This window comes from Pseudoalteromonas sp. GB43 (genome assembly GCF_054923805.1).
The window spans coordinates 2,951,102-3,066,444 of record NZ_JBPCHJ010000001.1 but is presented as its reverse complement, the minus strand read 5'-3'; the positions used below and the strand labels follow the sequence as shown (position 1 = coordinate 3,066,444).

The following is a 115,343-nucleotide window of genomic DNA, read 5'->3' as shown; positions in this document are numbered from 1 at the left end:
GGCACCACAATTTTAAGATCAGGATTTTGCGCTTGTAATTTCGCCGCTGTTTCAATGTAAGTTTCGCTTAAAAGCCCTACTTCAGAACCTCGACTACCAGGTAGTAATGCAAGCACTTTATCAGTTTGTGCCAATCCAAGTTGATTACGAGCCTCGGTTTGGTCGTGCTCAAGAGCAATATCATCAGCCAGAGTATGACCCACAAACGTACAAGGTACATCGTGCTTATCATAAAAGGCTTTTTCGAACGGCAATAATGCCAACACTAAGTTAGTGGCGGCACTGATTTTATGAATGCGTTTTTCGCGCCACGCCCACACTGACGGGCTAACATATTGTACTGTTTTAATACCCGCCTCTTTTAGCGGCTTTTCAACACGTAAGTTAAAGTCAGGGGCATCGATACCAATAAATACATCTGGTGGGTTATCGATAAAATGCTGCACCAATTGTTTGCGTATTTTTAGTAGGCGCGGTAATCGGCCAAGTACTTCAACTAAGCCCATTACAGATAATTCGTCCATATCGAATAATGTTTTACAGCCAGCCGCTTGCATACGCGGGCCTGCAATCCCCTCAAATATGGCATCTGGAAAACGGCGTTTAAGTGCTTTTACTAGCCCTTCACCTAAAATATCACCTGATAACTCACCTGCCACCAAGGCAATACGTAACGGCTTTGTTTGTTCTTTCATTCGTTGATAATTCGCAACTTTTGGCACTAATAAAAATGAGTTTACCGTGTTTTAGCAGTCGGATAAATGTCACACGAGTAATTAATACTAGAATTTAAATAAGTGCTTATTCATTAACCTAGGTAACCAGCTAAGAAAGTAAACAATTAATTTTTTAGCCGAGAGAATACCTATAAGTGAGTAATCTTTTTGTTCTATAAAAACTGGCTAAAAGTTTTTGATAAGGTAATTAATCGATTGAAAAGTTAAGCTTTAATCTCTAGTCTGTAGAAATGATGAACAATTATTTAATCTTATTTTCTTATTTTTCTATTGACTAAAATGGATACAAGGTTAATATTCACAAAGTTTCAATAATTACTGAAACTTCATAACCAATAATTTGTCGTGTCTACCGCACTCGCTAACAAGGAGCTAAACAATGATAGATGAAACATTTGTGGATCTATCGCGATTGCAGTTTGCAATCACTGCCCTCTTTCACTTCCTATTTGTTCCCCTTACTTTAGGTATGACGTGGATTTTGGTGATCATGGAATCCGTTTACGTGATGACTGGTCGCGAAATTTATCGTGATATGACTAAATTCTGGGGTAAGTTATTTGGTATTAACTTTGCGATTGGTGTGGCGACAGGTCTAACCATGGAGTTCGAGTTTGGTACCAACTGGTCTTACTACTCTCACTACGTGGGCGATATTTTTGGCGCTCCACTGGCGATTGAAGGCTTAATGGCATTCTTTTTAGAGTCAACCTTTGTCGGTATGTTCTTTTTAGGTTGGGAGCGACTAACAAAACGTCAGCATTTAGCTGCAACTTTCCTTATGGCTCTAGGTACTAACCTATCAGCTTTATGGATTTTGATTGCCAATGGTTGGATGCAAAACCCTGTAGGGGCTGAGTTTAATTATCAAACCATGCGAATGGAAATGACCAGCTTTGCTGAACTGGTATTCAACCCCGTCGCACAAGTTAAGTTTATTCATACCGTTTCGGCAGGGTATGTTGCAGCATCTATGTTTGTACTGGGCATTAGTAGCTGGTACATCCTAAAAGGTCGCGATCTTGCTTTTGCTAAACGCTCGTTTTCGGTTGCTTCTGGGTTTGGTTTAGCGTCTATCCTTTGTGTTATTTTACTTGGTGATGAATCTGGCTACGAAGTTGGCGAGGTACAAAAAGTTAAACTCGCAACCATTGAAGCTGAGTGGCACACCGAAGAAGCCCCTGCTGCATTCACTCTGGTCGGTATTCCTGATTCAGAAGAGCAAGTCACTCACGCTGCTGTTAAAATACCTTATGCACTGGGCATTATTGCTACTCGCTCTATTGATGAACAGGTAACGGGTATTAAAGATCTAGAAAAGCAACACGAAGTACGAATTCGTAATGGCATGGTTGCATACGAATACTTAGAGAAGCTTCGAAGTGGTGAAGACACTCCAGAAAACATTGCAAAATTCGATAGCTTAAAAGACGACCTTGGCTATGGTTTACTACTAAAACGCTATACGCCTAACGTGGTAGATGCCACAGAAGAGCACATTCAAAAAGCAGTGAAAGATTCGTTCCCTAAAGTTGGTCCTATGTTTTGGTCCTTCAGAATTATGGTCGGTTGCGGTGTGATCATGCTTGGCGTATTCGTGCTTGCATTTTATTACAACGCGCACCGCATTATTGAGCAAAAACGCTGGTTATTATGGGCTGCGGTATGGAGTATTCCACTGCCGTGGATTGCCATTGAATTTGGTTGGATTGTTGCTGAATATGGCCGCCAACCATGGGCTATTTCAGAGATTCTACCAACCTTCTTGGCAACCTCATCTCTGACGGTAAACGATTTACTTATCAGCATTACTGGCTTCATTATCTTTTACACAGGACTTGCTGCTGTCGAAGGCTGGTTAATGCTGCGCTTTATTAAACAAGGTCCAAGCTCGCTTCATACTGGTAAATATCACCATGAACTTGCTAAAGCAGATTCACTTGCAAGCCAAGGAGCTCAGTCATGATTTTTGATTACGAAACATTAAAACTAATCTGGTGGCTGTTAATTGGTGTATTACTGATTGGCTTTGCAGTGACCGATGGCATGGACATGGGTGTGGCAATTTTGCTTCGCCTAGTTGGTAAAACCGATGTGGAGCGCCGTACTGTAATTAACACCATAGGTGCTCACTGGGATGGTAACCAAGTTTGGTTCATCACCGCTGGGGGTGCACTATTTGCTGCTTGGCGTTTATGGTATACGCGGCCGCGTTCTCTGGCTTTTACTTTGCTATGATGCTGGTGTTATTTGCGTTATTTTTCAGACCGCTTGGTTTTGATTACCGCTCAAAAATAGACTCACCACGTTGGCGAAACAACTGGGATTGGGGCTTATTTGCAGGCAGTTTTATTCCTGCTTTAGTATTTGGTGTGGCATTTGGTAACTTATTACTGGGCGTGCCTTATCATATCGACGACCTACTGCGTGTCAGTTATCAAGGTTCATTCTTTGCGTTATTAAACCCATTTGCCATTGTTGTTGGCTTAGTAAGCGTACTGATGTTGGTTGGTCATGCAGGCATGTGGCTACAACTTCGTACGGATGCAGAGGTTGCAAAACGCTCAGCACAATACGGTCAATATGCGCTGATGGCGTTTATTGTGTTGTTTGCCTTGGCCGGTGTGTGGGTATCGCAAATTGACGGTTATAAAATCGTTAGCATGGGTGATACTCAAGGTTTTGCAAACCCGCTTGGTAAAACAGTCACGCAGGCACCGGGTGCATGGCTTGATAACTATACAAAAATGCCATTAACAATGCTGTTCCCTGCCCTTGCATTCGTGATGGCGGCACTGGCGATTGTGTTATCTAAATTACAAAAACCTGCAATGGCCCTGATTGCATCAAGCTTAATGCTTGCAGGCGTAATTTTAACTGCGGGTATGTCAATGTTCCCGTTCGTCATGCCTTCGAGTAACAACCCAAATATTAGTTTAACTATGTGGGATGCGGTTTCGAGCCATATGACTCTCAACGTGATGTTTATTGCAGCGGTTATTTTTGTACCACTTATTCTTATTTACACAACGTGGTGCTATGTGAAAATGTGGCGCAAAGTAACCATCAGTGAAATCGAAAACAACACGCACGGTAGCTACTAAGGAGATTTAATTATGTGGTATTTTGCCTGGATTTTAGGTGTTCTATTAGCCTGTACCCTTGGGGTGATCAACGTAATGTGGTACGAATTTCACCAACATAAAGATTCGATTGCTGATGATGAGCTAGAGCTTTACGCGAGACTCAAAAACACCGATGACAACTAAACCCCGACCAAATCGCGCGCAGCAACAAACGCTGCGCGCTTTTTTAAAGCAATATAGTCAGTCCGCTTCAGGGCTTCTTAAATTAAGCATTAGTTTGGGCACACTCAACGCCCTATTAATGATTGCCTCTTGTTATCTTCTTGCAAACGCGGCTCATCAAGTCATGTTTGAACAAGCAAACTTGCAAGCCGTAAGCCCATTATTATGGCCGCTGGCTGGGCTAATTTTAGTTCGTGCTTTGTTGGTTGCCCTAAGTGAACGCGTAAGTAACCGCGCCGCGTTAAAAATAAAAAACGTGATGCGAAATACATTGCTAGAAAAGCTCAGCAAACTTGGGCCAGCCTACAGTGAACAAAAAGGTCATGGCGCAACACTTAACACCTTACATAATGGGGTTGAAGCACTGCATCAATATTACGCTAATTACATTCCAAGTGTGGCTTACAGTGCGCTTATTCCACTAGCGATATTAGTGGTGATTTTTCCAACCGATTACAAAGCAGGCCTCATATTCCTTTTAACAGCCCCGCTTATCCCCTTTTTTATGATTTTAGTGGGCCATAAAGCGGAGCAGTTAAATCAAGATCGCTGGCAACAACTTGCGGTACTTGGTAATTACTTTTTTGACCGATTACAAGGCCTGACTCAACTCAAGCTCTTTAATGCAACCAAACGTGAGCTAAATAGCATCAGTCAGATTTCTGATGATTACCGTGGAGCAACCATGGGTGTATTGAAAGTCGCCTTTTTATCGTCTTTCGCCCTTGAGTTTTTAGCCACCATTAGTGTGGCACTTGTTGCCGTGATCATTGGCTTTAGATTATTTTTTGGTACCCTCGATTTTGCCACTGGATTTGTGGTGTTACTACTGGACCCTGAGTTTTACTTACCACTTCGACAAATGGGCACTCATTATCACGCAAAACTTGAAGGGATCAGTGCCGCTGCTGATATGGTCGACATAATCAATCAAAGCGACGCCGATGAACATTTGGGTACATCTAAACTTGAGTTACCGCTAAAAGATATACAGCTGAATGCGCTTACCTTTCACTACCCAGAAACAAACGAAGGGGTGACTGATATCAACTTAACCCTGCCAAGCACAGGCTTAATTGCCTTTGTGGGTGAAAGTGGCTCGGGTAAAAGTACCTTGTTTGATTGCCTATTGGGTTTTCATCATCAAGCCAACAATGCCATTAGCATTAATGGACAACCTCTAAGTGATACTGCATTAGCTGATTGGCAAGCACAGCTGGCGTGGATCCCACAACACGCCACGTTATTTTATCGGAGCGTTGCAGAGAACCTGCGCTTAGCTAAACCCGATGCAAGCCAAGCAGAGCTCGATGAAGCAGCAAATAAAGCTGGCGCACTTGAGTTTATTACTGCACTACCTGATGGCTTTGATACCTTGCTCGGTGAACAAGGAGAAGGCCTCTCTGGTGGGCAAAAACAGCGCATAGCCCTTGCTCGTGCATTTTTGAAGAATGCCCCTGTGCTAATGCTAGATGAACCTACCGCTCACTTAGACAGCCAAACCGAGCATTTAATCAATCAAGCGATCCGTGAGTATGCAAAAGAATCACTTAGTGCTAGTTATTGCTCACCGACTGAATACGGTTAAACACGCCGATAAGATTTACGTTATGCAACAAGGTCACATTGTTGAATCTGGTCAGTACCAGCAACTGACTGAGCAAGCTGGCCTATTTGCTAAACTGGTAAGCCAAGGTGACGCCCATGCATAACTTTATACGTCTATTAAAACTGTGCAAACCTCATACTGGCATGCTGCTTTTAGGAGCTTTTTTAGCAAGCTTAACGGTACTTGCTAATGTAGGCTTGCTCGCTATATCGGGGTGGTTTTTAGCAGCCATGGCAGCGGCGGGCATTGCTGGTGTGCAGATGAATTACTTTACCCCAGCTGGAGTGATCCGCTTTTTAGCTATCGTGCGCACAGCGTCTCGTTACGGTGAGCGGATGATAACTCATAATGCTACCTTTTTATTACTGAGCGAAATTCGCGTAAACATGTTCAAGACTTTGAGCCAACTGAACAACGTTGACTTAGCAATGAGTCGTAGTAGCGATTTATTTAACCGGCTACAGAATGATGTCGATGCGCTGGATAAGTTTTACCTAAATGTACTGCTGCCTATTATTGTCGCCCTTTTCAGCATTCCTATAGTAATGGCCTTCATGGCCATGTATAACGCTGACGTTGCATTAGTGTGCTTTACTTCACTGATGATTATTGGCGTACTGCTTCCCACATTGTTAAGCCATAAGCTTCACCAACAAGCGGATAACGAAACCCAGCTCTCAGCCGAGTTAAGATCTGAACTTGCCGATACGTTATCAGGTGCTAGAGAGCTTGCTGTCTATCAAGCACATGCGGCGCAATTAGCGCATTGTGATTCACTCAGTAAACAATACAACAACCAGCTCTACAATCGTCACAAGGCCATAGCAAATAGTAATGGCTTAAACACTTTGGTGATACAAGTCACCATGCTAGCCAGTGTATTTATGATAATTCCACTGGTTGCAATAGGGAGTATGAAAAACGTTGAACTGGCGATGCTCGCGTTATTTGTATTAGCAAGCTTTGAAACCGTGCTCACTCTGCCTACGGCATTTATTGAATTGCCGCTTACTTTAAGTGCCGCAAAGCGACTGTTTGATCTTGAAGATAAACACAACAGCTTAGCCGAAAAGCCAAACAACTTAGATGATCAGCTAGCAAACCAATTAGCTGACAAATCAGGGCTTGGTCTTGAGCTAAGCGAGGTCAATTACCAATACTTGGGGGCAAAAAGTAAAGCCCTTAGCAATATCAATTTTGCGATTACACCCGGCAGTAAAGTTGCCCTAGTCGGTGCCAGTGGCAGTGGCAAAACCACTCTAGTTAACTTACTCACGGACCTTTGGCCGCTGCAATCAGGCTCATTAAAGCTCACCACCAAGCAAGGTAACTTTGAACTTGAAAGCTTGAGCACTGCAACACGCTTTAAGCAGCTAACGATAGTTGCCCAGCAGCATCATATTTTTGATGGCACGCTACGTGAAAATCTTCGTTATGCAGCTTTTGATGCGACAGATGAGATGCTTATTGAAGCCTGTGAAAACGCTGAACTTGGCTCTTGGCTTAAGAACTTAAAAGCCGGCCTTAATACCCGCTTAGGAACCGCTGGCAGAAAGCTTTCTCATGGTCAGTCACGTCGTATTGCCATTGCTCAAGCCCTATTAAGGCAAGGTAATTTAATCATTCTTGATGAGCCAACAGAGAGTCTAGATAACCACACTAAGCAAAACTTGCTGACTACGCTTGAGAAAATATGGGCAGATAAAACCATGCTGACCATTACTCACGACCCAGCAATGCTAAGTCGTGTTGATAAGGTTATTTGGTTAGAACAAGGACAAGTAAGAGCCTTTGCAAGTCATGCTGAATTGATGGCTAATGAAGCCGACTACGTAGAGCTTATTACCCGTTTTTAATCGAGCTGCTCAACAGTAACGTCAATCACACCTTGCTTGACTGAGGCAATTTGTGAAAACGCCTTTTTTGATAAATCGATAATACGACCGCGGATAAATGGGCCGCGGTCATTAATGGTAACAATCACACTTTTATTGTTACTAATATTGGTGACCCTCACTCTGCTGCCAAAGCCAAGCGTTTGATGAGCCGCGCTCCATGCCTGTTGATTAAACACCTCACCACTTGCTGTCATTCGGCCATGATATTTATCAGCGTAATAACTGGCTTTGCCTTTTTCTATTGCTCCTTTTGATACTGAAGGCGCACTACTACAACCACTTATTATTAAGCTTAACAATGCAAAGATGATGAGTTTATTCATATTACTAGATCCTTTTTTGTCGTGAAGATAACAAGCACTGACTTAGCAAAACCTGAACTATAAAAACAAAAAAGCCACCTTACGGTGGCTTTTAGTAATTAGCTTTTGATTAGCGAATAATTCCGCGCTCAGAGCTTTTCACGAAGTCTATCATCAACTGAACAGCTGGATACTTCGCAGCATCTTCACTTAGCTCAGCGATTGCTTCTTCAACACCTAAACTCTTACGGTAAAGCGTTTTATATGCACGGCGTGTTGCCATGATTTCATCGCTTTCAAAACCACGGCGTTTCATGCCTTCAGTATTGATTGCTACAGGGCCTGCCGGCGTGCCAATGGTCGTTACAAATGGTGGCACATCTTTATTAACACCTGAGTACATACCAACAAAGGCATGTGAACCAATTTTACAGAACTGGTGAACACCTGAATTACCAGCAAGGATCACCCAGTCACCTACGTGTACGTGGCCAGCAACAGAGGCATTATTAGCAAAAATAACGTTATCACCCACTACTGCATCATGCGCAACGTGTGTGTAAGCCATAAATAAGTTGTTGCTACCAATTTTTGTTACACCTTGGTCTTGAATCGTACCACGGTGAATGGTCGCACACTCACGGATCACATTGTTGTCACCAATGATCAAGGTTGTAGGCTCATTCGCGTACTTTTTGTCTTGGCACGCTTCACCGACCGAAGCAAATTGGAAAATATGGTTACCAGAACCAATCGTCGATGGGCCTTTTACAACCACATGAGATTCGATGATACAGTTATCACCAATAGTAACATCGTTACCGATGTAGCTATAAGGGCCAACTGATACGTTATTTCCAAGTTTTGCACCTGGTTCGATTATCGCCGTAGGATGGATCACTATTAAAACTCTCTTCTCGCACACATGATTTCGGCAGTACACACTACTTTGCCGTCAACTTTTGCTTCTGCTGCAAACTTCCATATATTGCGGCGCTCTTTTAAAAACTCTACATGTAAATGCATAGTATCGCCAGGTAATACTGGCTGTTTAAATCGCGCATTATCAATCGCAGCGAATAAATATAGTTCGTTATCGCTACGATTTTCAACTGTCTTAAAGCCAAGTAAGCCAGTTGCTTGGGCCATTGCTTCTAAAATCAACACACCTGGAAAGATAGGTTGATTAGGAAAATGACCCGTAAAAATAGGTTCGTTCACTGTTACATTTTTAATCGCATGTAACGACTCGCCTGGCGTGTAATCTAGAACACGGTCAACAAGTAGCATCGGGTAACGATGCGGAAGTAAACTTAAAATATCTTGGATATCAAGACTATTTAATTCATTTGCCAAAATAGCATCCTTATTTGTCTTCAATATTGAGTGACTTAGTCAGTGACTCAAGAGCTTTAATGCGGTCTTTCATATCGCCAAGATTGCGGATGTGGGCAATACTTCGGCGCCATTCTTTGTTAGTTTGATGAGGTAATCCTGATGAATAGATTCCAGGCTCTGTGATTGCTTTCGTCACCATACTCATGCCGGTGATTATAGCACCATCGCATACGCTAAGGTGACCATTAATTGCAACCATACCACCAATCTGACAATTCCTACCGATCTCGACGCTTCCGGCAAAAACCGTGCAACCGGCAACCGCTGTGCCTGAGCCGATCTCGACATTATGCGCTATTTGACATTGATTATCGATAATTACATTACTATGGATGATCGTATCGTCTAATGCACCACGGTCAATCGTAGTAGACGCGCCTACCTCAACCTTATCACCGATGATTACTCGGCCAAGTTGCGGTATTTTCACCCATTCCCCACGCTCATTAGCGTAACCAAAACCATCGCTGCCCACGACTGTATTCGCTTGGAATAAACAGTCGCTGCCAATCTCAACTTCATGGTAAATGCTTACATTTGCCCAAAGCTTAGTGCTTTGACCAATTTTTGCATGCTCACCAATGAAACAGTTTGGACCAATCTGCACATTGTCAGCAATAACAGCACCAGCTTCAATCACCACATTGGCGGCGATCGCGACATTATTACCAATCGAAGCTGAATCATGAATGACTGCACTAGGGTGAATACCCGTCACTGCTGAGCGCGGTGTGGTGTCCATTAGCTGAGCAAGCTTGGCGTAACAAACATAAGGGTTAGCAACAATGAGCTTATTACCCGAAAAGTACTCAGCGTCTGCTGATGATAAAATCACCGCACTTGCTTGAGTATCATCTAATTGCGAGCGATATTTCTTGTTCGCTAAAAATGCAATATGCCCATGTTGGGCATTTGCAAGTGTAGATATTTTTTTAATCTCTGTAGCGCCGTCACCTTGAAGGTCAGCGCCCAGAAGATCCGCTATCTGCGAAAGCGTGTAGTTTTGCATATATGATTTCTATTGCTTACTTACTTTTTCAACAACTTTGCTTGATAAGTCATCGACAGTTTTAGGGTTAACATAAATCGTTGTTTCTTTAACTTTAACTTCATCGAATTTGCCAGCTTTCGCTACTTCTTCGATTGCATCTAAGATTAGCTTTTGAACTTTAGCTAGTTCTTGGTTTTGACGCATTTTGATTTCTTGCTCTAAAGGACGACCTTTTTCAGCAAGTTGCTGCTGCATACCTTGAATCTTAGTACGTAATTCTTCTTTTTGCTTGTCGCTCATAGTTGTCGCTTCACGCTTGAACTTTTCAGCTTCAAAACGAATATCACCTTGAAGTTTTTCTAGCTCTTGACGACGCTCAGAGAATTCAGCTTCTAAAGTTTGCTCTACTTTCGCCATTTGTGGGATTTGTTTGTAGATTTCTTGCATATCAACAATACCTACTTTGTGGGCAAATGCGTTAGTAGATAGGCCCATAGATAAAGTAGCAAGTAGTGCAAAAGCTGTTGATTTAATTGATTTATTCACGAAAAAACTCCTTTAGAATGTATTACTAATGTTAAAGCTGATGGTCTTCGTATCGTCATCTTCTTCTTTTTGCAATGGATACGCAAAACTGATCAGCATTGGACCCATCGGAGAAATCCATTGTAGAGAAAGACCGGTTGAAACCCTAAAGCGCATCGGATCTGAGTAATCATCCAATTTAGCACGCTCATCTGTTGACAGGTTTTGATAACGGTCAATATTAAACTCTGTATCCCATACGTTTGCTGCATCTACGAAGAAGCTGGTACGTACAGAGCTAGTGTTTTCTTCATCTAAGAAAGGTGTTGGAACAATAAGCTCCATCCCTGCGACCGCTTTGGCGTTACCACCAATTCGGCCTGCTGTGTAAAGCTGGTCAAACTCTGATGCACCACCAATGCTACCTGTCGGTGCACCATCATGTGATGGCGTGCCAGGGATAGTTTGCGGAACACGTGATACAGCACGTGGTAAAATCGTATTACGGTCAAAGCCACGTAGTTCCATTTCAGTTATTCTGAAGAACTCTTGGAACGGTAGTGTTTGGTCATAACCATTGGTTGTACCATAACCATTACCATATGCAAGCGCCGCACGCGTTGAGAATACCCAGCTATGGTCATTACTGATTGGCCAATAAAAACGTGAATCGTAATTTAGCTTAAAGTACTGTAAATCAGAGTTTGGCGTTGTTGCAGTTAAGTTAAGAGATTGGCGCGAACCTGCTGTTGGGAATAAACCACGGTTTACAGTAACGCGTGACCAACCTGCACTTAGCTCGTACTTAGTAAAGTCAAAACCTGCATCTGGGTTATTTGGATCTAAGAAGGTTTCACGAATAACACGTGTTTGCTCGTACTCAGCAATATCTGACAGTTCTTCTTGTACCCAACGAACACCAAAGTTAATACGGTTTACTGCATCGATTGGGAAACCAATGTTAGTACCAATACCATAGCTCTTCGATTTATAGTCGATTAGGCTAAACTTACTCGCATCGTAGTTACTGTAGAAAATGCTACTACCTTGCGATACACCATCAGGCGTAAAGTAAGGGTCAGTATAAGACACACTAATACGCTCAGAACCACGTGAGGTATTGATGTTGAAACCAATTTGGTTACCGGTCCCTAAGAAGTTTGATTCACTGACACCAATGTTAAATTGCAGACCTAAGTAAGAACCATAGGCAAGGCCTGCGTTAAAGCTACCTGCAGATTGTTCTTTCACAGTAAAATCTACATCAACTTGGTCATCTACACCTGGTACTGGCACCACATTAAAATCAACGCTTTCCATGTAGGGTAAACGCTGAATTTGCAGTTTAGAGCGCTCAAGGCTTTGATTGGACAACCACGCACCTTCAAGCTGTGTCATTTCACGGCGCACTACTTCATCAGAGGTATTTTGGTTACCACCCACAATGATACGACGAACATAAACACGCTTACCCGGATTAACCGATAGCGTTAATTGAACTTCTTTATTTTCATCATCAATTTCTGGGATGGTACGCACTTCAGCATTAGCATAACCAAAACGCGCTAAGTAGCTTTTGATAAACTCTTCTGAAGAGGTCACAACGGAGCCATTATAAAGCTCACCTGTTTTCAGCGGGATAACACTTCTGATGAGTTCTTCACGGCCTAACAAGTCACCAATAAAGTCAAAGCCTTTCACTTTGTATTTAACGCCTTCGGTGATATTTGCTGTTACATAAACAGAGTCACGCTCAGGGCTTACAGATACTTGTGTTGAATCGATATTAAAGCGCAAGTAGCCACGGTCTAGGTAGTAACTGCGAATTTTCTCTAAATCGCCTTCAATGGTTTGCTTTTGATAACGGTCGCTCGACATGAACTTCCACCACGGCAAATCTTGCTGTGACTCAGCTAATTTAAGTAGCTCTTCATCAGAGAAAAGTTCGTTACCAACGAGGTTGATTTGACGAATTGATGCAGCATCACCTTCATCAAATTCAAATAATAGTTTTACACGGTTTCGAGGTAACTTTGTGATACTAACTTCCACCTTTGCATTGTACTTACCAATACTGTGGAAGAATTCAACTAGACCTTTTTCAATGTTATCAAGAACTGTTTTATCAAGCGGCTCACCAGTACGGATATCCTGCTGGTCTAGCGACTCATTTAGCTGCTCATCTTTGATATCTTTATTGCCATCAAATTCGATCATACTGATCGTTGGGCGCTCAGTCACTCGGAAGATAACACTGTTGCCATCACGTAATGCTTTAATATTGTCAAAGTGACCAGAACGATAGAGAGCCTTTATGGTTCTTGAAATTGTGTACTCATCAATATTATCGCCCACATTGATCGGAATATGCGTTAACGCAGCACCCAGTGCAACACGCTGTAAACCTTCAACTTTTAAATCTTCTACAATAAAGGAGTTTTGGCCTAGGGCTGCAAAGCTAGCGCCTAATAAACTTGAAACTGCCAAATGTTTTTTTATAGCCATTTTGTTATCTTTATCCTTTACAACTGTATTACCGCTCAACACCTTATTAAATAAACTTTTGGTGTTTTACAATCGTGTTCAAATTGGAATTTTTCGCTTACTTGTTATAAACGCGATACATCATTGAACAAAGCGAAACATGTTAAAAATAGAAGCAGCAAGGCCCCCACTTTAAAACCAAATTCTTGCGTCTTCTCAGAGACCGGCTTTTTGCGAAAAAGTTCAATTATGTAATACATTAAGTGCCCACCATCTAGCACTGGCAGCGGCAATAAGTTAAATACACCAAGGTTTACACTAATTAATGCTAAAAAGCTTAAAAAGGCAACCAAGCCATAGCTTACGCTAGTTCCCGCGCCAACTGCAATGCCCACCGGGCCACTTAAATTTTTAACCGACACCTGACCAGTAATTAAATTACCAATCATGTCAAAACTAAGGGTAATTAAACGCCATGTTTCTTGTATGCCCAGCACAATACTATCGACGGGGCCATAATGTCTAGTTTCAATATAGTTTTCTGGCCATGGCTCGACCACCGGAGACACACCTAAAAAGCCCTGAGCAACGCCTGTATCATTGGTTCTGCTTTGTGGCGTTACTGTCAGTTCTTTTATACTATCTTGCCTTTGTACACTAAATTGTAAGGATTTGTTAGGTGATTGCTGAATTAATGAAACTAACTTGCTCCAACTGCTGATATTTTCACCATTTACAGCAAGTATTTTGTCGTTAACCTGTAAACCTGCAGCTTCTGCCGCCGAGCCTTTACTGATCATGGCCACTTCTAAAAGTGCTTTAGGGCGAAACGGTACAATACCTATCGAGGTTAATGGTGGTACGTCTTGTTGATCTAATTTCCAACCATCTAAATTAAGAGTACGCACATGTTTTTGATAATTTTGATCACGAAGCGTTACCACAACACTTTGCTCACCTAAGCGACTCATAAGCGAGAATGTGGCATCTTGCCAAGTGTTAATGTCGTCTTCACCAATTTTAATAATTTGCTGGTTTGGCTCAATCTTAGCAGCAGCGGCACGGCTGCCTTGAGTCACCTCACCCACCACAGGTTTTAATGACTGCACACCCACCATATACATCACAGCAAGTGCAAAAATAGCGAATAAAAAGTTTGCCATCGGAATGCAGCCACAATCGCAATACGTGCTTTTACTGATTTAGCATTAAATGATAAATGACGCTGCTCTGGCGGCACTTCGTCAACACGCTCATCAAGCATTTTGACATAACCACCTAGTGGGATTGCAGCAATCACATATTCGGTTTGCTGTTTGTCGTACCACTTGATCAACGGCTTACCAAAGCCAATTGAAAAACGTAGCACTTTCACGCCCGCTTTTCGCGCAACCCAGAAATGACCATATTCATGCACAGTCACTAAAATACCTAAGGCGAGAATAAATGAGCCAAGATTCCAGAAAAAATCAAACATGCTAGTTGATGCCTCTTTTTACAAACTCAGTCGCTTTTACACGTGCAGCTTGGTCGCAAGCTAAAATCTCATCGAGAGTTTGCACGTTGATGTTTTGTGTTGCGTTGAGCGTTTCAGCGTTAATTCGATAAATATCTGTAAAGCCGATTTGACCATTTAAAAAGGCAGCAACGGCAATTTCATTCGCCGCATTTACTGTGGTGGTTGCACCTTGCCCCATTTCACACGCATCAATGGCAAGTTTTAAATTAGGGTAACGGGCATAATCTGGTTTAGTGAAAGTAAAATCTGCCATTTGTGAAAAATCGAGCGGTTTTACACCCGCATCGACACGCTCAGGAAAAGCTAAAGCATGAGCAATTGGTGTGCGCATATCTGGATTGCCCATTTGCGCAAGCACTGAGCCATCTTGATATTGCACCATAGAGTGAATAATACTTTGTGGGTGGATCACCACTTCAATATCACTGGCACAGCAGTTAAACAGCCACTTGGCTTCTATAAACTCTAGGCCTTTATTCATCATAGTGGCTGAATCAACAGAAATCTTTTGTCCCATTGACCAGTTTGGATGTGCCACTGCCTCAGCAACAGTCACTGATGATAATGTCGCTAAATCACGCTTTAAGAAAGGACCGCCAGAACCTGTAAGCAAGATTTTGCTTACACCATTATCAGCAAGTAGGTCTGATGCATTCTGTAATGATGCTGGCATACATTGGAAAATCGCATTATGTTCGCTGTCGATAGGCAGTAAAGTGGCGCCATGTTGTTTTACTTTATCAATAAACAACTGACCTGACATAACGAGCGACTCTTTGTTAGCGAGCAAGACCTTTTTGCCAGCTTCAACTGCACTTAAAGTCGGTAACAGACCTGCTGCACCTACTATCGCCGACATCACTGCATCAACATCTGTATGTGCAGCAAGCTCACACATCGCATCAACACCTGCTAGCACCTGTGTGTTACACGAGCTATTTGCAAGTAAATTTGATAGCGCACTAGCGGCTTGTTGATCAGCCATAACAGCAAACTTAGGCTGATGTGCGATACACAACTCAGCCATTTGCTCGGCATTTTTACCCGCCGCTAAAGCAAAAACCGCGAAACGCTCTGGGTTTCTAGAAACAACATCTAAGGTGCTTAAACCGATTGAACCAGTTGCGCCCAGTACGACAAGTTGCTCTACTTTGCTCATAAACTCAGTGTCCATGCGTAGCAAAGTACAAAGATTGGCGCAGCTGCGGTTAAGCTATCGATACGGTCTAAAATACCACCGTGACCTGGTAAACACGAACCGCTGTCTTTCAAGCCAACCTCACGTTTGAACATACTTTCGAGTAAATCGCCTACCGCTGAGAATAACGCGATAAATGCAGTCATTACGGCATAGATTGGCCAAACACTCATATCAACATTAGTGAAGTGGCAAAATGCTAAAACAAAAACAACCGAAGCTACTACACCACCTAATAAACCTTCAATCGTTTTATTAGGACTTACCTTTGGCATTAGTTTACGTTTACCTAAGTTTTTACCAGTAAAGTAAGCACCAATATCAGCGCTCCATACAATACCAAGTACAACTAAAATTAACATTGAACCAAAGTGAGTAGATTCACCATACCCTGCGCTACGTAGTGTATTTAGTGCAAGCCAAAGTGGCACTAGCGTTAAAAAGCCTGCAATGGCACGCATTACAATGCCTTCATTCCAAGCCTTTGCCATAGCTGGGTAGCGCCAAACTAAATAAGTTGCCACAATCCACCATGCAAATGACAAGGTAAATAGATAGTTTGCATCACCCACTAATTGACCATTTTGCCAAAGTGATTCAATGGATCAATGCCAGTTGAGTAATGCCAAAAATGCAGCCGTTGCTGCTACAAATCCAAAGCGTTTAACTTTATCGCATAGGCCCATAAATGCAGACCATTCCCACGCACCGAGCAAAACAATACCAGCGGCGATATAACTAAATAGTGTTAATGGGGTATAAAAAACCAAAATAAGTGCAAGTGGTGCCAACACGAGCGAGGTTAAAATTCGTTGTTTTAGCAATGTGTGTACCTTCAACTAGTAATTAGGTCTCGGCGAGTAATTGTTTTATTTGTTCGCCTGTACAACCAAATCGTCGCTCTCTGGCAACGTAACATGCGATAGCATCAGCAAATGCAGCTTCATTGAAGTCTGGCCAAAGCGTATCGGTAAAGTAAAGCTCAGCATAAGCCGCTTGCCATAAAAGGAAGTTACTGATGCGTAAATCTCCACCGGTGCGGATCATTAAATCAAGCTCACCTTGGTCGGCCATACTCATTTGTTCAGCCATTAGCTCTTCAGTAATATCTTCTGCGGCCATTTCACCGGCTGCGACTTTTTTCGCAAGCGTTGTTGCGGCGTTAGTAATATCCCAACGTCCACCATAATTAGCTGCCACGTTTAACTGTAGACCCGTATTATTACGAGTTAATTCATGGGCTGCATCAACTTTATTGCGCAAACCTTCTGAAAAGCGTGATAAATCACCAATTATGTTTAGCTTTACATTATTTTTATGAAGTTTTTTAACTTCTTTGCCCAGTACAAATAAAAATAGCTCCATGAGCGTATTTACTTCGTCTTCTGGACGTCGCCAATTTTCGCTACTAAATGCGAATAGTGTTAACGACTGTATACCTAAGCGAGTACAAAATTGCACTGATTGACGAACCGCATCAACGCCCTTTTTGTGCCCATAAACACGTGGGCGATTTTTCGCTTGTGCCCAACGTCCGTTGCCATCCATGATTATAGCGACATGCTTAGGCAAACTTTGCTGGGAAATTTTATCAGCGTTAAGAACCATAAATATCGAGTATTCCATAAAAAAACGCCGTCTAGTATACCCTAGACGGCGTTTCAAAACTAATAAATTTAGTTACGCCTGTTTACTTACAGAATCAGTGTCTGAAAGATAAACAGCAGCGATTAGATTTCCATTAACTCAGCTTCTTTTGCAGCTAGTTGTGCGTCCATCTCTTTGATGAACTTATCAGTAAGCTTTTGGATCTCGTCTTCTGCTTGACGTGCTTCATCTTCAGAAATATCTTTTTCTTTCAATAAGCTCTTAATGTCGCCATTTGCATCACGACGGATGTTACGTACAGCAACACGACCGCTTTCAACTTCGCCACGTACGATTTTGATAAGGTCTTTACGACGCTCTTCTGTAAGTGGAGGAAGTGGAACACGAATAACAGTACCTGCAGACATTGGGTTTAAACCTAAATCTGAAGCCATGATCGCTTTTTCTACTGCTTGCGCTAGTGACTTATCAAACACGCTAATTGCAAGTGTACGAGAGTCTTCAATTGTTACGTTAGCAACTTGGTTTAATGGCGTGTCAGCACCGTAGTAAGACACTTGAATACCGTCAAGTAATGCTGGGTGCGCACTACGTTTGTGCGAATTTTAGATAATTGACTGCCTAGTGCCGCAACACTTTTTTGCATACGTTCTGACGCATCTTTTTTGATATCGTTAATCACGGTTCAATCCTAATCTATTTGCTAGTTTCGTCTGAGGCTTGTGAAGAGATAAGCGTTCCTTCATCTTCGCCCATAATAACACGCTTAAGCGCGCCTGATTTATTCATGTTAAATACGCTTAATGGCATGTTGTGGTCACGCGCCAGCGTAAATGCAGCTAAATCCATAACCTTAAGCTCTTTTTCAATGATTTCATTGTAGCTTAAGTGGCGATATAGTGTAGCGTCTGGGTTTTTCACTGGATCATCAGAGTAAACACCATCCACTTTAGTCGCTTTGATTACAGTATCTGCTTCAATTTCAATACCACGTAAACACGCTGCTGAGTCAGTCGTGAAGAATGGGTTACCTGTACCCGCTGAGAAAATTACAACGCGGCCAGATTTTAATAGGCTGATAGCTTCTGCCCAGTTGTAAGCATCACACACACCGTTCAGTGGGATAGCAGACATTAAACGACAATTTACAAATGCACGGTGCAGTGCATCGCGCATTGCCAAACCATTCATTACAGTGGCAAGCATACCCATGTGGTCGCCAACTACGCGGTTCATACCCGCTTCTGCTAATGAACCACCACGCAAGAAGTTACCGCCACCGATAACTAAACCTACTTCTACGTCGAGCTCTACAAGTTCTTTAATTTCTTGAGCCATACGGTCAAGTACTTTTGGGTCGATGCCGAAGCCTTCGTCTCCCATTAATGCTTCACCGCTAAGTTTAAGAAGAACACGTCTAAAAATAGGTTTACGATTGATAGTCATAATATTTGGGCCAGCCTTAGTAATGAGATAAAAAATAACCGCGCTATGGTTACACATAAAACGCGGTTATTTTAAAGAATTTTCATCAGTGACGCAAAAGCTAATAGCAGATTAATTTCATCTTATTGCCCTACGTCACTAAGTTAGAAAATTACTCGCCTTTTGCAGCAGCGATTTGTGCAGCTACTTCAGCAGCGAAGTCTTCTTCTTTACGCTCGATACCTTCACCAACTTCTAAACGGATGAAGTTAGTAACAGTTGCGCCTTTCTCTTTAAGAATTTCGCCAACTGATTTTTTAGGTTCCATGATGAAAGCTTGACCAGTAAGAGAGATCTCACCAGTGAATTTCTTCATACGACCGATAACCATTTTCTCAGCGATTTCAGCAGGCTTGCCTTCGTTCATCGCGATATCGATTTGAACTGCTTTTTCTTTTTCAACAACGTCAGCTGGTACGTCTTCTGGGTTTACGAACTCAGGCTTAGACGCAGCTACGTGCATAGCAACTTGCTTAAGTGTTTCTTCGTCAGCTTCACCAACTACAACAACACCGATACGGTCGCCGTGGCGGTAAGAAGAAAGCTTGTCACCGTCGATGTACTCAACGCGACGAACGTTGATGTTTTCACCGATTTTAGCAACTAGCGCAACACGAGTTTCTTCGAATTGTGCTTTAAGTGCTTCGATGTCTGCTTTAGATTCTGCAGCAGCGTCAAGAACTTGGTTAGCGAAACCAAGGAAGTTAGCGTCTTTAGCAACGAAGTCAGTTTGACAGTTAACTTCAAGAAGTGCAGCGAAACCGTTACCTTCTTTGATTAAGATTGTACCTTCAGCAGCGATGTTACCTGCTTTTTTAGCAGCCTTTGCAGCACCGCTCTTACGCATGTTTTCGATCGCTAACTCGATGTCACCGTTAGTTTCAGTTAACGCTTTTTTACAATCCATCATGCCAGCGCCAGTACGCTCGCGTAATTCTTTAACTAGGGCAGCAGTTACAGCCATTAGAATATCCTCAATTGAATTCTGTTATAGGGAAGCGGTATAAACGCTTAACAAGAATAACAAGTCTTCATCTTAATTAGATGAAGACTTGATGACAGCTAATTACTCAGCTTCTACGAAGTCGTCTTTCTCAGCTTGAGCAACGATGTTGTTCTCACGACCTTCAGTGATCGCAGCTGATACAGCGCCTGTGTAAAGTTGGATAGCACGGATCGCATCGTCGTTACCAGGTACGATGTAATCAACACCGTCTGGGTTAGAGTTAGTATCAACGATAGCAACAACTGGAATACCTAGGTTGTTAGCTTCACGGATAGCGATGTGCTCGTGGTCTGCATCGATAACGAAAAGCGCGTCAGGAAGACCGCCCATGTCTTTGATACCACCAAGGCTCTTTTCAAGCTTTTCCATTTCACGAGTAAGCATTAACGCTTCTTTCTTAGTTAATTTCTCGAAAGTACCGTCTTGGCTTTGCGCTTCAAGGTCTTTAAGACGCTTGATTGATTGACGAACTGTTTTCCAGTTAGTCAACATACCACCTAACCAACGGTGGTTTACGTAGAACTGCTCGCTTTGAAGAGCGGCTTCTTTAACTGCTTCGCTTGCTGCGCGCTTAGTACCAACGAAAAGTACTTTACCTTTGTTAGAAGCTGCGTTCGATAAGAACTTAAGTGCTTCGTTGAACATTGGTACAGTTTGCTCTAGGTTGATGATATGAACACGGTTACGAGCGCCGAAGATGAAAGGCTTCATCTTAGGGTTCCAGTAACGTGCCTGGTGACCAAAGTGAACACCAGCTTGAAGCATATCGCGCATTGAAACGTTTGCCATTTGTATAATCCTCTATAATTTAGGGTTAGGCCTCCACATATCCCATAGCACCAACACCGTAGTTAATTTGTAACTTAAGTGCACCCAAGTGTATGTGACGATACGTGTGTGTGTTAAAATAAAATTGTGTTTGCCTTAAATACAAAAAATCAGTTAAGAATTTATTTGTAAAAAGACGGCGCGCTTTATACCATATTAAAATTGAAAACTCAACGTCTAGTGCAAAATTTGTGCACTAAAAACTGACCTGAAAAACAACTTTGGAGCCTCAATGAGTGCTGTGATCAAGACCCCTGAAGAAATCGAAAAAATGCGTGTTGCCGGGCGCTTAGCCGCCGAGGTACTAGAAATGATAGAACCGCATGTGGTGCCAGGTGTAACCACAGATGAACTAAACACAATTTGTCATGATTATATTGTTAATGTTCAAGATGCTATTCCAGCACCGCTTAATTATCACGGTTTCCCAAAATCAATTTGCACCTCAGTGAACCATGTAATTTGTCACGGTATTCCAAATGACAAACCACTTAAAGAAGGCGATAGCGTCAATATCGACGTGACTGTGATCAAAGATGGCTATCACGGTGATACATCGAAGATGTTCCACGTTGGTACGCCTAACATTCAAGGCAAGCGTCTTGCAGATATCACCCAAGAAAGCCTTTACCTTGCAATTAAAATGGTAAAACCAGGCGTACGCTTAGGTGATATTGGTGCTGCAATTCAAAAATACGCAGAGGGCTTTAGCTATTCAATCGTACGTGAATACTGTGGCCACGGTATTGGTGCTGAGTTCCACGAAGAACCTCAAGTAATGCACTATGGTAAAGCAGGTACTGGTGAAGTATTAAAAGCAGGTATGTGCTTAACAATCGAACCTATGGTTAATGCTGGTAAACGCCAATGTAAGCTACTTAAAGACAACTGGACAGTTGTAACAAAAGACCGTTCATTGTCTGCACAGTGGGAACATACACTGTTAGTGACTGAAAATGGTGTTGAAATTTTAACGCTCCGATCAGATGATACTATTGACAGGATCATCGAACACTAGGAGCCAGCCCCAGTGGCATTACCCAATAAAGTAAAAAAGTTGCTCAGCCAAGCTGAGCAACTTAGCGATTATCGCGACTGTTCTAGTTATTTTTATAAATGGCTACAGAACGAATTCTCAAAACAACCCGTTAGCAACTTAATTAATGCCCGCGCTGAGTTTATCGACCGCTTATTAATTAAACTGTTTCACGATTACGACCTTGCTCATGAAAGTGACTTAGCCCTGATTGCTGTGGGTGGTTATGGTCGTGGCGAACTACACCCCTATTCCGATATCGACTTTATGTTGCTGGTAAGCGAGCAGCCAAGTGAAGCCGTGTGCGAGAAAATTGGCCAGTTCGTTACCATGCTTTGGGATCTAAATTTAGAAATTGGTCACAGCGTTCGCACTATAGAACAAGCATTAGAACAAAAACGTGAAGATGTGACATTTGCCACCAGCTTACTCGAAAGCCGATTAATTTTCGGTAACCATATCGAATTCGAAAAATTAAAAAATCATTTAATTGATACGCCGATTTGGCGCTCAGACGAATTCTTTTTGGCAAAAGTACAAGAACAAAGTTTACGCCATAAAAAATGCCATGGTACAGCTTATAACCTTGAGCCGAATATCAAAGAGAACCCGGGTGGGTTTGCGCGACTTACAGACCATTATTTGGGTTGCTAAAAAGCACTTTAGAGCCGAGACATTACAAGAACTTATAAATCACGGCTATCTTACTCACGAAGAATACCAAGAGCTGTCTGAGTGTTTAGAAAACCTATGGAACATTCGTTTTGCGCTACACATCGCTGCGGGTCGCTCTGAAAACCGCTTATTGTTCGATCATCAGCCTAACGCCGCTGAAATCCTCGGCTTTGGTAGTGATGGTAAAGCCTCGGTCGAGCGCATGATGAAGCGTTTATTTAGGATCATGAGCCGCGTACGTGAGCTTAACCAAATGCTGCTTTCATACTTTGAGCAAAGCATTTTACCGGGTGCTGGTGAGTTACCTGTGATTGAGCTTGACCGTAACTTTGAGCGTATTGGTCATCAAATTCGTGTTAAGAATCCGTCTGTGTTCTTCCGCCGTGATCAGCTATTTGTATTGTTCGAGCATATTGCTGATAACCCAGAAATCACCCATATTTACCCAAGTACTATACGTACAATGCGCCAAGTTCGCCGTCGTTTATTGGGTGATTTACAAGATTACGCCGCCTGTCGCGAAGCATTTTTGCGTTTAATCAAACACCCTAACGGTATGGGGCGCGCATTTACGCTGATGCACAAGCACGGTATTATCGCTGCCTACTTACCACAGTGGCGTAATATCTTTGGGCAAATGCAGTTCGATTTATTCCATGCCTACACCGTGGATGAACATACCCATAAACTCATCAACAATATTTATAAGTATTTTGATAAATCAAAAGTCAGCGAATTTCCGTTATGTAGTGAAATTGTCACTCGTATGGACAAGCCTGAGTTACTTTATTTAGCCGGTATTTTCCATGATATTGCTAAAGGCAGTGGTGGCGATCACTCTGAGCTTGGCTCAGTTGATGCAATCGCGTTTGCTAAACTACACCGCTTCCCAGCCTCAGATGGCAAGCTTATTTCGTGGTTAGTGGCTAATCACTTACTTATGTCGGTTACAGCGCAGCGCAAAGATATTAATGACCCAGATGTGATTAAAGACTTTGCAAGTAAAGTGAAAAACGAGCGTCAGCTTGACTACTTGTACTGCTTAACCTTGGCCGATATTCGCGCAACTAACGATAACCTGTGGAACGATTGGAAAAATACCCTACTACGTGAGCTGTATTTACACACCCAGCGAGCGCTTCGTTTAGGGCTTGAAAACCCAATGGACCAACGTGACCAAATACGTGATAAAAAACAGCAAGCCAAACAGCGCTTACTGAACCACGGTTGTAACGAAGATCAAATCGACTTAATTTGGAGTCGCTTTAAAGCCAATTACTTTACCGCTTTTAGTGAGCAACAGATTTCGTGGCACACAGAGCACCTACTAAGCTGTGACGATTTAAGCCAGCCTAGCGTTGCCGTGTCTAACACCGCAATGCATGGTGGTACACAAGTATTTGCTTATAGCCCTTACTCGGGCAGTTTATTCTCACGTTTAGTTAGTGTGATTGGTTCGAAAAAAGCGCAAATTCAACATGCGCAAGTACTGACCACAAAAGATGGCTACGTGCTATTTAGCTTTGTTATTTTAGAGGTCAATGGTGACCCGATTGCGAGTAACCGTTCGCAAGGCATTAAACGTGCTTTAGATCTTGCAATTAGCGACCCGAAAAAGAAAATTCGCCTTAAAAAGAATCGCTCTCAGCGCTTCAAAGACTTTAATATCAAACCAAAAATTGTGCTTAGACCGCATGCCCGTAAAGACCGCAGCTTAATTGAAATTCAAGCGGTGGATATTCCGGGTCTATTAACAAAAATTGCGGAAGTATTTCAAGCGCACTTATTACATATTCATGCCGCACGGATCACCACAGTTGGTGAGCGTGCAGAAGATTTCTTCGTGGTATCAAATAACGAATACCAAGCATTAACAGACGAAGAACAGGCTAAAATTCATCAAGCATTGCGTAAAAAACTCAACGCAGAAACCGAATAAGAGGATCTTATGTCAGATTTAAAAACCATGATCGAAAACGCCTGGGACAACCGCGATAGCATCAGCCCAAGCACGGTATCAAGTGAAGTTAAACAAGCTATTATCGACGCGCTTGAATTACTTGATAGCGGCGCTGCACGTGTTGCTGAAAAAATCAGTGGTGAGTGGGTTGTACATCAATGGTTAAAAAAAGCGGTGCTATTGTCTTTCCGTATTCGTGATAACCAACCAATGAGCGATGGTGTTAATCAGTTTTACGACAAAGTACCCCTTAAATTTAGCGACTATACACCAGAGCAATTCCAACAAGGCGGCATGCGTGTTGTGCCTAATGCTGTGGCACGTAAAGGCAGCTTCGTAGGTAAAAACGTGGTGCTTATGCCATCTTATGTCAACATTGGCGCCTACGTTGATGAAGGTACCATGGTTGATACATGGGCAACGGTTGGCTCATGTGCACAAATTGGTAAAAACGTTCACTTATCTGGCGGTGTAGGCATTGGTGGTGTGCTTGAACCACTACAAGCTAACCCAACTATTATTGAAGACAACTGCTTTATTGGCGCACGTTCTGAGATTGTTGAAGGCGTTGTAGTTGAAGAAGGCGCTGTTATCTCAATGGGTGTTTACATCAGCCAAAGCACACGTATCTATGACCGTGAAACTGGCGAAATCCATTACGATCCAGTACCAGCCGGTGCGGTTGTTGTTCCAGGTTCTTTACCGTCAAAAGATGGTTCGCACAGCCTATATGCTGCCATCATAGTGAAAAAAGTTGATCAGCAAACTCGCGAAAAAGTAGGTATTAATGCCCTACTTCGCTCGATTGATGAATAATAAAGCGGAGCTTTAAGCCGTCAGCTTTAAATTTTAGATATAAGAAGCGCGATGCTAACTAGTTTCGCGCTTTTTTGTACTTAGAGCTTAAAACTTAGGACTTAAGGCTTTTAACTTAAAGCTCCTCCGCTAAATTGTTACATCTTATTTCAAATACACACTTTATCGCGAATTAACGGCTATTCAGCGTTACTTCTGACATACATTTCATTTACCTCACTGGCACTTTTTTTACATCGCACTACAATGCACACAAACTGATTTTGGAACACACACAATGAACCTGACACGTAGTTCGCTGAAAAACCCTGCGAGTGTTATTGTCATCTTGGTGTTGATTATGTTGTTTGGCATGTTGAGTATTTTTAAGCTGCCAATTCAGCTCACACCAGATATCGAGCAACCGCAGATCACTATTTTCTCTGGCTGGCGCCAAGCTGCACCTGAAGAGATTGAATCGGTGATCATTGAGCCGCTCGAGAACGCAGTAAAAAACACCCCGGGTGCCTTAGAGGTTAATACTTACATTAACCGTGGCAATGGCTCTATCACGTTAACTTTTGCTGTTGGACAAAACATGCAACAGGCCATGCTTGATGTGTTAACTAGCCTTAACCAAGCGCCGCCCCTGCCGTTAGATGCATTTGATCCTGTGGTTTTTGCTGGCGGTAATAATGGCGAAGCCGCTGCAACGTTACTGGTCACCCCGAAAGATTTTAATAGCGACAGCCTAGATTTAGACATGGCACAGTTCCAAAAACAAATCGATGAATTTGTTGAGCCCCGTTTGGCACGTATCCCTGGTGTTGCCCGCGTTGATTTAGCCAGTGAGCGACCAAAAGAGTTACGTATCACCTTTGACCCCCACAAAGCCGCCGCACTTGGCGTCAGCCTTGACCAAATCAGTAACGTATTAGCCAGCTCACGAGATACCTCTGGTGGCCTTGCTAATGTTGGCCGTCGTCAATATACCGTACGCTTTACGGGGCAATATGATTTATCAAGCATGGCACAAATGCGCGTTGGTTATTCAGGCGATAGACCTATTTACCTTGGCGATATTGCAAGTGTAGAGCGCACTTTTTCTGACCGTTTAGGGATGAGTGGTCGAAATGGTAAACCCGCGTATTACATTCGTATTTCGCGCGCTAACGAAGCCAATACCGTTGCCCTGCTCGACGACATTAACCTTGCCATTAAAGAGCTAAACGAAGGGCCGCTGGCCGAGAATGGCTTATCGATTGAATTAAGTTTTGATGCCTCTGTGCATATTCGTAATGCTTTGTCGTTGGTTAAAAGTAACTTAGGCCTAGGTGTTCTGCTGTCGTGTTTAATCTTGTGGCTGTTCTTTAGAGGCTTAAAGGCCACATTTGTGATTGCAGCGACGATTCCTGTCTCTTTGTTAGTCGCGTTTTTAACATTGAATATTTTTGACCGCAGCTTAAATGTTATTTCACTGGCGGGTCTTGCCTTTGCTGTTGGCTTAGTACTTGATGCCGCCATCATAGTGCAAGAAAACATCGCAAGGCTCAGAAGCGAAGGCTTTGATAGTAAAAAAGCCGCGCTAAAAGGTGCAGCTCAAGTAACAGGCGCGTTATTTGCCTCAACCACCACCAGCGTTGCTATCTTCTTGCCAATTTTATTTATGGCAGGTATTGAGGGGCAGCTATTCTCTGACTTGGCGCTCACCTTATCTATTGCAGTTATTGCCTCTATGATTTGCGCAATTACACTTATTCCGTTGGCTAACCACTTTTGGCCAGACAAAGAGCTCAAAGCGGATCCTTATAGTGAATATTGGCATAAGCTAACTAACTTCATCATGTCGCTTACCAATACCCGCGTTAAACAAATAGTGTGGATAACAGCCTTATTAGGTGGCTCAGTCGTCGCGACCATGACCATGCTCCCGAAAACTGATTTTATGCCGCGCGCACCAACCGATGGCTTTTTCTTTAACTTGAACACCCCGCCTGGCGGCAATGTGCAGTTTATGGAAGAAGAGCTGCTGATGCGTATTAAAAAGCGTTTAATGCCTTATTACACAGGTGAAAAAGAGCCGGGGATTAAAGATTTTAACTTTTATGCTTTTGGCGCGAATGCTGGCGGTTTTATTTATTCTGCCGATCCGCAACGTGTTGAAGAACTAATGAAGGTTGCCCGAGAAGAAATCTTCATCGATTTACCCGACACCCAAGTATTCTTCTTTAGAGGGTCGATGATCCAAGTTGCTAATGGCGGTGATGGTCGTAATATCAATATCGATTTAACGGGCCCAAATATGGACGAGCTAATCGCCGGTGCTAATGTGGCGCTGCAAGCTGTCACCGACGCAATGCCGAATGCCACTGCAAGGCCACAACCACGACTCGATATGGCAGAGCCAGAACTTAGGCTCACACCCAATGACCGCCGTATAACCCAAGCAGGGCTAACTCGTCGTGATGTATCTCAAGCAGTGCAAGCCTATACAGGTGGGTTATTTGTTAATGAATACTTTGATGGCAACGAACGCATGAACGTGATTTTGCGCGGCATACCGTGGCAAACTCCAGAGGAGCTTAAAGCACTGCCTATTGTAACCCCGCAATCAGGTATTCAAACTTTAGGTGAGCTTGCCAATATTGAGCGCACCGTGGGGCCAACCCAGCTTAGACGTGTTAATGGCCGCCGTACCGTAAGTATTGTTGTCACGCCACCAGCGGACATGAGCTTGCAACAAGCGCAAACTATTCTCTCAGAGCAAGTTATGCCAAAAGTTCGTGCAAGCTTGCCTGACAGCTCTGGCGCGATTTTGGCGGGTAACGCACAAAAGATGAATTCGGCCATGCAAGAAATGACAATCAACTTTATCTTGGCTCTGTTTATTTTATTCTTGCTAATGACCGCATTGTTTAAGTCAGCCAAAGACAGCGCGTTAGTTTTACTGGTCATGCCATTGGCAATTGCAGGCGGTGTACTGGCCCTATTCGTACTTAACTTATTTACCTTCCAATCGCTCGACTTACTGACCATGATTGGCTTTATTATCTTGCTGGGTCTGGTGGTAAATAATGCCATTTTGTTGGTTGACCAAACCCGTGTCGCGATGGCAGCAGGGCTCAGCCGAGAAGACGCCGTTCGCCAAGCAGTACTACTGCGCGCAAGACCCGTTTACTTAAGTACCTTAACCAGCTTATTTGGCATGCTGCCACTGATGCTAATGCCGGGGGTAGGATCAGAAATTTACCGTGGCCTTGCCACTGTGATCGTCGGCGGCATGGCCATTAGTGCCCTATTTACCCTGATATTAATGCCAAGTTTATTGCAACTTGGCAGACAACTGCCGCCCGCTAATAACAAACAGCAACCAGAAAAAACGCCTTTAAGCTTGGTATCGAATCAATGAGTATTAAAACAATGAACACACCTTTTCGTAAATTAACCGCTCGCTTTTGTGCGCTATTCAGTCTTATCGCATTTAACGCCTTTGCAGTCGTACCTGTTACGGTAGAAACCGTCACACAAGCTCCACTGACAAGCGAAATTGAAGTCAGCGGCACTTTGTATGGCAAAGACGATGTAACCCTAACAGCAGGCGTTAGCGGGCGTTTATTATATGTTGTTGAGCCAGGTACTCTGGTGAAAAGTGGCGACACCCTAGTTCGTATGGACACCTTACCGCTTGAACTGGAAAAAGCACGCCAGCAAGAAATGCTCAATCGCGCCAAAATAAACCTACGCTTATATCAACAAGAGCTCGCTCGTTTACAAAAACTCGCCAAAGCCAGCAGTGCTGCAGCAAGCCAAGTCGATGATATGCAAAATAAGCATGACCTTGCGTTATCTGATATCGCACTGGCTAAGGTTGAATTAAAAGTGATAGACGATCAGCTTTCGCGTGCAACCGTTCGCGCTCCATTTGATGGCGTGATCAGCGAGCGTTTTAAACGCGCTGGTCGCGAAATAAATCGCGCAGATGAACTGATCACTCTGCTCGATATTAATAACTTAGAAGTGCGTTTGTACGTACCTGTTAAATACTTAAAGTTTTTACACAAAGGCATAGAGTTACCAATTCAAGCCGGCGACTTATCAGCCCCTGATATGACAACAGCCACCGTAACAGCGGTGATCCCATCAACCGATCCGCGTTCACAAACCGTAGAAGTACGTGCCCTACTACCAAATGATGCCGAGCAAACATGGGCAATTGGCCAACTGGTAGATGTAGCCGTGCCACTAAAAAGTAAAGGTGATGTACTACTGGTGAATCGCGATGCGCTGATCTTACGCAAAAAAGGCACCCATATCGTCAAAATCGACAACGACAACAAAGCCCTGCAAATTCCCGTAAAAGTCGGTAATGGTAAAGATAAACTTGTTGAAGTCACCCCGACTTCTAACATCACTTTAAATGCGGGCGATAAAGTGGCAGTACGCGGCGCCGAGCAACTACAAACCGGGCAAGAAGTCGAAGTTCAGGTAAAGCAATAACTGCAAGGCTTGAGATGACTGCCAGCTATTAAATATTTTAAGGGCTGGCAGTTATGATAAAGGGTAGTAATGATTATTAAGAGTTGCGCTTGTTTTTGACTTTTTAGGAAGCAAAAAAGCAAGATCAGGGCCCTTCGACTTCCTTACTATCCTGAGTACCTAATTTAATTCCGATGACAGTACCAACAATCGCAAAGGCTATACTCAAAGGCACTTCTACAAACCATAAAGGTGGGATAAATAACGTTTGTAATAGTATCGATACAATTACTGTTCCCACTATAAAGCTCAGTAAATATACACTTAGGGCATAATTCCAAGCTTTTACAACATTGCGCTTAGCCAGAACGGTATAGATACCTGCATTCAATAAATAAGATGGTAATAACTGGTATGTAAAATATTTGCCGAATGAGAGTGAAGCTAAGTTATCACTTCCAATTATTAGAGTGATAAAAGTACTTAATACGGTACCTAAAACCAGCATGACTAAAGTGTATTTTACTATCCTTAAACTATTCAATTTGTCTCCATGTATCATGTCACAATCATGATTTAGAAATGATTAACTAGATACACTAACGCAGAACTAAGTTAACAGCTACGATTCGCGTTTAAAATACTCGCCTTATAATGCTTTAAAATAGTGAATCATTCTAATAACCTCTTTTATTTTATAGCAATAAAGAGGTTCCCAGCGAAAGCTTAGTGGCAAACACCACCAAAGCATTGAACCTGTGTAAAATTTTGTCTCTTGCTTACTGAATTTAAACTTACATCCTTTAAGGGCTGAACCAAATCTTAAGTTTCTTGGCTTTTCACCTGTTTTAAGTGCTTCATTTGCTTGAGAGATAGATAGCATATTTACTTCTAAGTCAATATAACCATGGCTACAGCCAACCTTTCCTACTTTTATTGAAATAGGATCAGAGTTTTCAATATGCTCGATTACTATATCATCTAATATAAATTTCATAATTCTCTTATGTATTTTGCGTGCCTTATATAATCAGTGCCTTGCAAATTAAACTACAGAACCCAAACTAATCGTGCGATTTAATTATTTTGACCATTTAATGCTTTTTAATAGAATTCCCCTATCACTTTATTTTAGAGGTCAGCCATGAATACACTAACAGCAAATGATGCAAAACGTAATTTTGCTGAGCGACTTTTAAACGCCCAGCGTGAACCTATTAAAATTAGTAAAAACAACGAGGACGCCGTAGAGTTTATGTCTATAAAGGATTTTGAAGAATTAAAAAATAAGAAAGTCGACTATATTAAGCATTGCTTTGAAAACGCAACAAGAGACTTAGCTCAAGGTAATGTAGTTGATGGTAAAGACTTCTTGGATACTTTATAAAACATTATGCAAAAGAGAAGTTACAAAAAATCCAGAAATTGGGCGTAGCTGTAATGACATTTATCCAAATGGTTTTTACTTTCCTATTGGTAAACACACTGCTTATTTTATTAAAGAAGATGGTTTTATAATGATTGTTGCCGTACTAAACCAATCTCAGCTTCCTGAAAACCACTTATAATTGCACCACCTTTCACAAAGCCAACACCTCTCACTGCAAACAGCCATACCCTTTTAATGAAATTTCTTGAGTATTCGCGCCACTTTGGTTTTTATGTTGAATGATCAAACGCGAATCTTGGCTAGTAAAGGTAAAGGTTCCGAGCCAAGGTAGCTGGGCTATGGGTTGCATGTGGTAAAAACCGTTGGCATCAAAGCATATAAATGAGAACTCATGATGTACCGGGGCAAATACGCCATAATCAGCGGTAAATACAGCAATGTTGTCTTGCAGCATAAAGTGTTTCGCTTGCGTGCCCGCTACTAAATACCAAAAGCATATTGCTGTCATTATCACCACCTGTAAGCCGCCGAGTAAAAAGACTGAAAATTTAACAATACGGGTCGATTTACTAGCTTCCATATAAAGGCGCTTTGCTTTGAGTAATAACCAAAGCCCAATGGCAACCATAGTGAGCTTTACAATCATTAGTACTACGCCTATTTGATACATCAGCTTAGGGCTGTGCCATTGAATGCCAAATGTTTGCGGGATAAACAAGCTATCAATTAAGGGCAGTAAAATGAGTAGGAATGGCAGAATAAGCGCTTTGTTTTTCATTATTTACTTTTCTAGTGTTCTCGCAAAGATAAGAGCCTAATGTTAATTCTTGGACTCTAAAAAAGCAAAAAGGCGCAACCTGAGGTTACACCTTTTATCGTCCTGGGCAGAACTTAAAATTTACAGTGCAGCGAATACATCGTCTGTTTTAGCAGCACAGATAAAATCATTTTTGTGTAACCCTTTGATAGAGTGGCTCCACCAAGTAACGGTTACTTTGCCCCACTCGGTTAACAAACTGGGTGGTGACCTTCTTCTTCAGCCATATCGCCCACTTTATTAGTGAACTCAAGTGCTTGCTTGAAGTTTTTAAACTTGTAAACACGCTCTAATTGCATAATGCCGTCGCGCACTTCAGGAACCCAGTCTGGGATCATTTTGATCAATTCTGCTAATTCAGCATCAGATACTTTAGGCGCATCCGCACGACACGCTTCACACTTTTGTGTGCTTAATGAAGACATTATAAATCCTTAACTTGCTAATTTTTCTTTAGGAGGAAACTTTGGCTCATGTAGCCCTAATTCTTTTGCTTTACTCACCAGCGACATGATATCCATTTGTGAAATATCAAATAAGTCATTGATTGAGTTAATGGTGTAGTACACAGGCTGCATAATATCAATACGATAAGGTGTACGTAATACATCAAGAACGTTCATCGCATTGATTTCTGGCTTATCTGAATACACATACTGTGTTTCGCCTGGGCTTGATAAAATACCACCACCATAAATACGCAGACCTTGTTCGGTTTGCATTAAACCAAACTCAACGGTAAACCAGTAAAGGCGTGCTAAATAAACACGATCTTTCTTTTCAGCGGCATAACCTAACTGACCATATTTGTGTGTAAACTCAGCAAATGCTGGGTTGGTAAGCATGGCACAATGACCAAAAATCTCGTGGAAGATATCAGGCTCTTGTAAGTAGTCAAACTCTTCACGGCTGCGAATAAAAGTCGCTACTGGGAACTGCTTATTTGCTAATAATCGAAAGAACTCATCAAAATCGATCAGTGCCGGAACAGGCGCAACTTGCCAGCCCGTTGTTTCGAGTAGCACTTCGTTAAGTTCACTAAGTTGTGGAATACGATCTGTTGGTAAATTAATTTTCTTAAGACCTGCTAAATATTCATCACAGGCTTTACCTTCTATGCAAGCGAGTTGGCGAGCAACTAGCTCAGACCATATTTTATTTTCTTCTTCGCTCCAATGGATAACCCCATTTTCATCAGGTTGCTTGGAGGTGTAATTACTTGCTTTAGCCATAATAACCTTCTTCGTTAAATCTTGATCAGCATTGATCAGAATCTCATTAACTTGTTAAGCCGATACTATGTAAAAGTAAGCTAAATTTTAATAGTTAAGGCTGTTTCTAAGGTTTGCAGAAACAGCCTTAACGTAAAGATAAAATTACACTAAAAGATCGAAAAGTTTACACACCCCGTTTTTAAAGGGCTGAAAGCAGTCTTTGATGTAAACTTTAAATTACAACCTAACCAATGAATGTAAATGCAGTTTTAAGATCGTTAATAATATCGTTAACATCCTCAAGACCAACTGATAATCGAATTAAGCCATCACTGATCCCTGCAGCTGCTCTTTCTTCAGGTGTATAAGGCGAATGTGTCATCGATGCAGGATGTTGAATGAGGGTTTCAGCATCCCCTAAACTCACAGCAAGGGTACAAAGCTGAGTGTTATTTATAAATGTTTCGCCATCTTCAAGGCTGCCTTTTATTTCAAAGGCAATAACACCACCAGCGGCTTTCATTTGTGAACCAATAAATTGATGACCCGGATGTGATTTAAGCCCTGGGTAATAAACTTTGCTAACTAACGGGTGTTGCTCTAAATATTCAGCAACCACTTGGGCACTCGCACAGTGGCGCTCCATACGTACAGCAAGGGTTTTTAAACCGCGATTAATTAACCATGCATCATGAGGACTAATCGTTGCACCAATATCTTTTAGCACCGTCATTTTTATCAGGTTGATATGCTCCTCTGTGCCGCACACAAGTCCTGCCACCACATCACCATGACCATTTAGGTATTTAGTTGCGCTATGTACCACAATATCAATGCCAAACGAGGTAGGTTGCTGGAGCAGAGGCGTTAAGAAAGTATTGTCGATAACGCTTATCAGTTGATGCTGCTTGGCAACATCAGCAATTAAACTTAGATCAAGCACCGCCATGGTCGGATTAATTGGCGTTTCAGCAAAAATCATTTTTGAATTGGCTTTAACCGCGCCGCGAATTTCAGCCTCGTTGGTCATATCAACAAAAGTAACTTCGATACCAAAGCGCGACAACATGTGAGCAAAAAATGCAAAAGTACAGCCGTATAACGCGCTTGATGCGACTAGGTGGTCACCTTGTTGTAAAAAGCTAAGCACAGACGCAGACACCGCACCCATACCCGTTGCTGTAGCAGCCGCTGCTTCACAGTTTTCTAATTGAGCCACTTTTTGTTCTAGCTCTTGGGTTGTCGGATTACCCAAACGGGTATAAATAAAGCCCTGCTCTTCACCGGCAAATCGGGCTGCACCTTGGGCTGCATTAGCAAAAGAGAAGGTAGAGGTTTGATAAAGTGGCGCACTCAGTGCGCCATGTGGATCATTTGGTTTTTCTGGACCATGAATACATTGTGTATGTAAGTGATGCTTAGTCATTGTGTGTTCTCGTTTTTATTATCAGTACTTCATACTCATAAATAAAACGTAGATACCCACAATGCACAAGCATGCCGGATGCTCAGATGGCTAAATATCACTCAGCTGTTTTTATTAACTGTACACAAAAGTTGTCATTTTGTATTTTCGGTCTCTTTGTCGCTCGTACGTGAGGCAATTTTACGGGCAATACTATTGGCGGTTTCTTTTAGCAAGCTGCGCTTATGCTCTAAGCGAGGTAATGGGCGACTAAGCTCCATCGCTTTATACCCTATACGCGCGGTAAAAATACCGGCACTTAGCCCTTGCGCTGCACGGCCCGACAATTTTCCCAGTAATTCAGCGCTTAGTGCCGTTGCAGCTAAATCTGAAACTAACTCTGCACTACCAACAAACAACACTTGCTTCACTAATAAGCGGTACAATTTAATACGGCTTGCATAACCAAAACCAATACCGTAAATACGGCCAATTTGCTCAATGAGCTTAGTGCCACGCCATAGCACCGCCATCATATCGACTAAAGCCAACGGGCTTAGCGCAACCAATAAACCAGACTCAGTAGCAAAACGATTAATCAGTTTTTTTGCTTGCTGATCTTGGCTGACCAATAAGCTATCGGCATATAAGGTCATGATTTCTTTATCGGTATGGTGACTTGCTATTTGCTGCTTAAACTCTTCAAATCCAGTAAGCGCTTGATGTTTATTAAGCTTTTCTAGCCACGGCAGTGCCTCACCTACTTGCTCGCTATTGAGTAAGCGGTCAGCCTCGGTACGATGCAATTGATTACGCTTTAAACTTCTTAGCATGCGGTACTCGCGCCAAATAACACGGGCAATCAGTAGCACACCACTAAGAACAGCCGTTAAATACACCGAACCTAAAATAATTGATTGCTGAAACGTCACAAATAGTGACATCGCAAACTCAAGTAATACTAAAACTAAGAAGCTAACAACAAACACCCCTTTTAGGGTTTGCCATTTCGACTTTTTATACACAGGCTCAAGCTCAATGCTATCTTGCTGATCTTCTTCAGTGTCGATAAATTCGGCGTTTTCTATCACTTTAGCAACTGTTAACTCCTCTGCAGGAGCTTCGTTGCTTGCAGAGCTTGAAATACGGCGACCTGCCTGAAAGTTCATCTCCTTTGGTTGCTCACTCATGTTAGTTTATCTCCTATCAGGTACTGCATGACATGATCTAAACGAATATGCTTTAACCGTTTATCAGGGCATGGCAATGGCGAAAACGATAAGAACTCAAAGCCCTGTTTTGGCCACTCTTGTTTGTTGAGCAGGCGTGACGGTGGTTGCGGTGGTAAATACGTTAGCCATTCTTGCTCGCCTAAAGGCTTGCCATAAATACAAGCTAACTGTTGGCCTTTTTCAGCCACTTGGCGCGGCTCTGTAGCGCAGATAGATGACATTGCCATGGTTTCGATTTGCACGCCTTCGAACTTTAAATGATTCGATTGGTCATGCACGATTGAATCAAGCAATAGCGCTAAGTCTTTATGATATTGCGCACTAATATGATCTGACTTATTGGCCGCAAACAGTAGCTTGTCGATGTTTGGTTTAAACAAACGTTTAAAGAAGCTTGCTTCACCATAATTAAAATGGGCCAACAATTGGTTAATAACACGGCTTTGCTCATGCAGGGTTTCGCTGCCTTCATTCAAAGCACTGAGCACATCCACTAGCACAATTTGTCGGTCAAAATGACGAAAATGCTGCTCGTAAAAAGGTTTTACAACCTCTTTTACATAGGCTTTATAGCGCTTTTTAAGATGCGCTAGATTCGACCCTTCGGTTATTTCATCTGGCACATGCGCAACAGGGAAAAACTGCAGTAGCGGCGCTCCTTTAAGCTCGCCTGGCATCAGCATGCGACCAGGTTGCAGCATGGCAAGTTTGGTGTCTTTTTTAAGGCCCACTAATAACTGCTGATAAAGCGCAGCGACATCAGCAAGTTTGCTCTCATCAACACTGGCTGATAGATCAAGTTCAGCAAGGGCGGTTAAAAATGGCTTCGCTTTTTCGTTGCGTGCTGTTTGCTGCAAGAGTGAGTATTGTGACTCACACCAATCAGCAAATGATTGCTCTAGCATTGGCAAATCAAGTAGCCATTCACCTGGGTAATCAATAATGTCTAAATAGAGTGTTGATTGCGGTGCAAAGTGACCGCGTAGCCCCGAATTACTTTGGTACTTAATAGCTAAACGTAGCGTATTTATACGCTCGGTAGAGGCAAACGCCAAGCTGGCTCACCTTCAACAGGTAATAACGCTGATAATGCATTTGTGTATTCAAATGTCGGTATTGTCAGTGCTTGCTGCGGCACAATTTTTGTAGCGATATGACGCTTTTCGCGCATCACATCAAAAAAAGGTAAGTTTTTATCGTCAGCTTGGCTGGTTAAATGTTTAACCAAGGCGGTAATAAAAGCGGTTTTGCCGCTGCCACTTAACCCTGTGACGGCTAATTTCACGTGTTGATCTAAACTACGGTGAAGGGCTTTTTCCGCTTTATTTTTTAACGAATTAAAGGTGTTCTTTGCAAATGATTGGCTCATAAAGTGTCTAGCACCTTATTTGCGCTGGGTATCACGATGCAAACAAGGTGCGTATATATCCTTTAAAGTTTGTTGATTTCACGGCTAACCGTAAATTCTGTTGATGTGACATAGCGTTCCATCTCTTGTAAACGACCATCAACTCGAGCAAGACGATCTTTTAAGTCTTGCAATGCACGGCGAGGTGGTTCCCCTTTTTGCCATACTTTAAATTTTACTTCAAGCGGGTCTTGGTGAATGCTGTCTGTGCTTTTCTCTGTTTTTTCTGTCGGTTTTTTATCTAAAATAAACCAAGCAGCAATGTAAGCAACAACAATAAATTGACCACCTGATAATAACGCTGCCGAAACGACTAAGATACGTACCAGCCAAAGCTCCATGTTAAAGTAATCACTGATACCTGCACATACACCACCTAACTTGCCACGTTCAGGGTCTTTATATAATTCGCGTTTGATACTCATACTTTACGTCTCCACTGCGGAGCCTCTTGATCAAGTAAGGCTTCTAATGTTTCAACACGCTCTGCCATTTTATCTGCTTTTTGTGCAAGCTCTAATAATTGGCGGTGCTCGTGTTCACTTAAACCTTGGCTCACTTGTTTTTTACTACGGTAATGTAAAATTAGCCAAAGTGGGGCAACAACCACCATAAAAACTATAATCGGTGCCATCAAAACTTCTGCGTCGAACATGGTACTCTCCTGTCAATCCGTTATGTGTTTAAGCATTGGGGGACATGCCCCCATTTATTATTTTTTATCTGCTAATTTTTTCTTAAGCTCAGCGAGCTCATCATCAATCTTTTCGTCTTGCTGAAGACCAGCAATTTCGTCAGCTAATGATTTTTTACCAAGATCATAAGACTCTATTTGTGATTCTAGACCATCGATTCTTAGTTTCGTAACGTTCGAAGCGGTTTAGAGCGTCTTCAACTTTAGAGCTGTCGAGTGCTTTTTTAACTTCAAGATGTGACTCAGCAGAGCGTTGACGTAAGATGATTGCTTTTTGACGCGCTTTTGCATCAGCTAGCTTCTCTTGTAACGTACTCACTTCTTGCTGTAGTTTCTCGATGTGAGACTCTACATGCTCAAGCTCAGTTTCAACCGCTGCGACTGCATCTGCTGACTTTTGCTTTTCAATCAGTGCTGCACGCGCTAAATCATCACGGTCTTTACTTAGTGCTAATTCAGCTTTTTCTTGCCAGTCTGCAACTTGAACTTTTAAAGTTTCAACGCGACGTACTAGCTCTTTTTTCTCAGCAAGTGTTTTCGCTGATGTAGAGCGAACTTCTACTAATGTATCTTCCATCTCTTGGATGATCAGGCGAACCATTTTTTCTGGGTCTTCTGCTTTATCTAAGATGGCATTGATATTAGAATTAACGATGTCTGCAAAACGTGAAAAAATTCCCATAACATTTACCTCTTTGGTGTTTTAACTTAATCAGTTGGTATATCTAGTATCAATATGCTTGCCAACTTTTATAAACTTAGAATAACTTAATATATTCAAACAGTTAAACTAAATTTATAAATTTCTTTAGTTCTCATAGATAATGAAATACACTAGATCTTAGTAAAAATGACTAAGAGTTAGGGAATATGAGCCAATTTCGCCAGCAGGATAATTTACTCGGCCAATCTGACAGTTTTTTAAGTGTGCTTGATCAAGTTTCGCAACTAGCCAGTTTAGAAAAGCCAGTCCTTATTATTGGTGAGCGCGGTACGGGTAAAGAACTTATTGCAGCCCGTTTGCACTTCTTATCTAAGCGTTGGGACCAAAACTATATAAAGCTCAACTGTGCAGCGCTTAACGAAAACCTGCTCGAAAGTGAATTATTTGGTCATGAAAGTGGTGCATTCACCGGTGCTAGCAAACGCCACGAAGGCCGCTTTGAACGTGCTAATGGCGGTACGCTATTCCTTGATGAATTAGCCAATACCTCGGCGATGGTACAAGAAAAACTACTACGCGTTATTGAATACGGCGAATTTGAACGCGTTGGTGGTAAGCAAACCGTTAAAGTCGATACCCGTTTAGTCTGTGCGACCAATGAAGATTTACCAACCCTTGCTGAGCAAGGCGAATTTAGAAGCGACTTACTCGACCGCCTCGCCTTTGATGTGATTACCCTACCCCCGCTGCGTGAACGCCAAGAAGATATCATGTTACTGGCAGAACAATTTGCAATTAACATGGCCCGCGACCTTGAGTGGGAGCTATTTAGTGGCTTTACGCGTAGCGCCATCGAAACGCTACAATCTTATGAGTGACCGGGTAATATTCGTGAATTAAAGAATGTGGTTGAACGTAGTTTATATCGTCATGGTAACGAACATATTCCCGTTCACCAGATTATTTTAGATCCATTTGCGAGTAAATTTAGACCTAAACAGCGCGTAAAAGCTGCCGTTAGCAGTGCCCCAGTTGCAAATGTCGAAGCTGCGCCTATCGCCACAACACAAAATCAAGACGTTGTGACACTCAATAAGCCCGACATTCAATTTCCTTGTAATTTAAAGCAGCTGTCTAACGACTTTGAAATTGATGTCATTAAAAAAGCACTTGAACATAGCCAATTTAACCAAAAGAAAACTGCAGAACATTTAGAATTAACGTATCATCAATTACGTGGCTATTTGAAAAAATACAATTTATTAGATCAGCAGCAATAGTTAGAGGCTAATCAGGTGTTTAAACCGTTACTTGCTTTGTCTTTGGTGTGCTTAGTAGGCTGCCTAGATAACGAAGAAAAAACCACAGAACAAAAAAACCAGGGCTTAGTCTATTGCGCTGAAGCAAACCCTGTGTCGTTTAATCCACAAGTGACAACGACAGGTTCGACTATCGATATTATCGCCAATCAGCTTTATGATCGCCTGTTAAGTATTGATCCGGTGTCTGCCGAGTTTAAAGCAGAGCTGGCAACTGATTGGAAAATTAGCCCAGACGGCAAAGCAATTACCTTTACCCTGCGTAAAGGGGTTAAATTTCATACCACAAAATACTTTACCCCAAGCCGTGATTTTAACGCTGATGATGTAATTTTTACTTTCAGCCGCTTATTTGACGTTTATAACCCTTACCACTTTGTTGGCGATGCCAGTTACCCTTATTTTCAAAGTGTGGGTATTGATCAGCTTATTCGTCGTATTGTGCGTGTTTCTGATTACCAAGTACGGTTTGAGCTTTATAATGCTGAAAGCAGCTTTTTAGCAAACCTTGCAACCGACTTTGCCGTGGTGTTATCGGAAGAATACGCCATGCAGCTTAAAGAGCGAAACCAAGAAAACTTATTTGACCAATACCCTGTGGGTACTGACCCTATGTATATAAAGAATATCGTCGAGACCGCTTAATTCGCTATTACCGAAACCCTGACTACTGGAAACATCCTGTAGCACTTGAACAACTGGTGTATGACATTACGCCAAACGGCACCACTCGCGTTGCGAAAATGCTCACTAAAGAGTGTGATGTGACTGCGCACCCAAGCAGCGCGCAGCTAAGTATTTTATCGCAACGTGAAGACATAAAAGTTCAAAAAGAGCAAAACTTAAATATTGGTTACTGGGCCTTTAATACTGAGCGACCGCCTTTTGATGATGTACGTGTACGCCAAGCACTCGCAAGCGCCATTGATGTCGATAAAATCATGCAAGCGGTGTATTACGGTAACGGCATTAAAGCGCAGTCATTACTGCCTCCGGCTTCGTGGGCATTTGAAGCGCAAAAAGCCATGCCTGAATTTAACCCAGCTCTTGCCAAAACCTTGCTCGCAGAAGCTGGCTACAAAAATGGCTTTGATATGAATATTTGGGCTATGCCGGTAAGCCGTATTTATAATCCAAACGCCCGTAAAATGGCTGAGCTGATGCAAAGTGATTTACGCAAGATTGGTGTAAACGTTAATATCGTCGAGTATGAGTGGAACACCTTTTTACAACGCGTTGGTGAGCATAGACACGATAGTGTGTTACTTGGTTGGGCTGCTGATACGCCAGATCCTGATAATTTTATGAGCCCATTGTTAAGTTGCACCGCAACATTTAGTGGTAAAAACCCTGCCAATTGGTGTCATCCTGAATTTGATTTATTACTTACTCAAGCCCTCGACACCACAGATCTTGAAAAACGAAAACAATACTACAATCAGGCACAGCGGATCATAGTGCAAGAGCTGCCTATTTTGCCGATAGCCCATGGTATGCGCTTTCAAGCAGCAAGTAGTGACGTAAAAGGTATAAATTTAAGCCCATTCGGCGGCATTTCACTAGCTAACGCGAGGAAAGAATAATGATCCTTGATTATATTCTTCGTCGTCTAGCATTGTTAATGTTTATGATGCTGACGCTGAGTATTTTTACCTTTTCATTGAGCTTTATGTTCCCGGGTGATGCGCTAACTAACTTAAGCGGTATTACTAATAGTACGTTCTCGCAAACCAGTGTGTTAGAGGAAAAGTTTCACTTTACCGACAACTACGTGGTGCAATACTTTGCCTTTTTAGAACGCATTATTCAGGGGGATTGGGGAATTTCTTTTGCATCTGGTGAGAGTGTATTTCAACATATAAAAGACTTATTTCCAGCAACACTCGAATTGAGTCTTTATGCGCTCATTGTATCCGTCATAGTTGGCGTACCAAGTGGTATTTTAGCCGCTGCCTACTACAAACGTTGGCCTGATAAACTGATAAATTCCGGCACACTTTTTGGCTATTCAATGCCCGTTTTTTGGTTAGCATTGTTACTAATTATGGTGTTTTCCCTGCAACTAGGCTGGTTTCCTATGTCGGGCCGAATGGGCCTTCTTTACGAAATAGAACCAGTTACCGGCTTTATACTTATTGATATCTTTTTAGCTGATTTCCCCTATGATGGCATGGCATTTTTAGATGCAATCCATCATTTAACACTACCTACCATAGTACTTGCTATGTATCCGACCACAGTACTAGTTCGCTTTACCCGTGATTCAATGCTGAAAGTACTCGATCAAAGTTATATTAAAACAGCCCGCGCAAAGGGCTTAAACCGTGCGCAGCTGATTATTCACCACGCTCTGCGTAATGCGCTGCTACCGGTGATTAAACAAATAGGTCTACAGTTTAGTACCTTGATCACCCTTGCGATGATCACCGAGGTTATTTTCTCATGGTCGGGCATTGGTCGTTGGCTTATCGATAGTATTTATCAGCGTGACTACCCTGCAATTCAAGGTGGCTTACTCGCTGTTTCTATGTTCGTTATTTTAGCTACCATTATTGCTGAGCTCACTTATACCTTATTCGACCCATTATCGCGGAACCAAGCACATGGCAAAGTTTAATTTATTCTCTGAAGAGTCGAATAAATCGCCGTTAGCGCGATTTTGGAAGAAATTTAAAACCAATCACCCTGCCCTTGTAGGCTTATGGTTGTTTATTGCTTTAGTGTTACTGGCAGTGTCTGCACCACTCCTTGCACCTTATGGCGTGAACCAGCAACACAGCGATGCACTGCTATTACCGCCATCGTGGCATGATGCAGGTGACGTACGCTTTTTATTAGGCACCGACGATTTAGGCCGAGATGTATTGTCACGTTTAATGAATGGTGCAACTTACACCTTTGGTTTATCGGTTGTCGCAGCTTTGATCACCACAGTGATAGGTGTGTTAGTGGGCACCTTTGCTGGCATTAGCAAAGGTATTCGCTCAAGCTTTTTAAATCACTTGCTTGATATTACCTTATCAATTCCATCATTATTACTGGCCATCATTATTATTGCGATTCTTGGCCCTGGTCTAATGAATACAGTTTGGGCGATTATATTAGCTTTATTGCCTCAGTTTATTCACTCGGTGCGTAACTTAATTGTCGAAGAGCTGAACAAAGATTACATTACAGCATTCAAGCTTGATGGCGCATCCAATTGGCATATTCTTGCTCGTGGTATTTTTCCGAACATTTACGAGCATATTGTGGTTATTTTTACCATGGCGCTTTCTACTGCGATTTTGGATATCTCGGCACTTGGCTTTTTAAAATTGGGCGCCCAGCCCCCCACCACAGAATGGGGCGCTATTTTGGCTGAAAATCTAGGTTTAATTTACCTTGCCCCTTGGACTGTTGGCTTACCAGGCGTATTATTATTTTTAGCAGTGCTGTCTACCAATTTAGTAGGTGACGGTTTACGCCAAGTGCTTAAAGAACGTAAGGCCGACTAATTATGCAATTACTCGATATTCGTAACCTCACTATAGAGTTACGCACTTCAGATACCGTGATTCGTGCGGTGGATAGAGTCAGCATGACCTTAAAAGAAGGCGAAGTACATGCTTTGGTTGGTGAGTCTGGCTCAGGTAAAAGCTTAATTGCAAAAGCCATTGTTGGAGTTTTAAACAAACGTTGGCATATCACTGCAGACCGCATGCATTGGCGTGGCGTGGATTTAATGCGCTTATCTAACGAGCAACGCCGTAAACTCGTAGGTCAAGACATTGCTATGATCTACCAAGATCCAAGCCGCTGCCTAGATCCAACTGCCAAGATATTCGACCAAATTGCCGAGACCTTACCTGAACAAGCAACCAGTGGTTTTTTCTTAAAACGAAACAGACAACGAAAAGACAGAGTAAAAGCGTTAATCCACAAGGTTGGTATTAAAGACCATAAGAAGGTGCTAGACAGCTACCCTCATGAGCTCTCTGAAGGTATTTGTCAAAAAGTGATGATTGCCATGACCATTGCGCGTACCCCAAAACTATTGATTGCCGATGAGCCAACTACCGCTCTTGAGAGCACCACGCGTGCGCAGGTATTTAGACTGCTAAAAAGCTTAAACCAGCTAAAGAACATGTCGATTTTGATGATCTCTCACGAGCTTGAGGAAATTGTAGAGTGGTCTCATGGCATGCATGTTTTATACTGCGGTCAGATGGTTGAAGCTGGGCCGACTAACAAAATTTTTAGCCAGCCGCGACATCCTTATACCCAAGCACTGTTAAAAAGTTTGCCTGATTATGAGCAAGGGCTTGCTCACAAAGAGCCGTTTTATGCTTTAAAAGGCACCATTCCAACTTTACAACATTTACCTATTGGCTGCCGCTTAGGCCCACGTTGCCCACAAGCACAAAAAGAGTGTGTCGTTACCCCGAAATTGACCAAGCATCATAGCCAGAGTTACGCCTGTCATTTCCCATTAATTAAGGCGATGAAATAATGCAGCCCCTACTCAAAGTTCAAGCATTATCAAAGAGTTTTAATTTACGTGCCGGTTTATTTTCACGTAGAAGCTTTACTGTATTAAAAGATATTTCGTTTTGCTTAGGGCAAGGCGAGACGATCGCCATTATTGGCGAAACTGGCTCAGGTAAAAGTACTCTCGCCAAATTGCTTGCTGGGGCTGATAACGCAGATAAAGGGCAAATTCTACTTGATGGCAATATCATCGAAAATGATGGCTTGCGTGATAACGACTGTCGCCATATTAGGTTGATTTTCCAAGACTCTGAAGCGTCTTTGAATCCAGGTTTAACCATTGGCGATATGCTCAATGACTGTTTACAGTACAACACTGATTTAAACAAAGAAGAGCGTGAAGATAAAATAAAGCAAACCCTCGCAAAAGTGGGCTTGCTTTTAGATCACCAGCACTATTACCCGCATATGTTTAGTAGTGGTCAATTACAACGTATAGCGCTTGCACGGGCTTTAATTTTAGACCCTAAGGTTGTCGTGCTCGATGAAGCGTTATCGTCCCTTGACCCGTCTGTACGCGCACAAACGGTAAACTTATTGCTACGTCTACAAAAAGACACAGGCCTTAGCTATGTACTTATTACGCATCACCTAAGTTTGGTGCGTCATATTAGCGACCAACTTGTGGTACTTGATCACGGTGAGATTGTTGAATACGGCCAAACCGAAGCGATTTTCCAAGACCCCCAATCGGTGGTAACGCAGAAGTTGTTGAACTGTTGATAGTGAGCTGTCAGCTATCAGCCGTAAGCTGTCAGTTTGATTCGGCGTTAAAACGCCTCCTACTGAGTGATTCGATCACTCCCCTTGCAGCTTTACTCTTATCAAAACTTTTTATACATCCCTTGGCTTTGTGGTGCGACAAACTTGTAGCCAAGCTTTTCGTAAAAGCCAGGTTTGTCAGCGACCATAGTGACGTAACTACCTTCATAAGCGGCAGATTCGATGTAGCGGTCAACATGTTCCATAATGACACGCCCTAACCCTTGCCCTTGATATTCAGGTGATACAGCAATATCAACCACTTCAAAATTACAGCCGCCATCACCAATAACGCGACCATGCCAATCAACTCATCGTTTTTACGAATACAAATAGCATAAAGAGAGTTTGGTAACCCCGCCTTTGCAGCCGCTAATGAACGTGCTGATAAGCCAGCTTTAAGGCGCATAGCACAGTATTCTTCTGCGCTTGGTAGCTGCTCTATTAGACTGTACTCCATAAAAGCTCCTTATAACTTGCATTACCTTTAACGTTAACAAAAAAGGCGCCAGTAGGCGCCTTTTATTTAACTCAGTTTGCTAATTATTCAGCAGCTTGAGTCGCTTTTGGTACTTGCACTTCAGCTTGTGCTTTTAGTGCTGCAATAAATACCATGTAGTTTTTATTCACTTGAGCCATCGTGATGTTTTGCTTTTGTTGCTCATTAATCTCAACTTCAGTCGCTGGATTAACTGCTTTTAGCGCAACAATTGCCGCATCGCCATTGTTTAGGTCAACAACTTCAACCTCTGGTGCACCTTGTGGGTGAGCCATTTTGAAAGCTTGTTGAACAATAGCTGGTGACACTGTGTAAGCTTGACGAGCAAGTGCAGCTTCTTGGCGTACTGTTAGGCCTTCAGCTTGTGCAACTTCGTTTAGGCTCTTACCAGCTTCGATCTCAGCGTATAGAGTGCGTGCTTTTTCTTTAGCAAGCTCCGATGCTTTTTGTGAAACTAACGTCGCCTTAATTTGCTCAGACACATCTGCTAGTGCTTTCGTAGTCGCAGCTTTGTGATCGTTTACACGAACAACAACAGCATGTTCATCACCTACTTCAATTACTTCTGAGTTCATGCGATCTTCTAACACTTCAGGTGAGAAAATAGCAGTAACAACTTGTGGGTTGTTTAGCGGCTCAGGTAATGCATTGCGAGTCACAAGTTCTGTTTTCTGCACTTCAACGCCTGCTGCTTCTGCTGCATCAATTAAAGTATCTGAAATTTCGAACGCAAGCTCACCCATTTGAGTTTGCTTTTCATAGAACGCATTAATTTTCTTAGTACGCTCAAGTTCAGCGCGAAGCTCATCTTTTACGTCAGCATATGGTTTAACTTGCTGTGTTTGAATATCAGTAAGTTTGATGATGTGATAACCAAACTCTGATTCTACAACGTCAGAAATGTCACCTTTGTTTTCAAGAGCATACGTTGCATCTTCAAACGCAGGATCCATCATGTCACGTTCAATCCAGTCTAGGTCGCCGCCCATTTCTGCACTCACTACGTCATCAGAAGAAGACTCAGCTAGCTCAGCAAAATCAGCACCGTTTTGTAACTGCGTTAGTAGCTCTTCAGCTTTCGCTTTTGCTGCATCATCGTCTTCGCTGTTATCAATTAAGATGTGCGATACACGACGTTTTTCAGGCTCAACATACTGTGCACTGTTTTGATCATAGTAAGCTTTAATATCTTCTTCTGAAACACTTGAATCAAGCGTTAAGCTTGCTGCATTTAAGTCAATGTAGCTTACAGACACTTGCTCTGGTGCTAAGAATTGCGGTTGATTCAACTCATAGTAATCAGCAATTTCTTGCTCTGTTACTTCGATACCAGCTTGTAATGATTCTTTAGTAACAACTAAGTAATCAATACTTCGCGTTTGCTGTTGTAGAGCAACGCTGTTGTTTAATTCATTTTCTAAGATGAAATCAGTACCAGCTACTGCACCCACTAATTGGCTGCGTGTCATGTCTTCACGTAAATATTCACGGAAAGCATCTGGTTGGAAATTCATTTGACGAATAACTTGTAAGTAGCGGTCGTTGCTAAACGGTCGCCTACTTGGAAGTAAGGCATTTCTAAAATTGCTTTACGAACACTTTCGTCGCTTACACGAAGACCTAATTCTGCCGCTAGTTGAGTTTGCAATTCTTGTTGTACTAAACGGTCGATTACGCCTTGGCGAATTTGTGCCATGTAATTTGGATCAGCAGCGATTTGTGCAAAGTATTCACCAAATTGTTGTTCTAAACGGTTACGTTCGTTTTGGTATGCACGGCTGAATTCGGTTTGGCTAATTTTAACTCCATTTACTTCTGCAACGGGTTGCTCTGTGGTTTGTCCTAAATAACCACCGATCCCAGCTAAAGCAAAAGATAAAATCACCGCGCCTAATATAATTTTGGCTGCAGGTCCCTGCGAACCTTCTCTGATTTTCTCAAGCATTTATCTATCTCTATTCTGATCAGGTACAAATTAACCCTGCTCATGTAAAAAAAGCGTATCTTACCAGATACGCTTTTTCACTTGAAGTAACTGGTGATAAGTTACCTAAATTCAATTTAAGTGTGATTAGGTATCTCTCACCAACTAATCTTTAATGATTAGTTTACTGCATCTTTCAGCGCTTTACCTGCTTTGAAAGAAGGAATGTTTGCTGCAGCAATCTGGATAGTCTCACCAGTTTGCGGGTTACGACCTGAACGCGCTGCACGCTCACGTACAGAGAAAGTACCAAAGCCAACTAGCGCTACTGAATCGCCATCTTTAAGAGCGCCTGAAACAGCCTCGATGAATGAATCTAGTGCACGACCTGCAGCCGCTTTAGAAATGTCAGCGTCAGCTGCGATTTGATCGATTAATTGAGATTTATTCACAATATCATCCTCTTTCATTGTTATTATCAAGAGCGATTGTTTTTATAAAAAATAACATCACTGTTTTGAAAATTTATGAGCAAATTAAGTTTATGCTCAGTTTATTATATTTTTCTCAACCCTAGGCCACATAAGGCCTAGGCTTGAAAACTAGTGCTTAACTTATCATACCCTTTGTATTTGAAAAGCCCCTAAATGCACTTTTTTGCGGTTTTTTACTGGTTTTTTTCAGTTTCGACAGAAAAACTCTCAACAGGATGCTTCAAAGCCAGTTTTAAAACGTCATCAATCCATGTAACTGGGTGAATTTCAAGGCCCTCTAATACGTTGTCTGGGATCTCTTTTAAGTCACGTTCGTTAATTTTTGGAATAATAACGGTTTTAATTCCACCACGATGCGCTGCCAGTAGCTTTTCTTTTAAGCCACCAATTGGTAATACTTCACCACGTAATGTGATTTCACCTGTCATTGCTACATCTGAGCGCACTGGATTACCCGTTAAGCTCGATACCAAACCAGTTACCATGGCAATACCAGCACTTGGGCCATCTTTTGGTGTTGCACCTTCTGGCACGTGAACATGAATGTCACGTTTCTCATAGAAGTCGCTATTAATGCGAAGTTTTTCAGCACGATTACGAACAACCGTCATCGCTGCCTGAATTGACTCTTGCATTACATCACCAAGCGAACCTGTGTAAGTTAGCTTGCCTTTACCTGGTACAGCTGCAGATTCAATAGTCAGTAGATCACCACCTACTTCAGTCCACGCAAGACCCGTTACTTGGCCAATACGGTCACCGTCTTCAGCTTTACCATAATCAAAGCGTTGTACGCCTAAGAACTCTTCAAGGTTGTTATCGTCGATAAGGACCTTTTTAGTGTCTTTATCAAGCAGGATGTTTTTAACTGCTTTACGGCATAGTTTTGACACTTCACGCTCTAAGTTACGAACGCCCGCTTCACGTGTGTAGTAGCGGATAATGCCAATAATTGCGCTGTCAGCAATTTCAACTTCATGCTCTTTTAAACCATTGCGCTTAACTTGTTTTGGAATCAAGTGCTGTTTAGCAATGTTTAGCTTCTCGTCTTCGGTGTAACCCGAAAGGCGAATAACTTCCATACGGTCTAATAACGGACCTGGGATATTAAAGCTATTTGATGTTGCCACAAACATCACGTCAGATAGGTCGTAATCAACTTCTAAGTAGTGATCAGCAAAATGGCTGTTTTGCTCAGGATCAAGTACTTCAAGTAATGCTGATGCAGGGTCGCCACGCATATCTGATGACATCTTATCGATTTCATCTAATAAGAATAATGGGTTCTTTACGCCAACTTTAGTCATATTCTGGATTAACTTACCAGGCATAGAACCAATATAAGTACGACGGTGACCGCGGATTTCCGCTTCATCACGAACGCCACCTAATGCCATACGCACATATTTACGACCTGTAGAGCGTGCGATTGACTGACCAAGTGAAGTCTTACCTACACCAGGAGGACCGACTAAACATAAAATTGGGCCTTTTAGCTTATTAGTGCGCTGTTGTACCGCTAGATACTCAATAATACGCTCTTTAACTTTATCTAAGCCGTAATGGTCACTATCTAAAATCTTTTGTGCGCCAGCTAAGTCTTTTTTCACCTTAGAGCGTTTTTTCCAAGGTACATTGATTAGCGTATCAATATACGAGCGCACGACGGTTGCTTCCGCTGACATCGGCGACATCATTTTTAATTTAGATAACTCAGCGTTTGCTTTCTCTTGCGCTTCTTTAGGCATACCAGACTCTTCGATGCGTTTTTTAATTGCTTCGAATTCATCGGGTACATCATCAAGTTCGCCAAGCTCTTTTTGAATCGCTTTCATTTGCTCGTTGAGGTAATACTCACGCTGCGACTTTTCCATCTGCTTTTTCACGCGAGTACGGATTTTTTTCTCAACTTGCAGTAAGTCAATCTCGCCTTCCATCAGCGCCATTAAGTATTCAAGACGCTCAGTCACATCGGCAATCTCAAGCACTTTTTGCTTTTCAGGTACCTTAAGCGGCATGTGTGCTGCCATGGTATCAGCAAGACGCGCAGCTTCATCAATGCCAGACACAGAAGTAAGTACTTCAGGTGGGATCTTCTTATTAAGCTTTACATAGCCTTCAAATTGGCTAATTGCGCTGCGAATAAAGATATCTTGTTCTTGCTCGTCGATATGGCTTGATTCGATGAACTGTGCTTCAGCCACAAAGAAATCATCGTTATCTAAAAACGTTTCAACGCTTGCACGTTGTGTGCCTTCAACAAGCACTTTAACAGTGCCATCAGGTAACTTTAATAACTGAAGTACTGTAGCAATGGTGCCAACACGGTAGATATCATCTTGCTGCGGATCATCAACAGAGGCGTCTTTTTGCGCCACTAGGAAAATTTGTTTGTCCTTGTCCATCGCCGCTTCTAAGCATTTTATTGATTTTTCACGACCAACAAATAGCGGGATCACCATGTGTGGATAAACCACTACATCGCGCAGTGCCAACACGGGGATTTCGACTCGATCTGTTCTCTCAAGCGTCATTATATTCTCTTCGCACTTCATTTATTTTAAAGATTACTCAAGTATATGGGGATATGTAAGGGAAAGTTCAACATATTTATAAAAAAAGGAGCCTTTGGCTCCTTTTTCGTGTTCAACTGCTTAACTTTTAAACTATTACAGCTTTATTCTGATGCAGCTTTGTCTTGGTTACCGCTTTGGTAAATCAAAATTGGGTCTGACTCACCTTTAATAACGGTTTCATCAATAACCACTTTGCTAACATCATCCATCGAAGGTAATTCATACATAGTATCAAGTAATACGCCTTCAACGATTGAACGTAAGCCACGAGCACCAGTCTTACGCTCCATTGCTTTATGAGCAATTGCGCTAAGTGCATCTTCGCGGAACTCAAGCTCAACATCTTCCATCGCAAACAATGCAGAGAACTGTTTAGTTAATGCATTTTTTGGTTCGCTAAGAATTTGAATAAGCGCTGCTTCATCTAGTTCTGTTAGTGTCGCAACAACTGGAAGACGACCAATGAACTCAGGGATTAAACCGTATTTCACTAAATCTTCTGGTTCAACATCTTTAAATGTTTCACTTAAGCTACGGCTACCTGATGATTGCTTAACTTCAGCACCAAAACCAATACCGGTATTTTTATGGCTGCGTTGTTCAATCACTTTATCTAGGCCAGCAAACGCACCGCCACAGATAAATAGGATCTTAGATGTATCAACTTGCAAGAATTCTTGCTGTGGATGCTTACTACGCCTTGTGGTGGCACAGATGCAACCGTCCCTTCAATTAGCTTAAGTAAGGCTTGTTGTACACCTTCGCCCGATACGTCACGGGTGATCGATGGATTGTCAGACTTACGAGAAATCTTGTCGATTTCATCGATGTAAACAATACCACGTTGTGCTTTTTCTACGTCGTAATCACATTTTTGCAGTAGCTTTTGAATGATGTTTTCAACGTCTTCACCTACATAACCTGCTTCAGTTAGTGTCGTTGCATCCGCCATCGTGAATGGTACATCAAGTAAACGGGCCATGGTTTCAGCAAGTAATGTTTTACCACTACCTGTAGGACCGATTAGTAGAATATTACTCTTACCAAGCTCAATATCTGCATTGATTGTTTGATTGCGTAAACGTTTGTAGTGATTGTATACCGCAACCGACAGCACTTTTTTCGCGTGGTCTTGGCCAATCACGTAATCATCTAAGTGATTACGAATTTCTTTCGGCACAGGCAGTTTATCAGACGCATTATGCTTCGGCGCAATGTCTTTGATTTCTTCCCTGATAATATCGTTACACAGCTCAACACATTCATCGCAAATATATACTGAAGGACCAGCAATTAGTTTGCGAACTTCGTGCTGGCTTTTGCCGCAGAAAGAGCAGTATAACAATTTATTACTTTTGTCGCCGTCTGTAGGAGTGTCAGACATTCAGCTACCTCATTTATTACGTTGGCAGTAGCACTAGGCCACTGCTAATTCACTATGTTTAACTATATCAAAGAATATTAGTTTTCGCATAGTAAAGGGTGATAGCTAACAATACGTTATTATTAGCTATTCAGATTACTTCGATTCGCGGCTTGAAAATACTGAATCAACTAGGCCGTATTCAACCGCTTCGCTTGCGCTCATGAAGTTGTCGCGATCGGTATCACGAGAAACCACATCGAGTGGCTGGCCAGTATGTTCAGCCATTAAACGGTTTAGCTTATCTTTAATTGATAAGATTTCACGGGCATGAATTTCAAAGTCAGATGCCTGACCTTGGAAACCACCTAATGGTTGGTGGATCATTACACGTGAGTTAGGTAAACAAAAACGCTTACCTTTAGCACCACCTGATAGCAAAAATGCACCCATGCTTGCCGCTTGGCCAACACAAATTGTGCTTACATCAGGTTTGATAAAATTCATTGTATCGTAAATTGCCATACCCGCAGTCACAGAACCGCCTGGCGAATTGATATAAAGATAAATATCTTTTTCTGGGTTTTCTGATTCTAAAAACAGCATTTGCGCAAGAATCAAATTAGCCATGTTATCTTCTACTTGGCCAGTTAAGAAAATAATGCGCTCTTTTAAAAGACGTGAGTAAATATCATATGAGCGCTCACCTTTAGCTGTTTGTTCGACAACCATAGGGACTAGTGCGTTTAGAGGGTCTATCATACCGCTATTCATTCTTATTTAATTCCTTATCCGCTGCGACTCATCCTTACTATAAGGAAAGCACATTTATACTAATGTAAATTAAGCTGTCTATTCAATCTTTATAACTATATAGGAACTTATCAGAACAAATTCAATCCTCGTCGAAAAAAGTTCTGAAATAACATCAGTATTGTTGGTTTTTTTGAAACTGATACCACAAACTAAAATGGCCCGAGTACGCTGTATAAATACAGGGTAACACGAGCCATTTAATCGCTAGCGAGAGCTTAAGTCAATGACTTATTAAGCACCTTGCTGTGGATTCATGATGTCGTCGAATGCTTTTTCAACGTCAGTCACGTTTGCTTTAGCTAGGATAGCTTCAACTGCTTGCTCTTCCATCGCTACGTTGCGCATTTGCTGCATAAGCTGATCGTTTGCTTTGTAGTACTCTACTACTTCAGTTGGATCTTCGTATGCAGAAGCTACAGTTGCGATTAACTCTTCAACTTTAGCGTCGTCAACTTTAAGCTCGTTCGCTTTAATTACTTCACCTAGTAATAAACGCCAGTCTTAACGCGAGTTACAGCTTGCTCGTGGAATAATTCAGCAGGAAGCTCAGGCATGTTTTTAGCGTCGCCACCGAAACGTTGTGCAGCTTGCTGACGTAGTGCATCAATTTCTTGATCTACTAGCGCTTTTGGCACTTCGATTTCGTTGTTAGCTAAAAGACCTTTGATAGCTTGATCTTTAACGTTAGCTTTAACTGCTTGGTCAAGCTCACGTGTCATGTTCTTTTTAACTTCTTCTTTAAGAGCGTCAACACCGCCTTCAGCTACACCGAATTTAGTTGCGAACTCGTCGTTAAGCTCAGGAAGCTCTTGAGTTTCAACTTTCTTAACAGTGATTGCGAAAGTCGCTGCTTTACCTTTAAGGTTTTCAGCGTGGTACTCTTCAGGGAAAGTTACTTCAGCAACAACTTCTTCACCCGCTTTTTTGCCAACGATGTTGTCTTCGAAACCTGGGATCATACGACCTTGACCAAGTTCTAGTGGGAAGTCTTCAGCTTTACCGCCTTCGAACTCTTCGCCTTCGATAGAACCAACGAAGTCGATAGTTACACGATCGTTCTCGCCAGCAGCTGCGTCAACTTCAGCCCAAGAAGCGTGTTGCTTACGTAGAGTTTCTAGCATGTTAGCTAGGTCTTCGTCAGTTACAGATACAGCTGGCTTTTCAACAGCGATTTTATCTAAACCTTGGATTTCAACTTCTGGGTAAACTTCGAAAGTTGCATCGAACTCTAAATCTTTACCAGCTTCTAACGCTTTAGGAGCGAAAGTAGGTGAACCAGCTGGGTTAATTTTTTCAGAAACGATTGCTTCGATGTAGTTGCGTTGCATTAATTCGCCAGCAACTTCTTGACGTACTGCAGCACCGTAACGCTTGTTGATGATAGACGCTGGTACTTTACCAGGACGGAAACCATCGATACGCTGGGTTTTAGACAGTTGTTGTAAGCGTTTTTTTACTTCAGTCTCAACGTTCTCTGCAGGAACGGTGATGGTCAGACGGCGCTCAAGGCCTTGAGTCGTCTCAACAGAAACTTGCATGATTTACCTCAATCTTCAATTTTGGCGACTGTTCGCCTTCCTTACAAACAAGGTGATCTCCATGAGTGATAGCAAGTTTTAACGCTGAAAATTTCAACTTAAAACGGCGCATTGTAACCATGAGATACCATTGCTGCTTTGCCCCTATGGGCACTATGTTAAACAATAGACGCGGCATTATAACCTAATATTTATGATAGTCGAGTCTGGGGGGCAATTATTTGGCTTATATAGCAGCAATCAGCGTTTAAGTGCGTAAAAAACGAACGCAACGGAATAATAAAGGACAACTAAGCTGATTTAAAGAATGTGTTCTGAATTTAAGAAGCTTTGAATGAGGAATTAAAGCTTAAAAGTGGTCGGCGATGCAGGATTTGAACCTGCGACTGAATTGGATATACCCAAACCAATCGTTCTTTGACCATAATTTTTTTAAAGTGGTCGGCGATGCAGGATTTGAACCTGCGACCCCTTGGACCCAAACCAAGTGCGCTACCAAACTGCGCTAATCGCCGATACTGAGAAAAGTTTTGAAAATAAATACCACTTAAGAAGTGGTCGGCGATGCAAAATTTGCACCTTCGACTGAATTGGATATACCCAAACCAATCGTTCTTTGACCTTGAACTTTCCAAAAGTGGTCGGCGATGCAGGATTTGAACCTGCGACCCCTTGGACCCAAACCAAGTGCGCTACCAAACTGCGCTAATCGCCGATATCTTAGAGTAAATTGGGGTGACTGATGGGGCTCGAACCCACGACAACCGGAATCACAATCCGGGGCTCTACCAACTGAGCTACAATCACCACGGCATTTACATATTTTCAAATGGCGCACCCGGAAGGATTCGAACCTTCGACCAACGCCTTAGAAGGGCGTTGCTCTATCCAGCTGAGCTACGGGCGCATCGAAAACTTCATAAGTTTGCCTGTAAGCGCCGCTTCTTAAAGAAGAAGTGGTCGGCGATGCAGGATTTGAACCTGCGACCCCTTGGACCCAAACCAAGTGCGCTACCAAACTGCGCTAATCGCCGATGCTTACTGTTGTTTGCGAGTGACCTCGTTAACAACGGGGTGCATAATAGTGATTTGACCGAGTCAGGTCAAACATTTTTTTAAGAAAACAATTCAATCGGTCACTTTTAGTTCATAATGGTTAAATATTGCAAATATAAGCTAAAATTTGAACTCTTTTTTATAAAGTAGCGCTTTATATAAGATTGCATCTTGGCGCTATGATGCTTTTCTGCGAAAATACGCAGCATAAATAAATATGATCAAACAAACATGATTTGTGTATCCACGCCCCCTTTATTGGATAATCATATTTAGATGTATCAGTATCAAGTTAACTAACCCCAATTAAAGGTCACCCATGACGGCAAACATCATCGATGGTAAGGCAATAGCTAAACAAGTACGCAGCAATGTAGCAGAGCGAGTTGCAGAGCGTGTAGCGAATGGATTACGCGCTCCAGGACTAGCAGTTGTGTTAGTTGGTCAAGATCCAGCTAGCCAAGTGTATGTTGGTTCTAAACGTAAAGCATGTGAAGAAGTCGGCTTTGTATCTAAGTCTTACGATTTACCTGGCGACACAACTGAGCAAGACTTACTTGCATTAATAGATCAACTAAACGAAGACAAAGAAGTAGACGGTATCTTAGTACAGTTACCTTTACCACAAGGTCTTGATGCTGAAAAAATTCTTGAACGCATCACACCACATAAAGATGTTGATGGTTTCCACCCTTATAACATTGGTCGTTTAGCTCAGCGTATGCCGGCACTTCGTCCTTGTACGCCGAAGGGGATTATCACCCTACTCGACTCTACCGGTGTTCGCTACAAAGGTATGCACGCAGTTGTTGTTGGTGCGTCAAACATTGTTGGTCGTCCTATGTCACTTGAGCTTTTACTTGCAGGCTGTACAACAACGGTTTGTCATAAGTTTACTCAAGATTTAGAAACTCATGTTCGCCGCGCTGATTTATTAGTTGTTGCGGTTGGTAAACCTGAGTTCATTCCGGGTGATTGGGTTAAAGAAGGTGCTATTGTAATCGATGTAGGCATTAACCGCCTTGAATCTGGCAAGCTTGTTGGTGATGTTGAATACGATATCGCTGAACAAAAAGCACATTTCATTACACCAGTACCAGGTGGTGTTGGCCCAATGACTGTGGCAAGCTTAATCGAAAACACCCTTGAAGCGTGTGAAAAGTACCACAGCTAAGAAGAGCTAAATTATTGCAAAAGGCTGCCAATGGGCAGCCTTTTTTTGGTTTTAAGTTTTTTGTAGTTTGAACTGCTTAAGTTTTAGCATCTGGGGGAGCACTGAAAACACAATCATCAAAGACATTAATAGGTATTGCCAGTCTTGATATTGTTCGTTTATGAGTAAAACAGCGCATACGATTCCCGCGATTGGGTTAGCAATAGTGCCGAATGAAAACTCAGCTACAGTCATGCGTCCTAATAACCAAACATACAGAATATAGGCGATAGCGGTATTAGGAACGATTAACCAAAATAGCGCAGAATATTGCAGTGCTGAGATAGGCTTAAATATCACTTGGTATTGCTCTGGGTGAAGTAAACTGCCATCAATAAACGCAGCCAATAATAAAATAGTGCCGCCAATGATTAACTGCCAGGTAAGCACAACCCACCAATGAATATGCACCGACAAACTCTGTACCAAGGTGCTACCAATCACAATAGTCAGTAAAGTCCAAATAAAGCTGCCACTCCCAATACATTTAATGCCACGTGTGCTGGGTCAAACAACAACCATGCCAATACCACCAGCGCCATAGCACAGAATGCTTGAATTTTTGCAGGGCGCTGTCCTTTAGTAAGCCAAGCATATATCAAAGCCACAACCGGCACAGACACCATCCCTACCCCAGCTATAGCTGCAGGAAGGTTTACTGCCATGATAAAAATAAAGGCAAAAAACAACGCGATATTCACAGCACCTAGCGTTAACAAACTTGGCCACTGCGAACGGGTTGGCAAACTAGGTTTAAGTAATAAAAGTAACAACCCTGCAGGTAGTGCACGCAATGCGCCTAATAAAAGTGGCGGCCAATCAGGTGTGGCATATTTGGTCACGGCATAGGTGGTGCCCCATAAAAAGGCGGGGATCATGGCAAATAAAATATTCAATGTCTGTCCTTGTTAATACGAAGAGATGACAAGGTAAAACCTCAAGTAAAGTTGAGGTCAATAGCTGTATCGAGTTAAAAACAAAAAAGGTTGCCTCGTTGGCAACCTTTTTTAATGAGTTATCTTTCGATGGATACTTAGGCTTTACGCCACGTTGTTTTACCAGCAGAATCTTCGAGTACCACACCAAGTGCATTCAATGCATCGCGGGCTTCATCAGCTGCCGCCCAATCTTTGTTTGCGCGGGCTTCATTACGTTTTGCTATTAACGCTTCGATATGTGCTACTTCGTCGACAGCTTGGCCACCTTGTAAAAAGGCCTCTGGGTCTTGTTGTGCAACGCCTAGTACCTCTGCAACACTGCGTAGTACATAAGCGAGCTTACCAGCTTGCTCTGCATCGCTGTCTTTAACACGGTTTAGCTCTTTTGCTAGTTCAAATAACACGGGTAGTGCTTCTGGTGTGTTGAAGTCATCATCCATCGCTTTTCTGAATTTAGCCACATATTCATTGCTAGCTAAATCGCATTCGATTGGCGTTACCCCGCGCAGTGCAGTGTAAATACGTTCAAGTGACGAACGTGCTTGCTCAAGGTTTTCTTGCGAATAGTTAAGCTGGCTACGGTAATGACCTGAAATTAAGAAATAACGAACTGATTCAGCATCGTACTCTTTTAATACGTCACGTACGGTAAAGAAATTGTTTAATGACTTAGACATCTTCTCTTTATTAACCTGTACCATCCCTGTGTGGATCCACGTATTCACGTACTTGCCGTTATTTGCACAGCATGACTGAGCAATTTCGTTTTCATGGTGCGGGAACTGTAAATCTGAACCACCACCGTGAATATCAAAATGTTCGCCTAAGTGCTTAGAGCTCATTGCTGAACATTCGATATGCCAACCAGGACGACCCTCACCCCATGGTGAAGACCATGACGGCTCTTCTGGCTTGGCTTTTTTCCAAAGCACGAAATCAAGTGGATCTTGCTTATCTTGTGCAACTTCAACACGTGAACCAGCCTGTAGCATGGTTAAGTCTTGTTGTGATAAAGCACCATATTGCTCAAAAGTTGATACGTCAAACAATACATCACCATCTGCAGCAACATACGCATGGGACCTTTGGCAATTAGACGCTCAACCATCGCGATGATTTCATCCATATGGTTTGTTACTGTAGGCTCAACATCTGGACGCAGCATATTTAAGCTGTCGAAATCTTCATGCATGGCTTTAGTCATACGAGTCGTTAAGTCATTAATTGACTCACCATTTTCGTTAGCACGCTTAATGATTTTGTCATCAACATCTGTGATGTTACGAACATATTTTAAATCGTAACCGATGTGGCGTAGGTAACGCACAATCACGTCAAAACCAACGAAAGTACGAGCATGACCGATGTGACAGTAATCATAAATGGTGATACCACACACGTACATGTCGATTTTGCCATCAACAAGGGGTTTAAACTGCTCTTTTTGTCGCGTAAGTGTGTTGTAAATTTGTACCATTTATAAAATGTCCTTAACGGTGTTTTGAGATTCTCTATGGTAACACTTGCAAAGCCGCTGCTCTAGCGCTTTATCAATTGAATAAGCAGTTTGTTAATCGTTTTAAACAAGCTCTTTGTTAATCAAACACAACTACTATAAAATAGCCCCATTATTAAACCTGATATAGGAAACCTCATGGTTGTACTACACACAAACTTTGGTGACATCACTATCAAGATGCACGAAAGCGATGCACCAAACACAGTTAAAAACTTCTTAGAGTATGCCAGCGCTGGCTTTTACAACGGTACTATCTTCCACCGTGTAATCGATGGTTTTATGGTACAAGGCGGTGGTTTTGAGCCGGGTATGGTTCAAAAAGAAGTAAACAACCCTATCGAAAATGAAGCAAACAACGGCCTTGCAAATAAAGTGGGCACATTAGCAATGGCACGTACGCCGGATCCACACTCAGCAACTGCGCAGTTCTTCATTAACGTTAACGACAATGACTTCTTAAACTTCAGCAGTGAAACATCACAAGGCTGGGGCTACTGCGTGTTCGCAGAAGTTGTTGAAGGTATGGACGTGGTAAACAAAATCAAAGGTGTTGCTACTGGCAGCGCTGGCTTCCACCAAGACGTACCTCTTGAAGATGTTATCATCGAAAAAGTAACGGTTAGCTAATTTAATCGTTTAGTCTTTTTGAGCGACCTGTTGCCCGCTTTTTTGCGAGTAACCATGAAACAAAGTTATTTTATTGCCGATCTCCATTTAACAGAAAACCGCCCAGACATCACTGCGGCATTTTTTGATTTTCTTGATAACAAGATTATTAATGATGACGTTGATGCGCTGTATATTTTGGGTGATTTTTTTGAAGTATGGGTCGGTGATGACTATCAAACTGACCTTTCAAAGAGTGTTGCCGCACGTTTAAGCCAAGTCAGTGAAAGTGGTACTGAGGTGTTTTTTATCCATGGTAATCGCGATTTCATTATGCGAGAAGACTATGCTAAAAGCGCAAGTATGACTTTACTACCTGAACAAGTTGTTATTGATTTATACGGAACTCCTACAGTTATCTTGCACGGTGATGAAATGTGCACTCAAGATATTGAATACCAAAAGTTTCGTAAAAAAAGCCGTGGTTGGTGGTGGCCAAAACTAATGCTTGCTATGCCGCTTTGGTATCGTAAGAAAATTGCCCGCAACGCCCGCGAAAAATCAAAACAAAGCCAAGCTGGCAAAGCATTAGAGATTTTAGATGTGACCGAAGATGCGGTTTTAGCCATGTTTGAAAAGCATCAGGTTGCTAATATGATCCACGGTCATACCCACCGCCCCAATGTGCATCACTATAATATAAATGGTAAAACGCTAACCCGCACTGTACTGGGTGACTGGTATGAACAAGGTTCATACCTAAGAGCTACTCCTGAAAAACAAAAACTAGTCCATACGCCCTTTAAATAAGCGTATTTTTAACTATGCTGTAAACAGTAATGTTAAATACCTTCTCTGTTTATGAACCGATTAAGCCTTTTCTGTTGCTGTTTACTGTTCAGCTTTTCAGTCCACTGCCAAACTTGGCAATTGGTCACTGAACCATTCCCACCCTATTTTATTGGTGAACAACACAAGCCTGGCTGGCTTCATGAAGTGATCATCGCAGCACTGAAAACACAAAATCAAAAAGCCTCTATAGAATATACTCAATGGGCTCGAGCATTAAAACTGGCAAAACGACATAGACGTGTGGCAGTACTCGGAGCTTATTATACTGAGTTAAGAACGCGAAGCTTTATTTATTCACAACCTCTTGCGACAGCTCACACAGTACTTTTTAAACGCCCAGGCAGCGAGATAACTTTTACTGGCTCACTATATTCACTAAAACCCTATACGATTAGTAAAGGAGAAGACTATGCAGTTAGCCCAGAGTTTGAACAACACCCAGAGCTTACTGTAACAACCACTGATAGCTTAATTGATAGCTTATTACTACTAAAACATGGCCGCGTTGATTTAGTTGCAGGCACAAAAGAGGTCGCTTTGTATTGGCTCAGCAACAGCGAGCGGTTACAACAAGCAAAGCAAGTAGAAGTTGAACATATTACCCCGACTTTAGCTACGCAAAATTTACACGTGATCAGCGACAAACATCATCCCCAAGCAAAGCAATTTCAACGTAGCTTACATTTAGGTCTAAAAGCGATTGTGGCTTCAGGTGAACTAGAAGAGATTCTCCAAAGCTATGAGTTTACTGACGAGCAAACTCGTCAATTAACTCAATTATTAAGCAGAAACCTGCGCTAGTTGCGGTAATAAGAATTCAAATTTTAAGGAACTGAGCTTACTTGTGATACATAGGTACTCAAAAAAGCTTACCTAAGCTGGCACACCACTATGAAATTTAAAGTCTTCGTCAGGAGTTGATATAAGCTCAGCTTCAAGCAGACCAAAAAATTCAACACGCTCAGTGATATCAAACTCACTGATTTCTTGTGCAAGAGATAAATAGTCTTGGTAATGACGCGCTTCAGAGCGCAGTAGTGAAATATAAAAGTCACCTAAGCGCTTATCAACATGCGGGGCTAATTTAGCAAAACGCTCGCATGAGCGGGCTTCGATGTAAGCACCGATAATTAATTTATCTACCAAAGCATCAGGCTCGTAAGTTTTTACATGGCGCAGCATTCCTTTGGCATAACGACATGGGGTAATGCTTTTATATTCAATGCCGTATTCATCCATGATCTCAAGCACTTGATAAAAGTGATGGAGCTCTTCTTTAATAAGCATCACCATTTTGTCGATAAGGTCTTGCCCATAAGGTGAGTTAGATTTTGGGATCATTGATTTAGTCAACTTGTTTTTATCTGCAAGCTCTCGCCAATCACCTTCACGCTTATAAACAAGCGTTTCAAAGGGTTTTAACCACTCAAGCAACGCATCACTACTTTCTTTATCAACTGCATACTTACGAATTAAAAACATCGCAGACTGAGCTGCTTTTAATTCACAAATTAGGTGATCAATTAAAACCACATCTAAGTTTTCTTTTTTGGTTGCCGCAGCAATCCACTCATCAGGCGTTTCGCACTTTAAAAAAGAATGAATGGGCGCTAATAAATCAGAATAAGGCACTGAATAACTTCTCATCAAAAATCTTAATTCGATTTTATCACATAAATTAGCCCGCATTCCATGACCCACATCAGTGCAAAGTAATTTTCTATATGCACTAAAGAGTTACATTTAATCGGCTATATCGATTATTTCAGCTTCTTGACAAGATTTAATTACTGAACCATAACTTAATCAAAGCTGTACAAAAATAAAGCAGCTCATATTCCTTTTTTACAGGGGCAATAATTATGATTCTAAACCACTTATGGGGCTTATACGCTCACCCACTCGAAGAATGGCAGACAATTGATAACCGTCACGAAAGCTTGCGCTATAGCTCATCGCACATTTTATTAATTGCTTGTATCCCTTCACTCATGGGCTACTATTCATCAGTTTATTTGGGCTGGAGTATTGGCGCAGGTGAAGCAGTATATCTAACCCATGATAGTGCATTACTTATCGCGGTTGCGATGTACTTTGCACTAATTGCGGGCGTGTTTGCACTTGCATACTTAGCTCATTGGATGGCAGTGACCTTTGGTGCAAAACCCACCTTTACACAAACCCTAGAACTTGCTGCGTATACAGCCACGCCAGTATTTATGTCTTCATTTGCGGCATTCTTACCTGAGCTATGGTTTGTGGTGTGTGTAGGTCTTGTAGCACTGACCTACTCAGTTTACTTGCTCTATACAGGAGTGCCAATTTTAATGCATATTCCTGAAGAGCGAGGTTTTATCTATGCCAGTTCAGTAGTCACCTGTGGGCTGATCTTACTGGTAATTATTTTGGCTGCCACAGCTATTTTATGGACTAACGGAATTGTCCACCCTATGTTTACTTAAGTTCATTGTTATTTTCCTTTCTTTCCATAAACAAAAAAGGAGCTGTAAAGCTCCTTTTTTATACCAGTCAAATCAAGGCTGATTAATCAGCGCTGTTTTCTTCTTGGTTATGTAACTCTAAACTTGCTGACATCGCATTTTCACGAGTTGATTTCGCTGAATCATTACGTAAACGGTCAATGTGGTTTAGGTAATCTTGGTCGATATCACCTGTGATGTATTGACCATCAAATACTGATGTTTCAAAACGGGTGATTTCTGGGTTTTCTTGGCTTACTGCTGAGATTAAATCATCTAGCGATTGATAGATAAGACCATCTGCACCAATACTGGCGTTGATATCTTCAACTTCACGGCCATGAGCAATTAGCTCAGCTGCCGATGGCATGTCAATACCGTAAACGTTCGGGAAACGAATCTCTGGCGCTGCTGATGCGAAGTAAACGTTCTTGGCACCTGACTCTCGGGCCATTTCAACGATTTGCGCTGACGTTGTACCACGAACAATTGAGTCATCAACAAGTAATACGTTTTTACCTTTGAACTCACGGTCAATGGCATTCAGTTTTTGACGAACTGACTTCTTACGCATTTCTTGGCCTGGCATGATAAACGTACGGCCAATGTAGCGGTTTTTAACAAAACCTTGGCGGTATGGCAGGTTAAGGGCTGATGCAATCTCAAGTGCTACGTCACATGATGTTTCTGGAATTGGAATAACCACGTCGATGTCTTTGTCAGCCCATTCACGTGCGATTTTCTCACCTAACTTAGTACCCATGTTTACACGTGTTGCATAAACAGACATACGGTCAATTGTTGAATCTGGGCGTGCAAAGTAAACAAACTCAAAGATACACGGCGAGTAAGTTGCTTTTTCAGCACACGCTTGTGAGAAAAGTTGACCATCTTCAGTTACGTAAATTGCTTCACCTGGTGCAACGTCACGAACAAACTCAAAGCCATCTGTTTTTAAAGCAACGCTTTCTGATGCAAACATGTACTCAGTACCATTTGCAGTTTCACGCTTACCAAATACTAATGGGCGAATACCGTTCGGATCACGAAACGCAACAATACCGTGACCGATGATCATTGCAATCGTTGCATAACCACCGGTTACTTTATTATTCACTTCAGTAATCGCAGTGAAGATATCTTCAGCATCAAGTTTTAGCTTATTAGATTTGCTTAACTCATGTGCCACGATGTTAAGTAAAATTTCAGAGTCAGATGTTGTATTAACATGACGGCGAGCTTCTGAAAATAATTGCTGCTTTAATGCTTCTGCGTTCGTTAAGTTACCATTGTGCGCAAGTGCGATACCAAATGGCGAGTTAACATAGAAAGGTTGCGCTTCAGACGAGCTAGAAGAACCAGCTGTCGGGTAGCGAACATGGCCAATACCAATTGTACCTTGCAGACGTTTCATATGACGGGTATGAAAAACATCTTTTACAAGGCCATTGGCTTTACGTAAGCTAAACGTGTTGTTTTCAATGGTAATGATGCCAGCTGCATCTTGACCGCGGTGTTGCAAAACAGTTAAGCCGTCATATAACGCCTGATTAACAGGAGAAGTTCCGACTATGCCAACGATACCACACATTAAATTTATCCTCGCCGATTAACGGTTTACAGAATTTAAAAAGCTCGAGTTGTTTTCGAGGTACGAGAAGAACCACTCAACAACAAAGCCAAATTCTGGAATCAAAATAGAGTTGCCCCACCAATGCGTATTAGGTGCACCGGTAAAAGCATCAAGAAAGAAGAGTAACGCGCTTACGACCAACACGCCACGAAGAGCACCAAACACTATGCCGAAAACACGGTCTGTGCCAGATAAACCAGTACGTTGTACAAGTTCACCTAAAATATAGTTTAGTAACCCACCCAACAGGAGTGTCGCAAAGAATAATATGGCTATTGCGGCTGCATTTCTTAAAAGGGGTTCTGAAATACTTGTTAGGAAGGATGCTAAATATTGGTAAAACAAACTAGAGATGATAAATGCGCCAGCCCATACAGCTAATGACATTGCTTCTTTTACAAAGCCACGTATTAAGCCGATGATAGTGGATAGTGCAATAATGCCAAGTATGGCGTAATCAACCCAGATCATAAGAACCAACTAGTCGTTAATTTGGGGCGCATTCTATAAGAGGTATACTCAAAATACCAAATCATTTTGTAATTTCAAACTGAGTAACTTTGCCGTTTAACTTGGTTAACTGCTTTAACTCAGGAAGCTTACTTTCTAACTCTTTCTTGCTAAGTGAAGGACCTACAAAGACTTTTGTCAGTGTGCCGTTCGGGGTTTTGATTGGACGCGTAAAGGTTTTGAAACCATTCGCTTTTAATTTTTCTTGCAGTGATTTCACATTAGGTGCGTGAGAAAAACTACCCAGTTGAATAACATAAGCCATTTGTGTGAGGTTTTCTTCTGGCTTACGGGTTGGCTCAGGGGTTTTAGCGACTGGCTTGGCAGGCTCTTGCACTGCAACTTTTGGCTCAGCTTTGTTAATTACCGGCTCATCGATAGAAGCTTCAACCATTTGCGGCGCAGTATCAATTTGCTGGGTTTCATTTGCGACAAGATCAGCGTCGTTTGCTTGCGTATCTTCAACCGGAATTTGCGAAGGTTGCTCAGCAGAGGCGACTTTATTATCAATCACCTCTTGCAAGTCTATCGTAGTGAACTCAGGGCGTTCAGGAATAGCTTTAAAGCCTTCTTTATAATGAACCTTCTCACCATCCAAAATGTTTGGAATGAAGACAATAGCCGCCACAACCACAATCGTGGTGCCTACTAAGCGATTAATAAACCCTGCGTTCACCGATTTCCTCTCTATTTTTTAAAGTAATTGATGGCTGCAGCCACAGTTATAAACGAACCGAACACAATCACTAACGTGTTTTCATCAACATTTGGTAATAACGTATCTAGCGCAGTTTCAACACTCTCATAGTGCGTACTAGGCGCTGTTGATGTGGTTTCGGCTAGTGCTTTAGCAAGATTCTCAACTTTATCGCCGCGAAAACAATCTAAACTTGCTAACGACCACTGGTCAACAACATTTGCCACGGCTGACATAGCAGCCACCTTATCTTTATCTGCAAGCATAGCGACTAATGCATGAATTTTAAACCCTTGATCTTTATACACGCTTAATTTGCGTGCCAAATATCGAGCTGACTCAGGGTTATGCGCAACATCGGTAAAAATAAGCGGCTGCTCACTTAACTGCTGAAAGCGCCCTTCTACAGTCAGATTCGCTAAGCAATCACGCACTTGTTGCTCGCTTGGTAGTAGCTCAAGCTTTGCAAGTAAGGTCAACGCGGTTGCTGCATTTTGACAAGGGATAGCAGGCTTAGCTAAGCGCCAATCTTTACCTTGGTACTGCCAGTTAAAGCCTTCACTGTCTTCTGTGAATATGAAGTCACGGCCTGATAACACCATATCAGCGTTAATTTCATTACCATAATCAGTCACTGTATGCGGAATCGCTAAATCGCCAACAATAGCTGGTGTGTTGGTACGGAAAATACCGGCTTTATCGTAACCAACAAGTTCTCGAGTATCGCCTAGGTATTCTTTATGGTCTAAATCTATGGTGGTGATCACACAAGCATGTGGGTTCACTATATTAGTCGCATCAAAACGGTCACCCAGCCCCACTTCTAGCAGCACATAATCAACGGCGTGACGTTTGAAAATAGCCAGTGCGCCTAAAGTACCGTACTCAAAATAAGTAAGCTGCGTGTCACCACGGCCTTTTTCAAGCATATCGAAAGCATCAACGTGGAATTGATCGTCAAGCTCTTGGCCATTAATACGTACGCGCTCGTTATAACGAATAAGATGCGGCGAAGCATAAGTACCCACACTGTAACCCTGTGCAAGTAATAAACTTTCTAGGCAACGGGCTGTGGTCCCTTTACCGTTTGTGCCTGCAATGAGGATTATTTTGCTTGATGTATCGAGTAAGCCGACTTGGTTTGCCACGCGTTCTACGCGCTCTAAACCCATTTCGATATTAGCAGGATGGACACTTTCTAAATAACAAAGCCAATCATCAAGGCTTGATGATTGGCTAGGAAGGATTTCTGTCATAGCGTTTAATCAGTTAAGCTGAAATTTACGCTACTCTATGCTCTTGTTCAGTAGAAGGCAAGTTCATAAATTTCGCTAAGATACGTGCAAGGGTGTCACGCATTTCACGACGGTCTACAATCATGTCGATTGCACCATGCTCTAGCAAGAATTCACTGCGTTGGAAACCTTCAGGAAGCGTTTCACGTACTGTTTGCTCAATTACGCGAGGACCCGCAAAACCGATAAGCGCTTTAGGTTCCGCAACGTTTACATCACCAAGCATTGCCAGTGATGCAGATACACCACCCATTGTTGGATCAGTTAATACTGAAATAAACGGTAAGCCTTTTTCGCTCATTTTTGCAAGTGCAGCACTTGTTTTAGCCATTTGCATTAACGACATAAGTGCTTCTTGCATACGTGCACCACCTGATGCAGAGAAACAAATAAGTGGCATGTTGTGCTCTAAGCATTGATCTACAGCTTCAACAAAACGAGCACCTACTACTGACGCCATTGAACCCCCCATAAACGAGAACTCAAAAGCAACAGCAGCAACAGGAATACCTTTTAGGCGGCCTTTCATTGCTACAAGTGCGTCTTTTTCGCCGCTTGCTTTTTGTGCTTGGGTAATACGGTCAGAATATTTTTTAGAATCTTTAAACTTTAATACGTCTTTTGGTTCGTGCTCTGCACCAATTTCTTGGCGATCAGCATCATCTAAAAAGTTTTCAAGACGTTTACGGCCACTTAAACGCATGTGGTGATCACACTTAGGACACACGTTGAGTGCTTTTTCTAATTCTGCTTTATATAAAATTGAATCACAGTCTGTACACTTAGCCCAAACCCCTTCTGGGATTTCTTTACGACCTGATGATTTAGTCGTTTTAGGTAAGATTTTTTCTAACCAACTCATTTGCAACTCTCTTAATGCTGTTCTGTGTCGCAGTCTGTTTAATTGAAAACACTCGCTTGTGTTTCTGATAACAAATAAACAGACAGATTTTTTCAATTAAAACATGAATTACCCGCAGACGATATAAAAAACTGGTCTTAGTAGTAGTCTACTAAAGTCTAACTGTCTGAATCAGGTAAAAACAAAGGCCCTAATGGTGTTTTAGGAATGCCAAAATGTTCAGGGTAATCCACGTCAACTAAGTAAAGGCCAGCGGCTTTTGCTGTTGCACTTGCCTTAGCGCGCTCTTTTAAATCAAGTAATTCTTTTAACCACACAGGTTCATGCTTATGTAAACCTATGTCCATCAAACACCCGGTAATGTTTCGTACCATGTGATGTAAAAACGCATTGGCTTTGATATCAATGATCACATAATCACCTTGGCGTTTTACCGATAAATGGTGAATAGTACGATTTGCTGTATTTGCTTGGCAGTGTAGTGCTCTAAACGAAGTAAAGTCATGCTCACCTATTAAATACTGACAGGCTTCTTGCATTTTAGTTTCGTCTAATGGGTGATGAAAATGGGTCACCCCTTCACTCATGATAGCGCCGCGATAGGTGTAATTATAAATCACATAGCGATAGCGACGTGCTGTGGCACTAAAACGAGCGTGAAAGTCTTCGCTTACAGGCTTGGCAAAGCGAATAGCAATATCTTTTGGCAGTAAGGTATTCATACCCATCGTAAACGCGACCATTTCACGCTCAGCGTGAGTATCAAAATGGATCACCTGCCCAGTGCCATGTACACCCGCATCGGTGCGGCCTGCACAAACAATTTCGACTGGATGATTACAAATACGCGACAACGCCGTTTCTACTTCTTGTTGTACGCTATTGACGTGTGATTGACGTTGCCAACCACTGTAACGCGCGCCGTTGTACTCTACTCCAAGTGCTACTCGCATAATGCTCTATTTACCTACTGTACTAAATGACGGGGCATTTTATGCGATCTACGAGCGCAATAAAAGCCACTGTCGTAGATCACATTGTTCTGATTACTCAGATATCACACCAACTCGCTTAACTATTGTTGCGAGCTAGTATTAATCTTCTTCGATGTTATCGAGGCCCTTGGTGCCATCTTTAGCACGAAGCTTATGGTGGATGGCTGATTTGATCAGCATATAGCCGCTAATAGGTGCGGTGATCAGTAAGAAAATTGAAATCAAAATTTCTTTCACACTGATGCCATCGTGGGTGTAGCTAAAATACACCATGGCAGCAATTAGCAGTGATGCCATGCCAAGCGTTGTTGCTTTAGTTGGACCGTGCAGGCGCATAAAAAAGTCAGGCATTTTCACAAGTCCGATTGAACCTATAAGAATAAAGCAACCACCAATTAATAATAAGATTGATACAATCCATTCACTCATCATTTGCTACCTTATTCAATAATATCGCCACGCAGCAGGTATTTACATACCGCTACAGTGCTCACAAAGCCAAGCATGGCGATTAATAATGCGGCTTCAAAATATAAATCGGTGCCCATGCTCATGCCATAAAGAATAATTAAAGCAATGGTATTTATGAACATAGTATCTAAAGCCAATATACGATCAGGTACCGACGGCCCAACAATTAAACGCCATAGGTTTAACAATAAAGATATGGCTATCATTGCAAAAACTATTAGAAAAACGGTATCTAGCATCGAAAAATCTCCTTAAGCGGTGCTTCGTAGCGCTGCTTAATAGTATTAATTAACGCTTGTTCATCAGCTAAATCGAGTACATGAATCAATAAGTAGCGCTGCTGAATTTCTTCGCCCTCTTCGAGTGATTCAGGAATAGGATAAACCTCTGCACTCACTGTACCTGGTGTTAAAGATACTGTGCTGGCCAAAATAGTGATTGGCATTTCATGGCTTAAATCCAACGGTACTTTGATAAAACCTGGGCGTAACTTTTTCGTTGGCCCAAGGATCAACAGGGCTACTTGTAAGTTAGCAGTCACAATATCGTACAGCACTAACAATAAGTGCCTAAACGCAAGACCTGGCCTAACAATAAGCGGCTGAGGATCACGAAATGGGAATGTGATCCACGGAATAGTAATGGCAAAAAATGCAGCTAAAAACAGGTGTCCTGGCGACACACTGTTATTTAACAACAGCCATACAATGAATAATAAAACACTGCGAAATGGTGTTGGCAACCAACGAAAGCGAGCTTCTAAACGCATTATTGGCCTCCTTGTAATACAGCGTTGATGCTAGTGTTGATATCAAACAACTGCTCTGATGTTGCTAACATATAGTCTGAAATCGGTCCTGCAAATACAACCATTAATGGTGAACACGCAAGTAATGCAACTACAGCTATCACTTTAACAGGGTGTGCTTTAGTGCCTTCAATTGCTTCACTATCTTTATGGGTGTGATCCCAAAATAAGCTGGTACCGGCTCGTGAAACCGCCACTAATAACGCTAAACTTGAAACTAGATATATTGGCCAAAACAACATGGCTTTTTCGCTATCTAGCGTGCTCTTTAAAATCCATACTTTGCCGACAAAGCCAGATAACGGTGGCATACCAACAACAGCAAGCGCAGCCACTACAAAACAAGTACCAAGTAAATATGGCTGTGCAACGGCTCGCCCTGCGACTAATCGGTCGGCAACTTTACCGCGCTGTTGAGCAATTAAATCCGCAATTAAGAATAGTGCTGCGCAAATAATGGTTGAATGCACTAAGTAATATAGTAATGCCGCGGTTGCAGCAACATTTTGAATCGCAACCAGTGCCACTAAAGTACCGACAGATACAACAACCAGATTCGCAATAAGCTTTCTAAAATCTTGACTTGCTAACACACCAATACCACCCATTACGATGGTCGCAAGTGCTAAGCCCCATAACCAAGGCTGTGCCATGTGAGCAAGCTCACCAGCATTATCACCAAATATTACGGTATACACGCGCAGCATGGCATACACACCGACTTTGGTCATAATCGCGAATAATGCAGCAACTAATGGCATTGCACTGGCGTAGGTATTCGGTAGCCATAAATGTAACGGTAATAACGCGCCTTTTAACGCAAATACCACGATTAACAGCAAGCCACCTATTTTAGCAAGGTAAACATCGTCACCCGTCAGCTGTGGTACTTTTTGCGCTAAATCAGCAATGTTCAATGTGCCTAGCACACCATAAAGTACACCCAGCGCAATCAAAAATACGCTTGAACCAATCAGGTTTAAAATGACGTATTGCAGTGCAGCTCGGGTGCTATGTTTATTGCCGGCATGCATCAATAATGAATACGAAGCAATCAACAGCACTTCAAAAAATACGAACAGGTTAAATACATCGCCCGTTAAAAAGGCGCCATTTACACCTAACACTAAAAAGTGCACTAACGGATGAAAAAAGCTCCCTTTTTTATCATCGCCTGCACAGCTATAAAGCACCACAACTGCACCAAGGAAACTGGTAAGTAGCACCAGTAGCGTTGCTAGTCTATCGGCAACCAGCACGATACCAAATGGTGCAGACCAATCACCAATTGCGTAAACGAGCGGTGCAGTACTATTTACGTGAAATAATAAATAAGCACTGACCAAGAGTGTAACAATCGACAATAAAACCGACGAAACACGACGAATATGTAAGTTTTTACCACATGGCGGCATGAGTAAAATAACCCCTGCCAACATCGGAATTAAAATTGGTAAAGAAGCTAAATGCTGAATCATTTTTGCTCCTTCGATGACTTAACAAGATGGCCGTCAACATGGTCATTACCCAAGTCAGCACGACCACGAATCGCTAAAATAACCACAAAAGCGGTCATCGCAAAGCCAATTACAATGGCGGTTAAAACCAGCGCTTGAGGGAGTGGATCGGCATACTCGCTGCCTGTACCAAGTACAGCCGCTTTGTTAATTGTTAAACGACCTGAAGAGAATAAAAACAGGTTAACTGCATACGACAACATAGTCAGGCCGAGTACCACCGGGAAGGTACGAGCCCGCAATATTAAGTAAATTCCGCATGCAACCAGCACGCCGACGCATGATGCGTACAATACTTCCATTAAATATTTACCTCTTGCTTGGGTGTATCAGCAGTTAATTTACCTAAACTTGCTAAAATCATCAGCGTTGCACCTACAACAGTTAAATACACACCTAAATCAAATACGATAGCACTAGCAAGTTCTGTCTTGCCGACTAGCGGAATATCAAAATAATCAAACCAGGTTGTTAGGAATGGACGTTCGAAGAACCAACTTCCAATACCTGTAAACAATGCAATAGCAATACCTGACGCAATAATCTTACGATAATTCACGTCAAATCTGTCTGCAATCCAGTGCGAACCATTTGCCATATATTGCAAAATAAATGCAATCGCGGTAACCAGTCCTGCAATAAAGCCCCCACCTGGTAAGTTATGACCACGTAAGAAAATATACGCAGACACAAGTAATGCAAGTGGTAACAAGCTTTGTGAAATACTCGATAATAGAATTGGGTAACGCTCTCTTGCCCATGGGCGCCCTTCACTATCACTTGCTGGCATAAACAGCGGCAAGTTAATAAGAAGCTTATAAATACCTAACGCAGCAATACCCAATACGGTAATCTCACCTAGGGTATCAAAACCCCTAAAGTCAACGAGGATAACGTTTACAACGTTAGTACCACCACCGCCAGTTTTTGCATTAGCAACAAAGAAGTCAGAAATTGACTCAAGTGGTCTTGTCAGAAGCGCATAACAAATACTCGCCACAACCACACCTATTGCCGATGAGATACCCAAGTCACGCAGAATACGCAGTGAGCTTGACTCTTTCGGAGTACGCTGTGGTAAAAAGAACAGTGCAAGCATCAGTAGCATTACGGTAACAACTTCAACGGTTAACTGAGTCAGTGCTAAATCAGGCGCAGAGAATCGAGTAAATGCAACAGATACCATCGAACTATACGATTGAAATCATAATCAAAGATATCATTCGTGAGCGGTGCCAAATAACCGTTGCCAGCGCCCCAATTATTAGTAAGCCGGCACCAATAGCATTATGGAAATCGATTGGCGTTAACTGACTTGCTCCTGCTAACTGGCGCATTTCAAATAAAGGCCAGCCCGCACACATAAGCACCACAGCAATCATCACAAAGGCATAGCGCTGTAACGAGCCATTTTCGATTCGTTTAATCTTTTCTTGTGACCATTTAATTAAGCTATATAAGCCACGCTCAAAGCCTTTCTTAGCATTCAAAGTTGGCAATGAAGCTTGGAAGTGGAACAGGTGCTTACGCTGCACATAAATCATCACGCCCACGCTTGTAGCAATAAAGCTCATTAACAGCGGTAAATTAAAACCATGCCATACAGATAGCTTATAATCTGGGGCTGCATCGCCAAGCACTGCATAAGACGCCGAAGCTAAAATATCACTTACTGCAAAGTGCGGGAACATACCGACGAGTAAACATAGCACAACCAAAATTTCGATTGGTACACGCATATAGCGTGGTGGCTCATGGGGCTGTTTTGGCAAATCGATTGGGTCGCCGTTAAAAAACACGTCGTGAATAAAGCGTGCTGAATACGCGACAGAGAGTGCACCACAATCGTTGCTAACACTGGAATTAACCAAGACATAGAGCCAAGCACTTGCTGATGCAGTGTTTCGGCAAAGAACATCTCTTTCGATAAGAAACCATTTAACAGTGGCACGCCCGCCATGGCTGCCGCTGCTACCATAGCTAGTGTGGCGGTATACGGCATAAATCGCCACATACCATTTAGTTTACGCATATCACGGGTGCCAGTTTCATGGTCAATGATACCCGTTGCCATAAATAACGACGCTTTAAAGGTTGCGTGGTTAATGATGTGGAAGATAGCAGCCACTGTAGCAAGCTCAGTGTCTAAACCAAGCAGTAAGGTAATTAAACCTAAATGGCTGATTGTTGAATAAGCCAGCAAGCCTTTTAAATCATGCTTAAATAACGCGATATAAGCGCCAACCAATAAAGTCGCCAGACCCGTCATTGCCACTAAGATAAACCAAGTATCTGTGCCTGAAAGCGCAGGATAAAAACGCGCTAATAAAAAGATACCTGCTTTAACCATGGTTGCAGAGTGTAGGTAGGCACTGACTGGTGTCGGTGCCGCCATCGCATGTGGTAACCAAAAATGAAATGGAAATTGTGCAGATTTAGTAAATGCACCTAAAAGCACTAATACCAGCGCAGCTTCATAAAGTGCATGAGATTGAATAAGTGCTTTGCTTGCTAAGATAACATCAAGATTATAGCTACCAACAATATCACCAATCAGTAATAAACCTGCTAGTAACGCAAGACCACCGGCACCGGTAATAGCAAGTGCCATGCGTGCGCCTTTGCGAGCTTCTGACTTATGCCACCAATAGCTAATCAATAAGAACGAGCTAATACTGGTGAGCTCCCAGAAAAACCACAGCTGGATCACATTATTCGACATCACGATGCCGACCATTGCGGTCATAAATAGCATTAAATAGCAGTATAGCTTTGGCATTGAGTCGCTACTACTCAAGTAATAACGCGCATAAAAAATCACCAGGGTACCGATACCCAAGAATCATATATAGAAAGAGTAACGTTAAACCATCAAGTCGAAACGAGACTTGCATGTTTAAAAGAGGGATCCACTCAGCAGTGTAGCGAATTGTTTCGCCAGAAAAGACTGCAGGGGTATACGAAAATACAATTCCAAGGGCAATCAAAGGCGCTAACATGGTCAAAGCAGTGCTTTGGTTACGTGTTAGTTTTGAAGTGCAGGATGAAATAACACTGCCGATTAAGGATAACAGGGGTATCCAGAGCAAAGTCATAATTAGGAGCCTTTTAGTGTCATAAGAATATCAATACCGCTCTAGTTTTAATTAGTTGCGTACTGTTCATTTGGATGGTTAAAAGTTGGCTTAAAAAAAGCTTACAATGCGTATAGTTATACTGATCAGGTGCTATTTTGTCTATAGGAGACACACCTATTCGCACAACATTTAACCACTTTGCATACTAAAATAGCAATAAATAGACGATTAGTCAGAAAATTTATGCTCTTTGGAAGCTGTTGTAAACACTGGCTTTAAGCCTAAAAAGGCAAAATATTCAGAAAACCGAATCGGCTTTGTTAAGGGCTGGTTAATTTGTTTTTGCCAAAGCTCTCGGTATTGCTCAGACAGGCTCATAGTTTGGTATTGCATTATTGACCAATTAGGGCTTGGTTTATAGGCTTTTTTGTTGCTACAAGCGATACTTTTTTGCCACCCTTTTGGCGGAGAAACCTCATTTGCAATAAATAGATTTGGCGCAACTAGCCCCTGTTGATTACACAGCCACTGTTGTTTTTGCTCTGCTAAAACATATTCATCTTCAAAACCATTAAAATGCATTAGCTCATGTAGAAATACCGCGTAGGATTGCGATGAATTAATATGCATAATCCCGCCAAGCACATTAGCAGCCCCTTGCTTTGACATCATCACAATAAAGTCAAAACCTTCGGTCCATGAATACTCAGCCGCATTTTGCCAGTTACATTCAAGCGCCCCATCGTTGCCATCACAGCTAAACTTATCGGCAACATAAACAACCTCAGTAAAACAAAAGCTGCCTTTTGCAGGCTCAGGCGCTTTACTGTATTGCTGCTTATACTGCTTTAAAGTATCAATGCCTTTGTAATGATCTGTCATCATTAAAACATTAAATTGGCACTGACTGCTTGCCTGTACACTTGATGTTGATAAGGCTAATTGCTGTTGCTGCGCATAAGCTGGGTCAATTTGGAGCTGGCGGCATTTGTTGCTGCAACAGCCAAGCTTGCTTGGCATCTCCGTCAGGTAACTTGCCAGCTTTACCTAGGTAACTTATATCGAGCCACTGGTTTGCTCTAACTAGCTGCTCCGCTAAGGTTTGTTGCTGCGCTGAAGTGAATTTAGCAAAGTAAGGCTGCCACCATAATTTTGCTGCGTTGTAATCTAGTTGCTGCAAAAATCTGAGCGCAAGCTGATACGCAGCATTACTATCATTTAGCTTTGCTAACTGGCGAAGCTGTGAGTTGCGCAGCACTAAATGCTGCAAATTAATGGCGCTGGGCGCCAAGTGATAGATAGCCGTTGCTTGTGAAGGAGTGGTATTTGCATAAAAAGCGTAAGCGGGAATAAAACGAGACACTGAGCTTGAAACAAAACCCAAGCTCAGCAATAGAATAACAGTAAAAAAAACCTTAGCTTGCGTTTTCACCAGCCATTAACTCAAGCTCTAAGCGGGCATATTTGTATTCAACAAACTCATGCACATTGGTGGCAAGTGCAAGTCTAAAGTAATCGGCAGCAAGGTAGTTATCACCCGCCGCTTGATGCATCTTCGCTAGGTAGAAATAAGCTTCGCATAAGCGGTGCGCATACTCTTGCTCTGAAGTCACCCCTTCAATAATGCCAGATAAAAACTCAAACTCACTAATGTCACCTAAATAAAGTGCCAACAGTTGGTAACCCCATTGAGACTCATCAACACCCTGCGAGTTAGCTTTTAAATCAACTAAGGCCTGCGCTTTATCAGCTTCTGATTGAGCTAAATAAAGCCATAGCACTCGATAAGGGTCGCTTGGTGAACGATTTAAAAACTGCTGTAAATCATCTTGTGCGAGTGATGGACGATCACCATAGTAAAGGGCAATACCACGATTTAAATAGGCATACTCATGCTGCTCGTTAAGCTCAAGTGCCGAATCAAAAAACTCATAAGCTTGTTCATACTGCTGCATTAGTGTGTGATGAATGCCTAAGAAGTTATACACCTCTGCTAGGTCTGGTTTAAGCTTAATCGCACGGTTAAAGTCAATACGCGCCAAGGTCGACATACCTAAGCTGTCAAATAATACACCGCGATCGTAATAAAGTTTGGCTTGTTGCTCGGCACTTAAATCAGCACGATTTAGTAGTTCAGAATAGCGAGCAATCGTAATTTCGTTACGAAAATCAGGCGCTAATGGTGCGGTAAAAGGCACATTAACAATAGGGACTGACTCAGGTTGTGAAGTTGTTTGACATGCACTTAAAGAAAAAATAGCCACAGCGGTCAATGCTAAGTGTTTAAAAATCATTAAATTCCTTAATACCTGAATTCTCTGTAGACAAAAGCGAAGCGGATAGGTTTCATTAAAGCATAAAAAAAGGGGCTAAACAGCCCCTTTTTCTTATATCCAGCAAATAACTGGTTATTCAATCATCATTAAGCGTCTTTAGACTCTTCTGCTTTTTCTTCAGCAGCTGGTTCCATTGCTTCTTTGATGCTTAGACGTACACGACCTTGGCGATCTACTTCAAGAACTTTAACTTTAACTTCTTGGCCTTCGCTTAGGTGGTCAGTTACGTTGTTAACACGCTCTGTGCTGATTTGTGAAATGTGCACTAGACCGTCTTTACCCGGAAGGATATTAACGAACGCACCAAAATCAACGATACGTACAACTTTACCAGTGTAGATAGTACCTACTTCTAGCTCAGCAGTTAATTGCTCGATACGCTTGATTGCATCGTTTGCGCTGATGCCATCAGTTGCAGCGATCTTGATTGTACCGTCATCTTCGATTTCAATCGTTGTGCCAGTTTCTTCAGTAAGTTGACGGATAGTTGCGCCACCTTTACCGATAACTTCAGCAATTTTCTTCGCAGGGATTTGCATTGTGTAGATGCGAGGTGCGAATTGAGATAACTCTTCAGAAGGTGCTGCAATCGCTTCGTCCATAACACCTAAGATGTGTAGACGTGCTGCTTTCGCTTGTTTAAGAGCGATTTGCATGATTTCTTTAGTGATACCTTCGATCTTGATATCCATTTGTAGTGCAGTGATACCGTTTGAAGTACCCGCTACTTTAAAGTCCATGTCACCTAAGTGATCTTCATCACCTAAGATATCTGAAAGAACAACGAAATCGTCGCCTTCTTTAACTAGACCCATCGCGATACCAGCAACAGATGCTTTGATTGGTACACCTGCGTTCATAAGTGCTAGTGACGTACCACATACTGATGCCATAGACGATGAACCGTTTGATTCAGTGATTTCTGAAACAACACGGATTGAGTATGGGAAGTCAGTAAGTGTAGGTAGTACCGCAGCAATACCACGCTTAGCTAGGTTACCGTGACCAATTTCACGACGCTTAGGAGAGCCTACAAAACCTGTTTCACCTACGCAGAACGGAGGGAAGTTGTAGTGAAGCATGAAGTGATGCTTGTTAGTACCTGTTAAGTCGTCGATTAACTGTGAATCACGCTCAGTACCAAGCGTTGCAGTTACAAGTGCTTGCGTCTCACCACGCGTGAAGATTGCAGAACCGTGAGTACGAGGTAAAACACCCGTCATTACGTCTAGTGCACGAACCATATCTGGTTCACGACCATCGATACGTTTTTCACCAGCGATGATACGGTCACGAACGATTTCTTTTTCTAAAGAACCGAATAGTTTGCCAACTTCTTGCGTATCTAGCTCTTCGCCTTCAGCAAGTTCAGCTGTTAATGTAGCAACCACTTCTTCTTTCGCTGCACCTAGTGCTTCTTTACGCGCTACTTTGTCAGTGATGCGGTATGCTTCACCTACTTTATCAGCAGCAATTGCAGAGATTTTCTCAGCAAGTGTTACGTTTTTCTCTGGTGCAGTCCAATCCCAAGCAGGCTTACCAGCTTCAGCTTTGAACTCGTTGATTGCGTTGATGATAGCTTGAGATTGCTCATGACCATAAACAACCGCACCTAACATTACGTCTTCAGATAGTGTTTCAGCTTCTGATTCAACCATAAGTACTGCGTTATCAGTACCAGCAACTACTAGGTCTAATTGGCTTTCTTCAAGCTCAGCGAGTGTTGGGTTAAGTACGTATTCACCGTTGATGAAACCAACACGTGATGCACCGATAGGACCATTGAATGGAATACCAGAGATAGCAAGTGCTGCTGAAGTACCAATCATAGCAACCATGTCAGGTTGGATTTCTGGGTTAACAGAAACAACTGTCGCGATTACTTGTACTTCGTTTACGAAGCCGTCTGGGAAAAGTGGACGTATTGGACGGTCGATTAGACGAGCGATAAGTGTTTCGCCATCGTTAGGACGACCTTCACGCTTAAGGAAACCACCAGGGATACGACCCGCAGCGTACATACGCTCTTGGTAGTTAACTGTTAGTGGGAAGAAGTCTTGACCTGGTTGTGCATCACGCTTACCAACAACAGTAACTAATACTGAAGTGTCGCCAATGCTTGCTAGTACTGCGCCGTCAGCTTGACGAGCGATAGCACCTGTTTCTAGGGTCACAGTGTGTTGACCTAGTTGAAATTCTTTAATAATTGCTTGCACTTAAAAATGTCCTTTAAATGTAAAAGCAACTCAGAGCTGTGCTCCGAATTGGTAAAAAATAGTCCATCAAAGTACCAATTACAGTACTTAATTGTGCTTATGAAAACACGATTAAGTACTACAATTGGCAATGATGTTTTTTGATATCTAAGCAGTATCCACTACCTAGGTGTGCGCTAGTATACCTTTCATGCGCGCACAAAAAAAGGGGCTAAATAGCCCCTTTTCTCGTAATCTAGTTCTTAGCGACGTAGGCCAAGCTCTTGGATTAACGCAGTGTAACGTGCAATGTCTTTACCTTTAAGGTAGTCAAGCAGTTTACGGCGTTGGCTTACTTTGCGAAGAAGACCACGACGTGAGTGGAAGTCGTGCTTGTGGCTAGCAAAGTGACCTTGAAGCTTGTTGATATCGAAAGTTAGAAGTGCAACTTGTACTTCAGGTGAACCAGTGTCGCCTTCAGCGCGTGCAAATTTAGCGATGATTTCAACTTTTTCTTGATTGCTTAGTGACATAGTAACTCCAAAAATTAATTTAAATTGTGTTTTAGCCAATCACTAATTCAGCCAAAACGATTGAGCGGGGCGTATTCTACCCAGCTTTGCTCATAACTACAAGGTAATCTTTACTCAGGCAGTTGATTTGATAAGCCGCGCTTTGATTTTAAGTGACCGTCTTTATGACGCTCACCAGTACCAATGAACACCCCATCAGCCATTACCTTTACCACACCATCTGGTACAGGCTTACCAATCACCACTGTTTGACCATGACTAAATGCCACTCCCTGCTCTTGAGTGATCTCAATCACAGGTAAATCAACCAAAGCAGTATCCATTGGCAGTAATAGCTCATCGAGGTAGCTTGAAGGCGCAACATCGTCTGCTTTTGCCTGCTGTAGCTTTTCTTCAAGTTGCTCAAGAGTAACCATTTTTTCACTTGGATAGTGGCCAACAGCACTACGATGTAACATGATGACATGCGCACCACAGCCAAGTTTTTCACCTAAGTCGTCAACAATAGTACGAATATAAGTGCCTTTAGAGACGTGTGCCGTCATTTGTACTTCGTTATTAGCTTCATCAAACTCATCAAGCGTTAAACTAAATACATTAATTTTTCGACACTTACGCGGCACTTCAATACCTTCGCGGGCATATTTATACAAAGGCTGACCTTGGTATTTAAGCGCAGAGTACATCGAAGGGTATTGATCCGACTCACCTAAGAAACTGGCAATTTGCTCAGCTAATTGTTCACGGGTGACCGATACGTCACGCGTTTCAACCACTTCACCATCTGAATCAGAGGTCGTGGTTCGCTCACCAAGTTTGGCGCGTACAACATAGGTTTTGTCAGTATCAAGCAAGAACTGGGTAAACTTTGTCGCTTCACCAAAACAAATAGGCAGCATACCCGTCGCGAGCGGATCAAGCGCACCGGTGTGGCCTGCTTTTTGTGCAAAGTAAATTCCCTTTGCTTGCTGCAATGCTTTGTTTGATGAAATACCTTGCGGCTTATTAAGTAATAAGATGCCGTCAATAGCACGACCTTTACTGCGTCTAGCCATTAGTCTTTAGTGCCTTCTTCGCTGTCATCTTCGTCTACATGCTTGGCATTGTCTTCACGAATAACTGAGTCAACCAAGTTTGAAATACGCATACCTTCCATAAGCGAGTTATCGATCACAAAACGTAACTCAGGCATGATGCGCGCACGAATACGTTTACCTAATAAAGAACGAATATAACCCGTTGCTTCATTTAAGATTTTAGCGCTTTGCTTGGCTTTATCTTCATCATCAGTATTAAACACTGTGATAAATACTTTTGCGTAAGATAAGTCGCGAGATACCTCAACCGCAGACACTGTCACCATGCCTAAGCGTGGATCTTTGATTTCGCGTTGAAGAATAACAGCAATCTCTTTTTGAATTTGCTGTGCAACACGATCAGTGCGAGAAAATTCTCTCATTTCATTTCACTCTAAAATAATAACTTATTGATGTTAAAGAATAAGTTAATTTAATTACGAATACACAAATGGGGGCTAGGCCCCCATTTAAAGCAATAACTTAAACGAAATTAAAGTGAACGTTGTACTTCAACCGTCTCGAATACCTCGATTTGGTCGCCAACTTTAACATCGTTGTAGTTCTTAACGCCGATACCACATTCCATACCGTTACGTACTTCTTGAACGTCATCTTTAAAGCGACGTAGTGACTCAAGTTCACCTTCATAGATAACCACGTTATCACGAAGTACACGGATAGGCGCGCTACGCTTAACGATACCTTCAGTAACCATACAGCCTGCGATTGCACCAATCTTCGGTGACTTGAACACGTCACGAACTTCAGCAAGACCAATGATCTCTTGCTTGAATTCTGGTGCAAGCATACCTGACATCGCTTGTTTAACTTCTTCAATCAGGCTGTAGATTACGCTGTAGTAACGTAAGTCTAGGTTTTCTGACTCAATTACTTTACGAGCTGATGCATCAGCACGTACGTTAAAGCCAACAACGATTGCGTTTGACGCCGCTGCAAGCGTTGCATCAGTTTCAGTGATACCACCTACACCTGAACCAACAATCTTCACTTTAACTTCATCAGTAGAAAGCTTAGTTAATGAATCAGCGATTGCTTCAATTGAACCTTGTACGTCAGCTTTAAGAACGATGTTAACTTCTGATACATCGCCTTCAGCCATGTTCGTAAACATGTTTTCAAGCTTCGCTTTTTGTTGACGAGCAAGCTTCACTTCACGGAACTTACCTTGACGGTAAAGTGCTACTTCACGTGCTTTACGCTCATCTTTAACTACTGTTGCTTCATCACCAGCAGCAGGGATACCTGATAGACCTAAAATCTCAACTGGGATAGACGGACCCGCAGACTTGATATCTTTACCGTTCTCATCTTTCATCGCACGTACACGGCCATATTCAAGACCACATAGTACGATATCACCTTGGTTAAGCGTACCAGACTGAACTAGGATTGACGCAACTGGACCACGGCCTTTATCAAGACGTGATTCAATTACAACACCTGCAGCCATACCTTCAGCTGGTGCAGTTAGCTCTAGGATTTCAGCTTGCATTAGTACTGCTTCAAGTAGGTCATCAATACCTAAACCTGTTTTTGCTGAGATATGAACGAATTGCGTGTCACCACCCCACTCTTCTGGGATAACGTCTAATTGTGCTAGTTCGTTCTTAACGCGATCTGGGTCGATGCCTTCTTTATCCATCTTGTTTACTGCGATGATTAAAGGAACGCCTGCAGCACGGGCGTGCTGAACCGCTTCTTTAGTTTGTGGCATTACACCATCATCCGCAGCAACGACTAGGATTACGATATCCGTTGCTTTAGCACCACGAGCACGCATTGATGTAAACGCGGCGTGGCCCGGAGTATCTAAGAACGTGATCATGTGACCATTTGTTTCAACGTGGTATGCACCAATGTGCTGTGTAATACCACCTGCCTCACCTGAAGCAACTTTTGCTGAACGAATGTAGTCAAGTGTTGACGTTTTACCGTGGTCAACGTGACCCATTACCGTTACAACCGGCGCACGAGGAATTGCTTTACCTTCTTCGCTACGATCGCTTAGTACTTTCTCTTCTAATTCGTTTTCTTTAACGATAATAACCTTGTGACCCATTTCTTCAGCTACAAGTTGTGCTGTTTCTTGGTCGATCACTTGGTTGATGGTAACCATGTCACCCATCTTCATCATCGTTTTAACAACTTCAGCACCTTTAACAGCCATACGTGATGCAAGCTCAGCAACAGTGATTGTTTCACTGATACGAACTTCGTTTTTCACGTCTGCTGTTGGTTTTTGGAAACCATGTTGTAAAGACGTTGGTGCTTTCAGCTTACCTTTCTTGCCTTTAGGACCTGTAGGCTGTTTCTCTTTTTGAGGTCCTTTTTTCTTTTTCTTACGACGAGCGCTTTGCTCTTCACGTGCATCAGATTCATCTTCTGCTTCACGTGCGTAAGTAGAAGTCGTAAGGTGGTGATCAGCGTTTTCTTCACGCTGCTTACGCTCTTCTTCTTCCTTTTTCCAGCGAGCTTCATTTTCTTCAGCTAGCTTTCTTGCCTCTTCTGCTTGACGTTTCGCTTCTTCTTCAGCTTTTCTCAATGCGGCCTCTTCTGCTTCTTTTTGCAGACGCTCAGCTTCGGCGCGATCTTGTTCAGACTTAGCACTTTGCTCTGGGGTCATCTGCTTCTGTTTCGCTTTACGCTCAGCTTCAGCTTTACGTTTAGCCTCTTCTTTGGCTTTACGCTCAGCTTCTTCTTTCGCTTTGCGCTCTGCCTCTTGTTTCGCTTTAAGCTCTTCAGCTTCTTGCTGGGCTTTAAGCTCTGCTGCTTTACGTGCAGCTTCTTCTGCAGCTAAACGCTCTTCTTCTTGCTGTTGCTCAATGGCGCTTTTCTTAACGTAAGTACGTGTTTTACGTACTTCAACTTGCACAGACTTCGCTTTACCTGTAGAGCCAGTTACGCTTAGCGTACTTTTGCTTTTACGTTGCAAAGTCATGCGAGCTGAATTCTGAGCCCGTGCCGCCGTGCTGCTTGCTCAAGTGATCTAATAACGTCGACTTTTCAGACTCAGTTACCATATCACCTGCTTTTTTAGAAATACCGGCTTGTTCTAGCTGCTGTAGTAATTTATCAACAGTTGTACCAATATCTCCGGCTAGTTTTTCAACATTTACTTCTGCCATAGTGTGTAATACCTCCGTTAATAAATTACTCGTCTGCGAACCAACAAATGTTACGCGCAGCCATAATTAGCTTGCCAGCTTCTTCTTCTGAAAGTTCAGTGATGTCTACTAACTCATCAATGCCTTGCTCAGCTAAGTCTTCAAGTGTTACTACACCTTTACTTGCCATAACAAATGCAAGGTGACGCTCTAAACCTTCAAGTGCTAGAAGGTCTTCTGCAGGTTCTGCACCTTCTAAGCTTTCTTCAGTTTTAAGCGCTTTCGTTGTTAATGCGTCTTTTGCACGTGAACGTAAGATATCAACTGTTTCTTCATCTAAACCGTCAATTTCTAAGAATTCTGATGCTGGTACGTAAGCCACTTCTTCAAGTGTCGAGAAACCTTCGTTGATAAGTAATGTTGCAAACTCATCATCGATATCTAGGTACTCAGTGAATAAGTTGATTAGCTTATCTGATTCAGCTTCGTTCTTCGCACGCATGTCATCAACGGTCATTACGTTTAATTCCCAACCAGTTAACTGGCTAGCAAGACGAACGTTTTGACCATTACGACCGATTGCTTGTGCTAGGTTATCGGCTTCAACAGCGATATCCATTGAGTGTGTATCTTCGTCCATTACGATTGACGCAACTTCTGCTGGCGCCATTGCATTGATAACGAATTGCGCTGGGTTGTCATCGTAAAGAACGATATCAACACGCTCACCACCAAGCTCAGTTGAAACTGCTTGTACACGTGCACCACGCATACCAACACACGCACCTACTGGGTCGATACGTTTGTCGTTAGATTTTACCGCGATTTTTGCACGAGAGCCTGGATCACGTGCAGCTGCACGTAGTTCAATCATCTCTTCGCCAATCTCTGGCACCTCAATGCGGAAAAGTTCCATTAGCATTTCTGGCTTAGAACGCGTTACAAATAACTGCGCGCCACGAGCTTCAGGCTTAACTTCATAAAGAAGACCACGGATACGGTCACCCGGGCGGAAGTTTTCACGCGGTAACATATCATCACGGTAGATAACCGCTTCAGCATTGTTACCTAGGTCAAGTACGATAGCATCACGGGTTGCTTTTTTAACAACACCTGTTACTAATTCGCCTTGTTGATCTTTGTATTCTTCAACCACTAATGCACGCTCAGCTTCACGTACTTTTTGTACGATAACTTGCTTAGCCATTTGTGTTGTAATACGGTCAAACTTGATTGACTCAATTTGTTCTTCAACGTAATCGCCTAATTGTAGGCTTTCGTCTTCAACCTGTGCCGCTTCAAGTGTGATTTCGCTGTAAGGGTTTTCTAAAGAACCATCTTCAAGAACTTCAGCAATCTTCCAACGACGGAATGTGTCGTAATCACCTGTTTTACGATCGATTGATACGCGAACTTCAATTTCGCCATCGTGTTTTTTCTTTGTCGCAGTCGCTAATGCGAACTCTAACGCTTCAAAAATCTTTTCTTTTGGAACCGCTTTCTCATTGGAGACGGCTTCAGCAACCAATAATATTTCTTTTGCCATGGGTTATGCCTCGCTTGCCCTATTCCTTCGCACTCGAATTAAAACTTTGCGATGATGTTCGCACGTTCAATGTTACTGATCATAATCATATGCTCAGTGCCATCTGCTGAAAGTGTGATCATATCACTGCTAACTGATACTAAATCGCCTTTAAAGTTACGACGACCATCTTGCGGAAGCTTAGTACGCACGCGTACTTCTTCTCCTTGCGCCTTCTCGTAGTGATCTTGTTTGAATAATGGACGATCAACACCAGGAGACGAAACTTCCAAATCATATTCATTTGTAATTGGGTCTTCGACGTCTAAAATTGCGCTAACTTGACGACTAACGTCGGCACAATTGTCAACCGTAATCCCTGCATCGTGATCGATATAAACACGTAATGTAGAGTGGCGACCAGCTTGCACAAACTCAAGACCATGTAACTCAAAGCCTAACATTTCAACGGCCGGTGAGAGCATGGCTACTAAATCTTGCTCAAGTTTTGTCACGAAAATCCTCCATACAAACAAAAAAAGGGCATATAGCCCTGAAATACTGAGTTTAATAATGATTTAAAATCACCGCCAAGCAGATACAACAACGCCCCGAACCAAGCGGGGCGTCACACCTAAAGCATAAAACTGTGTAACCTAGGGCCAAGCTTGGTTGCGAGTCAGTCACCTGACTAAATTAAACTAGATAGCCTAAACGCAAAACGCGCATTACCAGAATGCGCGACTTCATACAGTAAAAATTACTGTGCATACTAAGTACACTTACAATGCCTTAGCATGTATTTGGTTGCGGGAGCCGGATTTGAACCGACGACCTTCGGGTTATGAGCCCGACGAGCTACCAGGCTGCTCCATCCCGCGCCAATAGATATTAAAAGTAACTTAATATCGTTTAATCGAGTGCTAAACACCTCAATTCAATGGCGGCTATTATAAGCATGTAGCGCTCAATTAGCAACCTTCCTACATGAATTAGTTAGACTATTTTTTGCCTAAAAATTTTATGACAACCTTGTCATAAAATTTCCCATAACTGAAAATTCTCGTCTATATTTAGTCATATAATAAGAATAACCTATAGCCTTGGCTATTAAGCGATTTACTATGAGTCTATCTTCATTTCAAAAAAGACTGTTACTACAAGATATTGAATTGCTAAAACCAGATTTCCATCAGTTTACAAGCGCATATCATCGCAGTCTTAATGCTCGTCAGTTAACCATGACAGTGCCTGAGCAAGACAGCATAACTAAGCGTAGCTATATTCTTTACTGTGCGCTCAACAAAGTAGTAAGTCACCTTGATGACTTACAGCAAGTCACGCCGTTTATTCATTATTTAGCGAATAACCTGAGCTTTTTAAACGTAGCGTCAAAAGATATTGATATTCTTTGTGAGGCTTTTATTGAGACTCGTCTACTCTTTATCAAGACCTACAATAGCCATCAGCAACAAGCTTGGGAGCTGGCTATTCGTATTTTTTCTAATATTGTGAAAAGTTACTTATTTTCACACTCTACCGTGGTTTCTATTAAAACAAGACGCTTGGTTTATAAAGCTCACAATTGACTCAGTTCATTTCGAAGTCTATCAATTTGCCTTTGCTCAACAGAGATAAGTGTATTGAAGCGGCTTGTCAACGCACTCATTTTATCAACTAAAGCTTGATCACTATTTGCGTCAGCTAAGTTATTTGGTCTATGGCTAACTTGCTTTTCTAGTAGGCTAATCTGTTGGTTTAGTTGTTCGTTATAAGTATCGATCTTATTTTCATGCTCAGCGATTTGTTGCATGATTTGTTTGCTACGAATAAAGCTATCAACCTCATCGTTATTTGATAGTTCATTGAAACTATTGTTTATTCTGTTATTTTCGGCGATTAGTCTGTCAATACTTCGCTGTTCATTGTCAATAAGAACAGCATAACGCTCAGATACAGCACTCATTTGCTTTGCAATAGCGGCTTGTTTTTTTGCACCAACTAAGTTTTGTAACTGCGCATCGGACTGATTATTTAATGCTGCAATTTCATTATTCATACGAAGCTTAAAGGTATCTATTTTATTATTATGCTCAGCTATTTCTGCTGCTATTTGTTTGGTCCTGATATAGCTATCAACTTGACCAGTCGTTTGAGAATATACTGACTCAGTACTTTTTCCTTGTACAGCATTGGATAGGAAAGGGTTTTGCTCTTTTATTGTTATTAATTTAGCATCTTCCCCACATGGCAACTGACTAAACTCAACCACACCATTTTTTTCGCACTGATACACTGATGCACTCGCCGCAGTGCTTATAAATAAACATGTAGCCCAAATAATATGAGTATTAATAGTGTTAGATTTCATTTTTTGCCTTCCATAGTTATACCTTATTTATACACTAACTTTATCGATCTATCTCCTAGTTTGTTTCGTAGTTAATTCAATTATGATCCACTAAGGTTTTTAGAAGTGCAATATGCCACCCTGAGATTTATTTTTGGCGATCAACTTAATGCAAGTCATAGCTGGTTTAAAAATAAATCACAACCAGACACACTGTACGTGATTGCCGAATTGAAACAAGAAACAGACTATGTAAAGCATCATTTGCAAAAAGTGACCGCTTTTTTTGCTGCAATGGAAAACTTTGCTACAGCACTCAAAAATGCCAACTTGAACTGCCTGCATTTAACACTTGATAATACAGAAGATGATGCCACGCTACCTGAATTGCTCACCCGCTTAGCGAAGCAGTATCAATGCCAAAATATTGAGTATCAATATCCAGACGAATACCGCCTTAAAAAGCAACTTGCAGATTTTTCACAGCAGAGCGAATTTAATGTCAATGCAGTTGATTCGGAACACTTCTTGTTACCTTTTAACGATATTGACCAGCACTTTAAGCCAAATAAACCGGTAAAAATGGAGTTTTTTTATCGTGCTATGCGCAAACGTTTTAATATTTTAATGGACGATGATAACCAACCTCGTGGAGGCAAATGGAATTTTGATCAGCAAAATAGAAACAAGTTAAAACCAAGCGATCTTAAAGAAATTCCCGAACCTTTGTGCTTCGGTCACGATGTTAGCCACATCCTTAAACGGATAGAAAAGCACAAAATAAATACCTTTGGTGAGTGCAGCGATACCTTAATTTGGCCAACCACGCGCGCTGAAGCAAAGCAGTTACTTGATTTTTTTTGCGACCATTTACTGGTGCATTTTGGTCAGTTTCAAGATGCCATGACATGCCGATCCCAGTACCAATGGTCTTTGTATCACAGCCGTTTATCGTTTGCTCTTAATACGAAAATGCTGCACCCGATGCAGGTCATCGAACAAGTGTTAACTAGCTTTGATAAGCAACCTATTGATATTGCTCAAGTTGAAGGTTTTATTCGGCAAATTCTCGGTTGGCGCGAGTATGTACGTGGTATTTATTGGCAAAATATGCCTGGTTACGCCAGCAAAAATGCCTTAAATGCAAAGCGTGCCCTACCCGACTATTTTTGGCACGGCAAAACAAACATGAATTGTATGCACCATGCCATTACACAAAGCCTGCAAACGGCTTATGCACACCACATACAACGTTTGATGATCACGGGTAACTTTTGCTTATTAACCGCTATTAAGCCTAGTGAAGTAGATGAATGGTATTTAGGTATTTATATCGATGCCATAGAATGGGTAGAAATGCCCAACACTCGGGGAATGAGCCAATTTGCTGACGGGGGATTAATTGCCACTAAACCTTATGCTGCCAGTGGAAATTACATCAACAAAATGAGTGATTATTGCAAACACTGTAGCTACAACATTAAAGAAAAAACCACTGAGGATGCTTGCCCATTCAACAGCCTATATTGGCATTTTATGTTAGAACATGAACAGCAGCTATCACAAAACCCTCGTATCGGTATGATTTATAACAACTGGTATAAGCAAGATGAATCTGTTCAGCAAGCCACTCTTAAACGTGCTAATTGGTGCTTGGATAATTTAGAAAAACTGTAATGACAAAGTACCATATTGGGTAAACTTGTTAATTAAATGTTTAATTATTTTGTCACTCTAGTGTAACCACGCTCTTTTTTAATAGCGCTGCATATTAAATAACACTTTGAGGACACAATGAAAAAAACACTTATTAGCGCAGCGTTTTTAGTTGCATGCAGCAGTAACGTACATGCGTTTAGTCAAGAAACCCACAAACGTATCGTGATTGATGCCGTTAACTACATGCAACAACACCCAAGCACAACACAATACGCTGCGTTAGTCAGCTATGCTCAGCAAAATAATATGACTGTCGCTCAGCTTGGCGAGCTACTTGGGCAAGCAGCCTATGACGTCGATGATTTTGAGGACACGTTTTTTTGTGGTGCTATTACAGGTTCTTGCGTACAAGCACCAGTTTGGGGTGCTGCAGAAAGTATTGTGAAATACACCAGTTATTGGCACTTTCAAAATCACACCCAAGGTGCTGATCAACATGGCAACGACTTTGGCGGCTACAACTATCAAAAACTAACAGTATGGGGAGCTGTTGATAATCTTGCCGCAACGTGGCTCAAAGGTGATTACCTTGATGATGGTAAAGGTGGTGAAACAGGCTGGTTCAATGCTGACTCTTCAAAATATAATAGCTATGGCGTTACTGAAGCCCATTACCGTATAGATAGCCAATCAAGTTACAGCATGTATGATGACTTTGAGGAAATGCCATTCCAACCTATCGATAACTTAGGGCAATACTGGTATCAAAGTTACATACAAAGCGGTAATCCACAGATTTTAGGTTTTGTATTTCACACCACCGATTTACTCCAACCTCATCATACTTGGACAACCTCCGATCTAAATCACTCAAGCTGGGAAAGTTGGGTGAATGACTACTACGACCAAGAAAACCTCAACGATCCAGCACTGGTTTCACAAGCCATGGCAACCTTTGCTGCATTAGATACACAATCAACTGATGTACGCCCTTTGTTAACCCAAGGCGGTGCATTTTCGTATGCACAAGGTGGGATCGTGTTAAATTCAAAAGATCATTACGACCGACTCGATACTGCAAAACAAGTGGTTCCCCATGCGATTGCAATGGTGGTTCACCTACTTAATCATGCCATGGTTGCTCGATAATGCGTGGGCTTTACATTTTGACAGCACTGCTAGGTTTGCTTTTTAGCAACCTAGCAGTTGCTGCGTTTAATCAATACACAGAATCTGAAATTGATCTCATGTGGCAGGTCTACAAAGAACAAAGCCCAGATATTAGCAAACAGCAAACACGTGAACGCCTTTACGAAAATCAATTTTTACTTAAGTACGCACAGAAAAACATGCCTGAGCTTGTAGAGCGCCAAGCGAGTGTTGGCTTTTCAACTCATTACCATGTAATGCGCTACTTAGATAATCTGTTTATTCATCAGTTAAATCTCACCGGTAAACCAGCTACAACTGGGCTTGAACCATTTGATAAACACTGGCTGAAAACCAACTTAGGGCTATATCCTCTGGATGGTCAGTACAGTGATGCCCAAATCAAACAGTTCAATGATATTAAACTCGATTTGTTTGAAAACTCAATGACGCTGTACGAATTTATTGCACCTCTTTCTATGCAGACTCGCTTTCGTTTGCATCAAGGAGATAGCGAACTGTTCAAAACCGAAGTTTTAAAACATCGACAATTTCTTTTGCATTTAAAGCAAGCTGATGCGGTCATACAAACACAGCAAATTTCGCTACCCCATCTTTATTCTATAGCCAAGGGCGATATCCTAAGGCCTTCGATTCAAAGCTGGTTAGGGGTAAAAGGTATTATGCATGTAGAGAGCCCTGTGTTAACTCGCTTAGAGAACAAGGTTACTGACGCTGAAATCCAGCAATATTACCAACAACACAAAGAAAGATTTCATTATCTAAAATCAGTTAAACGCCATGGCGGCGAATTTACCGATAGAGAAGCGGCTTTGGCATTTAAAAAGCAAGCTGAAACAAGCTCAATACAACACGCACTAAAGCAATTAAATCAGCCCGATATTTACGCTCAATATAATAACTACTTAACCCGAGAGCATAAACGAAATTGGGCAGTACAATTAGCATTCACACAAAAGCCTCAACAGTTAAGTGAGGTAATACGCTCACCGAAAGGTTTTTGGGTGGTAGTAATGAGCTATGATCATACTTTTGGCTACTTTAGCGCAAATGACGAAACGGTACGCTATCAAGCTAAAAAGGCCATCGCAATTGAAAAAGCCATAATTAACTACCAACAGAGTTGGTTGGCGTGGCAAAAAGCGCATGGGGTTAAGTTATGAAATGGCTAGCTTTAGCACTTTGTGTGCTTTTTAGTGCTGCGGTTATTATGCATGTGCAATCAAAACATATTGCTTTAGTGCCTGCTGAAAAAGCACTGCTGCCCGTTGAGGTTGAGAAAAAAGATGTTCGTAATCAACAAGCAATGACCAGTATGCACGTAAAGCCAACTTTAATTGCCAGTGAAACAATCGATGAGGCCGTTACAAATGCGGCAATCACAACTCCCGATTACTTTCCACCCATTGCAAAGCAGCCCCAGCAGACGAAGCGGTTTACAGGTGATCTTAATGACCATAAAGCGTATCAGGCATACCATCAAACACAACAAACTGAATTAGAACTTCGCTTTATTGATGCCGCAGAAAGTAAAATTGCTACTCTCGAATCCCTTTTAGAACGTGGTAAGCAAGCGGGATTGTCAGAAGATAAGCTTAATGAAGCCGAAGATAAAATTGCGGCTTTAAAGACGCTGCAAGCGGAATTAGTTGCTAAACATAACGAAAAAAGCCGCCTCAAATGAGGCGGCAAAACTAACTAGGGGAAACAATGCTGTTGGTAATTACTTGTTTTCGAGTAATTTACCATTACCGATTTCAATTTTACGTGGTTTTAAAGCTTCTGGAATTTCACGCTCTAAATCGATACTTAGTAAGCCATTTTCAAGGTCAGCGCCAAGCACTTTAACGTGGTCACCTAATTGGAACTTACGCTCAAAGTTACGCTCTGCAATGCCTTGGTGAATGAACTTACGTTCAGCATTATCTTGTTTATCAGCTTTAGTACCGCTGACTTTCAATGTGTTGTTTTCTGACTCAATGGTCAATTCACTGTCACTAAAACCTGCTACAGCCATAGTGATACGATATTTGTCTTTATCGAGTGCTTCGATGTTGTACGGAGGAAAACTTGGCTGCTTGTCTGTGCGAGCTGCCGCATCCATTAATGATGCTAAATGATCGAAACCGATGAATGAACGATAAAGTGGTGATAAGTCTACTGTACGCATAATTATATCCTCATATTTAAGCGATATTTTGTTAGTACTCTTCTATTGAACCAGTGCTAACAAAGTTAAATTAATACTATATATTTCAATTACTTTAGTTTGTTTGGGACCCATCAGGCGTCCTCACTAAACTATTTATGGGCGGGTAAAATCTTTTCAAGATTTTTAGCAAAAAAAATTGTAATTTTTTTTAAATTAAATGAAAGTTAAGTGCTCTCAAACTGGTCTGAATAAGTTGATTTTAAAGGGCTAACAACGTACAAAATAACAATGAAAAAAAATCCAACTTTTTTAAAAAAATTTATCAGTGTGCTAAAAAATGTCGTTTTAATGGCAGTCGTTGTGTATGCCGTGACCGCATTTCAGCAACGTAATTTACTCTCAACAGATAAAACCCCTGCCCCCTATTTTAATTTAGCCACGCTAAAAAACCCGACAGAGCGGATGACCATTGCACAATTACAAGGCAAGCAAACAGTGGTGTATTTCTTTGCGCCTTGGTGCTCAATTTGTCGTTACAGTATGCCAAATTTAGAAAAGGCTCATCAGCAAGGTAAGTTAAATGCCATAGCAATTGCCCTTGATTACCAAAACATTACTGAAGTAAAACAGTTTACTAATTCACTCGAATTAACAATGCCGGTGCTACTTGGCAGTAAAAGTACAGGTCAAGATTATAAAATCAGTGCCTACCCAACTTATTATGTTATTGATGAACAGTTGGCCATTACTGCGCATTCTATGGGTTACTCAACAGAACTAGGCCTTAGAATGCGAACTCTAGATTAGCTCAATCGCTAATAATGAGAAAAAACAGAATAGTGCAATCGATTTTATGCGCTGTTTTTATTCATTTAATCCGTTAAGATGATAACCAGATAAACCATCGAGGAGAGCGATATGTTAACTGTAATTTTTGGCCGTGAAGGCTGCCCATACTGTGTTCGTGCAAAAGACGTTGCTGAAAAACTAGCAAATGAGCGTGACGATTTTAAATACCGTTATATCGACATCATTAAAGAAGGCATCAGCAAAGCAGATTTAGAACAGTCTGCAGGCAAACCTTGCCCAACCGTACCACAGATTTTTATTGACCAAGCCCACATTGGTGGCTTCACTGAATTCGAAGCGTACGCTAAAGAAAATTTAGGGTTATATCAATAAATTGTAAACGTGGTTGATTTTGGTAAATTTAAACTGATTAAATTATGACCAACATCAACCACATACAAATTAGTTGTAATTTATACAAGCAATTGCCTTGTATTTCCTATACAATGCGCGCCTCTTTAAATTCGTTGAGGCGTATTAATGTCAGAACCAGTCACGTTTGAATCTCTAAATCTTTCTCCTGCAATCCTTAAAGCAGTTGAAGAGTTGGGTTACAAGACTCCATCTGAAATCCAAGCTCAATGTATACCGTTATTGCTAGAAAGAAAGGACGTACTGGGACTAGCGCAAACGGGTACAGGTAAAACAGCAGCATTTGCACTGCCGTTACTAAATAATATTGACCCGTCTGTGAAGCAGCCACAGATCCTTGTTTTAACGCCTACGCGTGAACTTGCGATCCAAGTAGCTGAGGCATTCGAACAATATGCTAAGCATACTCGTGGTGTTGAAGTTTTAGCCCTTTATGGTGGCCAAAGCTATAGCATCCAACTAAGTGCACTTCGTCGTGGCGCGCAAATCATTGTTGCAACGCCTGGTCGCTTAATTGACCACATTAACCGTGGCACAATCAAGTTTGAGAGCTTACAAGCCCTTGTTCTTGATGAAGCAGACGAAATGTTACGCATGGGCTTCATTGATGATGTAGAAAGCATCATGGAGAAAACGCCACGTGAAAAGCAAACATGTCTTTTCTCTGCGACCATGCCTAAGCAAATTCAAAATATCAGCAGCAAGTACATGAATGAGCCTGAGCAAGTTCATATTTCTGCGCGTAACTCAACTGTATCAACAGTTGAGCAAGTATTTTGGAATGCACACGTACACAAAAACAAAGCAATCGTTCGCTTCTTAGAAGCTGAGCAATACGATGGTGCAATTGTTTTCGTACGTACACGTAACGACACGGTACAGTTAGCTGAATTACTTGAGCGCGAAGGTTTCTCTGCGGCACCACTTAATGGTGACATGAACCAACAAGCACGTGAACGCACAGTAGATCGTTTGAAAAACGGCCTAGTTGATATCGTTATTGCAACAGACGTTGCTGCACGTGGTCTTGATGTAGACCGTTTAAGCTTAGTAATTAACTACGATATTCCACAAGATTCAGAAGCCTACGTTCACCGTATTGGCCGTACTGGTCGTGCGGGTCGTCAAGGTAAAGCGATTCTTTTCGTAAAACATAACGAGCGTTATTTACTTAAAAATATCATTCGTCATACGAAATCTGATATCGCACAAGTTGATTTACCAACAGCTAAAGTTGTTGAAGAAAAGCGTATTAAAGCGCTTCAAGACAAGCTTACAATTGCTCTTGAAAACAAAGACATCACTTTCTTTAATCAAGTTGCTGCTAACATGGCAGAGAAACTTGAGCTAAGTACTGAAGATTTAGCAGGTGCATTACTTTGTTTAGCGCAGCAACAATCACCAATCAAGGTTGAAGAAGTTAAAGTTCAACCACGTGGCGAACGCAACGAGCGTCGTCGCAATGAACGTGGTGATCGTGGCGACCGCCAAGGACGCGAGCGTAAACCTCGTGAGCCGCGTGAGCGCAACAGCCGTAACATGGGTCCTATGGATACTTACCGTATCGAAGTAGGTCGTGAGCACGGTGTACAAGTTAAAAATATCGTTGGTGCGATTGCTAACGAAGCTGATATCTCAAGCAAGTTCATTGGTGATATTCGCTTACATGACAATCACAGTACGGTACAGTTACCACAGAACATGCCAAAAGATGTGCTTGATCACTTCCAAAAGGTATTTATCTGTAAACGTCCGATGAATATGACGCTAACGCAAGACCAAGGTCCTGCGGCTCCTCGCTCTGAGCGCCCAAGTGGTGATCGTGGTGATAAGAAGCGTAACTTCAAAGACCGTGGTGAAAAACGTGGTGGTCCTCGTAAAGAGCGTCGTCCTGTGAGCTTCACTGCGAACTAATCGAAGCTTAAGCTGTAAGCAATAAAAAACCTTGTCATGAGAGTGACAAGGTTTTTTTGTGTCTGTAGTAAAGCTGTCAGCCGTCAGACTTCAGTTTTTAAAGCCTCACGCTGGATTGCTGAGGCTTTGTCATTATGAGCCAATGGCTGGGTATGCGTAGCTTGATTGAAGACCTAGTGGAATGCCTAAGCCCCAGTACGCGAGTAAGAAGATACTCCAACCGATTAAGAAGGCGATTGAGTACGGTAACATCATCGCGATTAAGGTGCCGATACCGGTGCCTTTAACATACTTTTGGCAGTACACAACAACCAGTGGGAAGTATGGCATTAGTGGCGTGATGATATTCGAGCTTGAGTCACCTACACGGTACGCAGCTTGTGTTAAATCAGGTGAAATACCCAGTTGCATCAGCATGGGTACAAAGATTGGCCCTAATAGCGCCCATTTTGCCGAGCTTGAGCCAACAAATAGGTTCACGAACGCCGTTAAGAAGATAATACCGACCACCGTGACTGAACTTGGCAGAGCCATTGCTTTTAATAATTGCGCCCCTTCAATTGCAAGTAATGCACCTAGGTTTGATTTACTAAATGCAGCAATAAATAACGCACAGAAGAACGCCATAACAATATAGTAAGCCATACCGCTCATCGCTTTGCTCATTGCATCGATCATATCTTTAGAGCTTTTGAAGGTACCCACGGCAAAACCGTAGACGGCACCAGGGATCCAAAACAGTAAGAAGATAAGTGGCACAATTGATTGCATTAACGGTGAACGGAAATTAGTTAATGAGCCATCACTGCTTCGCATTGCAGAGTCGGCTGGCGCTGAGACAAACCAAAGTAGAGCAAAACGCTGCAATCATCACTGTGCTTGCAATATAGAACGCACGTTTTTCATCACTGCGTGCTTCATCAAAGGCAGGTAAGTCTTCAGTATCTCCATCAAGTGGCGTATTTTGTAAACGTGGCTCGATGATTTTATCTGTGATATACCAGCCTAATAAGATAATAAACAGGCTCGAAGCTGAGGTGAAAAACCAGTTATTGAGCGGGTTAATCGCCATATCTGGGTCAATAATTTGCGCGGCACTTTGGGTAAAGCTTTGCAGTAACGGGTCAATACCTGATGGAATAAAGTTTGCGCTAAAGCCACCACTTACCCCAGCAAAGGCAGCTGCAATACCAGCTAGCGGGTGACGCCCCATCGCATAGAAGATAACCCCAGCAAGTGGGATAACTAGTACGTAACCGGCATCAGTTGCGGTATGGCTGACAATCGCTACTAAAATAATAGACGGTGTTAAAAGCTGCTTAGGCGTTACTTTTAACATTAATTTGAGGCCGGTATTGATAAAGCCAGAATGCTCAGCAACACCAACACCTAACATAGCAACCAGCACTACACCCAGCGGCGCAAAGCCAGTGAAGGTTTTCACCATCGAAGATAAGAAGGTGGCAAGGGAGTCCCCTGCTAATAGGTTATTTACAACGATGGCTTCGCCAGTGCGCGGATCGATTGCATCAAATGTAGTGCCCGAGAAAAGCCAAGATAAAAACCAAATAAGTAGCATTGCGACTAAAAAGATAATCGCTGGATCAGGTAGCTTGTTACCCACCCTCTCAATGGTATTTAGAAAACGTGCGATTGCACCACTTGGTGCCTGCACATCATTATTGTTATTCATTTTCAAATTCCCTAGAAAAATATCTCGTTAACCTTAACGTATCTAACTAATAAGGTAAATTTTAAGTTAATGGGATTACCTGATAAAGGTAAAGTGATTATGTAAAAAAAGCGACACAGGTCGCTTTACAGAATTTTATTTAATTAGATTAGGCTGCAAGTGCTTTCACTTCATCCCACAGGCGCACAACAAGCTCTTTATCTTCTTCGTTTAACTCACCGTTGCGATAAGCTTTAACGAGGCTAGATTCAACTTGATTGTTTAACTCATCAATCGATAAGTTTAATTCTTCTACTTGTGCATAGCCTACAGCTAAGTCAAAGTGACCACGTAAATAGCCACCAGCAAATAGCTCGTCGTCTGTTGCTTTATCAACTAAATCATCAAAATATTGCTGCGCTGCATCAATATAACTTACTAAACTCATTGTTACTTCTCCTCTGGGTGCAGCCCATCTTGATGACCCACTGCATACATAATATGGTCATTGAAACCGGTGGTTACGCGAATATAACCACTTAATTCATCGTCTAACTCACTATCACCCGTATCGGCAATCAGTGGTCGGCCATTCAAGGCCTGTAATTTAGTTTTAGTGGCTACAACAATAATGTTGTCGCGATAATAGCACGAATAAGTGCAGGGCTTAATTGCTGATTACCTCGGCCGAAGATATGGCCTTGGCCACCAATTAAGGTGATCACCAATTTGGTTTCTTTACCTTGTGTGAGCTCAAGTAATTGCTGAGCAGTTAAATCCTGCGCGATAAGCTCTTGGTCTGCCACTAAGTCTACACCTAGCAAGGTATTTTCAAGACCCATTTCTTCCATAATTGCCGCGACTGTAGAACCACTGCCCATCACATATAAGCAGTCTTCATTCATTTCACTAACAACATAGGCAGCTATATCGGCAAGCACTAATTCATCGGTTTCTTTACCGCCATTTTTAACTGCCTGTACATAACGTACTTCACTAGGCACTTGCATTTCACCATAGCGCTTAGCTTTTACCGTGCCTTCGCGAAATGCTTCTTCGTCGATATCCATCACATCAGCATCGCCAAGGCTGACAAGTTCACCTTTAACTAGCATCTCAACAACACGCCCAGCTGCTTTTGGGGTAATAGCATAAACCCCAGAATGAATTTTGCAGCCTGCAGGAATACCTAATACAGGAGTGCTATCGCCAACCGCATGACAAACATTGCGGGCAGTACCATCGCCACCTGCAAATAAAATTAGGTCGACACCTTGCTCAACTAACAGCTTGGCTGCCTGCTCTGTGTCATCTGGGGTGGTGATATCGTTTGTTTGGTAAATAACGTGGCTTTGAAAGCCTAGCTGCTTTGCCGTTTGCTCGCCCATTTCACCGCTTACAGTGTAAATGGTTAAATCATCTTGATGGGCAAGCAGCACTTCAAGTGCCGCGCGGGTGCGTAAGTTTGCTTTTGGCTCAGCACCAAGTTGCATTGCTTTTGCGGCGGTATCTGCGCCATCACTGCCCTTTAGTGCGACACTGCCACCTAAGCCGGCAACCGGATTTACAATCAAGCCTAATTTAAACTGCATCAGATAAAGCTCCTGGGTTGCCATGAAAATCGCGCTGCCACGTAAACTGTGCAGCCGTTAGTGGTCATGGGGTTTTATAGAAATCACTCAATGCTTTAAGCAGTGCTGTCGTGCGCTGGTTAAAGCCAGATGCTAAAAAGCTGAACACTTGCTGGTGAACGCGCGCTTGAAAATCGAATCGGCAGGTTTGCTCGCCATTTAAATTATCAACCGATACATTAAAATCGAAACCTGCTGCAGTACTGAGCGCCCATTCAATAGCTTGGGGCTTTACTTCAACTGCTTCAAATTCAGCTTGCTGGTGCTTATCACGACCATCTGGGCAATACCAATAGCCATAATCTTCTTTTAACCGACGTGCCTCACCAGCCACCAGCCAATGGGCAATTTCGTGTAAGGCGCTGGCATAAAAACCGTGGGCAAACACAATTTGGTGATAAGGCGTTTGCTCATCAGCAGGCAGGTAAATAGGTTCATCATCACCCTTTATCAAACGCGTGTTATGGTTTTGATAAAAGGTGCTTTCAAAAATAGCGATTAAGTCAGCAATCTGATGCATACGGCTTGAATTCATCTCGTTAAAAGCGTCACTAAAAACGAGGCGAATTGTACGGACTTTTCACTCCAAAGTAAAAGCAACCGCCCTCAGTTACAGGTATTTTGCGATATCAACATCATCGATTTGCTCTGGGTTTAAATAGCGTTTTGCATACTTTAGGTAAATACCAGAAGTTAAAAATAGCTCAAATACATCATGGTCAATGTGATCGTCAGCAACCATTTTCGCTAAAATATCAATGGCAACACTGAGTGGTTTGGCTTTTTTGTAAGGTCTATCTGCCGCGGTTAATGCTTCGAAGATATCAGCAAGTACTAACACACGTTCGGGTATTGATAACTGCTCAGCGGTTAATTTTCGCGGATAGCCTGTCCCTTTTAAAGTTTCGTGATGAGTAGAAGCATAGCGCGGAACTTTCGCTAATTCTTTCGGGAATGGCACACTACCTAGCATACGAATTGTGCTGATCACATGCTCATTGATCTTAAATCGGTCTTCCGCTGTTAACGTGCCCCGTGCCACAGATAAGTTATACACTTCACCAAGGTTATATTTATACTCAGGAATTGCCATGTTAATGCCTAAACTTTCTGGGTACTCAACGGCTTTTTCGTGTGGAATTAAATCACTTGGCTTATCGCTCAGGAGTGACTCTTCAACAGGTAAATGCTGATTTTTCAAATCAGCCATACGCATTTCTTCAAGGGGCGATAAACCTAAACTTGCGTCAAAATGACGCTGCCACTTGATGCTAGCAACCTCATGTAAACGAGACAACTGCGCTTCATCCATAAACTCACCACCAACATTACAAGCGGCAATGAAGCTAAAGTCTGCGTGTAACTTCTCTGTTTGTTGCTCAAGCTTTTGTTTAAGCACAGATTGCTGCTCTGGATGCGCTAATAGTTGCTCATAGTAGGTAATTTTTGCATCACGTAGTAGCACTTCAAATCGGGTGCGTACCTCATGAATACGGTTATAAATGGTTTCGAGCTTAGTGCCTTTATCAACAATATGCTCTGGTGTAGTGATTTTACCGCAGTCATGTAGCCACGCTGCTAAGCGGAATTCTCGTCGCTCATCCGGGGTTTTAAAACTGAACTCAGAAAACGCCTCATCTGTTGAACCTGATGCTGCATCAGCAAGCCAAATACCCAACTCAGGCACCCGCTCACAATGCCCTGCCGTATATGGCGATTTATCATCAATGGCTTGCGCTATAAGCTCTACAAACGACTCCATCAACGCTTTTTGTGAGTTTTCATGTTGCTCAATCGAGCGACTCATATCAACCATCGAACTAGCTAAATAATGAATTTCTAAAATATGACTCGAAAGCGTTGAAACCTCATTGTAGTCACGCTGTTGAATTTTTTTATTCTCACCCACTAATTTAAGTATTGGGTTAACGATTGAAGAGGCAAAAAACCAAGAGACAGGCAGCAGCAAAAGCAAACATAACCCTGTAACTAATATTGAGATCTGAATCTTTTCTTTAATAATTGCTAGCACATCGTTTTTAGCCACAAGAACCGCAAAATAATCAATTTCATCAGATTGCATTTCACTACTGAGTGGCAGTTGCAATACAAACATATATTTCTCAACACCATCCTCATTCACACTTAGCATTTTGCCAAATTGATGTTGTCCATTAGCGAGTCCTATGGTTTGCTCATTTGTTTTGATTATCTTGGATAAGTCATCAAACGAGTGATGATGACCTTGTGTTTTACTTTTAGCGATTATTTCACCATCTCCACGATAAACGTACATTTCGGAAGAAACTAGAAACTGCATTTTTTGCTGTTGTTTAATTAAAAATGCACTCAAGCTAGAACTTGCAACATCAATAGCGAGCACTCCTCCCGTTTGTTCAGATTTTATTGTGTACGTATAACCAGGTATCTTTAGTAGATTAAAAATATACTGTCGAGTTTTGGTAACTGTGCCAACTTTTGCATCGTTAAACCATAACCGCTTTCGAGGGTCGTAATCTGGAGTTTGTTTGTATTTCCTATTTAATGATAGGTTTTCATCTAAATAATATGTAGTTTGATGACGAGACTCACCCTGCCCTAACACCTTAAAAATAAGCCATCTATCTTCAGCTCTAAGATCGTTAGGTTTTGGTAATTGAGCATGACCACGTAAATTCACAACTTCGATGAAGTCACCATTAGCATACCCTAACAACAATGAATGGAAGTCTGGGTGTTTGTTTAATACTTCTATTAGAATATTTCGCAAAGAATTATTTTCATCAAAGTTCCCTGAAAACAGTCTGTTATCGTGGATCATAACACTTAATGTATTATCTACCCGCTGATTAATTCGAGTGATGTGGTCAGCTATTTGTTGGCTGGTTGATTTGAATTGTTCGGTTTTGGTTTGAAGGACTAATTTTTCACTGAAATAATAGTGCAGACTGATCGCCACGATTCCAGTTAGCAAGCTCGCTAGTGCAAATATTAATAACACACTTACGCGTATTGAAATTTTAAATCTTCTTTCATTCTGTGAAAACAATGTGCGACTCCCTGCTAGCTCTAAATAATTATCCAGATATAAATAAATCTAATACATTTTGCTAAACTTACACATAAACCAAATAATCTAGACTCGTTAAATTTTTACTACTAACTGATTTCTACCACTACCTTTTGCTTCGTAGAGTGCAGCATCAGCCCTAGCTATCACTGATTTTTGCTGCTCCTCTCGCATTACTGTTAAACCAAAGCTAGCTCTAATTAATAATGAAAGCTCTCCAACTTCAAATGGTTCAGTATTAAGCTTGGTGATCATATTCTCGATTATTTTTGCAGCATCAGACACCGAACAAAGCGGTAAAACAATAACAAATTCTTCACCACCAAAACGATAAACATCATCGGAAGTGCGTAATGACTGAGTTAAGAAAGTAGAAAAAAGCTCAAGTATGCCATCGCCAACTTCATGACCATGGTTATCATTGACCTGTTTAAAATAATCTATATCAGCCAAAATAACGCACACTTGCTTCATTTTTTGCTGCTGTTGCTTAGTTATCCGTTGATAGTCTTCATAACTATTATCAAAGGCTCTTCTATTCGGTAATTGAGTCAGTGCATCTTTAAATGCTTGGCTCTGCATTTCTTGCGCTAATTGACCTAGTTGCGTATTTCGAACAAAAAGTTCGCGGCGCATTAGGTGCTGATGGGCTGACATAATCATACCCGTTAAGTTCGCTGCAACATGTGCCAAAATAACCATATACGAGGTATGGCTATTAATTTCTTTTGTAAAAAAGATCACAGATAAAGCTATTAAGCTGTAAGCCCACCCGAAAAATGCCGACAATTTGAAAGGCAGTAACGCCGAAAAGTAAAACGTAATAAGAATAATGACGTCAAAAAACAGATGTAAAACATAGGCGCGGTCAAAAGTATAAGCCATTGATTGCATGCTGATTGATAAAAAAACCATAAACAAAGAAATTGCAAGCTTAAACTGCCTTAGAGTTTGAATGTAAGCAAGAACAACAGCACTAAAGATACAAACTGAGACAATAATGCTACGACCAGTCAAAGCAATATTTGGCCAAAAAAATGATTGGATGATCATTTTATCAAAAAAGGTTATAAAAATAGTGAGAAGCGCGATGGTGCAACACAAGAATTGGGCAATTTTTTTATCCTGTTTAAATTTGCTTTGTAAAAATATTTGCTCGACCTGCAATGAATTAAACTGGCAAGCAAAGCGCTTTATTGTCAGATCTTTGTTTAATAACTTTGCAGCAAATGCGCCCATAAATACGTGCCTAATGAAATGAGTAACAGAGGAATGTTCAAATAAAGAGCTATTCCCCTATTATAGAATGATAGTTCATTAATTAAACTAGTCATTTTGTATAGAAATACCTCAAATTAGCCATTAAAAAGCAGGGATTGGTTACAAAGTATTAATAAAATACTCTTTATTTTTTTACCAAGCATTCTCGCCGACCTCATCAGACTTGACTATATCGGTTTCTTTTAACGCTTCTCGAATCCAGGTTTGCATGACTGGACACGCAAATACATGCTGACAATAAGCTTGTGCAGCACGCGAAAGCGTAACCTGATACGTTTTAAAGCGCAGTACCACAGGTGCAAACATCGCATCAACAATAGAGAACTCACCAAATAACCACGCATTAGGATACCTTTGCTGCTGAGTAGAAAATATCTCATCGATACGGGCAATATCTTTTTTAGCTTGTTCTGATAATTCAACATGCCTTTTAGCGCGAATATTCATTGGCATTTCATTACGAAGTGCAGCAAAACCAGAGTGCATCTCGGCAGCTAAACTGCGTGCTTTTGCTCTTTGGGCTATTTCACTAGGCCAAGCAGCACCATTTAGATAAGCATCATTGATGTATTCACAAATAGCGAGTGAATCCCACACGATTAACTCAGCATCAATAAGGGTCGGCACTTTTTGCACGGGAAACTTACTTTTTAATGCTTCATAAAACTCAGGCGTATCTAAAACTAATTGTTGTTCTGTAAAAGAGATATTGAATTTACTTAGTAAATACCACGCCCGCAATGACCAAGTTGAGTAGTTTTTATTGCCAATAAATAATTGCATTGTGCTTCCTTTAACGTTTAGATTAGACCCACTATAAAACAGCAATTGGGTAATTACTCGCCAATTGTTTTTATGTTAACTATAAGAAATGCTGATACATTATGGATATTGATGCCCTCAGGACTTTTTGCGCCTTTGTTGATACAGGTAGTTTCACCCGCGCTGCAGCACAAATTTGCAGAACCCAATCTGCAGTAAGTATGCAAATGAAAAAGCTGGAACAAGACCTCGCAAGTCCGCTATTTGAAAAGCAAGGCCGTCAACTGGTGCTAACCCATCAAGGCCACCAGCTAGCAAGTTATGCAAAGCAATTGATAGCGCTTCATGATGAAGCCTTTAAGCAATTAAAAGCAGGCACTGGCAATTTACGTGTGCGCATTGGTTGTCCTGACGACTATGCCCACTCTTTACTACCAGAGCTTGTTGATGCCTTACACCAACAGTTTAATGCATTGGATTTACAAATAAGCTGCGCCCCAAGCACTGAGCTTAGAGCCAAACTAGACCAAGGTATGCTCGATTTGGTGATTGCCACTCGCTCGCCAGACAGCGAAGAAGGCTACTTATTGCAATCAAGCCAAGGTGTCTGGGTGAAAAGCCCTGCTTTTGAGATTAACGATTCAACCCCACTTCCAATCGCCTTGTTTCAACGAGACTGTAAGTTTCACCAAGCCAGTATTGAGGGTCTATTAAAAACTGAGCGTCGTTTTAATATTATTGCCTGTTGTGGCTCAGCGGGAGCGTTACATGGCTTGATTAAACAGGGACTGGCAATTAGCAGTATGGCGCGAATAAGCATGCAATCGGGTGTGGAAGAGGTGAGCGATAACTCCCTACCGACACTACCTGTCATTGATATCGTCCTGCTATACGGTAATCATGCCCACAACCCTCTCAGTCATGAACAGCTTAAGCAGCTTGTTGAAATAATTAAGGCATAAAAAAGCGCGATGATAATCATCGCGCTCATTAACTGCGTTTACTTTATTTAAGACTGCGCTTAAATTGAACCTTTTATTGGTCCATGTTCGTGGCTTACATGTGGGTTTTGACCACGTTGGCGCAATAAGTGATCCATTAAGGTAATCGCCATCATCGCCTCAGCAATAGGAATTGCACGAATACCTACACATGGATCATGACGTCCTTTAGTGATCATCTCTACCGCTTCGTTGCTGGTATTAATGCTGTTACCCGGTATGGTAATACTTGAGGTTGGTTTAAGTGCGATAGAAGCAATGATATCTTGCCCTGTCGAGATACCTGCAAGTACACCGCCCGCGTGATTTGATGTAAAACCATCAGGAGTTAACTCATCACGGTGTTCAGAGCCCTTTTGCTCTACCACATCAAAGCCATCACCAATCTCAACGCCTTTTACTGCATTAATGCTCATTAATGAGTGTGCAAGCTCTGCATCTAGGCGATCAAATACTGGCTCACCAAGACCAACAGGTACATTTTTAGCAACCACTTTAACTTTAGCGCCTACCGAATCACCTTGTTTTTTTAGGTCGCGCATGTACTCATCAAGCGCTTCTAGCTTGCTGGTGTCTGGAAAGAAAAATGCATTGTTTTCCACTTCATCCCAGTTGTAATCTTCAGCTTTAATTGTTCAAGCTGGCTCAAACAAGCACGCACTTCAATATCGTGAAATTGTTTTAGGTATTTTTTTGCAATTGCACCCGCCGCTACACGAATCGCCGTTTCACGGGCAGAAGAGCGACCACCACCTCGGTAATCACGAATACCGTATTTATGCCAATAGGTATAATCACCATGACCTGGGCGAAATACATCGGCAATTTTGCCGTAATCTTTTGAACGTTGATCGGTGTTTTCAATCAGTAAACCAATGCTAGTACCAGTGGTTTTACCTTCGAACACACCTGAAAGAATTTTTACTTCGTCACTTTCGCGGCGCTGTGTTGTATAACGACTTTGCCCCGGCTTGCGACGGTCTAAATCTATTTGTAAATCGGCCTCGCTAATTTCAAGACCTGCTGGTGTGCCATCAACAACGCCGCCTAATGCAACGCCGTGGCTCTCACCAAAGGTGGACACTTTAAATAGTTGCCCGATGCTATTACCTGCCATTAATTTTCCTCATTCCTAATGACTACTGAGACCGAGCCCTCAGGCTCGGCTTTTAAAACCTGCTGTTAATCTGCGAAATAGTTAACAAGCTGTTGTTTGCTGATCACAAACACGCCAAGACCACCTTGTTCAAATTCACCCCACTCAAACGGAGCGCCCGGGTACAGCTCTTCCATATGTACCATAGAGTTACCAACTTCGACAAATAACAAACCGTTATCAGTTAGATGCTCTGCGGCTTCAGCTAGGATGGTGCGAGTAACATCAAGACCATCATGACCCGATGCTAAACCAAGCTCTGGCTCGTGATGGAATTCACGAGGTAAATCAGCCATATCTTCAGCATCAACATACGGTGGATTAGCTACGATCAGGTCATATTTTTGACCCGGGACACCGCTAAACACGTCTGACTGAATTGGCAGTACACGGTCATTTAGCATGTAATCGCTAATATTAATATCAGCAACTTCGAGCGCTTCATATGAAATATCAACCGCATCAACCTGTGCATCTTCAAATGCTTGCGCAAGTGCAATAGCAATACATGCAGAGCCGGTGCATAAATCAAGAATGCGCGTTACTGAGCTTGGCTCTTCTAACCAAGGTGCAAAGCGATTGTTAATTAGCTCAGCAAATGGCGAACGTGGAATTAACACGCGCTCATCAACATAAAACGGCATACCTGCAAACCACGCGGTGTTGGTCAGGTACGGTACTGGCGTACAATCATTAATACGCTCTGCAATTAGTTCAGCTAAGCGGTTTTTCTCGGTGCTGGTTAAACGCGCATGCATAAGCTCTTTTGGCGCATCGATTGGCAAGCTTAATGCTGGCAATAGTAAGCTAACTGCTTCATCCCACGCATTATCTGTGCCGTGCCCAAAGAAAATACCACTGCTGGCAAATTGACTGGTTGTCCAACGTAACCAATCATGCAACGTTGAAAGTTCTGCAATTGCCTCGTCTAAAATTGCGTCTTCTATCTGGAAATGGTTCATGTATGTTCCTTAACTTTCAAAGTCTGTTCTGACGCGTATTGTACCGTCTTTTCAGTTGGTTTTTACTCGATTTTTAGCGTTTTTTTGTTTAGACTGCCGCCATGAAAAAAGATCCCCACGCCAACAACCACATTAGCACTGACGATATTGACTTATTTCGTCAGAGTATCAGTGGTGCCAAAGCATTTAAACAAGACACTATTCGATTCACCAATAAGCCTAAAGTGTCACAAGCTAAGCAATTTTCCCAGCAAAAAAAGCAACATCAGGCAGAATTTTTCTTTTCTGATGAATATGTACCAGACATCGACACTCATGGCACCGTAAGTTATGTCAAACCAGGTCACGATAGCTTTTTAGCAAAGCAACTTCGCCGTGGAGATTACCCACCTGAGTTAACCCTTGATTTACATGGCTTAAATAAAGAATTAGCCAAAGATGAGTTGGCAGGTTTAATTCATGAGTGTAAAAAACAGCATTACTATTGCGCTTGTGTTGTGCATGGCATTGGTGAGCGCATTCTTAAACACAAGGTACCGCAATATTTGGTTCAACACCCTGATGTGATTGCTATGCACCAAGCGCCTCTTGAATTTGGTGGTAAAGGTGCTGTACTTATTTTAATTAATCTTCCACAAAGTGATGAGTTCAGACGCTAACGTCTTCTTGTAATAAGGCCTAAAGTACATATTTTTTCGATTATCTTTCCATTGATTTTTATCGTGTTAAGTGGCTATATCAGCTCGCGAAGCACGTTTTTATCGAAAGAGCATATTGCAGGGTTAAGTAAGTTTACTTTTTACATTAGCGTGCCTGCTTTTCTATTTTTAAATATGGCCCAAGCCGATTTACAAAACAGTGTATCTATTGCAGGCTTTTTGAGTTTTTACATCCCGGTGTTGGCCATTTACGCCCTCGGCTATGTTATTGACCGCTACCTCATTAGCAAGCAATCTGCGCCGTCACGTCATGCTGTATTTGCCCTTGGCAGTAGTTACTCAAATACGGTACTGGTAGGTTTGCCTATTATTATTGCAGCACTTGGGCAACAGATGGTCGGTATTGTATTTATGATCATCACTTTTCATAGCGCACTTTTGTTTACCCTCACCTTTTTGCTCAGCGCTAAATCGCAGCAAACATTCTCTTGGCGAGCATTTGCTAAAAACATGCTGCTCAATCCAGTCGTGTTAAGCATCAGTAGCGGCTTGGCTGTTAACCTAATTGGCTTTACACTTTTTGATGATTTTGCAAATGGTTTGAGTCTACTTGCGAAACCTGCCATTGCCTGTGCGTTATTTGTATTAGGGGCAAACCTTGCATTTTATAAAGTGGCCGACAACTTACAAGCATCACTCATTGCAACCATCATCAAGCTTTTAGTGTTACCGTGCGGGGTCTACTTTTTTGCAGGCAGCGTATTCAACCTAGAGCAATCATTACTGAACGTGTTAGTACTTTTAAGCGCCTCTCCTTTAGGGGTCAACGCTTATCTAATCGCCAATCAAATTAAGCAACACCAAGCGACACTGGCAAGTAGCGTCGTGCTTTCAACAGTATTGAGTGTAGTGAGCTTTAGTGCTTGGTTAAACGTGTTACTCTAGCTAGAAGTCATTACTAAAAATATTGAAAAAGCAGTATTTAATATATTCGCTATAATGAACTTGACTTATAATTGCACAACATCGTCTTTTAACTACTCACAAATTTATAAGCACCACTTTAGAAAGGCTTTCAGTGAAAACGATTTTACGGCATCAACGAAACTTATATAGCATTTTAATTTGCATCATTTTCGTCATAGGTTACGCATCTTATCTCACTATAAGTAATATAGTGGCTGAACAAAGTCGCTTACAACAACAGTCTATTGCCCCTGTTTTTTCATTGGTTGTCGAAGAACTCTACAAGCCTGTTCATACTGCTCAAGCCTTAGCGAGCACAGGAAGCTTAAGTAACTTACTTACTGATAGTGAACTAGACCAAGCCGCCATTCTAAACCACTTAGAACAGCTTCAGGAAAATTTAAATATGCTCGTTTTTGTAGCAAGTGAGCAACAACAAATGCAATTTAATTCTGATGGCACAACGATTGATTTACAAAAAGAGAATATCGAGTGGTATCCAAAAGTAAAAGCAATGCAAGGCGATACCGTTGCTATCTTAGGAAACCGCGAGAACGTACATTTATACGTAGATATCAAAGTTTATTCTGAGCAAGGCAACTTTTTAGGCTTTATAGGTGTAGGTAAAAGTCTTCAGTCATTTTGGGAAGCTTTTCAACAATATAAAGCTACACATGGCTACGACTTACTTTTTGTCAATAACGTTGACGAGGTGGTGCTTTCTTCTCATCGAGACTTTCAAGCACAGTTTACTGATATTGTTAACTTAAATGAACTTAGTTGGTTCAAAAATGCGGCACAAGAGCTGGCCAACATGGAGAATTTGAGCAGTATCATTATCCAAATAGAACAGGATGATCATGTTGTTACGCAATTCAACTTGCCCCAGCTAGATTGGCGAGTTTTTTTAATATCGCCTATGGCTAAAAGGCAAGCAGAAATTAACTATGCATTTTTCAGTCACAGCGCTCAATTGGCTGCAATTTTGTTTTTCTTATTATTGTTTATTTATGCTGCATTTGCTTATCAACGTAAAAGTATTGAGGCAAGAATAAACATAGATCCACTCACAAAACTAGCGAATAGAGACAAAATAAACCACTGGTTTGAAGAACATACCGAAAAAGAGAATAGCCTCGCTTTAATCATGGTTGATATTGATCATTTTAAGAACATTAATGATCTGTATGGTCATAATACCGGAGATAAGGTTATTAAAGAGGTAGCAAAAATACTCAGAAGCAACTTAGGAGAGCAAGATGTTGCTAGCCGTTGGGGAGGTGAAGAATTTATTATTTTTATGCCTAACACAAGTCTATCGGTTGCGAGCCAGTTAGCTGAAAAAATTAGAAAAGACATTGAGTTAAATTTATTTACCGTAAATAGTCAATCATTAAAGGTGACGGCAAGTTTCGGAGTTACTCAAGCACAAAGAGCTGAAAAACTTGAGAGCATTGTAGCTGATGCTGATAGAGCGTTGTATGAAGCAAAGCAGCAAGGCCGCAATCGTGTGTGTAAAGCTTTTTAACTTAACGACTTAAAGCCCGCCTGATACATCGATAAAACTGCCTGTTGTGAATGAGGCTTGCTCACTTGCCAAAAAGTAAATCGCTGAGGCGACCTCTTCTGCTTCACCACCACGCCCTAGCGGCAACTTAGATTTTAACCTATCAACTCGGTTTGCTTCACCGCCATCGCGGTGCATATCGGTATAAATAAGGCCTGGTCTTACCCCATTAACCCGAATACCTTTACTCGCTACTTCTTTAGCAAGGCGTTTATCGTGAAGGTATCAAGCGCTCCTTTTGATGCGGCATAATCTAAATATTCATTTGGTGAACCTGTGCGTGAAGCACCCGATGAAACATTCACAATACTGCCTTTGTCCATACGCTTTATTGCTTCGCGCGCGCACAGAAAGGCGCCAGTAACATTACAGCTTAAAATAGCGTTGATACGCTTAGCATCCATCTCTAATAACGGCATTTGTGGCATCATCATCGCTGCGTTATTAACTAACACATCTAACCGAGAAACCTGAGTATCTAATTTAGCGAACATGGCGAGTACTTGCTGCTCATCGGCTATATCAGCTTGCAACAAATAGGCGTTCACACCAAGCTCTTTTAGCTTATCAGCGACTTGCTCTGCACTTGCGTGATCTGACTTATAGTTAATACACACATCATAGCCATGTCTCGCAAACAGTTTTGCTGTCGCTGCCCCTATACCGCGGCCGCCTCCGGTAATAAGAACCACTGGATTCGTATTCATTCTGACTCCTTGAAAACTAACCTAAACTGCTCACACACCAATGGCATCTCAGGGTGACATTGATAGCCTGTACCTGCGAGCTCTCGCTGGTAATAATCCCAATGTACCTGCTGCCAGTACTCAAGGCTTTTGTCGCCCTCGCCTTCTAATGCGGCGTAATCGGCGTTTATTTGATTAAATGCGGTGATGGTTACTGAGACGGTTTCAATAATGCCGAGGGGCTGTCCCTGCCAATTGGTAAAAATAGCTAAATCACCAACTTCAGGAAGGGTTTCATTATTGGCTTTAAACCAATAAAGTGAAGGGGTTGTGGCTTGTTTTACGCCATTTAAAACCAGTAATGCGCAGTCATTGGCATCTTGCTCGTTGTCACAAAAATGCCAACTTGGTAGTTCAGTCACTGCGCGGCCTGATTGCTCATTAAAGCGAGCAATCAGCTGCGCGATACGCTGCTCGTTACTTAACTGCTGCAACGACAGAAATCTCTACAAGTAGTGCGTCACGCGCCATTTTTGCCTCAACACAAGCGCGAGCAGGCGCATGACCTTGTGGTACCCAAGCATCCCAAACTGCATTCATCTGTGCAAAGTGTTCCATGCTTTTCAAGTAGATTGTGGCGCTTAGCATGTGCTCTTTGCTACTACCTGCTTCAATAAGTAGCGCTTCGACCTTATCTAGCATGGTTTGAGTTTGTTCGGTGATATCTTTTTCGGCATCAGCACAAACTTGGCCGCATAGGTATACTGTGCCGTGATGCTTAACGATGCGGCTCATACGCGCACCGGTTTGTAAACGTTCGATTGTCATAGTAATAGCTTAAAAAATTAACAGTGGCGCTAATTTAGCAAATCCACTGTTAGATTTCGACGTTATTTGGCGAGTGAATACTAAGGTAGTGACTGCGCTGTTTGTGTTCATCATATTCGATAACAGCAATCGCCCCGGTATTGAAAATAGGCATATGGCCTGGACTTAACTGATCAACTAAATAGCTAACAATAGGCATATGAGCAACGACCAACCAAGTATTGCAGTCTGGATGCATAGCAATCAAGGTTTCGAGGTAATCAGCAGCAACTTGCGGCACACCATCAGGGGTAATGTCGTTACAGGTTTCATTAAATTGTAACGAAATATGTTGCGTAGCATCGGCAGCTGTTTGTTGAGCACGAATGTAAGGACTTACCAACAGAGCATCCGGTTTATGATGTGTTGCTAACCATTGCCCCATTCGACTAGCTTCTTGGTGACCGGTCTCGGTCAGTTGTCTTGCTGCATCATCTGCTTGCATTGGCGTAGCTTCGCCATGGCGCATGATTAAGATTGTTTTCATAAAAAATCAACCGATTAAAGAATATAAAACAGTAGCCAGTTTGCTTGATTGTTCGCTATATTAGAATATCATCACTAGATACATTAAACATCCGCTTATGATATTCAGGTAGATTTTCGTAGCTCTGTCTTTTTAGCTTTCCTGAAAATATCATCTGTTGTTAGGACATTAACGCACTCTTTCAGGAGCATCTTTTGAATATCAGCCGCAATGATAACAGAACATATCAACCCCTAACACTGGACAATGGTCTAAAAGTACTTTTAGTGCAAGACTTAGAGTCAACAAAATCAGCGGCTTCTATGGCAATTAACGCAGGCCATTTCGACGATCCTCTTGACAGACAAGGCCTTGCGCACTTTTTAGAGCACATGCTTTTTTTAGGTACTGATTTGTACCCAGAATCGGGCGGTTTTTCTAATTTTGTATCACAATCTGGTGGCAACACCAACGCCTGGACTGGCACTGAGCACACTTGCTACTTCTTTGATATAAACAGCCAGCAGTTTGCTGAAGCACTAGCACAGTTCAGTCGTTTTTTTATCGCACCACTACTAAATCCTAAAGAGACAACAAAAGAACGCAATGCCATAGACGCAGAATTCAAACTAAAAATAAAAGATGATGGCCGACGAATTTATCAGGCTCACAAAGAAACGGTGAACCCAGCACACCCTTTTGCAAAGTTTTCGGTTGGTAACCAGCAAACCCTCGCGGACCGTGAGGGCTGCATCAGTGATGAGCTACGTGCTTTCTTCGATAGTCATTATCAGGCTCAGTGGATGACACTGGTGGTCTGCAGCAATGAAGATATTGCGACCATGACCACCTGGGTAAAACAGTTATTTAGCGAAATAAAAGGTCAGCCAAAAAGTAAAGAGATTATAGAGCAGCCACTTTACCGTAAACAAGACTTAGGTAAGGTGTTACACATTGAGCCACATAAACATATGCAAAAGCTCATTATTAGCTTTGCGATGCCAAATATAGATGACTTTTATCGTCACAAAACCGTTAGTTTTATCGCTCACTTACTTGGCTACGAAGGCAAAGGATTGCTGTACTCTATTCTAAAAGAGCAAGGCTGGATCAATGCCCTCTCTGCAGGTGGTGGCATTAATGGCAGTAACTTCAAAGATTTTAATATCAGTATGGCGTTGACTGATGAAGGTATTGAATACTATGAAGATATCGTCGAAATGGTGTTTGAGTATATCTGCTTAATTAACCAAAACTGCGATAAATTGCCGCGTCTTTATCAAGACAAAAAGAACCTCTTGCAAATTGCCTTTGATAACCAAGAAAAAGCACGTTTAATTGATTGGGTGAGTAACTTAAGCATTAATATGCAGCATTACGATGAAGCCAATTATGTGCAAGGCGATTATTTAATGGAAGGCTTTAACCGCTGCGCTCATGAAATTGCCATGCAATGGCTAACACCTGATAACATGCGCTTGGTACTCATTCATCCAGGTGTTGAGCCTGAGCACACTACAGCTTGGTACAACACCCCTTATAAAGTAGAGGACATTTCAACAAGTTGGTTAGAAGCGCTAAGCGAAATAAACACGCCATTACCACAGATGCGCTTACCAAGTGCTAACCCATACCTCACCAAAGAGGTTGAGTTATTGCCTTTAGAAAAGCCAACTAAATCACCAGAGCTTTTAGTCAAAAGAGAGGGCTTTGATTTTTGGTTTAAACAAGATGCGACTTTCAGAGTGGCAAAAGGGCATTTTTACTTAGCAATGGACTCAACCTTTGCGATTAAAGATGTTAAGCACATGGCCCTTACCCGCTTATTTGCAGACTTGTTTATGGACAGTGTAGCTGAGCAGTTTTATCCGGCTGAGCTTGCTGGCCTTTAGTTATCACTTAACCTCTCACCAAGGCGGGTTAACTCTACACACTGCCGGTCTTTCATCGAGTCAGTTGGAGCTAGTTAATGAGTTATTGGAAGCGCTATTTAATGTTGAAATCTGCGCAAAACGCTTTGCTGAGTACAAAAAGCAGCTAGTTAGACACTGGCGAAACAGCAATCAGAACAAACCTGTTAGTGAGCTATTTAGTATTTTGGGTGCGCAAATCATGCCTTGGAACCCAGAGCCGAATGCCTTAGCACAAGCTTTAAAAGATACGAGCTTCCATCAGTTTAATTGCTTTAGAAATGAGTTTTTTAAAGCCTTGCACGTTGAGTCTTTTTTACATGGTAACTGGCAACGCTCTGATGCGCTTAAGTTCCAAAAACAAGTGACTGAGCACTTAGCTGGCAGCACCACAATTATTGATTTAACGCGACCAC

The 115,343-nt window shown here is 42.0% G+C and carries 86 protein-coding genes, 6 tRNA genes and 24 pseudogenes (2 of these 116 running past the window's edge); 36 read left to right on the top strand and 80 right to left on the bottom strand.

All coding sequences use genetic code 11. From position 1 onward, the window contains the following. On the bottom strand, positions 1-695 hold the 5' portion of the coding sequence (gene lpxB / locus ACRWSG_RS14595) for a lipid-A-disaccharide synthase (RefSeq protein ID WP_054553105.1). It extends 463 nt beyond the left edge of the window; 695 of the gene's 1,158 nt are visible here — the first part of the coding sequence; the start codon lies at positions 693-695; its stop codon lies beyond the left edge, outside the window. Between the two features lie 421 nt (positions 696-1,116). Here lpxB and ACRWSG_RS14590 point away from each other — a divergent pair, with 421 nt between their 5' ends. The 5 genes and pseudogenes from ACRWSG_RS14590 (at position 1,117) to cydC (ending at position 7,510) form a co-directional block, all read left to right on the top strand. After that, positions 1,117-2,703, top strand: a complete 1,587-nt coding sequence (locus tag ACRWSG_RS14590; RefSeq protein WP_194442693.1) for a cytochrome ubiquinol oxidase subunit I — start codon at positions 1,117-1,119, stop codon at positions 2,701-2,703. Next, a pseudogene (cydB, locus tag ACRWSG_RS14585) lies at positions 2,700-3,841 on the top strand (cytochrome d ubiquinol oxidase subunit II). Before ACRWSG_RS14590 ends, cydB begins: the two are co-directional and overlap by 4 nt. A 12-nt stretch (positions 3,842-3,853) precedes the next feature. Continuing rightward, positions 3,854-4,006 (top strand): cytochrome bd-I oxidase subunit CydX, encoded by a 153-nt coding sequence (gene cydX, locus ACRWSG_RS14580; RefSeq protein WP_054553108.1) that lies wholly within the window; start codon positions 3,854-3,856, stop codon positions 4,004-4,006. Continuing rightward, positions 3,996-5,633 carry a thiol reductant ABC exporter subunit CydD gene (gene cydD, locus ACRWSG_RS14575; protein WP_462166589.1) on the top strand — a complete coding sequence of 546 codons (1,638 nt, stop codon included), beginning with the start codon at positions 3,996-3,998 and terminating at the stop codon, positions 5,631-5,633. Before cydX ends, cydD begins: the two co-directional genes overlap by 11 nt. A 116-nt stretch (positions 5,634-5,749) precedes the next feature. Then, entirely contained in the window at positions 5,750-7,510 is a 1,761-nt protein-coding gene (gene cydC, locus ACRWSG_RS14570; protein WP_462166588.1) for a thiol reductant ABC exporter subunit CydC, read from the top strand. On the opposite strand, the gene ACRWSG_RS14565 is transcribed toward cydC, so the two are convergent. From ACRWSG_RS14565 to rpsB, 14 genes and pseudogenes are all read right to left on the bottom strand, one after another. Beyond that, positions 7,507-7,875, bottom strand: coding sequence for a septal ring lytic transglycosylase RlpA family protein (locus tag ACRWSG_RS14565; protein WP_054553111.1), 369 nt, complete (start codon positions 7,873-7,875; stop codon positions 7,507-7,509). The two genes, cydC and ACRWSG_RS14565, sit on opposite strands and share 4 nt — an antisense overlap. 109 nt (positions 7,876-7,984) lie before the next feature. Then, on the bottom strand, positions 7,985-8,755 hold the full coding sequence (lpxA, locus tag ACRWSG_RS14560; RefSeq protein WP_054553112.1) for an acyl-ACP--UDP-N-acetylglucosamine O-acyltransferase: 771 nt from the start codon (positions 8,753-8,755) through the stop codon (positions 7,985-7,987). A 2-nt stretch (positions 8,756-8,757) separates the two neighbouring features. Continuing rightward, a complete protein-coding gene (gene fabZ / locus ACRWSG_RS14555) occupies positions 8,758-9,210 on the bottom strand; it encodes a 3-hydroxyacyl-ACP dehydratase FabZ (RefSeq protein ID WP_054553113.1) in 453 nt (150 codons plus the stop codon). Between the two features lie 10 nt (positions 9,211-9,220). After that, entirely contained in the window at positions 9,221-10,261 is a 1,041-nt protein-coding gene (lpxD, locus tag ACRWSG_RS14550) for a UDP-3-O-(3-hydroxymyristoyl)glucosamine N-acyltransferase (protein WP_054553114.1), read from the bottom strand. A 9-nt stretch (positions 10,262-10,270) separates the two neighbouring features. Then, complete coding sequence (locus ACRWSG_RS14545) at positions 10,271-10,789, bottom strand: OmpH/Skp family outer membrane protein (protein WP_054553115.1); 519 nt, start codon at positions 10,787-10,789, stop codon at positions 10,271-10,273. Positions 10,790-10,801: 12 nt separating this feature from the next. After that, positions 10,802-13,273: an outer membrane protein assembly factor BamA gene (gene bamA, locus ACRWSG_RS14540; RefSeq protein ID WP_054553116.1), complete on the bottom strand. Its 2,472-nt coding sequence runs from the start codon at positions 13,271-13,273 to the stop codon at positions 10,802-10,804. 104 nt (positions 13,274-13,377) lie between these two features. After that, positions 13,378-14,729 (bottom strand): annotated as a pseudogene (gene rseP, locus ACRWSG_RS14535) (sigma E protease regulator RseP). Position 14,730: 1 nt separating this feature from the next. Next, positions 14,731-15,930, bottom strand: a complete 1,200-nt coding sequence (ispC, locus tag ACRWSG_RS14530; RefSeq protein ID WP_462166587.1) for a 1-deoxy-D-xylulose-5-phosphate reductoisomerase — start codon at positions 15,928-15,930, stop codon at positions 14,731-14,733. Beyond that, positions 15,927-16,793: pseudogene (locus ACRWSG_RS14525) on the bottom strand (phosphatidate cytidylyltransferase). Before ACRWSG_RS14525 ends, ispC begins: the two are co-directional and overlap by 4 nt. A gap of 22 nt (positions 16,794-16,815) precedes the next feature. Continuing rightward, on the bottom strand, positions 16,816-17,595 hold the full coding sequence (locus ACRWSG_RS14520) for an isoprenyl transferase (RefSeq protein WP_054553120.1): 780 nt from the start codon (positions 17,593-17,595) through the stop codon (positions 16,816-16,818). A gap of 104 nt (positions 17,596-17,699) precedes the next feature. Continuing rightward, a pseudogene (frr, locus tag ACRWSG_RS14515) lies at positions 17,700-18,259 on the bottom strand (ribosome recycling factor). A 14-nt stretch (positions 18,260-18,273) separates the two neighbouring features. Continuing rightward, positions 18,274-19,023, bottom strand: a complete 750-nt coding sequence (gene pyrH / locus ACRWSG_RS14510; protein ID WP_138599317.1) for a UMP kinase — start codon at positions 19,021-19,023, stop codon at positions 18,274-18,276. Positions 19,024-19,174: 151 nt separating this feature from the next. Continuing rightward, complete coding sequence (gene tsf / locus ACRWSG_RS14505) at positions 19,175-20,026, bottom strand: translation elongation factor Ts (RefSeq protein ID WP_138599316.1); 852 nt, start codon at positions 20,024-20,026, stop codon at positions 19,175-19,177. Between the two features lie 102 nt (positions 20,027-20,128). Further along, complete coding sequence (gene rpsB / locus ACRWSG_RS14500; protein ID WP_054553123.1) at positions 20,129-20,857, bottom strand: 30S ribosomal protein S2; 729 nt, start codon at positions 20,855-20,857, stop codon at positions 20,129-20,131. 247 nt (positions 20,858-21,104) lie between these two features. Between rpsB and map the strand changes: the two genes are divergently transcribed. The 5 genes and pseudogenes from map (at position 21,105) to ACRWSG_RS14475 (ending at position 29,859) form a co-directional block, all read left to right on the top strand. Next, positions 21,105-21,914, top strand: coding sequence for a type I methionyl aminopeptidase (map, locus tag ACRWSG_RS14495; RefSeq protein WP_228482666.1), 810 nt, complete (start codon positions 21,105-21,107; stop codon positions 21,912-21,914). Between the two features lie 12 nt (positions 21,915-21,926). After that, positions 21,927-24,546 (top strand): annotated as a pseudogene (gene glnD / locus ACRWSG_RS14490) ([protein-PII] uridylyltransferase). A gap of 9 nt (positions 24,547-24,555) precedes the next feature. Continuing rightward, positions 24,556-25,383: a 2,3,4,5-tetrahydropyridine-2,6-dicarboxylate N-succinyltransferase gene (gene dapD / locus ACRWSG_RS14485; protein WP_462166586.1), complete on the top strand. Its 828-nt coding sequence runs from the start codon at positions 24,556-24,558 to the stop codon at positions 25,381-25,383. A gap of 277 nt (positions 25,384-25,660) precedes the next feature. Beyond that, positions 25,661-28,771 (top strand): efflux RND transporter permease subunit, encoded by a 3,111-nt coding sequence (locus ACRWSG_RS14480; protein ID WP_194442689.1) that lies wholly within the window; start codon positions 25,661-25,663, stop codon positions 28,769-28,771. Continuing rightward, positions 28,768-29,859: an efflux RND transporter periplasmic adaptor subunit gene (locus ACRWSG_RS14475; RefSeq protein ID WP_462166585.1), complete on the top strand. Its 1,092-nt coding sequence runs from the start codon at positions 28,768-28,770 to the stop codon at positions 29,857-29,859. Before ACRWSG_RS14480 ends, ACRWSG_RS14475 begins: the two co-directional genes overlap by 4 nt. A gap of 124 nt (positions 29,860-29,983) precedes the next feature. Here the strand turns inward: ACRWSG_RS14475 and ACRWSG_RS14470 are convergent, their stop codons facing one another. Both ACRWSG_RS14470 and ACRWSG_RS14465 read right to left on the bottom strand, forming a co-directional pair. Continuing rightward, positions 29,984-30,382, bottom strand: coding sequence for a hypothetical protein (locus ACRWSG_RS14470; protein WP_294409577.1), 399 nt, complete (start codon positions 30,380-30,382; stop codon positions 29,984-29,986). Positions 30,383-30,487: 105 nt separating this feature from the next. Then, positions 30,488-30,835, bottom strand: a complete 348-nt coding sequence (locus ACRWSG_RS14465; RefSeq protein ID WP_462166584.1) for a hypothetical protein — start codon at positions 30,833-30,835, stop codon at positions 30,488-30,490. 147 nt (positions 30,836-30,982) lie between these two features. Between ACRWSG_RS14465 and ACRWSG_RS14460 the strand changes: the two genes are divergently transcribed. Both ACRWSG_RS14460 and ACRWSG_RS14455 read left to right on the top strand, forming a co-directional pair. Further along, the gene (locus ACRWSG_RS14460) at positions 30,983-31,225 is read left to right on the top strand and encodes a type II toxin-antitoxin system prevent-host-death family antitoxin (protein ID WP_054553130.1); all 243 of its coding nucleotides are present in this window, start codon (positions 30,983-30,985) and stop codon (positions 31,223-31,225) included. Then, entirely contained in the window at positions 31,197-31,406 is a 210-nt protein-coding gene (locus ACRWSG_RS14455; RefSeq protein ID WP_082389258.1) for a type II toxin-antitoxin system RelE/ParE family toxin, read from the top strand. Before ACRWSG_RS14460 ends, ACRWSG_RS14455 begins: the two co-directional genes overlap by 29 nt. Positions 31,407-31,436: 30 nt before the next feature. On the opposite strand, the gene ACRWSG_RS14450 is transcribed toward ACRWSG_RS14455, so the two are convergent. The 9 genes and pseudogenes from ACRWSG_RS14450 to pspA all read right to left on the bottom strand — a co-directional run bounded on the left by ACRWSG_RS14450 (position 31,437) and on the right by pspA (position 38,680). Further along, a complete protein-coding gene (locus ACRWSG_RS14450; RefSeq protein ID WP_462166583.1) occupies positions 31,437-32,006 on the bottom strand; it encodes a hypothetical protein in 570 nt (189 codons plus the stop codon). 120 nt (positions 32,007-32,126) lie between these two features. Then, positions 32,127-32,470 (bottom strand): annotated as a pseudogene (locus tag ACRWSG_RS14445) (4a-hydroxytetrahydrobiopterin dehydratase). Between the two features lie 9 nt (positions 32,471-32,479). Then, the gene (gene phhA / locus ACRWSG_RS14440; protein WP_054553132.1) at positions 32,480-33,277 is read right to left on the bottom strand and encodes a phenylalanine 4-monooxygenase; all 798 of its coding nucleotides are present in this window, start codon (positions 33,275-33,277) and stop codon (positions 32,480-32,482) included. Positions 33,278-33,503: 226 nt separating this feature from the next. Continuing rightward, positions 33,504-34,685, bottom strand: coding sequence for a methionine gamma-lyase (megL, locus tag ACRWSG_RS14435; RefSeq protein ID WP_462166581.1), 1,182 nt, complete (start codon positions 34,683-34,685; stop codon positions 33,504-33,506). A 134-nt stretch (positions 34,686-34,819) separates the two neighbouring features. Continuing rightward, the gene (locus ACRWSG_RS14430; RefSeq protein ID WP_462166580.1) at positions 34,820-35,854 is read right to left on the bottom strand and encodes a TIGR01620 family protein; all 1,035 of its coding nucleotides are present in this window, start codon (positions 35,852-35,854) and stop codon (positions 34,820-34,822) included. Then, a pseudogene (locus ACRWSG_RS14425) lies at positions 35,851-37,265 on the bottom strand (YcjX family GTP-binding protein). The gene ACRWSG_RS14430 and the pseudogene ACRWSG_RS14425 overlap by 4 nt, the downstream one beginning before the upstream one ends. 62 nt (positions 37,266-37,327) lie before the next feature. Next, a complete protein-coding gene (pspC, locus tag ACRWSG_RS14420; RefSeq protein WP_054553136.1) occupies positions 37,328-37,729 on the bottom strand; it encodes an envelope stress response membrane protein PspC in 402 nt (133 codons plus the stop codon). Next, on the bottom strand, positions 37,726-37,959 hold the full coding sequence (gene pspB, locus ACRWSG_RS14415; protein ID WP_036969793.1) for an envelope stress response membrane protein PspB: 234 nt from the start codon (positions 37,957-37,959) through the stop codon (positions 37,726-37,728). The genes pspC and pspB overlap by 4 nt, the downstream gene beginning before the upstream one ends. A gap of 57 nt (positions 37,960-38,016) precedes the next feature. Next, a pseudogene (pspA, locus tag ACRWSG_RS14410) lies at positions 38,017-38,680 on the bottom strand (phage shock protein PspA). 188 nt (positions 38,681-38,868) lie between these two features. Here pspA and pspF point away from each other — a divergent pair. From pspF to ACRWSG_RS14380, 6 genes and pseudogenes are all read left to right on the top strand, one after another. Further along, a pseudogene (pspF, locus tag ACRWSG_RS14405) lies at positions 38,869-39,942 on the top strand (phage shock protein operon transcriptional activator). Positions 39,943-39,957: 15 nt separating this feature from the next. Then, a pseudogene (locus tag ACRWSG_RS14400) lies at positions 39,958-41,564 on the top strand (ABC transporter substrate-binding protein). Then, a complete protein-coding gene (locus ACRWSG_RS14395; RefSeq protein ID WP_462166579.1) occupies positions 41,564-42,598 on the top strand; it encodes an ABC transporter permease in 1,035 nt (344 codons plus the stop codon). The pseudogene ACRWSG_RS14400 and the gene ACRWSG_RS14395 overlap by 1 nt, the downstream one beginning before the upstream one ends. Then, positions 42,585-43,478 (top strand): ABC transporter permease subunit, encoded by an 894-nt coding sequence (locus ACRWSG_RS14390; RefSeq protein WP_054553141.1) that lies wholly within the window; start codon positions 42,585-42,587, stop codon positions 43,476-43,478. Before ACRWSG_RS14395 ends, ACRWSG_RS14390 begins: the two co-directional genes overlap by 14 nt. 2 nt (positions 43,479-43,480) lie before the next feature. Further along, positions 43,481-44,473: a peptide ABC transporter ATP-binding protein gene (locus ACRWSG_RS14385; protein WP_462166577.1), complete on the top strand. Its 993-nt coding sequence runs from the start codon at positions 43,481-43,483 to the stop codon at positions 44,471-44,473. After that, on the top strand, positions 44,473-45,234 hold the full coding sequence (locus tag ACRWSG_RS14380; protein WP_054553143.1) for an ATP-binding cassette domain-containing protein: 762 nt from the start codon (positions 44,473-44,475) through the stop codon (positions 45,232-45,234). Before ACRWSG_RS14385 ends, ACRWSG_RS14380 begins: the two co-directional genes overlap by 1 nt. Before the next feature lie 101 nt (positions 45,235-45,335). Here the strand turns inward: ACRWSG_RS14380 and ACRWSG_RS14375 are convergent, their stop codons facing one another. The 13 genes and pseudogenes from ACRWSG_RS14375 to ACRWSG_RS14315 all read right to left on the bottom strand — a co-directional run bounded on the left by ACRWSG_RS14375 (position 45,336) and on the right by ACRWSG_RS14315 (position 55,517). Then, complete coding sequence (locus ACRWSG_RS14375) at positions 45,336-45,536, bottom strand: GNAT family N-acetyltransferase (protein WP_462166576.1); 201 nt, start codon at positions 45,534-45,536, stop codon at positions 45,336-45,338. Continuing rightward, on the bottom strand, positions 45,491-45,733 hold the full coding sequence (locus ACRWSG_RS14370) for a hypothetical protein (RefSeq protein WP_462166575.1): 243 nt from the start codon (positions 45,731-45,733) through the stop codon (positions 45,491-45,493). Before ACRWSG_RS14370 ends, ACRWSG_RS14375 begins: the two co-directional genes overlap by 46 nt. Before the next feature lie 83 nt (positions 45,734-45,816). Next, a pseudogene (gene ppiD, locus ACRWSG_RS14365) lies at positions 45,817-47,717 on the bottom strand (peptidylprolyl isomerase). Between the two features lie 158 nt (positions 47,718-47,875). Next, positions 47,876-48,166, bottom strand: a complete 291-nt coding sequence (locus ACRWSG_RS14360) for an HU family DNA-binding protein (RefSeq protein WP_175580427.1) — start codon at positions 48,164-48,166, stop codon at positions 47,876-47,878. Positions 48,167-48,363: 197 nt separating this feature from the next. Further along, positions 48,364-50,724: an endopeptidase La gene (lon, locus tag ACRWSG_RS14355; RefSeq protein ID WP_054553146.1), complete on the bottom strand. Its 2,361-nt coding sequence runs from the start codon at positions 50,722-50,724 to the stop codon at positions 48,364-48,366. 143 nt (positions 50,725-50,867) lie between these two features. After that, positions 50,868-52,150, bottom strand: a pseudogene (gene clpX, locus ACRWSG_RS14350) (ATP-dependent protease ATP-binding subunit ClpX). A 135-nt stretch (positions 52,151-52,285) separates the two neighbouring features. Then, entirely contained in the window at positions 52,286-52,903 is a 618-nt protein-coding gene (gene clpP / locus ACRWSG_RS14345) for an ATP-dependent Clp endopeptidase proteolytic subunit ClpP (protein ID WP_054553148.1), read from the bottom strand. Between the two features lie 273 nt (positions 52,904-53,176). Continuing rightward, positions 53,177-54,483: pseudogene (gene tig, locus ACRWSG_RS14340) on the bottom strand (trigger factor). 438 nt (positions 54,484-54,921) lie between these two features. Continuing rightward, positions 54,922-54,998: transfer RNA gene (locus ACRWSG_RS14335), tRNA-Pro, on the bottom strand. 123 nt (positions 54,999-55,121) lie between these two features. Next, positions 55,122-55,198, bottom strand: a tRNA-Pro gene (locus ACRWSG_RS14330). A 16-nt stretch (positions 55,199-55,214) separates the two neighbouring features. Further along, positions 55,215-55,290, bottom strand: a tRNA-His gene (locus ACRWSG_RS14325). Positions 55,291-55,313: 23 nt separating this feature from the next. Then, a tRNA-Arg gene (locus tag ACRWSG_RS14320) sits at positions 55,314-55,390 on the bottom strand. Between the two features lie 50 nt (positions 55,391-55,440). After that, positions 55,441-55,517 (bottom strand) — tRNA-Pro (locus ACRWSG_RS14315). A 341-nt stretch (positions 55,518-55,858) separates the two neighbouring features. Between ACRWSG_RS14315 and folD the strand changes: the two genes are divergently transcribed. Beyond that, positions 55,859-56,713, top strand: a complete 855-nt coding sequence (gene folD / locus ACRWSG_RS14310) for a bifunctional methylenetetrahydrofolate dehydrogenase/methenyltetrahydrofolate cyclohydrolase FolD (RefSeq protein WP_054553151.1) — start codon at positions 55,859-55,861, stop codon at positions 56,711-56,713. A gap of 51 nt (positions 56,714-56,764) precedes the next feature. Here the strand turns inward: folD and ACRWSG_RS14305 are convergent. Further along, positions 56,765-57,648: pseudogene (locus ACRWSG_RS14305) on the bottom strand (DMT family transporter). A 137-nt stretch (positions 57,649-57,785) separates the two neighbouring features. Beyond that, a pseudogene (gene cysS / locus ACRWSG_RS14300) lies at positions 57,786-59,167 on the bottom strand (cysteine--tRNA ligase). Between the two features lie 177 nt (positions 59,168-59,344). Between cysS and ACRWSG_RS14295 the strand changes: the two are divergent. The 3 genes from ACRWSG_RS14295 to ACRWSG_RS14285 all read left to right on the top strand — a co-directional run bounded on the left by ACRWSG_RS14295 (position 59,345) and on the right by ACRWSG_RS14285 (position 61,468). Beyond that, positions 59,345-59,836 carry a peptidylprolyl isomerase gene (locus tag ACRWSG_RS14295; RefSeq protein ID WP_054553154.1) on the top strand — a complete coding sequence of 164 codons (492 nt, stop codon included), beginning with the start codon at positions 59,345-59,347 and terminating at the stop codon, positions 59,834-59,836. Positions 59,837-59,890: 54 nt separating this feature from the next. Further along, the gene (locus ACRWSG_RS14290; RefSeq protein ID WP_054553155.1) at positions 59,891-60,625 is read left to right on the top strand and encodes a UDP-2,3-diacylglucosamine diphosphatase; all 735 of its coding nucleotides are present in this window, start codon (positions 59,891-59,893) and stop codon (positions 60,623-60,625) included. 120 nt (positions 60,626-60,745) lie between these two features. Then, the gene (locus tag ACRWSG_RS14285) at positions 60,746-61,468 is read left to right on the top strand and encodes a transporter substrate-binding domain-containing protein (protein ID WP_462166574.1); all 723 of its coding nucleotides are present in this window, start codon (positions 60,746-60,748) and stop codon (positions 61,466-61,468) included. A gap of 72 nt (positions 61,469-61,540) precedes the next feature. Here the strand turns inward: ACRWSG_RS14285 and miaE are convergent, their stop codons facing one another. Then, positions 61,541-62,299, bottom strand: coding sequence for a tRNA isopentenyl-2-thiomethyl-A-37 hydroxylase MiaE (miaE, locus tag ACRWSG_RS14280; RefSeq protein ID WP_138599049.1), 759 nt, complete (start codon positions 62,297-62,299; stop codon positions 61,541-61,543). A 230-nt stretch (positions 62,300-62,529) separates the two neighbouring features. Here miaE and ACRWSG_RS14275 point away from each other — a divergent pair, with 230 nt between their 5' ends. Further along, entirely contained in the window at positions 62,530-63,129 is a 600-nt protein-coding gene (locus ACRWSG_RS14275; protein WP_462166573.1) for a Yip1 family protein, read from the top strand. A gap of 82 nt (positions 63,130-63,211) precedes the next feature. Here ACRWSG_RS14275 and purF read toward each other — a convergent pair whose 3' ends face one another. The 23 genes and pseudogenes from purF to ACRWSG_RS14160 form a co-directional block, all read right to left on the bottom strand. Continuing rightward, positions 63,212-64,738 (bottom strand): amidophosphoribosyltransferase, encoded by a 1,527-nt coding sequence (gene purF / locus ACRWSG_RS14270; protein ID WP_054553158.1) that lies wholly within the window; start codon positions 64,736-64,738, stop codon positions 63,212-63,214. An 18-nt stretch (positions 64,739-64,756) separates the two neighbouring features. Further along, entirely contained in the window at positions 64,757-65,251 is a 495-nt protein-coding gene (locus ACRWSG_RS14265) for a CvpA family protein (protein WP_036969851.1), read from the bottom strand. A gap of 61 nt (positions 65,252-65,312) precedes the next feature. Next, entirely contained in the window at positions 65,313-65,966 is a 654-nt protein-coding gene (locus ACRWSG_RS14260; RefSeq protein WP_166341598.1) for an SPOR domain-containing protein, read from the bottom strand. 11 nt (positions 65,967-65,977) lie between these two features. After that, positions 65,978-67,243 carry a bifunctional tetrahydrofolate synthase/dihydrofolate synthase gene (gene folC / locus ACRWSG_RS14255; protein ID WP_462166572.1) on the bottom strand — a complete coding sequence of 422 codons (1,266 nt, stop codon included), beginning with the start codon at positions 67,241-67,243 and terminating at the stop codon, positions 65,978-65,980. Positions 67,244-67,268: 25 nt separating this feature from the next. Further along, entirely contained in the window at positions 67,269-68,144 is an 876-nt protein-coding gene (accD, locus tag ACRWSG_RS14250) for an acetyl-CoA carboxylase, carboxyltransferase subunit beta (protein WP_054553161.1), read from the bottom strand. A gap of 158 nt (positions 68,145-68,302) precedes the next feature. After that, complete coding sequence (gene truA / locus ACRWSG_RS14245; RefSeq protein ID WP_054553162.1) at positions 68,303-69,097, bottom strand: tRNA pseudouridine(38-40) synthase TruA; 795 nt, start codon at positions 69,095-69,097, stop codon at positions 68,303-68,305. A 141-nt stretch (positions 69,098-69,238) separates the two neighbouring features. After that, positions 69,239-69,571 (bottom strand): Na+/H+ antiporter subunit G, encoded by a 333-nt coding sequence (locus ACRWSG_RS14240; RefSeq protein ID WP_054553163.1) that lies wholly within the window; start codon positions 69,569-69,571, stop codon positions 69,239-69,241. An 8-nt stretch (positions 69,572-69,579) separates the two neighbouring features. Next, complete coding sequence (locus ACRWSG_RS14235) at positions 69,580-69,849, bottom strand: K+/H+ antiporter subunit F (RefSeq protein WP_054553164.1); 270 nt, start codon at positions 69,847-69,849, stop codon at positions 69,580-69,582. Further along, positions 69,843-70,379 (bottom strand): Na+/H+ antiporter subunit E, encoded by a 537-nt coding sequence (locus tag ACRWSG_RS14230; protein ID WP_054553165.1) that lies wholly within the window; start codon positions 70,377-70,379, stop codon positions 69,843-69,845. Before ACRWSG_RS14230 ends, ACRWSG_RS14235 begins: the two co-directional genes overlap by 7 nt. Continuing rightward, the gene (locus ACRWSG_RS14225; RefSeq protein WP_462166571.1) at positions 70,379-71,896 is read right to left on the bottom strand and encodes a monovalent cation/H+ antiporter subunit D; all 1,518 of its coding nucleotides are present in this window, start codon (positions 71,894-71,896) and stop codon (positions 70,379-70,381) included. Before ACRWSG_RS14225 ends, ACRWSG_RS14230 begins: the two co-directional genes overlap by 1 nt. Further along, positions 71,893-72,237 carry a Na+/H+ antiporter subunit C gene (locus ACRWSG_RS14220; RefSeq protein WP_054553167.1) on the bottom strand — a complete coding sequence of 115 codons (345 nt, stop codon included), beginning with the start codon at positions 72,235-72,237 and terminating at the stop codon, positions 71,893-71,895. The genes ACRWSG_RS14225 and ACRWSG_RS14220 overlap by 4 nt, the downstream gene beginning before the upstream one ends. Next, positions 72,237-75,030: pseudogene (locus ACRWSG_RS14215) on the bottom strand (monovalent cation/H+ antiporter subunit A). The gene ACRWSG_RS14220 and the pseudogene ACRWSG_RS14215 overlap by 1 nt, the downstream one beginning before the upstream one ends. Before the next feature lie 210 nt (positions 75,031-75,240). Next, complete coding sequence (locus ACRWSG_RS14210; RefSeq protein WP_462166570.1) at positions 75,241-76,032, bottom strand: hypothetical protein; 792 nt, start codon at positions 76,030-76,032, stop codon at positions 75,241-75,243. After that, positions 75,980-76,396: a hypothetical protein gene (locus ACRWSG_RS14205; RefSeq protein ID WP_462166569.1), complete on the bottom strand. Its 417-nt coding sequence runs from the start codon at positions 76,394-76,396 to the stop codon at positions 75,980-75,982. The genes ACRWSG_RS14210 and ACRWSG_RS14205 overlap by 53 nt, the downstream gene beginning before the upstream one ends. Before the next feature lie 31 nt (positions 76,397-76,427). Then, positions 76,428-77,306 (bottom strand): lipoprotein NlpI, encoded by an 879-nt coding sequence (nlpI, locus tag ACRWSG_RS14200; RefSeq protein ID WP_054553170.1) that lies wholly within the window; start codon positions 77,304-77,306, stop codon positions 76,428-76,430. Positions 77,307-77,434: 128 nt separating this feature from the next. After that, on the bottom strand, positions 77,435-79,564 hold the full coding sequence (gene pnp / locus ACRWSG_RS14195; protein WP_462166568.1) for a polyribonucleotide nucleotidyltransferase: 2,130 nt from the start codon (positions 79,562-79,564) through the stop codon (positions 77,435-77,437). A 242-nt stretch (positions 79,565-79,806) separates the two neighbouring features. Then, on the bottom strand, positions 79,807-80,076 hold the full coding sequence (gene rpsO, locus ACRWSG_RS14190) for a 30S ribosomal protein S15 (RefSeq protein ID WP_054553172.1): 270 nt from the start codon (positions 80,074-80,076) through the stop codon (positions 79,807-79,809). A 110-nt stretch (positions 80,077-80,186) separates the two neighbouring features. Then, positions 80,187-81,131 carry a tRNA pseudouridine(55) synthase TruB gene (gene truB, locus ACRWSG_RS14185; protein WP_054553173.1) on the bottom strand — a complete coding sequence of 315 codons (945 nt, stop codon included), beginning with the start codon at positions 81,129-81,131 and terminating at the stop codon, positions 80,187-80,189. Further along, entirely contained in the window at positions 81,131-81,535 is a 405-nt protein-coding gene (gene rbfA / locus ACRWSG_RS14180; protein WP_054553174.1) for a 30S ribosome-binding factor RbfA, read from the bottom strand. The genes truB and rbfA overlap by 1 nt, the downstream gene beginning before the upstream one ends. 110 nt (positions 81,536-81,645) lie before the next feature. Further along, positions 81,646-84,301, bottom strand: a pseudogene (gene infB / locus ACRWSG_RS14175) (translation initiation factor IF-2). A 25-nt stretch (positions 84,302-84,326) separates the two neighbouring features. Continuing rightward, complete coding sequence (gene nusA, locus ACRWSG_RS14170) at positions 84,327-85,826, bottom strand: transcription termination factor NusA (protein WP_054553176.1); 1,500 nt, start codon at positions 85,824-85,826, stop codon at positions 84,327-84,329. Between the two features lie 38 nt (positions 85,827-85,864). Next, on the bottom strand, positions 85,865-86,320 hold the full coding sequence (rimP, locus tag ACRWSG_RS14165; RefSeq protein WP_054553177.1) for a ribosome maturation factor RimP: 456 nt from the start codon (positions 86,318-86,320) through the stop codon (positions 85,865-85,867). Positions 86,321-86,609: 289 nt separating this feature from the next. Next, positions 86,610-86,686: transfer RNA gene (locus tag ACRWSG_RS14160), tRNA-Met, on the bottom strand. A gap of 243 nt (positions 86,687-86,929) precedes the next feature. Between ACRWSG_RS14160 and ACRWSG_RS14155 the strand changes: the two genes are divergently transcribed. Further along, positions 86,930-87,394 carry a globin gene (locus tag ACRWSG_RS14155; protein ID WP_166341606.1) on the top strand — a complete coding sequence of 155 codons (465 nt, stop codon included), beginning with the start codon at positions 86,930-86,932 and terminating at the stop codon, positions 87,392-87,394. Here the strand turns inward: ACRWSG_RS14155 and ACRWSG_RS14150 are convergent. Beyond that, on the bottom strand, positions 87,385-88,176 hold the full coding sequence (locus ACRWSG_RS14150) for a DUF4124 domain-containing protein (RefSeq protein WP_199529210.1): 792 nt from the start codon (positions 88,174-88,176) through the stop codon (positions 87,385-87,387). The two genes, ACRWSG_RS14155 and ACRWSG_RS14150, sit on opposite strands and share 10 nt — an antisense overlap. A 105-nt stretch (positions 88,177-88,281) precedes the next feature. Here ACRWSG_RS14150 and ACRWSG_RS14145 point away from each other — a divergent pair, with 105 nt between their 5' ends. From ACRWSG_RS14145 to ACRWSG_RS14130, 4 genes are all read left to right on the top strand, one after another. Further along, positions 88,282-89,832 carry a cryptochrome/photolyase family protein gene (locus tag ACRWSG_RS14145; protein ID WP_462166567.1) on the top strand — a complete coding sequence of 517 codons (1,551 nt, stop codon included), beginning with the start codon at positions 88,282-88,284 and terminating at the stop codon, positions 89,830-89,832. 117 nt (positions 89,833-89,949) lie between these two features. After that, positions 89,950-90,963, top strand: coding sequence for a phospholipase C/P1 nuclease family protein (locus tag ACRWSG_RS14140; protein ID WP_462166566.1), 1,014 nt, complete (start codon positions 89,950-89,952; stop codon positions 90,961-90,963). A 17-nt stretch (positions 90,964-90,980) separates the two neighbouring features. Next, positions 90,981-92,147, top strand: a complete 1,167-nt coding sequence (locus ACRWSG_RS14135) for a peptidyl-prolyl cis-trans isomerase (protein WP_462166565.1) — start codon at positions 90,981-90,983, stop codon at positions 92,145-92,147. Further along, the gene (locus ACRWSG_RS14130; protein ID WP_462166564.1) at positions 92,144-92,668 is read left to right on the top strand and encodes a hypothetical protein; all 525 of its coding nucleotides are present in this window, start codon (positions 92,144-92,146) and stop codon (positions 92,666-92,668) included. The genes ACRWSG_RS14135 and ACRWSG_RS14130 overlap by 4 nt, the downstream gene beginning before the upstream one ends. Before the next feature lie 39 nt (positions 92,669-92,707). On the opposite strand, the gene ACRWSG_RS14125 is transcribed toward ACRWSG_RS14130, so the two are convergent. Then, positions 92,708-93,154 (bottom strand): Hsp20 family protein, encoded by a 447-nt coding sequence (locus ACRWSG_RS14125; protein ID WP_054562102.1) that lies wholly within the window; start codon positions 93,152-93,154, stop codon positions 92,708-92,710. A gap of 330 nt (positions 93,155-93,484) precedes the next feature. Between ACRWSG_RS14125 and ACRWSG_RS14120 the strand changes: the two genes are divergently transcribed. From ACRWSG_RS14120 to ACRWSG_RS14110, 3 genes are all read left to right on the top strand, one after another. After that, positions 93,485-93,943, top strand: a complete 459-nt coding sequence (locus ACRWSG_RS14120) for a TlpA family protein disulfide reductase (RefSeq protein WP_228290524.1) — start codon at positions 93,485-93,487, stop codon at positions 93,941-93,943. A 111-nt stretch (positions 93,944-94,054) separates the two neighbouring features. Further along, positions 94,055-94,318: a GrxA family glutaredoxin gene (locus ACRWSG_RS14115; RefSeq protein WP_054553185.1), complete on the top strand. Its 264-nt coding sequence runs from the start codon at positions 94,055-94,057 to the stop codon at positions 94,316-94,318. A 147-nt stretch (positions 94,319-94,465) separates the two neighbouring features. Then, entirely contained in the window at positions 94,466-96,271 is a 1,806-nt protein-coding gene (locus ACRWSG_RS14110; RefSeq protein WP_054562104.1) for a DEAD/DEAH box helicase, read from the top strand. 132 nt (positions 96,272-96,403) lie between these two features. Here the strand turns inward: ACRWSG_RS14110 and ACRWSG_RS14105 are convergent. The 7 genes and pseudogenes from ACRWSG_RS14105 to ACRWSG_RS14075 form a co-directional block, all read right to left on the bottom strand. After that, positions 96,404-97,964: pseudogene (locus ACRWSG_RS14105) on the bottom strand (AbgT family transporter). Positions 97,965-98,112: 148 nt separating this feature from the next. Continuing rightward, positions 98,113-98,391 carry a YfcL family protein gene (locus tag ACRWSG_RS14100; protein WP_054553188.1) on the bottom strand — a complete coding sequence of 93 codons (279 nt, stop codon included), beginning with the start codon at positions 98,389-98,391 and terminating at the stop codon, positions 98,113-98,115. Positions 98,392-98,393: 2 nt separating this feature from the next. After that, a pseudogene (locus tag ACRWSG_RS14095) lies at positions 98,394-99,535 on the bottom strand (ATP-NAD kinase family protein). 67 nt (positions 99,536-99,602) lie between these two features. Further along, positions 99,603-100,094, bottom strand: a pseudogene (locus tag ACRWSG_RS14090) (elongation factor P hydroxylase); the annotation flags it as partial. Between the two features lie 90 nt (positions 100,095-100,184). Beyond that, a pseudogene (locus tag ACRWSG_RS14085) lies at positions 100,185-101,792 on the bottom strand (HD-GYP domain-containing protein); the annotation flags it as partial. A 927-nt stretch (positions 101,793-102,719) separates the two neighbouring features. After that, complete coding sequence (locus ACRWSG_RS14080; protein WP_138598997.1) at positions 102,720-103,883, bottom strand: GGDEF domain-containing protein; 1,164 nt, start codon at positions 103,881-103,883, stop codon at positions 102,720-102,722. A 174-nt stretch (positions 103,884-104,057) separates the two neighbouring features. Further along, complete coding sequence (locus ACRWSG_RS14075) at positions 104,058-104,708, bottom strand: glutathione S-transferase family protein (protein WP_462166563.1); 651 nt, start codon at positions 104,706-104,708, stop codon at positions 104,058-104,060. Between the two features lie 101 nt (positions 104,709-104,809). Here ACRWSG_RS14075 and ACRWSG_RS14070 point away from each other — a divergent pair, with 101 nt between their 5' ends. Beyond that, complete coding sequence (locus ACRWSG_RS14070; RefSeq protein WP_054553194.1) at positions 104,810-105,649, top strand: LysR family transcriptional regulator; 840 nt, start codon at positions 104,810-104,812, stop codon at positions 105,647-105,649. A 59-nt stretch (positions 105,650-105,708) separates the two neighbouring features. Here ACRWSG_RS14070 and aroC read toward each other — a convergent pair. Then, positions 105,709-106,805, bottom strand: a pseudogene (gene aroC / locus ACRWSG_RS14065) (chorismate synthase). Positions 106,806-106,870: 65 nt separating this feature from the next. Then, positions 106,871-107,806 carry a 50S ribosomal protein L3 N(5)-glutamine methyltransferase gene (gene prmB, locus ACRWSG_RS14060; RefSeq protein WP_462166562.1) on the bottom strand — a complete coding sequence of 312 codons (936 nt, stop codon included), beginning with the start codon at positions 107,804-107,806 and terminating at the stop codon, positions 106,871-106,873. Between the two features lie 101 nt (positions 107,807-107,907). On the opposite strand from prmB, the gene smrB reads away from it, so the two are divergent. The 3 genes from smrB to ACRWSG_RS14045 all read left to right on the top strand — a co-directional run bounded on the left by smrB (position 107,908) and on the right by ACRWSG_RS14045 (position 110,959). Next, the gene (smrB, locus tag ACRWSG_RS14055; protein WP_054553197.1) at positions 107,908-108,465 is read left to right on the top strand and encodes an endonuclease SmrB; all 558 of its coding nucleotides are present in this window, start codon (positions 107,908-107,910) and stop codon (positions 108,463-108,465) included. A 12-nt stretch (positions 108,466-108,477) separates the two neighbouring features. Then, positions 108,478-109,410, top strand: coding sequence for an AEC family transporter (locus tag ACRWSG_RS14050; protein WP_462166952.1), 933 nt, complete (start codon positions 108,478-108,480; stop codon positions 109,408-109,410). A 232-nt stretch (positions 109,411-109,642) separates the two neighbouring features. Beyond that, on the top strand, positions 109,643-110,959 hold the full coding sequence (locus tag ACRWSG_RS14045; protein WP_082389260.1) for a sensor domain-containing diguanylate cyclase: 1,317 nt from the start codon (positions 109,643-109,645) through the stop codon (positions 110,957-110,959). Between the two features lie 9 nt (positions 110,960-110,968). Here ACRWSG_RS14045 and ACRWSG_RS14040 read toward each other — a convergent pair. The 4 genes and pseudogenes from ACRWSG_RS14040 to sixA all read right to left on the bottom strand — a co-directional run bounded on the left by ACRWSG_RS14040 (position 110,969) and on the right by sixA (position 113,038). Further along, positions 110,969-111,705, bottom strand: a pseudogene (locus ACRWSG_RS14040) (SDR family oxidoreductase). Next, on the bottom strand, positions 111,702-112,178 hold the full coding sequence (locus ACRWSG_RS14035) for an ASCH domain-containing protein (protein ID WP_294412246.1): 477 nt from the start codon (positions 112,176-112,178) through the stop codon (positions 111,702-111,704). The pseudogene ACRWSG_RS14040 and the gene ACRWSG_RS14035 overlap by 4 nt, the downstream one beginning before the upstream one ends. Beyond that, the gene (locus tag ACRWSG_RS14030) at positions 112,162-112,512 is read right to left on the bottom strand and encodes a RidA family protein (RefSeq protein ID WP_462166561.1); all 351 of its coding nucleotides are present in this window, start codon (positions 112,510-112,512) and stop codon (positions 112,162-112,164) included. Before ACRWSG_RS14030 ends, ACRWSG_RS14035 begins: the two co-directional genes overlap by 17 nt. A gap of 49 nt (positions 112,513-112,561) precedes the next feature. Beyond that, positions 112,562-113,038, bottom strand: coding sequence for a phosphohistidine phosphatase SixA (gene sixA / locus ACRWSG_RS14025; protein ID WP_054553202.1), 477 nt, complete (start codon positions 113,036-113,038; stop codon positions 112,562-112,564). Positions 113,039-113,232: 194 nt separating this feature from the next. Here sixA and ACRWSG_RS14020 point away from each other — a divergent pair. Further along, positions 113,233-115,343: pseudogene (locus ACRWSG_RS14020) on the top strand (insulinase family protein); it runs 611 nt beyond the window's last position.

Coding starts and splice junctions, on each gene's coding strand:
- folC (WP_462166572.1), bottom strand. CDS start 67,243: ATGACAGAAATCCTTCCTAGCCAATCATCAAGCCTTGATGATTGGCTT.
- lpxD (WP_054553114.1), bottom strand. CDS start 10,261: ATGCAAAACTACACGCTTTCGCAGATAGCGGATCTTCTGGGCGCTGAC.
- ACRWSG_RS14080 (WP_138598997.1), bottom strand. CDS start 103,883: ATGGGCGCATTTGCTGCAAAGTTATTAAACAAAGATCTGACAATAAAG.
- ACRWSG_RS14275 (WP_462166573.1), top strand. CDS start 62,530: ATGATTCTAAACCACTTATGGGGCTTATACGCTCACCCACTCGAAGAA.
- cydX (WP_054553108.1), top strand. CDS start 3,854: ATGTGGTATTTTGCCTGGATTTTAGGTGTTCTATTAGCCTGTACCCTT.
- ACRWSG_RS14465 (WP_462166584.1), bottom strand. CDS start 30,835: ATGAAATTTATATTAGATGATATAGTAATCGAGCATATTGAAAACTCT.
- ACRWSG_RS14225 (WP_462166571.1), bottom strand. CDS start 71,896: ATGATTCAGCATTTAGCTTCTTTACCAATTTTAATTCCGATGTTGGCA.
- megL (WP_462166581.1), bottom strand. CDS start 34,685: ATGACTAAGCATCACTTACATACACAATGTATTCATGGTCCAGAAAAA.
- ACRWSG_RS14395 (WP_462166579.1), top strand. CDS start 41,564: ATGATCCTTGATTATATTCTTCGTCGTCTAGCATTGTTAATGTTTATG.
- ACRWSG_RS14475 (WP_462166585.1), top strand. CDS start 28,768: ATGAGTATTAAAACAATGAACACACCTTTTCGTAAATTAACCGCTCGC.
- truA (WP_054553162.1), bottom strand. CDS start 69,097: ATGCGAGTAGCACTTGGAGTAGAGTACAACGGCGCGCGTTACAGTGGT.
- ACRWSG_RS14265 (WP_036969851.1), bottom strand. CDS start 65,251: ATGATCTGGGTTGATTACGCCATACTTGGCATTATTGCACTATCCACT.
- ACRWSG_RS14450 (WP_462166583.1), bottom strand. CDS start 32,006: ATGAAAAACAAAGCGCTTATTCTGCCATTCCTACTCATTTTACTGCCC.
- ACRWSG_RS14370 (WP_462166575.1), bottom strand. CDS start 45,733: ATGGAGTACAGTCTAATAGAGCAGCTACCAAGCGCAGAAGAATACTGT.
- dapD (WP_462166586.1), top strand. CDS start 24,556: ATGTCAGATTTAAAAACCATGATCGAAAACGCCTGGGACAACCGCGAT.
- accD (WP_054553161.1), bottom strand. CDS start 68,144: ATGAGTTGGTTAGAAAAAATCTTACCTAAAACGACTAAATCATCAGGT.
- ACRWSG_RS14155 (WP_166341606.1), top strand. CDS start 86,930: ATGAGTCTATCTTCATTTCAAAAAAGACTGTTACTACAAGATATTGAA.
- ACRWSG_RS14240 (WP_054553163.1), bottom strand. CDS start 69,571: ATGATGAGTGAATGGATTGTATCAATCTTATTATTAATTGGTGGTTGC.
- ACRWSG_RS14380 (WP_054553143.1), top strand. CDS start 44,473: ATGCAGCCCCTACTCAAAGTTCAAGCATTATCAAAGAGTTTTAATTTA.
- ACRWSG_RS14100 (WP_054553188.1), bottom strand. CDS start 98,391: ATGAGTTTAGTAAGTTATATTGATGCAGCGCAGCAATATTTTGATGAT.
- nlpI (WP_054553170.1), bottom strand. CDS start 77,306: ATGATTTTTAAACACTTAGCATTGACCGCTGTGGCTATTTTTTCTTTA.
- bamA (WP_054553116.1), bottom strand. CDS start 13,273: ATGGCTATAAAAAAACATTTGGCAGTTTCAAGTTTATTAGGCGCTAGC.
- ACRWSG_RS14120 (WP_228290524.1), top strand. CDS start 93,485: ATGGCAGTCGTTGTGTATGCCGTGACCGCATTTCAGCAACGTAATTTA.
- smrB (WP_054553197.1), top strand. CDS start 107,908: ATGAAAAAAGATCCCCACGCCAACAACCACATTAGCACTGACGATATT.
- pspC (WP_054553136.1), bottom strand. CDS start 37,729: ATGAGTATCAAACGCGAATTATATAAAGACCCTGAACGTGGCAAGTTA.
- ACRWSG_RS14460 (WP_054553130.1), top strand. CDS start 30,983: ATGAATACACTAACAGCAAATGATGCAAAACGTAATTTTGCTGAGCGA.
- ACRWSG_RS14140 (WP_462166566.1), top strand. CDS start 89,950: ATGAAAAAAACACTTATTAGCGCAGCGTTTTTAGTTGCATGCAGCAGT.
- ACRWSG_RS14520 (WP_054553120.1), bottom strand. CDS start 17,595: ATGGAATACTCGATATTTATGGTTCTTAACGCTGATAAAATTTCCCAG.
- ACRWSG_RS14125 (WP_054562102.1), bottom strand. CDS start 93,154: ATGCGTACAGTAGACTTATCACCACTTTATCGTTCATTCATCGGTTTC.
- truB (WP_054553173.1), bottom strand. CDS start 81,131: ATGGCTAGACGCAGTAAAGGTCGTGCTATTGACGGCATCTTATTACTT.
- ACRWSG_RS14360 (WP_175580427.1), bottom strand. CDS start 48,166: ATGAAAGAGGATGATATTGTGAATAAATCTCAATTAATCGATCAAATC.
- rbfA (WP_054553174.1), bottom strand. CDS start 81,535: ATGAGAGAATTTTCTCGCACTGATCGTGTTGCACAGCAAATTCAAAAA.
- ACRWSG_RS14385 (WP_462166577.1), top strand. CDS start 43,481: ATGCAATTACTCGATATTCGTAACCTCACTATAGAGTTACGCACTTCA.
- ACRWSG_RS14480 (WP_194442689.1), top strand. CDS start 25,661: ATGAACCTGACACGTAGTTCGCTGAAAAACCCTGCGAGTGTTATTGTC.
- ACRWSG_RS14430 (WP_462166580.1), bottom strand. CDS start 35,854: ATGAGTGAGCAACCAAAGGAGATGAACTTTCAGGCAGGTCGCCGTATT.
- lon (WP_054553146.1), bottom strand. CDS start 50,724: ATGACGCTTGAGAGAACAGATCGAGTCGAAATCCCCGTGTTGGCACTG.
- ispC (WP_462166587.1), bottom strand. CDS start 15,930: ATGAGCAAAGTAGAGCAACTTGTCGTACTGGGCGCAACTGGTTCAATC.
- ACRWSG_RS14295 (WP_054553154.1), top strand. CDS start 59,345: ATGGTTGTACTACACACAAACTTTGGTGACATCACTATCAAGATGCAC.
- pyrH (WP_138599317.1), bottom strand. CDS start 19,023: ATGACTATCAATCGTAAACCTATTTTTAGACGTGTTCTTCTTAAACTT.
- prmB (WP_462166562.1), bottom strand. CDS start 107,806: ATGAACCATTTCCAGATAGAAGACGCAATTTTAGACGAGGCAATTGCA.
- ACRWSG_RS14110 (WP_054562104.1), top strand. CDS start 94,466: ATGTCAGAACCAGTCACGTTTGAATCTCTAAATCTTTCTCCTGCAATC.
- pspB (WP_036969793.1), bottom strand. CDS start 37,959: ATGTTCGACGCAGAAGTTTTGATGGCACCGATTATAGTTTTTATGGTG.
- cydD (WP_462166589.1), top strand. CDS start 3,996: ATGACAACTAAACCCCGACCAAATCGCGCGCAGCAACAAACGCTGCGC.
- ACRWSG_RS14150 (WP_199529210.1), bottom strand. CDS start 88,176: ATGAAATCTAACACTATTAATACTCATATTATTTGGGCTACATGTTTA.
- ACRWSG_RS14220 (WP_054553167.1), bottom strand. CDS start 72,237: ATGGAAGTATTGTACGCATCATGCGTCGGCGTGCTGGTTGCATGCGGA.
- ACRWSG_RS14030 (WP_462166561.1), bottom strand. CDS start 112,512: ATGACAATCGAACGTTTACAAACCGGTGCGCGTATGAGCCGCATCGTT.
- ACRWSG_RS14075 (WP_462166563.1), bottom strand. CDS start 104,708: ATGCAATTATTTATTGGCAATAAAAACTACTCAACTTGGTCATTGCGG.
- rpsB (WP_054553123.1), bottom strand. CDS start 20,857: ATGGCAAACGTTTCAATGCGCGATATGCTTCAAGCTGGTGTTCACTTT.
- ACRWSG_RS14565 (WP_054553111.1), bottom strand. CDS start 7,875: ATGAATAAACTCATCATCTTTGCATTGTTAAGCTTAATAATAAGTGGT.
- cydC (WP_462166588.1), top strand. CDS start 5,750: ATGCATAACTTTATACGTCTATTAAAACTGTGCAAACCTCATACTGGC.
- tsf (WP_138599316.1), bottom strand. CDS start 20,026: ATGGCTGTAACTGCTGCCCTAGTTAAAGAATTACGCGAGCGTACTGGC.
- rpsO (WP_054553172.1), bottom strand. CDS start 80,076: ATGTCACTAAGCAATCAAGAAAAAGTTGAAATCATCGCTAAATTTGCA.
- ACRWSG_RS14455 (WP_082389258.1), top strand. CDS start 31,197: ATGGTAAAGACTTCTTGGATACTTTATAAAACATTATGCAAAAGAGAA.
- purF (WP_054553158.1), bottom strand. CDS start 64,738: ATGTGTGGTATCGTTGGCATAGTCGGAACTTCTCCTGTTAATCAGGCG.
- clpP (WP_054553148.1), bottom strand. CDS start 52,903: ATGAATAGCGGTATGATAGACCCTCTAAACGCACTAGTCCCTATGGTT.
- phhA (WP_054553132.1), bottom strand. CDS start 33,277: ATGGCTAAAGCAAGTAATTACACCTCCAAGCAACCTGATGAAAATGGG.
- sixA (WP_054553202.1), bottom strand. CDS start 113,038: ATGAAAACAATCTTAATCATGCGCCATGGCGAAGCTACGCCAATGCAA.
- ACRWSG_RS14210 (WP_462166570.1), bottom strand. CDS start 76,032: ATGCCAAGCAAGCTTGGCTGTTGCAGCAACAAATGCCGCCAGCTCCAA.
- ACRWSG_RS14290 (WP_054553155.1), top strand. CDS start 59,891: ATGAAACAAAGTTATTTTATTGCCGATCTCCATTTAACAGAAAACCGC.
- ACRWSG_RS14590 (WP_194442693.1), top strand. CDS start 1,117: ATGATAGATGAAACATTTGTGGATCTATCGCGATTGCAGTTTGCAATC.
- ACRWSG_RS14115 (WP_054553185.1), top strand. CDS start 94,055: ATGTTAACTGTAATTTTTGGCCGTGAAGGCTGCCCATACTGTGTTCGT.
- ACRWSG_RS14235 (WP_054553164.1), bottom strand. CDS start 69,849: ATGCTAGATACCGTTTTTCTAATAGTTTTTGCAATGATAGCCATATCT.
- nusA (WP_054553176.1), bottom strand. CDS start 85,826: ATGGCAAAAGAAATATTATTGGTTGCTGAAGCCGTCTCCAATGAGAAA.
- ACRWSG_RS14390 (WP_054553141.1), top strand. CDS start 42,585: ATGGCAAAGTTTAATTTATTCTCTGAAGAGTCGAATAAATCGCCGTTA.
- ACRWSG_RS14070 (WP_054553194.1), top strand. CDS start 104,810: ATGGATATTGATGCCCTCAGGACTTTTTGCGCCTTTGTTGATACAGGT.
- ACRWSG_RS14130 (WP_462166564.1), top strand. CDS start 92,144: ATGAAATGGCTAGCTTTAGCACTTTGTGTGCTTTTTAGTGCTGCGGTT.
- ACRWSG_RS14230 (WP_054553165.1), bottom strand. CDS start 70,379: ATGCGTTTAGAAGCTCGCTTTCGTTGGTTGCCAACACCATTTCGCAGT.
- folD (WP_054553151.1), top strand. CDS start 55,859: ATGACGGCAAACATCATCGATGGTAAGGCAATAGCTAAACAAGTACGC.